The following is a 103,916-nucleotide window of genomic DNA, read 5'->3' on the forward strand; positions in this document are numbered from 1 at the left end:
TCATGCGCACACAGTGGCCGATGCCCGGGTCGGCGGGAAGGCGCCGCGGTGCTCAGCCGGCCTGAGTACCGGGCCTCAGTCGAGGTCGTCGGCCCCCGCGCTGGTCCGCGGCGACCCCGAGACGTCGCGGTGCCACACCACGCGCTGCGGCAGCGGGATCTCGATGCCCTCGACGTCGAAGCGCTCCTTGATCCGCTCCCGCAGCTCCCGGGTGACGGCCCACTGCTGACCGGGCAGGGTCTTGATCAGCATCCGTACGAGCACCGAGTCGGGGTCGAGGGACTGCACGCCCTTGACGTCCGGCTCGGCCAGCACCATCTCGCCGTACGTCGGGTCGTCGATCAGGGTGTGCCCGACCTCGGAGAGGATCTCCTTGACCCGTCCGATGTCCTCGGAGTAGCCGACCGGCACGTCCAGCAGGGACCGGGCGAAGTTCTGGCTCATGTTGCCCACGCGCAGGATCTCGCCGTTGCGGACGTACCAGACCGCACCGTTGATGTCGCGCAGCCGGGTGACCCGCAGGCTGACCGCCTCGACGACGCCGTACGCCTCGCCGAGGTCGACCTCGTCGCCGACGCCGTACTGGTCCTCGAAGATCATGAAGATGCCGGACAGGAAGTCCTTAACCAGGGCCTGGGAGCCGAAGCCGATCGCGACGCCGAGGATGCCGGCTCCGGCGATCAGCGGCGCGACGTCGTAGCCGAGCTCGGAGATCACCATCACCACGACGACGGTGAAGATGACACCGGTGCTGATCGACTTCAGCAGCGAGCCCATCGTCTCCACGCGCTGACCGTGCCGAGCGCTCCGCTCGCCCAGTGCGCCGACCTTGGCCAGCCCGCTCGTCGCCTGCTTCGGCGTGCGGGACGCCTTCTCCGCGCGACGGATCACCCGGTCGATGAGACGGTGGACGATCCACCGGGCGACGATCCCGACCAGGATCAGCCCCACGATCGCCAGCGGCTTGCCGATGATCCAGGTGGAGATGTCGGCGACCTTCGAGTCGCCGGTGACGTCGTAGACGAATGCGCAGGTCTGGCTGTCGGAGTCGGTGCAAGCGGCAGGGACCTGGATCAATCTCATTCGCCCCACGCTACGGATGAGGAGTGCGCCTTCAAGAGCGGGCGCGGCGGTGCGAGCGACGCCACACGGCTAGGATCGACCCGTGAGTCACACGTCCTCCCGCCCCGCCCGAACAGACCTCCGCCGCGGCCTCGCCCGTGGCCTCGTCCGCGGTGGTGCGGCCGGCAGCCTGCTCGCGCTGATCGGGCTCTCCGCGGGGGCGTACGCCGACGAGCCCGTCGGCTGGGAGAGCGTGCAGTCGGTCTCCGGGCTGCAGTTCTTCCTCGTGCTCCTGCTGATCCCGCTCGGCCTGGCCATCGTGATCTCGCTCGTGGTGGCGCTGCCGTCGGTCATCCGCGGCTCGAGCTACGAGAACGGCGAGATCTGGGCCGGCGACGACGAGTGGTTCGGCGGCCCCAAGGACGGCGTCGAGAAGGGCACCGACCCGGCCCGGCTGGAGTCCGCCGGCGAGCAGGGCGGCGCTGGGGCGCGCTACTGATGGGGTCCATGTCCGACGGGTTCTCCGGCGCCCAGCGCACCGTCATCGACCGCGCCATCCGCGCCGCGGAGACCCGCTCCCGCTTCGAGTTCTCGGTCTACGTCGGCGAGCTGGCCCAGCCGAGCCGCGACACCGCCCGGGCGCTGCACGCCCGGCTGGCCGCGCCGACCCGCAGCGTGCTGGTCGCCGTCGACCCGCGGCAGCGCGAGCTGCAGATCGTGACCGGCGCCGACGTGCGGCGCACGCTGGACGACAAGTCGGTCGGCCTGGTCGCCACCTCCATGCACGCCGACTTCGCCGCCGGCGACCTCGTGGGCGGGCTGTCCCGCGCGGTCACGATGCTGGCGGAGTACGCCGACGCCCCCGAGGTCATGTACCGCTAGCGCCCCCGTGGGTCCCGTTGCCGGGCTCGTCCACGGGGACGCCAGCGCACGTGCTCAGGCCCGGCCGTCCCGCTCCTGGGCCGCGAGGTAGCGGGCGACGTCGGCCCGACCCTCCTCGACGTAGCGGCGGGCACCGGGGTTGACCTCGGTGTCGGCCAGCCAGGCGTCGACCCGGTCCAGCAGCTCGGCGGAGGCCAGCACCCGGGGGAACATCGCGCCCAGGGCGGTCGCGGCGCGCTTGGCGCCGAGCTTCTCCCACGACGTGGCGACGGCGTCGAGGTACTTCTGGACGTACGGCTCGAGCACCTCCTCCTGGCCGTGCTGGTGGAAGTGGCCGGCGATCGTCCGCTGGGTCTCGTTCGGCGTGCTCGGGTCCTCCATCGCCGCCTTCCACGCGGCGGCCTTGGCCTCGACGAGCGGCTGGGCGGCGCGGGCGCCGGCGGCCTTCTCCCGTCCGGAGATGGTCCCGTCTCGCTTCTCCTCGGCGGCGATCTCGGTCTCGGTGAACCGCCCGTTGGCCGCCAGCTCGGTGACCAGCAGCCAGCGCAGGTCCTGGTCGACGTCGAGGCCGTCGAAGGCCACGGACCCGCTGAGCAGACCCTCGAGGTCGTCGAGGGCGGCGTCGCTGTGCGCGCTGCCGGCCCAGGTCCGGACGAAGGTCAGCTGGTGGTCGCTGCCGGGCTCGGCGGCATCGGCCAGCGCGCGTACCTCGGTCTCGAAGCGCTCGCGCAGGGCGGGGCGTCCGGCCGGGTCCGAGAGCGAGCCGACGGCCTGGGCGGCGTACGACGGGATCCGGCTCAGGCCCCAGGCGTCGGTCTCCGCGCCGATGTTGGCGAGGAACAGCGTCACGAAGTCGCGTGCGGCCATCTCGGCGTCGCGCGTCTGGTCCCACGCCGCCCCCCACACCAGTGCGCGGGGCAGCGACTCGGTCAGCGCGGAGAGGTGCTCGACCGCGGTGGACTGCGAGCGCTCGTCGAGGCGGATCTTGGCGTACGCCAGGTCCTCGTCGTTGAGCAGCAGCAGGTCGGGCTGCTTCTCGCCCACGGCCTCGGCGACCTCGGTGGCCTCGCCCTCGACGTCGGTCTCCAGATAGGTACGGCGGGTCAGCTCGCCCGACGAGCCCCCGCCGAGGTCGTAGAACCCGATCCCGAGCCGGTGCCGGCGCAGCGTCGGCCAGTCCGCAGCCGCGCTCTGGCGCACCGTCAGCCGGGTGATCGTGCCGGACTCGTCGACCTCGACCTCGGGAGTCAGCGTGTTGACGCCGGCGGTCTGCAGCCACTCCTTGGCCCAGCCGGCCAGCTCGCGGCCCGAGGACGTCTCCAGCGCGGAGAGCAGGTCGGTGAACTCGGAGTTGCCGTAGGCGTGGGCGGCGAAGTACTGCCGCAGCCCGGCGAGGAACTCCTCGATCCCGACCCACGCGACCAGCTGCTTGAGCACCGAGGCGCCCTTGGCGTAGGTGATCATGTCGAAGTTGACCTCGACGGCCTCGAGGTCGTAGTTGTCTGCCGCGATCGGGTGCGTGCTGGGCAGCTGGTCCTGGCGGTAGCCGGTCACCTTCCGCGCGTTCGTGAAGCCGGTCCAGGCGTCGTCGTACTGCGTGGCCTCGCTGCTGGCGTAGTAGGCCGCCCACTCGGCGAACGACTCGTTGAGCCACAGGTCGTCCCACCACTTCATGGTCACCAGGTCGCCGAACCACATGTGCGCCATCTCGTGGAGGATCGTGTTCGCGCGGTTGGCGTAGAACGAGCGCGGCTGACGGCCACGAGGGAGGTACTCGTCGCGGAACGTCACGCAGCCGGCGTTCTCCATCGCGCCCATGTTGTACTCCGGCACGTAGAGCTGGTCGTACTTGCCGAACGGGTAGGCCATGCCGAAGGCGCCCTCGAAGAGCGCGAAGCCCTGCTTGGTGATCAGGTTCAGCTCGTCGGTGTCGAAGTGCTCGACCAGCGACTGGCGGCAGTAGTGCCCCAGCGGGACGGTGCCGTAGTCGCCCTCGTAGGTGTCGCGGACGACGTGGTACTCACCGGCGACGACCGCGGTGACGTACGTCGACATCGTCTGCGTGGGCGCGAAGGTGTGCCGCTCCTTGCCCCCGCCGATCGCCTCGGGGTCGGGGGAGGGAGAGTTCGACGAGACCACCCAGCCCTCGGGAGTGGTCACGACGAAGGTGAAGACGCTCTTGAGGTCGGGCTGCTCGAAGGTCGTGTAGACCTTGCGCGCGTCGGGGACCTCGAACTGGGAGTAGGTGTAGACGCGGTCGTCCACGGGGTCGACGAAGCGGTGCAGGCCCTCGCCGGTGTGGCTGTAGGGCAGGTCGGCGTGCACGACGAGCGTGTTGCTGGCGGCGAGCCCCTCCAGGCTGATCCGGGCGCCGTCGTACGACGTCCCCGGGTCCAGCGCGGTGCCGTTCAGGGTGATCTCGCGGACGCTGCTCGCGCCGTCGAGGTCGGCGAACGTCGACGCGCCGTCGGTCGCGGTGAACTCGATGGTGGTGCGCGAGCCGAAGGTGTCCGGCCCGGTGGTGAGGTCGAGCTCCACGGTGTAGGAGTCGACGGAGAGGAGGGCGGCGCGGGTCTGCGCCTCTTCACGGGTGAGGTTGGTGCCTGGCATGAGCCCTATCCTTGCAGCCGGTGAGACGCGCACCACGCCCCGGGGAATGACGGGCGCGAGCACGCGGTTCCCCAGCCATGGCAGACACCGCAGACTTCTGGTTCGACCCGCTGTGCCCCTTCGCGTGGCTCACCTCCCGCTGGATGCTCGAGGTCGAGCAGGTCCGCGAGGTGGAGACCGCGTGGCACGTGATGAGCCTGGCCTACCTCAACCAGGACAAGGACATCCCCGACGAGTACCGCGAGATGCTCCGACCCGCCTGGGGCCCGGTGCGGGTGCTCGTCAAGGCCGAGCAGGAGCACGGCAACGAGGTGCTGCTGCCGCTGTACACCGCGATGGGCACGCGCATCCACGTCGACGGTCGCGACCTGAAGGACGAGGCGCGGGCGATCGTGACCGAGTCGCTGGCCGAGGCCGGTCTGCCGGAGTCGCTGGCCGACGCGATGGACGACTCCTCGCTCGACGACGCCGTGGCGAAGAGCCACCACGAGGGGATGGACCAGGTCGGCGACGACGTCGGCACCCCCGTCATCTCGATCAACGGCACCGCGTTCTTCGGCCCGGTCATCTCCAAGACCCCGCGCGGCGAGGAGGCCGGGAAGCTGTGGGACGGTGCCGTCGCGGTGGCGTCGTACCCGCTGTTCTTCGAGCTCAAGCGCAGCCGGACCGCGGAGCTGGACTTCAGCTGAGACCTTCTAGGGTCGTGCCATGAGCAGGATCCTCTCCGCGGTCGCGTGGCCGTACGCCAACGGGCCGCGCCACATCGGCCACGTCGCCGGGTTCGGTGTGCCCTCAGACGTCTTCTCGCGCTACCAGCGCATGGTCGGGAACGACGTGCTGATGGTCTCCGGCTCCGACGAGCACGGGACGCCGATCCTCATCGCCGCCGACGAGGCGGGGGTGACCCCGCAGCAGCTGGCCGACACCAACCACCGGCTGATCATCGAGGACTTCCTCGCGCTCGGGCTGTCGTACGACCTCTACACGCGCACCACGACGCGCAACCACCACCAGGTGGTGCAGGAGATGTTCACCGGCGTCCACGAGAACGGCTACTTCGTCGAGCAGACGACCACCGGCGCGATCTCGCCGTCGACGGGCCGCACGCTGCCGGACCGCTACATCGAGGGCACCTGCCCGATCTGCGGGTACGACGGTGCCCGCGGCGACCAGTGCGACAACTGCGGCAACCAGCTCGACCCCGCCGACCTGATCGAGCCGCGCTCGAAGATCAACGGGGAGACGCCGGAGTTCATCGAGACCCAGCACTTCTTCCTGGACCTGCCAGCGCTGGCCGAGGCGCTGGGGGAGTGGCTCGACGAGCGCGAGGCCAGCGGCACCTGGCGGCCGAACGTGATCCGCTTCAGCCAGAACATCCTCAAGGAGATCCGCCCGCGCGCGATCACCCGGGACATCGACTGGGGGATCGCGGTGCCCCTCGAGGGGTGGCGGGAGAACCCGACCAAGCGGCTCTACGTCTGGTTCGACGCGGTGATCGGCTACCTCTCCGCCTCGATCGAGTGGGCGCGCCGCACGGGTGACCCGGATGCGTGGCGGGCCTGGTGGAACCCGGCGCCGGACGGGGAGGGCGAGGCGCGGTCGTACTACTTCATGGGCAAGGACAACATCACCTTCCACTCCCAGATCTGGCCCGCCGAGCTGCTGGCGTACGACGGCCTCGGCTCGCGCGGCGGCACCACGCACGCGTACGGCCGGCTGTCCCTGCCCACCGAGGTGGTCTCGAGCGAGTTCCTGACCATGGAGGGGCGCAAGTTCTCCTCCTCCAAGCGCGTGGTGATCTACGTGCGCGAGATGCTCGAGCGCTACCAGCCCGACGCGTTCCGCTACTTCGTGGCGGCTGCCGGGCCGGAGAGCAACGACGCCGACTTCACCTGGGCGGAGTTCGTCCAGCGCACCAACTCCGAGCTGGTCGCCGGCTGGGGCAATCTCGTCAACCGGACCGCGACGCTGGTCGCCAAGAACTTCGGCGAGATCCCGCCCGCCGCCGAGCTCACCGAGGACGACCGGGCGGTGCTCGACCTCGTGGCCGGCGCCTTCGACAGCGTCGGAGACCACATCGGGCGCAACCGGATGCGCCTGGCCATCCAGGAGGCGATGCGGACCGTGGGTGAGGTCAACCGCTACGTCTCGGACTCCGAGCCCTGGAAGATCAAGGACGACGAGGTCCGGCTGGGCACCGTGCTCCACGTGATGGCGCAGTGCGTGGCCGACCTCAACGTCGTGCTCTCGCCGTTCCTGCCGTTCTCCGCCAACGCGGTCGACCGGGTGCTCGGCGGCGCGGGGGACGTGCAGCCTATGCCGCGCCTGGAGGAGGTCGAGGACCTCGACGGCGGGGCGTCGTACCCGATCATCACCGGCGACTACACGACGACCCGTGCTTGGCGCAGGGAGCCGGTCGTGGTCGGTACGCCGATCGAGAAGCCGGCGCCGGTCTTCCGCAAGCTCGACCCGGCCACGGTCGCCGACGAGCTGGCGCGCCTCGAGGCCTGACCCGGGATCAGACCGGGGTGTAGCGGTACCAGTCCACCTGGAGGGTCGTGGCTCGCGTCGCGCTGCTGCCGCTGGGGAGCCAGTCCAGCTGGATCGACTGGTGCATCGGCCCGGGCGGCTGGTGGGAGGCCGTGGCGTCGCTGAAGAAGGGCACGCCGTCGACGGACGCCGTCACCCCGCTCGGGGTCCAGTCCACCGCGTAGGTGTGCCACTGCGAGAGGTCGAGAATCGACATCTCGTACGTCTGCTGGTTGCCCGCGCCGTAGTGCAGGAAGGCCGAGACGTCCGGAGAGGTCGCGGTCGTCTCGGCGTAGTCGATCTCGCCGCCGGTCGGCCAGGCGATCTCGGTCGGCCACAGCAGCAGCACCGGGTGGTAGCGGGCGTCGCCGCCCGCGGGCACCCGCATCCGGGTCTCCCAGCGGCCGTAGCGGTGCGCGGTGCGGTCGCTCATGCCCGCGGTCGTCCCCTCCGGTGTCCCCGTGAGGGTCAGCACGCCGCCGGAGACGCTGATCTGCTCGGGGCGGCGAAGACCGGCGCCGGCGTTGCCGGGTCCGTCGTACGCCTCCCACCGGGAGGTGTCGAGGGCGGTGCCGTCGAAGTCGTCGGAGTAGGCCGGGCCCGCGTCCGCGGAGGACCGTGTCGTCGGGGCGGCGACGGACGCGGGTGTCTCCCCTACGACGGTGGTGACGGCGGCGGCGCAGAGCACCAGGGCGACGGAGCGGAGGGAGAGGGGCACGGGGCCGAACCAACGCGACGTCGTGGGCCGAGCGCAAGTCAAGGTGGGGGAGGCCACGTCCGTCGCATGCGACAGACTGGGGTCATGCGCGTCCACCTCGGCTCCGACCACGCCGGCCTCGAGCTCAAGGCCCACCTCGTCGACTGGCTGACCCAGCACGGTCACGAGCCGGTCGACCACGGCCCCTGGGAGTACGACGCCCAGGACGACTACCCGGTCTTCTGCCTGCGTGCCGCGCGCGGGACGGTCGACGACGAGGGCAGCCTCGGTGTCGTGATCGGCGGCTCGGGCAACGGCGAGCAGATCGCGGCGAACAAGGTGGTCGGCGTACGAGCGGCCCTGGCCTGGAGCGAGGAGACCGCCTCGCTGGCACGGGAGCACAACGACGCCAACGTCCTCTCGGTCGGCGGACGGATGCACACGGTCGAGGAGATGACCCGCTTCGTCGAGGTCTTCTTGGAGACGCCGTACAGCGGCGAGGAGCGGCACTCGCGGCGGATCGCGATGCTCGCGACGTACGAGCAGACCGGCGCCCTGCCGCCGCTGCCGGCCTCGGCGGCCGGCCACCCGGATGCCTGAGGGGCACACCCTCCACCGGCTGGCCCGCGACCTGGATGTCGCCTTCGGCGGACGGCGGGTCCGTACGAGCAGCCCGCAGGGCCGCTTCGCTGCCGAGGCGGCCGCTCTGGACGGTGCGGTCCTCGTGCAGGCCGAGAGCGGCGGGAAGCACCTGTTCGTCGAGTTCGTCGGCGACCGGTTCGTGCACGTGCACCTCGGGCTGATCGGGAAGTTCGACATCACTGCCGGGACGGCCCCGCCGGCCGTGGGCGCCGTGCGCCTGCGGATCGAGCACGAGGACTCGTACGCCGACCTCCGCGGCGCGATCACCTGCGACCTCGTCGGACGGGCACGTCGCGACCAGGTCATCGGCGAGCTGGGGCCTGACCCGCTGCGCGCCGACGCCGACCCGGACCGCGCCTGGGACCGGATCCGACGCAGCGACCGCGCGCTCGGTGACCTGCTGATGGACCAGAAGGTGCTGGCCGGCGTCGGCAACGTCTACCGCGCCGAGGTCCTCTTCCGGCACCGCCTCGACCCCCGACGCCCGGGCCGCACCCTGCGACGCGGTCAGTGGGTGGAGGTCTGGGAGGACCTGGTCTGCCTGCTCGCCGAGGGCGTGCGCACCGGCCGGATCGACACGGTCCGTCCCGAGCACACGCCCGAGGCGATGGGCCGCCCTGCCCGCAAGGACGACCACGGCGGCGAGGTGTACGTCTACCGGCGCGACGGGCAGCGCTGCTTCGTGTGCGACAGCGTGGTGCGCACCAGCGACCTCAAGGGCCGCAACCTGTTCTGGTGCCCGCGCTGCCAACCCACCTTCCGCTCTCGGGCCACGAAGGGGCCGTCGGGTCCGTAGGGTCCCTCCTGTGCTCCGCGACCTGCCCGCCGCGCTGCGCCGACGCACGTCCGACGCCGAGGTGGGCGCGTGCACCTTCTTGGTGATCGCGCTGCTGGTGATCCTGGTGGTGGGCTCGATCAGCCCGGACTGGCTGCCGTACTCCTCGGTGCTGGTGCCGGCCTTCGTGGCCAGTCGGCTCCTCGGGCCCCGGCTGCTCCCGTGGGTCGCCGGCCTGGCGCTGCTCGTCGCCGCGCTGCTGATCGCCCAGGCGCCGCCGGAGAGCGTCCGCCAGGTGCTGGGCCTCGTCGTGGTGGCCACCGTCCTGGTCCTCGTGCTCCTGGCCTCGCACCGGCGGGTGCGACTCGGCGTGGCGGGCAGCCGCGGCGAGGACATGCTGGTCGACCTCCGCGACCGGATCCAGGCCCAGGGCCGCCTGGAGCGGGTGCCCGACGGCTGGTCAGTGCGCTCGGTCCTGCGGGCGGCGGGGGGCACCGCCTTCGCCGGTGACTTCCTGGTCGGCTCGGTCACGCGTACGGCTACGCCTCGCCTGCGGGTCGCGCTGGTCGACGTCTCCGGCAAGGGCATCGAGGCCGGTCCCCGGTCGCTCTTGCTCTCCGGTGCGATGGGCGGGCTGCTGGACGCGCTGCCCGCCGAGGACTTCCTGCCCGCCGCCAACCGCTTCGTGCTGGGTCAGGACTGGGAGGAGGGCTTCGCCACCGCCGTCCACCTCGACCTCGACCCTGGCACCGGCATGCTCGAGGTCCGCAGCGCCGGGCACCCGCCGCCGGTCCTGCTCGAGGCGGCGGCGACGGGCTGGCGGCTGCTGGAGGCGGAGGGGCCGGCGCTCGGGCTGCTCGGCGAGCCTGACCACACCGTGTGCGCGGCCCGGCTGGAGCCGGGAGACGCGCTGGTCCTCTACACCGACGGGGTGGTCGAGGTGCCCGGTCGTGACCTCGCGGACGGGATCGACCTCCTCGCCGGGCGAGCCCGCCGGATGCTCGACGCCGGCGGCGCGATCTCGGAGGCCGCCCTGCTCTCGGGCCTCGGCAACCGACACGACGACCGGGCGCTGCTGGTGGTCCGGCGCGAGACGGTGATGTCCGGTGCGGACGGGGCCGTGTGGCACGATGGGGGAGCCCGCTAGGGCACTGCGGATGTAGCTCAATGGTAGAGCCCCAGTCTTCCAAACTGGCTACGCGGGTTCGATTCCCGTCATCCGCTCCGAGCCGGTCGTGGTCGCGCCGCGGCGGGCTCTACCGGGGCGTAGCGTAGTGGCTAGCGCGCCTGCTTTGGGAGCAGGAGACCGCAGGTTCGAGTCCTGTCGCCCCGACCGCGCTCGCCGCCGGTTGGTCCGGCCCTGCGCGCGTGCCGTACGCTGAAAGTCCGGCCGTACGCCGCCCCCACCGGTGCCTGGCGACGCGGCCGGTCACGCACGTCCGGGGACACCCGGAGTGCCCGACGACCACAGGAGTGACCGTACGTGAAGAGCGCCGTCGAGACGCTGGAGCCCACCCGCGCCAAGCTGACCGTGGAGGTGCCGTTCGAGGAGCTCAAGTCGAGCCTCGACAAGGCCTACCAGGAGATCGCCAAGCAGGTGAACATCCCCGGCTTCCGCCGCGGGAAGGTCCCGCCGCCGGTGATCGACCGCCAGGTCGGCCGCGGAGCGGTGCTGGACCAGGCGATCAACGAGGCGCTGCCCGACCTGTACATCGCTGCGCTGCAGGAGAACGAGCTGGTCCCGCTGGCCCAGCCGGAGATCGACATCACCAAGCTCGAGGACGGGACCGTCCTCGAGTTCACCGCCGAGGTGACCGTCCGTCCCACGATCGAGCTGCCGTCCTACGACAACGTGAGCGCCAGCGTCGACGACGTCGAGGTCACCGACGCCGACGTCGAGGAGCAGGTGCAGGCGCTGCGCGAGCGCTTCGCCACGCTGAGCGAGGTCGAGCGGCCCGCCGCCGAGGGCGACTTCGTCTCGATCGACCTCGCGGCCAGCAAGGACGGCGAGGCGGTCGAGGGCGGCCAGCTCGAGGACTACAGCTACCAGGTCGGCAAGGGCGACATGCTGCCCGGGATCGACGAGGTGCTCGTCGGCATGTCGGCCGGCGAGGAGAAGTCCTTCACCACGCAGCTGCTGGGTGGCGACATGGAGGGCCAGGACGTCGAGGTGCTGGTCACCGTCGGCTCGGTCAAGGAGCAGGAGCTCCCCGAGCTGGACGAGGAGTTCGCCCAGACCGCCTCCGAGTTCGACACGATGGACGAGCTGACCGAGGACGTCCGCACCCGGCTGGGCCGTGGCAAGCGGCTCGAGCAGGCCGCCGCGGCCCGCGACGCCGTCCTCGAGCAGCTGATCGAGGCCACCGAGATCCCGCTGCCCGACGAGGTCGTGAGCGCCGAGCTGGCCTCGCGCCGCCAGGAGATCGAGCAGCAGCTCGGCTGGGCCGGGATGGACCTGCAGACCTACCTCGACAACGAGAAGCAGACCGTCGACGAGTTCGAGGCCGACCTCGACAAGCGAGTCCGCGACATGCTCGCCGCGCAGTTCATCCTCGACGAGATCGCCAAGAAGGAGGAGATCGACGTCGAGCAGGAGGAGCTGTCCCAGCACCTCATGCAGCGTGCGCAGCAGTCCGGCCAGGACCCCAACGAGTTCATCCAGCACATGCTCCAGCACAACCACGTGCCGGAGATGGTGGCCGAGGTCGTCCGGGGCAAGGCCCTCGCGCAGATCGTCGAGAGTGCGACCGTCACCGACGCGTCGGGCAACGTCGTCGAGCTGAAGAACCTCCGCCCCGACGGCTCGATCGGCGAGCCCGAGGACGACGGCGAGCCGGAGGTCGGCGAGGCCACCGAGGACACCGCGGCCGACGAGGCGACGGAGTCCTCGTCCAGCTGACCGCGAGCGGTCTCACACCTGAGGGGCGTTGACCGCCTCACCGCAGGCTCCGGAGACTGGCGCCATGGCTGATCGCGAGACCTCCGGCGCGCTCGGCGCCGCGGCGCTGGGCGTCGACCTCCTGCGGGATGCGGTGCTGCCCTCGGTGCGCGACCTGCACGGGGCGATCAGCCGCCGGGTCGGTCCGCGGGTCCCTGTCGTGCGCGAGGTGAGCGCGCTGCAGGGCGCCGTCGCGGACCGGGTGTACGCCGGCCTCGGCCGCGGGCTCGCCGGTGCCTCGGCCGGGCTGCGCCGTGCCGACGATGCGGCGCAGCGTGCCGGCGTGGGCGCGACGCTGGAGCAGGGAGCGCGGGGCCGGTTCGCCGTCGCCGCGCTGAACGGGCTGTTCGGCGACCGGATCCAGCGCGAGCACCCCGGGCTCGAGATCGCGATGGCGCCGCGGGCCGGTGCCCATGACGTCGACGTCTCGGCGGACGGGATCGCCGCGGCCTACCCGGAGGCCGGGGCGGACGTCGTCGTCCTCCTGCATGGACTCGGGGAGGACGACGTGTGCTGGCGCGTCGGGGCGGGCGCGAGCGGCAGGACGTACCCCGACCACCTGCGCGAGCGTGGCTGGACGCCCGTCGTGCTGCGCTACAACACCGGCCTCCCGATCGCGGAGAACGGCGTCGCCCTCGCCTCTCTGCTGGACCGGCTGGTGTCCGCGTGGCCGGTGCCGGTGCGCCGCCTCTCACTGGTCGGCCACTCGATGGGCGGGCTGGTGATCCGCTCGGCCTGCGCGGTGCTGCCCGGCCCCGGCACCACCGCCTGGGCGCCGCTGGTCGGGGACGTGGTCACGCTCGGTACGCCGCACCTCGGGGCCCCGGTCGCCTGGGGGCTCTCCTCGGGGGTGTCGCTGCTCTCCGTGCTGCCGGAGTCGGCGCCGTTCGGTCGGCTGCTCGACCACCGCTCGGCCGGCATCTTCGACCTCCGCGACGGTCTCCCGCCGGACGTGGCGAACCTGCCCTCCGCGCGCTACCACCTGGTGTCGGCAGCGGTCGGGCGACCGGGTACCCGGGCCGGGGCCGTCGTCTCCGGCGTGCTCGGGGACGGCCTGGTCCGACCGGGGTCGGCCGCCGGACGTCCGCGCCGCGGTGCGGCCCTGTTCCCCGGCGCCGACCTGCTCCACCTCACGCAGACGAACCACTTCGGCCTGCTCAACCACCCGGACGTCTACGCTGCCCTCGACCGGTGGCTCGGGCGCGGCAGCGGCCCTGCTGCGACCGCCGGCGCCCGGCGTCGTACACCCGAGGAGATCCGATGAGCCCGCGTCCCGCCGACCTGTCCGCCAGCACCCGCGTGGAGGCGCCGGTCGACCGCGTGTGGGAGGTGGTCGGCGACGTGCGCACGATGCCGGACTTCTCCCCGGAGCTGCGCAAGGTGTTCGTCCTCGGTCGCCGCAGCGGACCCGGTGCGCGCTTCGTCGGCATCAACAAGCGTGGCCTCGCGGTGTGGCCGACCACCTCGAAGGTGGTGCGGTGGGAGCCCTCGCGCGCCATCGCGTGGAAGGTGGCCGAGAGCGGCGCGACCTGGATGTACGAGCTCGAGCCCACCGACGGCGGTGCCGCGACCACGCTCACCGCCCGCCGGATCCTCCCGGCGTTCTCCGCGGGGACGACGCTCCTCGGCCCGGTCATCGGCGGGGCCGAGGGCCACGACCGCGAGCTGGGCGAGGGGCTCGCGACGACCCTCGAGCGGATGAAGGCACGCATCGAGGGCTGAGGACGTCGGGGGCGGATCCGCTGTGGGCGAACAGGGCCGGGTCCGGCGTGGACTGGGGGGCGACGGCGTCTAGGGTCGAACCCGTGACTGACTCACCACAGACCCCGCACCCGTCCAGGGGCCCGGAGATGAACGCTGCCGCTGCCGGCTACGGGCTCGACGACCACATCTACCAGCGCCTGCTGCGCGAGCGGATCGTGTTCCTCGGCTCCGAGGTGCGTGACCAGAACGCGAACGCGATCTGCGCGCAGCTGCTGCTGCTCTCGGCCGAGGACCCCGAGGCCGACATCTTCCTGCACATCAACTCCCCGGGCGGCTCGGTCGACTCGGGGATGGCGATCTACGACACGATGAACTACATCCCCAACGACGTCGCCACCGTCGGCATGGGGCTCGCCGCGTCGATGGGGCAGTTCCTGCTCTGCGCCGGCGCACAGGGCAAGCGCTACGCCCTGCCGCACGCGCGGATCATGATGCACCAGCCCTCGGGCGGCATGGGCGGCTCGGCCTCGGACATCAAGATCCAGGCCCAGCAGTCCCTGCACCTCAAGCAGGTGCTGTTCGACCTGATCAGCCAGCACACCGGTCAGCCGCTCGAGCAGATCCAGAACGACGCCGACCGCGACCGCTGGTTCACGGCCCAGCAGGCCAAGGACTACGGCTTCATCGACCACGTGATCACCAACGCCCGCGAGGCGGCCGACGACGGCCGCCCGGCGCGCCAGAGCTGACGAGGGACACCACATGAACTACTACATCCCGCAGTGGGAAGAGCGCACCTCCTACGGCTTCCGCCGCATCGACCCGTACGGCAAGCTCTTCGAGGAGCGGATCATCTTCCTCGGCACGCCGATCAGCGACGACATCGCCAACGCGGTGATGGCGCAGCTGCTGTGCCTGGAGTCGATGGACCCCGACCGCGACATCCAGATCTACATCAACTCGCCGGGTGGCTCGTTCACCGCGATGACCGCGATCTACGACACGATGCGGTTCATCAAGCCCGACGTGCAGACCGTCTGCCTGGGACAGGCCGCCTCGGCGGCGGCGATCCTGCTCGCGGCGGGTGCGCCCGGCAAGCGGCTGGCCCAGCCGAACAGCCGGATCCTGATCCACCAGCCGTACACCGAGGGCACGTTCGGCCAGTCCTCGGACATCGAGATCCAGGCCAACGAGATCCTGCGGATGCGCGAGGCGCTGGAGACGATGATCGCCGAGCACTCCGGCAAGAGCGTCGAGGAGGTCTCGGCCGACATCGAGCGCGACAAGATCCTCACTGCCGAGGCGGCGCTCGAGTACGGGCTGATCGACTCCGTGCTGGAGTCGCGCAAGGCGATCGCGGTCTGAGCGACCGCCGTCGAGACCCGAGCCCGGCGAGCGGGGAACACACCCGTCGTACCCACCCCCGCTGGCCGGGTTCTCAGGGTAGTTTCAGCCAGGTTGCAGCACGGTTCCACCAGATCGAGGGGAGACGCCACCCATGGCACGCATCGGTGACGGAGGCGACCTGCTCAAGTGCTCGTTCTGCGGGAAGAGCCAGAAGCAGGTCAAGAAGCTGATCGCCGGGCCCGGCGTCTACATCTGCGACGAGTGCATCGACCTGTGCAACGAGATCATCGAGGAGGAGCTCAACGAGACCAGCGAGGTCGGTCTCGACGAGCTGCCCAAGCCCCGTGAGATCTTCGAGTTCCTCAACTCCTACGTGATCGGCCAGGAGACGGCGAAGAAGTCGCTCGCGGTCGCGGTCTACAACCACTACAAGCGGGTCCAGGCCGGCGCGACCGCCACCGCAGCCTCCGGGCGTCACTCCAAGGACGAGAACGTCGAGGTCGCCAAGTCCAACATCCTGGTGATCGGCCCGACGGGGTGCGGCAAGACCTACCTCGCCCAGACGCTCGCGCGGATGCTCAACGTCCCGTTCGCGATCGCCGACGCCACCGCGCTGACCGAGGCCGGCTACGTCGGTGAGGACGTCGAGAACATCCTGCTCAAGCTGATCCAGGCGGCCGACTACGACGTCAAGAAGGCCGAGACCGGGATCATCTACATCGACGAGATCGACAAGGTGGCCCGCAAGGCGGAGAACCCCTCGATCACCCGCGACGTCTCCGGCGAGGGTGTCCAGCAGGCGCTGCTGAAGATCCTCGAGGGCACGACGGCCTCGGTGCCGCCCCAGGGCGGGCGCAAGCACCCGCACCAGGAGTTCATCCAGATCGACACCACGAACATCCTGTTCGTGGTCGGCGGCGCCTTCGCCGGGCTGGAGCACATCATCGAGCAGCGGGTCGGCAAGAAGTCGCTCGGCTTCACCGCCGAGATCCGCAACGCGGCCGAGCGCGAGGCCGACGAGATGTTCGCCCAGGTGCGTCCCGAGGACCTGGTGAAGTTCGGTCTGATCCCCGAGTTCATCGGTCGCCTCCCGCTGATCGCCAGCGTCAACAAGCTCGACAACGCGGCGCTGGTGCAGATCCTCACCGAGCCGAAGAACGCCCTCGTCAAGCAGTACGAGAAGCTCTTCGCCCTCGACGGCGTCGAGCTCGAGCTCACCGACGACGCCGTCTCGGCCGTCGCCGACGCCGCCATGGAGCGCGGCACCGGTGCCCGTGGCCTGCGCGCGATCATCGAGGAGACCCTGCTCAACGTGATGTACGACGTCCCCTCCCGCGGCGACATCGCGAAGGTCGTCGTCACCGCCGAGGTCGTCACCGACGGCGTGCCCCCCACCCTCGTCGAGCGGACCGAGAAGAAGTCCGCCTGACGCTGGCGGGGTGACCGGTCGTGCTTTGGGGCATCTTCGGGTCGCTGCTTGAGGGGTTGTTCGAGCCCGGGCCCCCAACGACTGAGAGGGCGGCTCGTCTTCGAGCGGCCTTCGCGCTCGTCGTCGCGGCCGCTCTGCTGATCAGCGGCGTCGTGTTGGCCGTGATCGGCTGGCTGAGCGACGACTCTGACAACCGTACGCTGTACTTCGTCCTGGCAGGGTGCTGTTTGCTTCTGGCCGGCTTGGCCTGGTTCAACGCCCGGAGGTTCGTGCTCGACCAGCGCGAGGGCCGCTGCTGAGAGTCACGACAGGCTCGCCCTGCGGTGGTTGCGGTCGGCGTGCGTCTCGCCGGGTCTCGACGTCGCTCGTCGCGGGCGCTCCTCGCGGCTCGACCACCTACTGGCTAGGAGGGCGGCCCGACACCCTCGTGGCGGAGATCGCGAGTGGGCTCGGAGGTCTCGATGTCGTTCGTCGCGGGCGCTCCTCGCGGCTCGACCACCTACTGGCTAGGAGGGCGGCGCGACACCCTCGTGGCGGAGATCGCGAGTGGGCTCGGAGGTCTCGATGTCGTTCGTCGCTGGCGCTCCTCACGGCTCGACCACCTTGAGGTCAGGTGGTCGAGCCCGACTGAGCGCTAGCGAAGGAGGACGTCGAGACCCCCGCACCAACGCAGCCGTCGCGACGACCGATGGGCGTGGGAGACACGAGCCGAGTGGCGCGACGCCGACCGCGAGAGGCATCTCGATCTCTTCCCCACCCGGTCGCGCTGCCACAAGCCTGCGCGCGGACCTCAGCCGGAGCCGGGGGTCCATCCCTGGAGGCTGGGGGGGGGGGGGGGGGGGGGGGGGGGGGGGTGAGTCCTCCAGGGATGGGCCCCCGGCGCAGGCGGAAGCCCGTACGGACCGACCATCACAGCGCCAGCGCACCCGGCGCCCGCCGCCTGGGCGAATCTCGCCGCGCAGGCGCCTCGTACGTCAGTCCTCGGTGGGAGCGATCTCCACGTCGACGCTGACCTCGGCGTCGTCGGCGCCGGCCTCCAGGGTCAGGTCGCCGACGACCTTGGCCGTGGCGGCGAGGTCGGCGCGGGCCTGCTCGATGGCGGCGACAGCGGCGGGGGAGCCGGTGAGCGTGGCGCGGGAGAGTGGCGTACGCATGGACACCTTGGCCTGCGACTTCGCACCTCGCAGGCCGCCGAGCGCGGCGCCGACGTGGTCGAGGAGGGCGGCGTCCCCCGAGCCCGCCGCCTCACCGAGCTCGTCGGTGGTCGGCCAGGACGCCAGGTGCACCGAGCCGTCCTGCCACCACGACCAGACCTCCTCGGTGACGTACGGCAGGTACGGCGCCAGCAGCCGTAGCACGCTGTGCAGCGCGGTCGCGAGCGTGGCCCGGGCCGAGTCGGACCCGGGGCCGTCGGCGTACGCGCGCTCCTTGACCAGCTCGAGGTAGTCGTCGCAGAACTCCCAGAAGAACCGCTCGGTCGTCTCCAGCGCGGTCGTGTAGTCGTACGACTCGAGCGCCGCGGTCGCCGCGTCCACGACGGAGGCCAGACGAGCCAGCAGCGCCCGGTCGACCGTGTCGACGACCAGCGTCGTATCGACCGCCGTCGCGCCGACCGAGCCGAGCACGAACTTCGAGGCGTTGAGCACCTTCATCGCCAGGCGGCGCCCGACCTTCATCTGGGACTCGTCGAAGGGCGAGTCCAGGCCCGGGCGGGCCATCGCCGCGCGCCAGCGCACGGCGTCGGCGCCGAACTTGTCGAGGATCTCGGTCGGGACGACGACGTTGCCCTTGGACTTCGACATCTTCTTGCGGTCGGGGTCGAGGATGAAGCCGGACAGCATGGCGTGCGACCACGGCGCCGCGTGGTTCTCGTAGTCCGCGCGCACGACGCGCGAGAACAACCAGGTGCGGATGATGTCGTGGGCCTGGGTGCACAGGTCCATCGGGAAGACGCGCTGCCACAGGTCGTCGTCGGACTCCCAGCCGCCGGCGATCTGCGGCGTCAGCGAGGACGTGGCCCAGGTGTCCATGACGTCGGGGTCGCCGAGGAACCCGCCGGGCACGCCGCGCTGCGCCTCGTCGTACCCGCGCGGTGCGTCGGTCGACGGGTCGACCGGGAGCTCGGCCTCGGAGGGCAGCAGCGGGTGGTCGTAGTCCGGCTCGCCCTCGTCGTCGAGCGGGTACCAGACGGGGAACGGGATGCCGAAGTACCGCTGGCGGGAGATCAGCCAGTCGCCGTTGAGCCCGCCGACCCAGTTGTCGTAGCGGTGCTTCATGTGCGCCGGGACCCAGGTGATCTCCTCTCCGCGGGTCAGCATCTCGCTGCGGACGTCGGCGTCGCGGCCGCCGTTGGAGATGTACCACTGGCGGGTGGCGACGATCTCCAGCGGCTTGTCGCCCTTCTCGAAGAAGTTCGTCATCCGCTGGGTCGGCTTCGGGTCGCCGTCGAGGTCGCCGGACCCGCGCAGCAGGGAGACCATCGCCTCGCGCGCGCTGAAGGTGGTCTTGCCGGCCAGCTCGGAGTACGCCGTCGCCGCCGCGTCGCTCGACAGCCACGGCGGGGTCTCGCGGGTGAACCGCCCGTCGCGACCGATGACGGTGCGCACCGGCAGGTCCAGCTCGCGCCACCAGGTCACGTCGGTGAGGTCACCGAAGGTGCAGCACATGACCAGGCCGGAGCCCTTGTCCATCTCGGCCGCGGGGTGCGCGACGACCGGGATCTCGACGCCGAAGACCGGTGAGGTGACGGTGCTCCCGAACAGCGGCTGGTAGCGCTCGTCGTCGGGGTGGGCGATCAGAGCGACCACCGAGGCGATCAGCTCGGGCCGCGTGGTCTCGATGAAGGCCTTCGTCCCGTCGGGCCGGTGGAAGGACACCCGGTGGTAGGCACCGGCGTACTCGCGCGCCTCGAGCTCGGCCTGCGCGACCGCGGTCTGGAAGGTGACGTCCCACAGGGTCGGCGCCTCCTGGAGGTACGCCTCCCCGCGCGCGAAGTTGCGCAGGAACGCACGCTGGCTCACCGTCTGCGCCTTCGGCCCGATGGTCGTGTAGTGCTGCGACCAGTCCACCGAGAGGCCGAGCGTGCGCCACAGCGACTCGAAGACCTTCTCGTCCTCCTCGACCAGCCGCTCGCACAGCGCGATGAAGTTGGGTCGGCTGATCGGCAGCTGCCGCTTCGGGTCCGGCTTCTCGGGCGGGGTGAAGTCCGGGTCGTACGGCAGCGAGGGGTCGCAGCGCACGCCGAAGTAGTTCTGCACGCGACGCTCGGTCGGCAGCCCGTTGTCGTCCCAGCCCATGGGGTAGAAGACGCTCTTGCCGCGCATCCGGTGGAAGCGCGCGACCACGTCGGGGTGGGTGTAGGAGAAGACGTGTCCGACGTGCAGGCTGCCCGACACGGTCGGCGGCGGGGTGTCGATGGAGTAGACGTTCTCCCGCGACCGGGTGCGGTCGAAGGCGTAGGTGTCCTGCTCCTTCCACACCTGCGACCACTTGTCCTCCAGGCCCTCGAGCCCCGGCTTGTCCGGTACGACGACGTCGCGTGCGGCGGTCGTTCCGGTGGGGTGGGAGCGGGTCGCAGTCATGGCTTCCAGCCTACGGGCGCGCGATCTCGCCGGAGAAACCAGTTCCTCGCCGGAGGCCGCGGGTGGGAGCGTGCACCTCGTGGACGTCGAGACCCTCACCGACCCGGTCGCGTTCCTGCGTGAGGCCGGCGACCTGCTCGCCGCCGAGCCGGTGGTCGGCACGATCCCGGCGACGGTCGCGCAGCGGCTCCTCGACCATCCCGAGGTGCAGCGCGCGCAGGACTGGTTCGCGGTCGTGCGCGACGGCGGCCGCGTGGTGGGCGTGGCGATGCGGACGGCGCCGTTCGAGCCCGACCCCGTGCACCTCCTGCCGATGCCTGAGGAGGCGGCGCGGGCGCTGGCCGAGGCGGTCAGCGCCCGCGGCGAGGCGGTCGACGCCGTGAGCGGGGACCGGGACGCGGTGCGGGCCTTCGCGGGTGCGTTGGCCGCCGGGCGATCCGTGCGGACCGTCGAGGAGACGCGCCTGTGGGAGGTCCGGTCGGTGGTCGTGCCGCGGCGCGTGTCCGGTCACCTGCGGCCGGCGACGCGCGACGACCTGGCCGTCGCCACCGCGTGGTACGGCGCCTTCGCCCGCGAGGCCGCCGAGCAGGCGGGTCACGAGGTGATGCACGTCGTCGAGCCCTCGCGTGAGGAGATGCTGCGTCGTATCGACGCAGGTGTCGCCTGGCTGTGGGAGGTCGAGGGCCGGGTCGTGCACCTGACGGGGATCAACCCGCCGAGCTTCGGCGTACGCCGGATCGGCCCGGTGTTCACCCCGGCCGAGGAGCGCGGGCGCGGCTGGGCCGCCGTCGCGGTCGCCGAGCTGGCCACGCGCACGCTGGCCGCGGGGGAGCGGTGCTGCCTGTTCACCGACCGCTCGAACCCGGTCTCCAACGGCCTGTACGCCCGCCTCGGCTTCGAGCCGGTGACCGACTACGAGGAGGTCTGGCTGGTCGGTGACGACGGGCTCCTAGACTCGACCCGGTGAGCACGAACGACCGCGAGGACAACGCCGTACCCCGGCTGGCCGAGACGTACGCCGAGGTCGAGGACGCACTGCTCTCGCGCTGGCCCGAGCAGCGGATCGACCCCTCGCTCGACCGCATCCGCGACCTGGTCGAGCTCCTGGGCGACCCGCAGTCGGCCTACCCCGTCGTCCACCTGACCGGCACCAACGGCAAGACCTCGACCGCCCGGATGGTCGAGACGCTGCTGGTCGGGCTCGGCCTGCGGACCGGGCGCTACACCAGCCCGCACCTGGAGTCGATGACGCAGCGGATCGTGCTGGACGGCGAGCCGATCTCTCCCGAGCGGTTCGTGGCGGCGTTCAACGACGTCGCGCCGTACCTCTCGATGGTCGACGCCGACCACGACGCCCCGCTGTCGTTCTTCGAGACGATCACCGCCATGGCGTTCGCCGCCTTCGCCGACGCGCCGGCCGACGCCGCTGTGGTCGAGGTGGGCATGGGCGGTACCTGGGACGCGACCAACGTGGCCGACGGGGTGGTCGCGGTGCTGACCCCGATCGCGATGGACCACGAGCAGTACCTCGGGTCGACCATCGCCGAGATCGCCCGCGAGAAGGCCGGGATCATCAAGCCGGGGGCCACCGTCGTCAGCGCCGCGCAGGAGGACGACGCGCTCGCAGTGATCCAGCAGCGCTGTGCCGAGGTCGGCGCGACGCTGCTGCTGGAGGGGGTGGACTTCGCCGTCACCTCCCGGGTGCCGGCCGTCGGCGGGCAGCTGCTCGGGCTGCAGGGCGTGCGGGCGTCGTACGACGAGGTGTTCCTGCCGGTCTACGGCGCCCACCAGGCGCACAACGCGGTGCTCGCGCTGGTCGCGGTCGAGTCGCTGGTCGGCAGCGACGAGCCGCTGGACGGCGAGGTCGTCGGCGAGGCGTTCGGCCAGGTGACCTCCCCGGGGCGGCTGGAGATCGTGCGCCGCAGCCCGACGATCGTGCTCGACGCCGCTCACAACCCGCACGGGGCGCGGGCGGTCGTGGACGCGGTCGGCGACTCGTTCGCCTTCGACCCGCTGATCGGGGTGGTCGGCGTGATGGCCGACAAGGACCACGAGCAGCTGCTCTCGGTGCTGGAGCCGGTCCTCGGCCACATCGTCTGCACGCAGAACTCCCTCTCGCGGAGCCTGCCCGCGGAAGCGCTGGCCGAGGAGGCCGAGGGGATCTTCGGGGTGGACCGGGTGTCGGTGGAGCCGGTCCTCTCCGACGCGATCGCGGCGGCGGCGACCCTGGCGGAGTCCGGCGGGGTGTTCGGCGAGGCGATCGGCTCCGGGGCGGTGCTGGTCACCGGCTCGGTCGTCACCGTCGGTGAGGCCCGGGCGCTGCTGGTCCGTGAGGAGGCGAAGCCCGTGACGGTCTCCGGGGCCGTGGCCGAGCCCGAGTCGGACTCGGTCGACGACGACCCGCTGTCCGCTCTCGAGGCCGACCTCGAGGACGGACTGGGGACCGAGCGGTGAAGCGCCGCCTCTGCGCGGCGATCCTCGTCCTCGAGGCCGTCGCGCTCGGTCTGGCCACGCCGGTGCTCATCACCGTCGCCGACGTTCCCCGGGCGACCGGGCTGTGGATCGGCCTCGGTCTGTGCGTGGCGTGCCTGGTGCTCAGCGGGCTGCTGCGGTTCGGCTGGGCCTACGTCCTCGGCTGGGCCGTCCAGGTCGCAGCGATCGCTCTCGGCGTCGAGACCGGCGCGATGATCGTCCTGGGCGTGATCTTCCTGGCGCTGTGGGCGACGGCGTACTTCCTCGGCCGGAAGATCGACACCGAGAAGGCCGCCGCGTGGGCGGCGTACGAGGCCGAGCAGGCGCGCGGGACCTGACCGCCTCCCTCTAGGGTGGCCGCCATGACCGACCAGCGCACGCTCGTCCTGCTCAAGCCCGACACCGTCCGCCGCGGCCTGGTCGGGGAGGTGCTCGGGCGCTTCGAGGCCAAGGGCCTCTCGATCGTGGCCATGCAGCAGCGCACGATCGACGGCGAGCTGGCCGACCAGCACTACGCCGAGCACGTCGAGCGCGACTTCTACCCTCCGCTGCGGACCTTCGTCACCAGCGGGCCGCTGGTCGCGCTGGTCCTCGCCGGCGAGGAGGCGATCGAGGTGGTGCGCGCGCTCAACGGCGCGACCGACGGTCGCAAGGCCGCCCCGGGCACCATCCGCGGTGACCTGTCGGTCTCCAACCGCGAGAACCTCGTCCACGGCTCGGACTCCCCGGAGTCCGCCGAGCGCGAGATCGGGATCTGGTTCCCCGGTCTCTGACCGCGAGACGTCGCGTGTTCGCGACGCCTCGGTGACGACCTTCGCGAGACGTCGCGTGTTCGCGATGCCTCGGTGACGACCTTCGCGAGACGTCGCGTGTTCGCGACGCCTCGCGAAACCTCGTGAGTCACAAGAACCACATTCGGCACCTCCGCCCCGCGTGTCACTGCCGCCACTGAGGCCCCAGCGACCCTAGGCTCGCGGCAGCGGGTCGTGTGCGCTCGGCGACTCTCTTCCCCTGCACGTTCCGGGCGCGAGATGGGGCTACCCCGGATGGCGAACAGCTTGATCGGTCGAGACCTGGCGGTCGACCTGGGTACGGCGAACACGCTCGTCCACGTGCGTGGCAGAGGTGTCTGCCTCGACGAGCCCTCGGTCGTGGCGGTGAGCAGCGCCACCGAGGAGGTCCTCGCGGTCGGCGCCGAGGCGAAGGCGATGATCGGGCGGACCCCGGCGGGGATCCGCGTCGTACGCCCCCTGCGCGACGGCGTGATCGACGACTTCGAGGCCTCGGAGCGGATGCTGCGGGCGTTCATCGCCCGCGTCCACCGTCGCCGCTACTTCACCAAACCACGCCTGGTGGTGTGCGTTCCCTCCGGGATCAGCGCGGTCGAGCGCCGCTCGGTCCAGGAGGCGGGCTACCTCGCCGGCGCCCGGCACGTGTGGATCGTCGACGAGCCCATGGCCGCGGCGATCGGCGCCGGGCTGCCCGTGCACGAGCCGACCGGCAACATGGTCGTCGACGTCGGGGGCGGGACGACCGAGGTCGCGGTGATCTCGGTCGGCGCCGTCGTCGCCAGCATGTCCATCCGCAGCGCGGGGGACAGCATCGACCAGGCGCTGGTGGACTGGATGGCCAAGGAGCACGACCTGCTGCTCGGCGAGCGTACGGCCGAGAACCTCAAGGTCTCCCTGGGGTCCGCCTACCCGCTGCCCGAGGAGCTCGAGGCCGAGGTGCGCGGCCGCGACCTGACCAGCGGGCTGCCGCGCTCGCTGACGATGACCAGCAGCGAGGTCCGGCGGGCGATGGCGCAGCCGGTGGCCGACATCGTCGACTCGGTGCGCACCGTCCTGGACAAGACCCCGCCCGAGCTCGCCGGCGACATCGTCGACCGGGGGATCGTGCTGACCGGGGGTGGCGCACTGCTGCGCGGGCTCGACGAGCTGCTGCGGAGGGAGACCCAGATCCCCGTCCACGTCGCGCAGGACCCGCTCGAGTGCGTCGCCCGCGGTGCGGGCAAGTGCGTCGAGGAGCTCGACGTGCTCCGCTCGGTGCTGCTCGCCGAGTCGAGGCGGACCGCCTGATGGCCCGGTTCAGCGGGCGGCGACCGCGCTCGCCGATCTTCGTCCCCGCGCGCTCGCCGCGTGGGCGTCGCCGGGCTCCGGTACGCCTCCCGGCTGTGCTCGCCGCCGGTGCGGTGGTGCTGATGGCGCTCGACGCCGGGACCGGCGGCTCGCCCGTCGACCCGATCCGCGCGGCCGTGGGGACCACGGTGACGCCGGTGGAGGCGGCGGCGGCGGGAGCCGTACGCCCGGTCCGCGGCCTGTTCGGCACGGTCCACACCAACGGCCACTTGCGTGACGACGTCGCGACCCTGCAGGCGCAGAACTCCGAGCTCCGCAGCCGGCTGACCACCACCCAGATGGACGCGCGTCGGCTCAAGGACTACGACGGGCTGGTCGACTCGGCGCGGACGACCGGCTACTCGCTGGTGCCGGCACGGGTCGTCGGCATCGGCCCGGCGCAGAACTTCAGTCGTACCGTCACCCTCGACGCCGGTACGACCTCGGGCATCCGCGCCGACTCCACGGTGATCAGCCGGGACGGCCTGGTCGGCCGGGTCGTCCGCGTCAGTGCGACCAGCGCCACCGTCCTGCTGCTGGCCGATCATGGCTCGGTGGTCGGCGCGCGGCTCGGGTCGACGATGAAGATCGGCTTCGTCCGTGGCCGAGGCGACCTCGGCGAGCGAGGACGGCTCGACCTCGACCTCGTCGACGACAGCGTGCGCCCCGAGGCCGGCGACACGGTCGTGTCGTGGGGGTCGGGCGAGAACGGGCCCTACGTCGCCGGCATCCCGATCGGGACGGTCGAGTCGGTCTCCTCCAGCCCTCGCGACCAGTCGCGGCGTGCCGTCGTGGAGCCGGCCGTGGACTTCTCGGCGCTGGACCTGGTCGGTGTCGTCGTCCCCCGCGGGACCACCGGTGACCGGGCCGTGATCTCGGGTCGTGGCACGAAGGCCGCGGACGCCGACGCGAAGAGGAGCACCCGATGACCCGTGGCCGTCTCGACGCCCTCGCGCTGACCGCGCTCGCCCTGCTCGCCGTGGTCCTGCAGGTCTCCGTCCTGTCCCAGGTCGCCTTACGCGGCGTCGTCCCCGACCTCGCCCTGCTGCTCGTGGTCGCGGTCGGACTCTCGCGTGGTGCCCGCAGCGGCGCCGTCGTGGGGTTCTGGGCCGGGCTGCTCCTCGACGTCGCGCCGCCCGCCGACCACGTCGCGGGCGCCTGGGCGCTGGTGCTCCTCACGGTCGGGCTCCTGGCCGGGCGTGCGGCGAGTCGTCCCCGTTCACCCGTCGCGCCCGAGCGTGGTCCGGTCCGCCCCGTGGTGCTGACGGCCGGGCTGTCGCTGGGTGCCCACGTCGCGTTCGCGGTGCTCGCCGCGGTGACCGGGGGCGCCCCCGGCGACGGGACCGTCATCGGCTTCGGCGACGGGCTCGGCACCCTGGCTCAGATCATCGTGCTCGCGGTCCTGATGGACGTGGTGGCCGCCGCCGTCCTGCTCGGGGCGCTGCGGTCCCTGCTGGGCCGGCTCCCCGGTCGTGAGGACCACGAGGAGGCACTCGGCCTGCGCAGCGACGAGGCGGCCGCCGAGCGCGCCGCACGGGCGGGGGAGCGCGACGCCGAGAGCATCGTCGTACGGGCCACCGACCAGGCCACCGGTCAGCTCGTCGCTCTCACGAGGGGAGAGACGTGGCACCGCTCCTGAACGCGCTCTCCTCGGCGCGCCCGCACCTGCGCACCCGCAGCCGCTGGCGGCTGTTCGTGCTGCAGGTGCTCATGCTCTCGCTCTTCGTCACGCTGCTGACCCGGCTGTTCTACCTGCAGGTGCCCGCGGGCGCGGACTTCAAGGCCCAGGCCTCCGACCAGTCGCTGCGCGAGGTGGTCACCCAGCCGACGCGCGGGCTGATCGTCGACGACATGGGCCGCACCCTGGTCGCCAACCGGAGCAGCTGGGTGGTCGGCATCGACCGCACGCTGATGGCCAAGACGGGCGACGCCGAGCAGGACGCCGTGTTCACCCGCCTCGCGCGCGTTCTCGGCGTCAACGCGCAGACCCTGCGGGCCCGCTCCCTGCTGTGCGGTGACCCCGGGTCGGTCAAGGGCACCTGCTGGAACGGGTCGCCGTACCAGCCCGTGCCGGTGGCGAAGGACGTCAGCCAGAAGCGCGCCGTCCGCATCCTCGAGCAGGCCGAGAACTTCCCGGGCGTGGTCACCGACACCACCAGCCTGCGCTCCTACCCCTCGCCGTACGGCGTCAACGCCGCCCACCTGCTCGGCTACCTGAGCCCGGTCACGGAGACCGAGCTGGACAACGCGACGAAGAGCGGCGACAAGTCGCTCAACGGCGCCTCGGTGGTCGGGCGCGCCGGGGTGGAGAAGTCGTACGACTCCTCGCTGCGCGGGATGCCCGGCTACAAGCGCGTCGCGGTGGACTCCGCCGGTCGCGTGCTCGGTGAGGACAGCGAGGTCGCCTCGAAGCCCGGCGACACGCTCGTCACCTCGCTGGACGCGAAGGTGCAGTCGGTGACCGAGAAGAACCTCGACGGCGCCATCCAGACCGCGCGGAAGACCTTCGACAAGGTGAGCGGCCGCAACTACGAGGCCGACTCGGGTGCCGCGGTCGTGATGGACGCGCACACCGGGCGGATCGTCTCGATGGCCAGCCAGCCGACGTACGACCCCGAGGAGTGGGTCGGGGGCATCAGCCAGAAGCAGCTCGACCGGCTCTACTCGAAGAAGTCCGACGACCCGCTGCTCTCGCGCGCGACCCAGGGGTTGTACGCACCCGGCTCGACGTGGAAGCCCGTGATGACGATCGGCGCGTTCCGCCACGGCTACGGGCCGGACTCGCGGCTGAACTGCTCCTCCGGGCTGCAGGTCGGCAACCGCTGGTTCAAGAACTACGAGTCGGAGTCGTACGGCTCGATCGGCTTCGACCGCGCCCTGCAGATCTCCTGCGACACGTTCTTCTACCGCGTGGGGCTCGGCTACTGGCAGAAGTACGGCTCGGACCCGGCCGACGTGAACGCCAAGGACCCGCTGGTCGAGGAGGCCAAGCTCTTCGGCTTCGGCAAGAAGACCGGCATCGACGTGCCGGGGGAGGCCTCGGGCCGCATCGCCGACCGCAAGTGGAAGGCCGCGTACTACGCGCAGATGAAGAGCTACTACTGCAAGCGCGACAAGGCCGACAAGGGCACCGCGTTCGAGCGGCTCTTCGCGCACGAGTTCTGCCTCGAGGGCAACCTCTACCGCGCCGGCGACGCCGTGAACTTCTCCATCGGGCAGGGCGACACGCAGGTGACACCGCTACAGCTCGCGCGGGCGTACGCCGCGATCGCGAACGGCGGGACGCTCTACGCCCCGCGCGTGGCCAAGGCGATCGTGTCGCCCGACGGCAAGCAGGTCCGCCAGATCCCGCCGGAGAAGGTGGGCACCGTCAAGGGCACGAAGGCGCTCGAGTACGTCGACGACGCGCTGAAGGGCACGACCAAGGTCGGCACCCTGGCCTGGAAGTTCACCGGCTTCCCGCTCGACGCGGTCCAGGTGCGTGGCAAGACCGGCTCGGCCGAGGTCCAGGGCAAGCAGAGCTCCTCGTGGGTCGCCACGTACAACAAGGACTACGTCGTGATCATGCTGGTCACGCAGGGCGGCACCGGGTCGGGGACCTCCGGCCCGTTCGTCCGCAAGATCTGGGAGTCCCTCTACGGCATCGACGGGGAGAAGGTCGGGGCGAAGAAGACCGACATCCCGGGCGTCTCCGCGCCGAAGGACCTGCCCGTGTTCTCCCCGGACGGCGCGATCCTGCCGCCGGTCTCGACCGCGAAGGAGACCCCGTGAGCATGGTGACCAAGCAGCGGGTACGGCTGCGTGAGCTCGACCGGTGGCTGCTGGTCGCGGTCGTCGCGATCCTCGTGGTCGGGACCCTGCTGGTGTGGTCGGCGACCTCGGGGGCCGAGCGGCAGACGCCGGGCGGCGCCACGGCGTACGTCCAGCGCCACGTGCTGAACATCGTCATCGGGCTGCTGCTCGGTGCGGGCGTCGTCGTCACCGACCACCGCTGGGTACGGATCCTGGCGCCGGTGTTCTACCTCGCCTCGCTGGTCGGGCTGCTGCTCGTCCTCGTCGCGGGGACCACGATCAACGGCTCGCGCTCCTGGCTGGTCCTGGGCGGGATGTCCCTGCAGCCGGCGGAGCTGGCCAAGCTGGCCGTCGTCCTCGGGTTGGCCGTCGTCCTGGCGGAGCGGACCGAGCGTCGTGCTGCGGTGGGCACGGCGGAGGTGCTGTGGATGCTCGGCTTCGCGGGCGTGCCGGCGCTGCTGATCCTGGCCCAGCCCGACCTCGGCACGATGCTGGTGCTGTCGGCGACCGTGATCGGCATCCTGGCCGTGGCCGGCGTGCCGCGCCGCTGGCTCGCCGCGCTGGTCGGGTCGGGACTGGCGCTCTCGGCGCTGATGGCCGTGGCCGGGGTGCTCAAGGAGTACCAGGTCGACCGGTTCCTCGCCTTCACCGACCCGTCGCTGGACCCCCGGGGCGCCGGCTACAACACGACCCAGGCGCGGATCGCGATCGGCAACGGCGGGCTGTTCGGCGAGGGCCTGTTCCACGGCTCGCAGACCCAGTCCGGCTTCGTCCCCGAGCAGCACACCGACTTCGTCTTCACCGTCGCCGGCGAGGAGCTGGGCCTGGTGGGCGCCGGCCTGCTGATCGCGCTCTTCGGGCTGCTGCTGTGGCGGGCCACGCTGATCTCGCGCCGCTCGACCGACATGTTCGGTCGGGTCGCGGCCGCCGGGGTGGCCTGCTGGTTCGGCTTCCAGACCTTCCAGAACATCGGGATGTGCCTGGGCATCATGCCGGTCACCGGGGTGCCGCTGCCGCTGGTCTCGTACGGCGGGTCCTCGATGTTCGCCTCGTTGATGGCGGTCGGTCTGCTGCTCAACATCGCCCTGCGCACCCGCCGCGCGGCGCGGCCGTCGTACGAGCCGGTGCCCGCGCTCGCCTGACGCCGTCCGGGCGCTTGCGATGCGTGCTGGTGCGGTGCAGGTTCCCCACGGTGTGCAGGGACGTGTCGGGCGAGTCGGACCTCGACTGCTGCCATCCCACGGCGAGCCCTCACTTCCCACGATGGGTACGCCATGGGAGGTGACAGCTCGTCTGCATAGCGTGGGGAAACCGCACCCGGGCGGCGCCCGCCGCCTACGGCTGGACCGACAGGAAGAGGAACGCCGCGAGCAGGACGAGGTGGACGGTGCCCGTCAGGCGGGTGGCGCGGCCAGGGACGACGGTGAGCACCCCGACCAGCAGCGTGATCGCCAGCAGCACGATCTGGGTCGACCCCAGGCCGAGGCGCAGCGGGGTGTCCAGCCAGATCGTGGCCAGGGCGAGGGTCGGGATGGTCAGGCCGATGCTGGCCATCGCCGAGCCCATCGCGAGGTTGAGGCTGATCTGAGTGCGGTCGCGGCGGGCCGACTTCGCGGCCGCGATCGTCTCCGGCAGCAGGACCAGCAGCGCGATGACGACGCCGACGACGGCCTGGGGGAAGCCCAGGTCGGAGACCGCCCCCTCGATCGCGGGGGACTCGACCTTCGCCAGTCCGACGACGGCGACCAACGACGCCAGCAGCATCCCGAGGCTGACCCAGGTGGTGGTCGTCGACGGCGGCTCGGCGTGCTCCTCGGTCTTCACGTCGCCGTCCTCGGACGGGCGCGCCGCGGGGAGGAAGAAGTCGCGGTGCCGGACGGTCTGGGTGAGCACGAACAGGACGTAGAGCACCAGCGACGCGATCGCCGCGAAGCCGAGCTGCGAGCCGGAGTACTCCGCCTCCGGGGCCGAGGTGGTGAACGACGGGAAGACCAGGCAGAGCACCGCGAGGGTGCCCACGGTGGCCAGCGCCGCCCCGGTCCCCTCGGCGTTGAAGACCGCGGTGTGGTGGCGCAGCGAGGCGAGGAACAGCGAGAGCCCCATGATCCCGTTGACGGTGATCATCACGGCGGCGAAGACGGTGTCGCGGGCCAGCACCGAGGTGTCCTCGCCCCCGCTGAGCATCAGGGTGACGATCAGACCGACCTCGATGACCGTGACGGCGACGGCGAGCACCAGGGAGCCGTACGGCTCGCCGACCTTGTGCGCCACGACCTCCGCGTGGTGCACGGCGCTGAGCACCGCAGCGCCGAGGAAGACCGCGGGCACGACCAGGATCCAGCCCTCGACGTGCAGCAGCAGCGACACCACCAGGACGACGAGCGCAGCGGGCGGGACGAGGATGTTGGCGTCGCGCAGCGAGTGCGTCGGCGTCGTGTCGGCGGCCATGAGTGAAGGCTATCCGGGGGTCGCTCAGCCGGCGGGTCTCACGCGGTCAGCACGATCTTGCCCCGCGTGTGCCTCTTCTCGAGCTGCCGGAACGCGTCGCGCACCTCCTCCAGCGGGTACGTCGCGGCGACCTCCAGGTCGAGCCGCCCGTCGGCGATCCGCTCGGTCAGCTCGGCCAGGTCCGCGGTCGTCGTCTCGTCGTTGCGCCCGAGCACGAGGACGCCGGCCTGCTGGGCGCGCTCGAAGTCGATGATCGTTCCGACCCGCTCGGAGGGCGCACCCAGCGCGAGCGCGAGGTCGACGTACCCCGACCCGAAGGTGTCGAGGAAGGCGTCGACACCGTCGGGTGCGACGTCGCGAACGCGCGCCTCGACGCCCTCGCCGTACGCGACCGGGACGACGCCGTGCGCACGGAGCCAGTCGTGGTTGCGCTCCGAGGCCAGGCCCACCACCGTCGCCCCGCGCTCGACGGCCAGCTGGACCGCGAGCGAGCCGACGCCGCCGGCCGCGCCGGAGACCACCAGCACCTCACCGGGACGCGGGTCCAGGTCGCGGATGTTCGCGTACGCCGTCGCGCCTGCCACGTGCAGCGCACCGGCCACGTCCCACGCCACCGTGGCCGGCCTGGCCACGAGCTGGCCGGAGGGCACCACGACGAGCTCGGCGTGGCTGGAGCGGGTGTCGACGTAGCCGAGCACCTCGTCGCCGACGCGCCACCGCGTCACGCCGTCGCCGACCCCCTCGACCACGCCCGCGAGGTCACTGCCCTGGCCGGAGGGGAAGGTGGAGGGGAACACCTCGGCCAGTGCGCCGCTGCGGATCCCCGCCTCGCCCGGGTTGATGCCCGCGGCGCGCAGGCGTACGACCACCTCACCGTCGCCGGGGACGGGGTCGGGCACCTCCTCGACCCGGAGAACGTCGATGTCGCCGAACTCGTCATACCTCACTGCGCGCATGTCGGACACAGCGTCGCCGGCGCCGGGGGTGTTCCCGAGCAACCGCGCCGGGTAGTCGATAGCGTGCGGGGCATGACGCAGGAGAGCTTTCCGGGTGAGCAGTCCGACGGGATGTACGGCGAGGCGGCGATGCCGGCCGAGCCTGGCGCCGATCCGGTCGACGGTGTCGAGCCGGACATCGCCGAGGCCGTGCACCACATCGCGAACCGCTACGGCGCACCCGGGCTCGAGCAGCTGATCGGCGCCGCGCAGGGCGAGCTGCAGGATGCGCGCCGCGCGCTGGAGTCCCTCGGCGCGGAGTCCGAGGAGTAGGCGCCCCGCCGGGTCGGTCCGTACCCTGGTGGGCGTCCCGACCACCAGCTCTCGACGAGGTCCAGCCACCGTGTCCCGCACCACCGTCCGTCCCGGCACATCCGTCTTCGACCGTCTCGAGCCGCTGCTGCCGCAGGTCTCCAAGCCGATCCAGTACGTCGGCGGCGAGCTCAACGCCACCTCGAAGCCCTGGGGTGAGGACGAGTGCACCGCGCGCTGGGCGCTGATGTACCCCGACGCGTACGAGGTCGGCCTGCCCAACCAGGGCGTGCAGATCCTGTACGAGGTGCTCAACGGCGCGCAGGACACGCTGGCGGAGCGGACGTACGCCGTCTGGCCCGACCTCGAGGCGCTGATGCGCGAGCACGGGATCGGCCAGTTCACCGTCGACTCCCACCGCTTGGTGCGCGACTTCGACGTGCTCGGGGTCTCGTTCGCGACCGAGCTCGGCTACACCAACCTGCTCACGGCCCTCGACCTCGCCGGCATCCCCCTCCACGCCCGCGACCGCACCGACGCCGACCCGGTCGTGCTGGCCGGCGGGCACGCGGCCTTCAACCCCGAGCCCGTCGCCGACTTCGTCGACGCCGCGGTGCTCGGTGACGGCGAGGAGGTCGTGCTGGCGATCTCCGAGGTGATCCGGGAGTGGAAGGGCGAGGGGTCGCCCGGCGGCCGCGAGGAGCTGCTGCGGCGGCTCGCCGTGAGCGGCGGGGTGTACGTCCCCTCCTTCTACGACGTCTCCTACGACGACGCCGGCGCGATCGCGAGCGTCGTCCCCGACCGGCCGGGCGTGCCGCACCGGGTCGCCAAGCACACGCTGATGGACCTCGACGCGTGGCCGTACCCGGCCAAGCCGCTGGTGCCGCTGGCCGAGACCGTCCACGAGCGGTTCAGCGTGGAGATCTTCCGCGGCTGCACCCGCGGCTGCCGCTTCTGCCAGGCCGGGATGATCACCCGACCGGTGCGCGAGCGGTCGCTGACCACCGTGGGGGAGATGGTCGAGAACGGCGTGCGCGCGTCCGGCTTCGACGAGGTCGGCCTGCTCTCGCTCTCCAGCGCCGACCACACCGAGATCGCGGACATCGCGACCGGCCTGGCCGACCGGTACGAGGACGAGGGCGTGTCGCTGAGCCTGCCCAGCACGCGGGTCGACGCCTTCAACATCACCCTCGCCAACGAGTTCTCCCGCAACGGGCGCCGCTCGGGACTGACGTTCGCCCCCGAGGGCGGCTCGGAGCGGATGCGCAAGGTGATCAACAAGATGGTCAGCGAGCAGGACCTGATCGACACCGTCGCCGCGGCGTACTCCCACGGCTGGCGGCAGGTGAAGCTCTACTTCATGTGCGGTCTGCCGACCGAGACCGACGAGGACGTCCTCGAGATCGCCGACCTGGCCAAGAAGGTCATCGCCAAGGGGCGTGAGGTCTCCGGACGCAACGACATCCGGTGCACGGTCTCGATCGGCGGCTTCGTGCCCAAGCCGCACACGCCGTTCCAGTGGGCCTCCCAGCTCGACCCCGAGACGACCGACGAGCGGCTGCGCAAGCTGCGCGAGGAGGTCCGCTCCGACAAGCGGTACGGCCGCGCGATCGGCTTCCGCTACCACGACGGCGAGCCCGGGATCATCGAGGGACTGCTCTCCCGCGGCGACCGGCGTGTCGGCGCCGTGATCGAGCGGGTGTGGCGCGAGGGCGGCCGGTTCGACGGCTGGAGCGAGCACTTCTCGTACGAGCGCTGGCGCGCGGCCTGCGAGAGCGAGCTGCCGGCGCAGGGCGTGGACCTCGACTGGTACACCACCCGGGAGCGCGCGTACGACGAGGTGCTCCCGTGGGACCACCTCGACTCCGGTCTCGACAAGGACTGGCTCTGGCAGGACTGGGAGGACGCCCTCGACCCCGACTCGGTCGACGTCGAGGACTGCCGCTGGACGCCCTGCTACGACTGCGGCGTCTGCCCCGAGATGGGCACCGACATCCAGATCGGCCCCACCGGGCAGAAGCTGCTGCCGCTCAGCGTGGTCTGAGGATCGCTGCGCCGATCCACCCGAACGGTGCCGTGCGTCGGCGGGGAGACCGCCGCGCGACGGATCGTGCGAGTCGCTTACCCCGGTGTGCGACTGGGACACCGACCGCGGGCGGTGACTCGGTCCGGGGCGTCGGCGCGGACGTCCGGCCGCTCGCCCGGGCCATCGTCCGCGGCCACGTCGGCGGTGGCCCGACCACCGACGACACGGTGCTCGTCGCTCGTCGGCGTCCCGGTCTCGAAGCGCGGCTCGGTGGTCCGCGCCGGCTCGTGCGCGCATGTGCTCAGCAGTGCTCGACCAGGAAAATGATGCTGCTCCCGTCGTCGGACTCCCACGAGCCCGCGGTCCAGACGTAGTGCTTGGCACGCTGCTCGAACGTCGGTGCGGTCGCGATGACGTAGGCCCGCTCGCGTGCCCACGCCGCCTGTGCGTCGTCGCCGTCGCACCAGGTCAGAAGTCCCTCGTCGAGGACCACCGGCGTGCCCGAGGCGATCAGCGCGTCCGCCCTACGGCGAGACATCCGCGTCGACCGGCGGGTGTACGTCCGCCCGTCGGCACCGCTCAGAGTGCCGCGATCGCGGTTCTCGGGCGTCTGCATGTCGTCCACGAGCACTCGCACAGGCCCGAGGGTAGGAGCGGCGGCACCTCGGCGCGACGCGATTCAGCGACCCAGGTCGTAGACCCGCAGGGTCGCGAGGTCGGAGACGTAGCGCCCGCCCTTGGCGTCGCCGGGCACGGTGAGCCGCGGCTGTGCGAGCGGCGTGCCGTCCTGGGTGAGTGCGACCAGCGACTGGGTGCCGCCGAAGCCCGGGTCGACCTCGCCGGCGGAGACGACGGCCTGGTAGCCGTCGCTTGCGATCGCGAGCACCGCGAACCGCAGCGAGTCGTTCTTCACCGCGGGGTCGGTCCGCAGCCCGGCACTGGCCAGCACATCGGTCAGCGAAGGCCCGGTGAAGGTCGCCGTGACCGGCGTACCGCTCGCGGCGTAGGTGACCGTCTGGGTCTGCTGCGGGAGCGCCCGCAGGTCGGTGAGCGAGAGGTCGCGGCGCGCGGTGACGGCGCCGATGATCCGAAGCGAGGGCTTGACGCGTGGCTGGGCGGCCGCGGCAGGGGCGGTGCCGGCGGCGGGCTCCTGGCCGGACGCGACACCAGGGGCGACGACGAGGGCGGCGAGGATGGTCAACGGGAGGACGAGACGTGAGAGACGCATGTGCGTGAGACTAGGTCGGATTCTGCCGCAGGTGCGGCGCCTGTCTACGCCAGCTCGTCCTCGACGTACTGCTGGGGCGCGACCTGCAGGGCCGCCCACAGCAGCGGCGCGACGAGGACGGTGAGCACGACCAGCCCGACGCTCCAGCTGCCGGTGAGGTCGTGCAGCACACCCATGCCGAACGGGCCGACCACGGCGATGACGTAACCCGCCGACTGGGTGAAGCCGGACAGTGCGGCGGTGCCGCCGGGCGTACGGGCCCGCAGCGCGATCATCGCCAGCACCAGCGGGAAGGTGCTCGCGCCGATGCCGACGAGCACTGCCCACAGGTACGCCAGCGGCGCGGGGGCGAAGGCCAGGCCCAGGTAGCCGACCGGGTAGCAGAGCACCACCGTCCACACCATCGGCCTGAGGTTCTCCAGCCGTGCGGCGAGCACCGGCAGCAGGAAGGACAGCGGGATCGAGATGCCGGCGATGACCCCCAGCAGCACGCCCGCCTCGTCGCGGGAGAAGCCGGCGTCGCGGTAGATCTCGGCGAACCAGCCGTAGATCGAGTACGCCATCAGCGACTGGAAGCCGAAGAACATCGCCATCCGTCGTCCCAGCCGGGTGCCCGCCACCTGGCGCAGGGTGTACGACGCACCGGCCTGCGGGGTCTGGGTGGGTTCCGGCGTCGCGGGGGTCTCGCGCAGCGCGAGCAGCACCCACGGGACCGCGGCGACGGCGGCCGTGAGTCCCCAGGTGAGGATGCCGGCTCGCCAGTCGTCGTACGCCGTGGCGATCGGGGCCGTGGTCAGCGACGCCGTGGTCAGCCCGACTGCGAGCGCGGTCGAGTACGTCGCCGTCACCAGCCCGACGTGCCGGCGGAAGTGCAGGCGTACCAGCGAGGGCATCACCACGTTGCCGGTCGCCATCCCGGCCAGCGCGAGGAGAGAGAGCAGGAGGAAGCCGACGGTGCTGTCGACCCGGCTGCGCAGGACGATCCCCGCACACACGGCGACCAGGGCGACGAGGGTCGTCCGGTGGGGACCGACCTTCGCCGCGACCCGCGGTGCGAGGGCTCCGAAGGCGGCGAAGGAGACCACCGGCAGCGCGGTGAGCACGCCCGCGACCGTCGAGGACATGCCGAGCGCGCTGCGGATCTCGGAGAGCACCGGTCCGACCGAGACGGCCGCCGGCCGCAGGTTGAAGGCGAGGAGCACGAGCCCGACGAGCACCAGGGCGCGCCCACCGCGCGAGCGCCAGGGGTCGAGCGGGGCGTCGTCGCCGAGCCCGGTCCGAGAGGTCACGGCCGTGAGTGTGCCAGTCGCTCCGCCTCGTGTCGGAGTGCGGTGCGAGGATCGCCGCCATGTCTGAGCCGAGGGTGGTCAGCGACGCGGAGCGGCGCGCCCGGCTGGGCCGCCGGCACGCGCTGGCGGAGTCCGTGGACGGCGTGCTCGAGGCCGCCGAGAGCGTGGTCTGCCTGCACGCCACCGAGCCGGCGAGTGTCTACCTGTCGGCCCGGGCGCGCGGCGGCGCCACCCGGGACGACGTCTCACGAGCGCTGTACGACGACCGCAGCGTCGTGCGTCAGCTGGCGATGCGGCGGACCGTCTTCGCGTTCCCGGCCGACCTGCTCCCGGCGGTCCGGGGGAGTGCGGCGGCACGGGTGGCCGCGCAGCAGGTCGACCGGCTGGGCAAGGAGGTGCAGGCCGCCGGTCACGCGCGGGACGGTCAGGCCTGGGTGCGCGAGACGTGCGCGGAGGTGCTGGCCGCGATCCGTGACGAGCCGGCGACCACGGTGCAGCTGCGGGGGCGAATCCCCACCCTCGACCTGCGGGTCGGCGCCGACTCGGGTGCGAAGTGGGGTGGACCGTCCCCGGTGGCACCCCGGGTGCTGACCGTGCTCGCCGCCGACGGGTCCGTGGTCCGCGGCGAGAACGCCGGTGGCTGGAAGACCTCCCGCCCGGTGTGGACGGCCGTCGAGGACTGGCTGGCCGCCCCACCGCGGCCGCTGCCCGAGGCCGAGGGGTACGCCGCACTCGTGGCCGCCTGGCTGCTCCGCTTCGGGCCCGGCACCGAGGACGACGTCGTGTGGTGGCTCGGTGCGACGAAGGCCGCCGTACGCCGAGCACTCGCCGACGTCGGTGCCGTCACCGTGCACCTCGGTGACGGGACACCGGCGTACCTCCACCCCGACGACGTCGCCCCGGTCACCGACCCCGGGCCGTGGGCGGCGCTGCTCCCCGGGCTGGACCCCTCGACCATGGGCTGGAAGGAGCGCGCCTTCTACCTGGGACCGCACCGCGAGCAGGTCTTCGACCGCAACGGCAACGGCGGCGCGACCGCGTGGTGGCGGGGCCGGATCGTCGGCTGCTGGACCCAGCGCGACGACGGCAGCGTGGTGCTGCTGCCGCTGGAGGACCTGTCCGCCCGGGCGAGCGCAGCGCTGGAGCGTGAGGCGCGGCGGCTGACGCAGTGGCTCGACGGTGAGGTCGTCCGGTCGGTGTACACCGCTCCCGCCGTGCGCGCCGCCCAGCGCGAGGGCTGACCGCGCCACCGGCCGGCCGGGGGGCCCGTACGCCGTACCCTGCGGGGGTGCGTGAGCAACCCCAGCAGCAGCCGCCGCCGGTCCAGCGGCTCCGCGTGCGTTACGCGAAGCGTGGCCGCCTGCGGTTCACCAGCCACCGCGACTTCAGCCGCGCCTTCGAGCGGGCGGTGTTCCGGGCGCGGGTGCCGATGGCCTACTCCTCGGGGTTCAACCCGCACCCGCGGATCTCGTACGCCGGCGCCGCACCGACGGGCTCGGCCAGCGAGGCGGAGTACCTCGAGATCGCGCTGGCGCGTGTCTGCGACGCGGCCGAGGTGCACGCGCAGCTGGACGAGGCGCTGCCTCCCGGGTTGGACGTCCTCGAGGTGGTGCCCTCCGCCGGGGGAGCGCTGGCCGAGCGGCTCGAGGCCTCGGTGTGGGAGATCCGGCTGGCCGGTGTGGCGTCCGCCGCGGCGGAGGAGGCGGTGCGCCGGTTCCTCGCCACCGAGGAGGTCCTCGTCGAGCGGATGACGAAGAAGGGCCTGCGTACCTTCGACAGCCGCGGTGCGGTTCTCCGGCTCGCGGTGACCGACGGCGAGGCGGGCCCGGGATCCTCGGGTTCGTCGGAGCCGTGTGCGATACTGCACATGGTCCTGCGGCACGACACACCCGCCGTGAGACCCGACGACATCCTCGCCGGACTGCGCGAGATCGCCGGCCTGGACATTGCTGCTGCACCCGTGCAGCAGCGAACCGCCCAGGGACCGATCGATCCCGACGCCGGCACGGTGGGGGATCCGTTGGCACCCGACCGCGACGCGGTCGCGCACCCGTGAGAGGGGTGCGTGGCTCAGGCGACCGCGGCACGGTGCCGGTGGGCCCGCGACGACGTTGACGCGGAGGGTGTCGCCGCACCAGTAGAGGCTTTTCGGCAGTCGGGCTCGCCCGGCCGCCGTACGACACCGCGCCGGGGGTGCTCCGCACCCGCCCGGCGCCCGAGGAGCGCACATGCTCGATCCTGAGAACCCGACCGACGCGACCGAGCAGGACGGCGGGAGCGTGGCCCCCACCGAGCAGGCGCCCGCGGCCGACAAGCCGGCCCCGCGCAAGCGTGCCGTGCGCAAGACGGCTGCTCCCACCCCGACCGATGCCGCCACCGGCGACGTCGAGGCGGCCGGTGGGGACGGTCCCACCACCGCGGCCCCGGCGAAGAAGGCCGCGGCACGTCGGCCCCGGAAGAGCGCCGCTGCCGCGGCGGCCCCGGCCGACACCGCCGACGACACCACCGCCGAGACCCCGGCCGAGCCGACCGGTGGGCAGGCGCCCCTCTTCCAGCCGCCGGCGGTGACGACGACCGTGCGCAAGCGCGCGACTCGCAAGGCTGCTCCTCCCGCCGAGCCGCCGTCGGAGCAGACGACCGAGCAGACCGTGGCCGCCGCCGAGAGCGCCGAGGAGCCCTCGGCGCCCGCGAAGAAGGCCACGGCGAAGCGGACCACGAAGAAGTCGGCTACGGCCAAGCCGGACTCCGCGCAGGCGTCGGAGGCGTCTGAGGCGACCGACGAGTCCGCCGGCGAGCAGGAGCAGAAGCCCGCCAAGAAGAAGTCGGGCAAGAAGAAGTCCGAGAAGTCCGAGACCCCGTCCGCGCCCGACGCACAGGACGCAGGCCAGTCCACGACCGAGGCGGCGGAGGACTCCGACCAGGCCCCGAAGAAGAAGTCCGGCAAGAAGAAGTCCGGCAAGAAGAAGGCCGACGCCGACGGCGAGAGCGCGACCGCTGCGGAGGGCACCGAGAGCGCCGGACCCGAGGCCGGTGCGGGGCAGGGCGACGAGCAGGCTCCCGAGAGCCCGAAGAGCCCGAAGAGCTCGGGCAGCTCCGAGGACTCGGAGGACTCGGAGGACTCGGAGGACTCGGGCGACGGCTCGGGTGCTCGACGGCGGCCGCGACGCCGCGGCGGCCGGCGGCGCCGTCGCGGTGGAGGTGGCGGTGAGGGTGGCGACGCCTCCGCCGACAGCGACGACGCGGCCGGGTCCGAGGGTGCCGACACGTCCGAGTCGGGCGACGGCTCCGCTGACGACCAGTCCGCTGACGACCAGTCCGGCGACGACCAGTCCGGCGACGAGAACGGACAGGGCTCCGGCAGTCGGCGTCGACGCAGCCGCCGTCGGCGCGGCGGTGGCGGCGGTGGGAACGGCGACGGCGAGCGTCGCAGCCGCAACCCCGAGGACGAGATCACCGCGCTCTCCGGGTCGACCCGGTTGGAGGCGAAGAAGCAGCGTCGCCGCGAGGGCAGGGAGGCCGGCCGGCGTCGCGCCCCGATCGTGAGCGAGGCGGAGTTCCTGGCTCGCCGCGAGTCCGTCGAGCGCACGATGGTGGTGCGCCAGCGTGAGGACCTCACCCAGATCGGCGTGCTCGAGGACAAGGTGCTCGTCGAGCACTACGTCTCGCGGGAGTCGCAGACCTCGATGATCGGCAACGTCTACCTCGGCCGGGTGCAGAACGTCCTGCCCTCGATGGAGGCCGCGTTCATCGACATCGGCAAGGGCCGTAACGCCGTGCTGTACGCCGGAGAGGTCAACTGGAAGGCGCTCGGAGCCAAGGACGGCCAGCCGCGCACGATCGAGTCGGTGCTCTCCCCGGGACAGCCGGTGCTGGTGCAGGTCTCGAAGGACCCGATCGGCCACAAGGGCGCACGGTTGACCAGTCAGGTCAGCCTGCCCGGCCGGTTCCTGGTCTACGTCCCGGACGGCACGACGTCTGGCATCTCACGCAAGCTCCCCGAGGGCGAGCGCGGGCGGCTGAAGAAGCTGCTCAAGGAGATCGTCCCGGACAGCGCCGGCGTCATCGTGCGTACGGCCGCCGAGGGCGCCTCCGAGGAGGAGCTGACCAAGGACGTCGAGCGGCTCACCGCGCGGTGGAGCGACATCGAGGAGAAGGTGAAGGCCGGCGGCGGCAAGGGCGGCGCCCCGCAGCTGCTCTACGGCGAGCCGGACCTGACGCTCAAGGTCGTCCGTGACCTGTTCACCGAGGACTTCTCCCGTCTCGTCGTCCAGGGCCAGGACGCCTGGGAGCTGGTCGACGGGTACGTCAGCCACGTCGCGCCGGAGCTGCGTGAGCGGCTCGAGCACTACCAGCCCGACGACCGCGACGGGGTCGACCTGTTCGCCGCCCACCGGGTGGACGAGCAGATCGCCAAGGGCCTGGACCGCAAGGTCTGGCTGCCGTCCGGTGGGTCGCTGATCATCGACCGCACCGAGGCGATGACCGTCGTCGACGTCAACACGGGGAAGTTCACCGGGTCCGGCGGCAACCTCGAGGAGACGGTCACCAAGAACAACCTCGAGGCCGCGGAGGAGATCGTCCGTCAGCTGCGGCTGCGCGACATCGGCGGCATCGTCGTCGTCGACTTCATCGACATGGTCCTCGAGTCCAACCGTGACCTCGTGCTGCGCCGGCTGGTCGAGTGCCTCGGTCGTGACCGCACCCGTCACCAGGTCGCCGAGGTGACCTCGCTGGGTCTGGTGCAGATGACCCGCAAGCGGATCGGCACCGGGCTGCTCGAGGCGTTCAGCGAGGAGTGCACGCACTGCAAGGGCCGTGGGCTGACGGTCCACGAGCACCCGATCGAGCCCTCGACCAAGCGGGAGGACGACTCCCGCCGCGGCGGCGGTCGCCGGGGCCGGGGGAACGGTGGCAACGGCGGGTCCCAGAACGGCAACGGTGGCGGCTCGCAGAACCGCAACGGCGGGTCGTCCTCGAACGGGAGCAACGGCTCGCACGCGCCGTCGCCCGCCGACGTCGCCGCGATCGCCCGGGCCGAGAACGCCGACAAGGCGCCGCTCGACGAGCAGCAGGAGGTGGCCGAGGCACCGAAGGATGTCCCCACCGAGACGACGGCCGAGACCCCGACCGAGACCCCGACCGAGACGACGGCCGACACCCCGGCCGTGCCCGTCGCACCGTCGGAGGAGACCGCGTCGGGAGACACCCCGTCGGCACCGGTCGACCCCGCTCCTGCGGTGGTCACCTCGGGTCGTCGTCGTACGGCACGACGCGCCGCCGGTCCGCCCGTCGACGCCCCGGACGTCTCCGCGGTCCCCGAGGAGCCGGACGCTCCCGAGGGCGCGGACGAGGTCAGCCTCGACCCGGGACCGGCCGACGCGCCGGTGACGGAGGACGAGACGGTGCCGCTCGACGCGGCGGACGCCGACGGCGACACGGGAGACGCGGGAGACACGGAGACTGCCGAGGACGCCGAGGGCGAGGACTCCGTGCTGTCGGTCCCGGTCAAGCGCAAGAGCGGCCGGCGGCGTTGAAGAGCGCTCGGCGCCGGGTTCTTCCGGCGTTCACCCTGATCAGGTAGGCATGCGCCACACAGACCCGGCGGCACCACGTCGGCGGGGTCGCGACGACAACGAGGACGGCTGCCACCCATGGCCAAGAAGAAGACATCGCCGAGCAAGATCGAGCGCGAGCTGACCGCCACGACCGAGAAGCTGCGCGCGCGACTCGCCAAGGCCGAGGCGAAGGCCGAGAAGTGGAAGAGCCAGGCCAAGGACGCGCAGAAGTCCGCGGTGGCCCTGGAGAAGAAGCTCGCGCGTCAGGTCGACCGGGCCGACAAGGCCAAGCAGAAGGCCAAGGCGGACCGCAAGGCCCGCAAGGTCGTCGAGGCGGCCGTCGAGCAGAATGCCCAGGAGCGCACCGAGGCCGCCGACGCGGGCGCCGGGGCGAGCGTCGTACCGGCCACCGAGCAGGTGCCCGACGAGTCCTGGACGGTCACCCGGCTGCGCGCCGAGGCACGGGCCCAGGGTGTCGCTGGCTACTCCCGCAAGACCAAGGCGCAGCTGCTCGCCAGCCTGCGCTGAGCACGGGTGAGCGGCCGGCGCCGAGGTCACCCTCGGGGCCGGCTCCGACACCCGCGCTGAGGTGGCCGGGAGACGCGCGTCGCTGACCTAGGGTGGATGATCTTCCCCGGACTGTCGGCGCTGCCCGGCAGACTGCACGACCACTGATCCACGCCAGACCCTGGAGCGGCCCGCGCGGCTGCCCCGTGGCTGTCGTACGCCGCTCGAGGGAAGGGTGAGCCACCACCGATGCCACGCGACGGGTTCGCGCACCTGCACGTCCACACCGAGTACTCCATGCTCGACGGTGCGGCCCGGCTCGACGAGCTGTTCGCGCGCACCGCCGAGCTCGGCATGGACGCGATCGCGATGACCGACCACGGCAACGTGTTCGGGGCGTACGAGTTCTGGTCCAAGGCGCGCCAGCACGGTGTGAAGCCGATCATCGGGATGGAGGCGTACGCCACCCCCAACACCCCCCGCGGTGAGCGCAAGCGGGTCCGCTGGGGCGACGGTGGCGGCGACGACGTGTCGGGCTCCGGGGCGTACACCCACATGACGCTGCTGGCCGAGTCCACCGTCGGCATGCACAACCTGTTCCGGCTCTCCTCCCGGGCCGGCATCGAGGGGTTCTTCTACAAGCCGCGGATCGACCGCGAGCTGCTGGCCCAGCACGCCGAGGGGATCATCGGCACCACCGGCTGCCCGTCGGGCGAGGTGCAGACCCGGCTGCGCCTCGGGCAGTACGCCGAGGCCCGCCAGGCGGCCGCCGACTTCCAGGACATCCTCGGCAGGGACTCCTACTTCCTCGAGCTGATGGACCACGGGCTCGCGATCGAGAACCGGGTCCGCGACGACCTGCTGCGGCTGAGCAAGGACCTGCAGATCCCGACGCTGGCCACCAACGACTCCCACTACGTCCTCGAGGAGGACGCGTCGGCGCAGGAGCACCTGCTCTGCGTGTCCTCGGGCAGCGTGATGAGCGACCCGAAGCGGTTCAAGTTCGACGGCACGGGCTACTACATCAAGTCCGCGGCCGAGATGCGCTCGCTGTGGAAGGACCTTCCCGAGGCCTGCGACAACACGCTGCTGATCGCGGAGCGCTGCGAGGTCGAGTTCGACACCGGCGCCAACTACATGCCGGCCTACCCCTGCCCGCCCGGCGAGGACGAGACGTCGTGGCTGGTCAAGGAGGTCGAGAAGGGTCTGCGGTTCCGCTACCCCGACGGCATCCCCGACGAGGTCCGTGCCCAGGCCGAGTACGAGCTGGACGTCATCAACCAGATGGGGTTCCCCGGCTACTTCCTCGTCGTCGCCGACTTCATCAACTGGGCCAAGGACTCCGGCATCCGGGTCGGGCCCGGCCGCGGGTCCGGGGCGGGCTCGATGGTCGCGTACGCGATGCGGATCACCGACCTCGACCCGCTCAAGCACGGTCTGATCTTCGAGCGGTTCCTCAACCCCGACCGCGTCTCGATGCCCGACTTCGACATCGACTTCGACGAGCGTCGGCGCAGCGAGGTGATCCGCTACGTCACCGAGAAGTACGGCGACGACCGGGTCTCGATGATCGTCACGTACGGCACCATCAAGGCCAAGCAGGCCGTCAAGGACTCCAGCCGCATCCTCGGCTACCCGTTCTCGATGGGCGACCGGATCACCAAGGCGATGCCGGCGGCGGTGATGGGCAAGGACGTCCCGCTCAAGCAGCTCTTCGAGACCTCGCACGACCGCTACGGCGAGGGCGGCGAGTTCCGTGCGCTCTACGACCAGGAGAGCGACGTCAAGACGGTCGTGGACACCGCGATCGGCATCGAGGGCCTCAAGCGGCAGTGGGGCGTCCACGCCGCCGGGGTGATCATGTCCAGCGCACCGCTGATGGACGTCATCCCGGTGATGAAGCGCGAGGCCGACGGCGCGATCATCACCCAGTTCGACTACCCGACGTGCGAGACGCTCGGGCTGATCAAGATGGACTTCCTGGGGCTGCGCAACCTCACCATCCTCGACGACGCGCTGATCAACATCGAGACCAACCGGGGCGAGAAGGTCGTGCTGGAGGACCTCGAGCTCGACGACCCGGCGACGTACTCCCTGCTGCAGAAGGGCGACACGCTCGGCGTCTTCCAGCTCGACGGCGGCCCGATGCGGGCGCTGCTGCGCAGCATGCAGCCGGACAACTTCGAGGACATCTCCGCGGTCGGTGCGCTCTACCGCCCCGGACCGATGGGCGCGGACTCGCACAACAAGTACGCCCGCCGCAAGACCGGGCGCGAGCCGGTCGAGGCGATCCATCCCGAGCTCGCCGAGCCGCTGGCCGACGTCCTGGGCGACACCTACGGGCTGATCGTCTACCAGGAGCAGGTGATGGCGATCGCGCAGAAGCTCGCCGGCTACAGCCTGGGCCAGGCGGACATCCTGCGTCGCGCGATGGGCAAGAAGAAGAAGGCCGAGCTGGACAAGCAGTTCGAGGCCTTCTCGGGCGGGATGACCGAGCGCGGCTACTCCGAGAACGCCATCCAGACGCTGTGGGACATCCTGCTGCCGTTCTCCGACTACGCCTTCAACAAGGCGCACTCGGCGGCGTACGGCGTCGTGTCGTACTGGACGGCGTACCTCAAGGCCAACTACCCGGCCGAGTACATGGCCGCGCTGCTCACGTCGGTCAAGGACGACAAGGACAAGATGGCGATCTACCTCGGCGAGTGCCGACGGATGAAGATCCACGTCCTGCCGCCCGACGTCAACTCTTCCGAGGCGAACTTCACCCCGGTCGGGACCGACATCCGCTTCGGCCTGACCGCCATCCGCAACGTCGGCGCGAACGTCGTCGAGCAGATCGTCTCCACGCGGCGCGAGAAGGGCCGGTTCACCGACTTCGGCGACTTCATGTCCAAGGTGCCGGCCCAGGTGTGCAACAAGCGGCTGATCGAGTCGCTGGTCAAGGGCGGCGGGTTCGACTCGCTGGGGCACGGCCGCCGCGCGCTGGTGACCGTCCACGAGTCGGCGGTCGACCAGTTCGTCGACATCAAGCGAAACGAGGCGATCGGGCAGGACTCGCTGTTCGCCGATCTCGAGGAGCCGGGGGAGAGCGGTGCCTGGGGGACCTCGGTCTCCGTGCCGGACGTCCCGGAGTGGGACAAGACGACCCTGCTCGCCCACGAGCGCGAGATGCTCGGACTCTACGTCTCCGACCACCCGCTGACCGGGCTCGAGCACGTGCTCGCCGCGGCTGCCGACGTCAGCATCGGCCAGCTGCTGGTCGACGAGTCCCGGTCGAACCGCGAGCCGGTGACCGTGGCCGGGCTGATCACCTCGGTCGTACGACGTACCACCAAGCGGGGCGACATGTGGGCCGCCGTGACGGTCGAGGACCTCGAGGGCGGCATCGACGTGCTGTTCTTCCCCCAGACGTACCAGCTGGTGGCACCGCTGCTGGTCGAGGACACCGTCGTGGTGGTCAAGGGCTCGCTGAGCAAGGAGAAGGAGCAGCCGGAGATCCACGGCCGCGAGCTCAGCCCGGCGGCCCTGGACACCGAGTCCGGGCCGGTCGTGGTCTCCCTGCCGTCGACCCGGTGCACGCCGCCGGTGGTGACCCAGCTCAAGGAGGTGCTCGGGACCCACCCGGGCACCACCGAGGTACGCCTGCGGCTGATGGCGCGGGACGGGACCAAGGTGCTCCGGCTCGACGACCGGCTGCGGGTACGCCCCTCCGCTGCGCTGTCCGCCGACCTCAAGCAGCTGCTCGGGCCGGGCTGCCTGGGCTGAGGCACGGGCAGCGCCGCGGGGACCCGTGTGCTGGAATGACGACTGATGTCCACCGCCACCGACCCCGTCCCGACCCCGACGAGTGCCCCGTCACCTGACCGACGCCGAGACGTCGCATGGGTGCTGGTCGTGTTCGTCGTCCTCGGGCTGGTCGCCGGGGTGGTCTGGCAGTGGGTGGCCACGGCACCGACCGTGCTGCGCACCGAGGACAACGCCGTGATGGACCAGGCGCAGCTCGGTGTGAAGGTCAGTGCCGACGGCTGGTTCGCGGTGGTCGGCGTGGTCGGCGGGCTGGTCGCCGGGTTCGGTCTGCTGCGGCCACGGCGCGACCCGCTGCTGGTCGTGGTGCTCGGCATCGTCGCGAGCGTCGGTGCGGCGTACCTCGCCCTCTGGCTCGGCGGCGCGCTGGCGCACGTCCCTCGCTCGGAGATCCGCGCGGCCCGGCCGGGGACGACCCTCACCACGTCGCTGACCCTGATCTCCCACGCGGTCGTGCTGGCCTGGCCTCTCGGGTTCCTGGTCGCCGCCACGGCATCGCTGTGGGGGGCGGAGAAGCAGACCCGACCCTGACGGGTCAGCCCGCGAGGTGCGCCCAGTCGCCGCGCAGCCGCTCCCACGGTCCCCGGTCGGCGATCCGCCCGTCGACGACCACCAGGACGGTGTCGGCCAGTGCGAGGGCGGCGGCCTTCGACGTCGAGCCGATCACGGTGCTTCCACGCGCGCGCAGCGCGGTCCACAGCTCGATCTCGGTGGTCGCGTCGAGGGCCGACGACACGTCGTCGGCGAGGACCAGCTCCGCTCGTGTGGCCAGCGCACGCGCGAGCGCGAGTCGCTGCACCTGCCCGCCCGAGAGCCGGACCCCGCGGTGCCCGACGAGGGCCTCGGGACCGCCGGCGTCCGACAGGTCGCGGGCGAGGCGGGCATCGTCGACCGCCGGGTGCAGCGCGCGGCCGGGGTGGTCGAGGAGCACGTTCGCGCCGAACGTCCCCGAGAGAACCCGGGGCACCTGCGCCACGTAGCTCACCTGACCCGGCCGCAGGAAGGTCTCGGGGTCGGTGACCGCGACGCCGTTCCAGCTCAGGTCACCGGTGGTGCTGACCAGCCCGGCGAGGGCCCCCAGCAGGCTGGACTTGCCGGAGCCGACCTGCCCGACCAGGAGGACCAGCTCGCCACGGCCCACGACGAGGTCGACACCGCCGACGCCGAGGGTGCCGTCGTCGTGGACCGCCCCGAGGTCGCGGAGCTCCACCGACCGCAGGGGTTCGGTGGTGGCCGGCTCGGGCGCAGGGGCGCGCCCGGCCACGAGGTCGACGTCGTCGGGCAGCGCCATCAGGTCGCCGCCCCCGGCGAGCCGGGTGGTCACGCGGGCCCACGCGCGGACGCCGGGTGCCTCCGTGATGACCCGGGCCGCGACCTGGCCGAACCACCCGAAGCCGAGCACGGCGCCCGAGACCAGCAGCGCGGTGGCGAGGTCCCACCCCCCGGCGAGCAGCACGGCCCAGGCGGTGACCACGCCGAGCTGGACGGCCACGACGGGCACCCCCTCCAGCAGGGCCAGCACGCGGTGCTCACGGACGGCCGCGTCCACCCGCCCGGCGTCGACCCGCGCGAGGTGGGCACGCGCGTCGTCGGTGGCCGCGGCGAGCTTCAGGGTGCGTGCGGAGTCGAGCGAGGAGACCAGGGACCGGCCGAAGGCGGCGCGGCTGGCCGACGCCGTGGCCGACGCGCGCCCGGCGTACGGCGCACCGATCACCGAGGCGACCGCGGAGACCGCCATCACCACCAGCAGCACGAGTCCCGCCCAGACGTCGAGCGCGAGCGTCGACGTCAGGGCGGCGACCACCAGGCCGTTGACGACGTCCACCCACCGGTCGGCGTACCGCGCCAGCCGGTCGGCGTCCATCGCCCGGGCGACGATCTCGCCGGGCGGCGTACGGGTCAGCCGGCGCTGAGCGGTCTGCCCGGCGAGGACCGAGGTCCGCACCCGCAGCATCACCGCGATCCACCAGCGCGGGTAGCCGCGGATCGCCCGAGCGAGCAGGAGCGGGGCCGCCAGCAGCGACGCCGCCACCGCAGCCACGAGGGCCCAGGGCGTGCCCGAGGAGTCCCGCAGGTCCTGGACGGTCAGTCCCCACACGAGGCCGGTGACGGCACCGAAGGCGCCGACCACCGCGCTGAGCAGGAAGAGGAACGCCGGGAACAGACCCCACCACGGGTGGATCGAGAGCACCCGGGCCACGAGTCGGCGCAGGGGAGGGCCGGTGTCCGGCACGGGACGGACCGGCGGGGTGCCCGCCCGGCGGGCCGCACCGACCGCGACCGGCCCGCCGCTCGGTCCGGTGGGCGCCGGCGGGGCCTCGACCTCCGCGCCGAAGCCCGGTCCGAAGCCCGCGGCGTCGAGCAGCGAGCGCAGCGGGCCCGGCTCGGCGGCGAGGCGGCGACGCGGACCCTGCTGGACCACGCGGCCGGCCTCGAGGACGACGACGTCGTCGGCCCGGGCGATCGTGGTGAGCCGGTGGGCGACCAGCACGCCGGTCCGGCCGGCCAGCAGCCGGTCGGCGGCCCGGACCACCTGGGCCTCGGTGTACGGGTCCATCCGGGCGGTCGCCTCGTCCAGCACCACGACGCGGACGTCCCGGACGAGCAGCCGCGCGAACGCGACGAGCTGCTCCTCCCCGGCCGACAGCGTCACTCCGCCGGGTCCGAGGACCGTGTCCAGCCCGCTCGGCAGCCCGGCGACCCAGGCCTCGATGCCGAGCTCGGCCACGGCGGCCTCGATCCGCCCACGGGGGACCGTGCCGTAGAGCGCGATGTTCTCGGCCAAGGTGCCGGCCAGGATCTCGGTGCGCTGGCTGACCACCCCGACGGCGCGCCGCAGCGCACCCAGATCGAGCTCGCGGACGTCGCGTCCGCCGAGCAGGACGCTGCCCGGCTCCGGCTCGACGGCTCGTGAGAGCAGCGAGACGATCGTCGACTTGCCGGACCCGGTGCGACCGACGAGGGCGAGCGTGCGGCCCGCGGGCAGGTGCACGTCGACACCCTCGAGCGCGAACCCGCCGTCGTGGCCGGGGTAGGCGAAGTGCAGGTCGCGCAGCTCGAGGTCGAGCACGTCCGCGGCGTCGCCGGTGTCGGCACCGGGCAGGGCGAGTCCGCCGACGGGCTCCGCCGGTGTCTCGAGCAGCTGCCGGAGGCGTACGACGGCACCGAGCCCCGCCTGCAGGTCCGGCAGCTGCTCGGCCAGCCGGGCGACCTGGCCGACGAAGGTCGAGGTCACCAGGAACAGCGTCACCAGGGCACCGACGCTCAACCCTCCGCCGGAGACCAGCACCACGCCGACCACGGCGATGCCGGCGAGCAGACCGTGCAGGATCAGGCCGGACCGCCGGGTGACCCGCACCTCCAGCCGCAGGACCGCGTCGAAGCGGGCGTGGACGGTCGCGGCGAGCTCGCTGGTGCGGCGCAGCAGGTGCGGGCGGCCGAGGCTGGTGCGCAGGTCGTCACGACCGGCGACGCCCTCCTCCATCGCTGCCGCGTGGTCGGTCCAGGCCATCTCCTCGACGACGCGGCGCTCCTTGATGTCGACGAGCATCCGGCGCACCGAGAGCCATACCGTCAGAGCGGCCAGGGGGAACAGGGCCCACATCGGCCACCAGGTCAGGCCCGCGACGACCCACAGCGGCACGGCGACCAGCGTCGTCCGCAGCGCCTCCCACGCGGCCGTGCGCAGCAGGGTGCCGATCTCGTGGGTGTCGTCGTCGACGCGGTCGAGGATCTCCCCGACGGCCTGCTCGGAGAGCGCCGCGAGCGGCTGGTCGAGGGCGGCGGTGACGAGATCGGCCCGCAGCCTGCCCTCGGCCCGGTCCACCACGGCCGACCAGGTCGTCCGACCGGCGGTGTCCAGCACCGCACCGCCGACCACGGCCAGCGCGAGCAGCCAGACCAGCGTCGCCGACGGTGCTTCCGCGAGACGCCCGGCGGCGACGCTCCCGAGTGCCTGGCCGAAGGCGCCGAGGGCGGCCACGACGAGCGCCGTCCCGGCGACGGGACCGCGCAGCCGGGACAGACCGAGGCGGCGCGCGTCCTGCGGGTCGGGTTGCACCGCGACCGTCGTCGGCGCGCTCTGGGTGGTGGTCGACACGAGGCCCCACCGTAGGTGCAGCCGCCGACGATGCTCACCTGGATTTCGCCGGACTCAGCCCGCCGCGCGTACCCAGGCCTCCAGGAGGTCGACGCCGGGAGCGAGCGCGGCCTCGTCGATGTCGAAGCCGGGGGTGTGGTGACCCTCGGCGAGGGTGGCGCCGAGGGCGGCGTACGTCGCCATCCCACCGGCGTCCTGCACCCGGCGCATCAACGCGGTGGCGTCGTCGCTGGCCAGCCCGGCGTCGTCGGGCATCGCGATGACGTCCAGCCCGACGGCCCGGGCGGCGGCGGCGACCGCCTCGACCGCCGGCGGGTCGGCCACGGCCGTGGTCACCCGCCCGATCAGGTCCAGGTCGACCTGGAGACCGTGCATCGTGGCCGCCCCCTGGAGCATCGCGCGGGCGCGCTGCTCGAGGTCGGCGTTGACGTCACCGTCGTCGGCGCGGGTCTCCAGCAGCAGCTCGGCACGGTCCGGGACGATGTTGGAGACCGTGCCGCCACTGATCCGCCCCACCGAGACGCGGGTCTGATGACCGGACACCCGGGTGAGGCCCTGCAGGGCGAGCGTGGCCGAGGCCGCGCCCAGCAGGGCGTTGCGACCCTCCTCCGGTGCCAGCGCGGCGTGCGCGGCGCGGCCGTGGAAGGTCGCGCGGATCTTCGAGTTGGCCAGCAGCCCGTCGTTGGAGGCGACCAGCGCGCCGGTGCGAAGCCCGAGCCCGACGTGCAGCGCGAGGAGGACGTCGACGTCGTCGAGGAGGCCGGAGGCCGCCGTGGCGAGGCCGCCCCGTCCACCCTCCTCGGCCGGCTGCAGGACGATGCTGACCCGGCACGGCGGAGGGTCGGCGGTGAGCCGCTCGGCCAGCTCCATCGCCATGCCGACGTGGGCGTCGTGGCCGCAGGCGTGCATCTGGCCCGCGTACGAGGACGCGAACCCCGCGGCCGTCGGCACGTGACCGGGCGCGTCGGACTCGAGGATCGGCAGCGCGTCGGTGTCCGCGCGCAGCGCGAGGTGGGGGCCGTCGGTGCCGAGGGTGGCCACCACAGCGGTGTGCCCGCCGCGCATCTGCGGCAGGAAGCGCGGGTCGCCGCCGTCGGCCTCCGCGCGCTGGTACGCCGCGTCCAGCGTGGCGTCGTCCGGGACGCCGAGCCGTTCGTCCGGCGCCATGGCCTCGCGCCCGGCGACCACCTGCCAGCCGAGGTCGGCCAGGTGGCCCGCCGCGCGCGACGCCGTGCGGAACTCGGTGAAGCCGACCTCCGGGTGGGCGTGCAGGTCGCGCCGCCAGTCGATCGCGGTGCCGAGGGACGGGCTCACAGCAGCACCGACGTCCCGGGCCCGAACGGGATGCCGAGCACGTAGAAGACCACCAGGATCACCAGCCAGAAGATCGCCACGGGAACCACGAACAGCGCCATCCTCGCGAAGACCTTGCCGATGTCGAAGCCGGGGTCGTACTTCCGCGCCGACTCCTCCAGGACGTAGAGGTACGGGTTGAGCGGCGAGATCGGGTTCATCACCGAGTCGCCGATCCGGTAGGCGCCCTGGATCGTGGCCGGGTGGATCCCGAGCGCCACGAAGACCGGGACGAAGACCGGTGAGAGCACCGCCCACAGCGACGAGCCGGAGAAGATCACCAGCGCCAGCACCGACGTGATCACGAAGGCCAGCAGCACGGCCCAGATGCCGGTCAGGCCGGCGTCGCGCAGCAGGGTCGAGCCCTCGACGGCGATCCAGTCGCCGACGCCGCTCCAGTCGAACATCGCGATGAACTGGCCGGCGGAGAAGGCGACCACGACGAACAGCTTCATGTCCGAGACGGAGTCCGCCATCAGGCGGGGGACGTCGTCGATGCGGGTGATCGTGCCCGCGCTGACGCCGTACGTGATGCCGACGACGAGGAAGCTCAGCATCACCAGCGGCACGATCCCGCCGAACAGCGGTGAGTCGATCAGCGCGCCGTCCTCGCCCTGCAGCGGGCCGCCCGGGATCAGCCACATCGCGGCGACGGCGACGAGGAGCACGGCGAGGGCGAGCACCGCGCGGAGCAGGGCACGACGCTCACGCGGCGTGACCTCGGCCAGCCGCTCCTCCTCGGAGGTGTCCACCTCGCGGCTCTCGTCGTACGGCGCGAGGCTCGGCTCCACCCAGCGGACCAGGACGAACGCGACCACCAGCGGCAGCACCAGCCCGGCGGTGGCCTGGAACCAGTAGTTCATGAGGATCGAGGTGCTCACGTCCGTGCCGGCCGGGACGGCGGCCGTCGTGAGCGCCGCAAGGTTCGCGTCCAGCGACCCGATGATCAGCCCGGAGCCGTAGCCGGCGGAGATCCCGGCGAACGCACCGAGCATCCCGGCCACGGGGTGTCGGCCGACCGCGCGGAAGGCCAGCGCGGCGAGCGGCGGCAGCACCAGGAAGGCGGCGTCGCCCATGACGTGCCCCTGGCCGGCGACGTAGCAGACCGCCACCGGCATCAGCCGCGGCGGGATGCGCGAGAGGCTCGCCGCGACAGCGGTGCGCAGGAAGCCAGAGCGCTCCGCGACCCCCACGCCGAGCAGCACCGCGAGCACGACGCCGAGCGGCGGGAAGCCGATGAAGTTGTCCACGAAGGTCGTGAGCAGGTGCTGGAGGCCCTCGACCGAGAGGATGTTGCGCACCACCGTCGGCTTATCGGCGCCGGGCAGCCTCGCGGTCGCGTCGTTGGCCGCGAGGACCGCGGACACGACGCCCACGGCGACGAGGAGGTACCAGAACAGCCAGAAGGGGTGCGGGACGTACGACCCGGCCTTCTCGATCGCGCGGAAGACCCGACCGGGCGAGTGCTCCTGCGTGCCGGTCGGGCTCATCGGAGCGGTCCCGGGATGGCGCCGTCCTTGGGCAGCGTCGGCACGTCGACCGCCACCGTGTCGGGGTAGATCAGCCCGGTCCCGGTGTTGAGCACCACGACCTCCTCGCTGCCGTCCAGCCAACCCGACTCGCGCAGCTGTCCGACGGCGGCGAAGCAGGCGCCGCCCTCCGGGCAGATCCAGGTGCCCTCGTCGCGCGCCAGCTGGTGCTGCGCGGCGAGCAGCTCGTCGTCGGTGACGGCGATCGCCGTACCGCCGGTCGAGCGGACGGCGTCGAGGACGAGGAAGTCGCCGAGCGCCTTGGGCACGGTGATCCCGAACGCGATCGTGTGCGCGTCGGCGGGCGCGGTCGACTCGTCGAGCCCGGCGTCGTACGCGTCCACGATCGGCGCACAGCCGGTCGCCTGCACGGCAACCAGCCTCGGTAGGTCGCCGGTGACCCAGCCGAGCTCCTTCAGCTCGCGCATCGCCTTGGCGATCGCGATGATCCCGACCCCGCCACCGGTGGGGTAGAGCAGCACGTCGGGGAACCGCCAGCCCAGCTGCTCGGCGATCTCGAGGCCCATCGTCTTCTTGCCCTCGATCCGGTACGGCTCCTTGAGCGTCGAGGTGTCCTGGTAGCCCTCGCGCTCACCGACCGCCGCGCCGACCAGCCGCCCGGCGTCACCGATCAGACCGTCGACGAGGTAGAGCTCCGCGCCGGCGACGACGCACTCACGCCGGGTGATCTCGGGAGCGTCGACCGGCATCGCGATCAGGGCGCCGATGCCGGCGCGGGCGGCGTACGACGCCCAGGCGGCGCCGGCGTTGCCGTTGGTCGGCATCGCGACCCCGCGGACCCCCAGCTCGGCGGCCCGGGAGACCCCGACGGCCGCGCCCCGCGCCTTGAACGCCCCGGTCGGGACCAGGCCCTCGTCCTTCATCAGCAGCCGTGGCACGCCGAGCCGCTCACCGTGCCGGGGGAGTGGCAGCAGCGGCGTCATCCCCTCGCCGAGGGTGACGACGCTCGCGGGATCCCGGACCGGCAGCAGCTCGTGGTAGCGCCACAGGTCCGGCGCCCGGGTCGCGATCTCGGCGGGGCTGACGCTCGCCGCGACGGCGTCGAGGTCGTACCGCGCCAGCAGCGGCGCCCCGACCTGCGAGGTGCCCTGGACGACGTCCGCGTCGTACCGCGGCCCGCGGGTGCCCTCGCGCGAGCACTCGAGGTGGGACAGGTGGGAGTACGCGGTCGACACCGAGCTCGTCATGCACCGACCCTGCCAGAGGTCAGCGCCGGGCGACCGGCGCCGTCCGCGCGTCGAGCAGCCGCACCAGGTCGGCGGGGGAGACCCCGATGTCCAGCCCGCGGCGACCGCCGGAGACGTACACCGTGGTGAGCGCCGTCGCCGACTCTTCGACGACCGTGGCCAGCCGTCGCCTCTGCCCGAGCGGAGAGATCCCGCCGACGACGTAGCCGGTGGCCCGCTCGGCGCGTGCCGGGTCGGCCATCACCGCCTTCTTGCCGCCGACGGCTGCCGCCAGCGCCTTCAGGTCGAGCCGGCCCGACACCGGGACGACGGCCACCACCAGCTCCCCGTCGACGTCGGCGAGGAGGGTCTTGAACACCTGCGCCTCGGGTACGCCGAGCGCGGCCGCCGCCTCGGTGCCGTAGGACGCGGCGGCCGGGTCGTGGTCGTACGGGTGCAGCGTGTACGACAGCCCCGCCCCGCTGAGGGCGCGGGTCGCCGGGGTGCCGCCGCTCGAGCGCCTCGCCATGCCGCGATCGTCCCACGGCCTGTGCGTCCAGCCGGTGCGTACGTCGCGGGGTCTCGACGTCGGTCGTCGCTGGCGCTCCTCCCTGCTCGACCACCTGTGGTGCGAGGGCGTCGAGCCCGACCGAGCTCTGCGAGGGAGGACGTCGAGACCCCCGCGGGTCGGATGACGGCGGCGACCACGGTGGGGTGCGGGGCCGGCTAGTTCGGTGACCAGCGCAGCCGGGACACCTCGGTCGCGGGCAGGGAGGGGACGGCGCGCATCGCGCGCATCTCCTCGGCCAGCAGGTGTCGCAGGAGGAGCAGCCGGCTCTCCGCGTCGGTGGTCTCCAGCAGCCGCTGCTTCTCGGCACCGGTCAGCAGGCAGGTGGCCGACAGCGACCAGGACAGGAAGGTGGGGCTGGTGGGGAAGGTGCCGGAGAGCACCACGCCGCCGCGGAGCTGGCCGAGCTGCTCGCGGTACGCCTCGAACGTCCGCAGCGTGCGGCCTGCCTGCTCGATCGCCGACGGGGTCAGGTCCTCGCCGGGCGGGTCCTCGACCAGGTCGACCTCGCCGACGGCGTACTCCCCGCTGCCGTCGATGCGGTGCAGGCGGAAGCGCTGGCGGCCGACGGACTCGATCTGGAACGTCCCTTCCTCGTCGCGCTCGTGCTCGGTCAGCTGCATGACGGTGCCGACGGTGTGCAGCGACTGGGCCCCGTGCCCCTCGCCGTCCCCGGGCGCGGTGACCTCGTACCCCTCCCGGATCGAGGTGATCCCGAACACCCGCTGCGTCGGGTCGGGCTCGGCCAGCAGGTCGCGGACCAGCGCGCGGTAGCGGTCCTCGAAGACGTAGAGCGGGACCGCCACACCGGGGAACGCCACGGTGTTGAGCGGGAAGAGCGGCAGCCGCGTGGTCACCCCTCCAACCTAGGGGACGCCGGAACCTAGAATCGTGCTCATGCTGCGCACGATCGATCTCCGCACCCCGGATCCTGCTGCCCCCGCCGCCGGGCAGCACGCCGGCTGGCGCGCGTACGTCGACGTGGTCCCGCGCGCGGAGTTCGACGTCGAGGCCGCCGTCGAGGTCGTCCGCCCGGTCGTCGAGGACGTCCGCGTCCGCGGCGAGGAGGCCGTGCGCGACTACTCTGCCCGCTTCGACGGGGTCGAGCAGGAGACCGTCGCGGTGCCGGCCCAGGCGCTGGCGGACGCGCTCGCCGGGCTGGACCCGGCCGTCCGGGCCGGGCTGGAGGAGTCGATCCGCCGGCTGCGCGCGACGTGCCATGCGGAGCTGGAGGAGGGCACCGCGACCGACCTGGCCGACGGCGCGCGGGTCTCCCAGCGGATGGTCCCGATGGACCGGGTCGGTCTGTACGTACCCGGCGGGATCGCCCCGCTGGTCTCCAGCGTCGTGATGAACGTCGTGCCGGCACAGGTCGCGGGGGTCGGCTCGATCGCGCTGACGTCATCGCCCCAGAAGGCCCACGGCGGGCTCCCGCACCCGACGATCCTGGCGGCGTGCGCGCTGCTCGGCGTCGACGAGGTGTACGCCGCCGGCGGTGCCCAGGCGATCGCGATGCTGGCGTACGGCGCCGGCCCGTGCGCGCCGGTCGACCTGGTCACGGGGCCGGGGGCGATCTACACCGTCGCTGCCAAGCGGCTGCTCAACGGCCAGGGCGTCGTGGGCATCGACTCCGAGGCCGGACCGACCGAGATCGCGATCCTGGCCGACGAGACCGCCGACCCGGCGTTCGTCGCCGCCGACCTGCTCAGCCAGGCCGAGCACGACCCGATGGCGGGCTCGGTGCTGGTCACCGACTCGACGCAGCTGGCCGACGACGTCGTCGCCGAGCTGGACAAGCAGGTCGCCGCCACCCGTCACGTCGAGCGGGTGCGCACCGCGCTGACCGGTCCCCAGTCGGGCGTCGTGCTCGTGCGCGACCTCGACCAGGGCGTCGACGTGGTCAACGCGTACGCCGCGGAGCACCTGGAGATCCAGACCCGCGACGCCGCGTCGTACGCCGCTCGGGTGGTCAACGCCGGGGCGATCTTCGTCGGCGGCTTCGCCCCGGTGTCGCTGGGCGACTACTGCGCCGGGTCGAACCACGTGCTGCCCACCGGCGGCTGCGCCTGCCACTCCTCGGGGCTCTCGGTGCGCGCGTTCCTGCGCTCGGTGCACGTCGTCGAGTACTCCCGCGACGCCCTGGCCGAGGTCGCCGACCACGTCGTCGCCCTGGCCGAGGCCGAGGACCTGCCCGGGCACGGCGCCGCCGTGTCGGTGAGGTTCGGCCGTGGCTGAGCCCGGCTGGACGCCCCCGCTGCGAGACGAGCTGCAGGGCATCGAGCCGTACGGCGCCCCGCAGCTCGACGTCCCCGTCGCGCTCAACGTCAACGAGAACCCGTACGCCCCCAGCCCGGGCTGCGTCGCGGACATCGCGGCGGCCGTCGCGACGGCGGCGACGACGCTGAACCGCTACCCCGACCGCGAGTTCACCCCGCTGCGCGAGGCGCTGGCGGCCTACCTCACCCGCGAGGCGGGTGTGGCGGTCACGCCCGACCAGGTGTGGGCGGCCAACGGCTCCAACGAGGTGATGCTGCAGCTGCTGCAGGCCTTCGGCGGGCCGGGGCGCACGGCGGTGTCGTTCGCCCCGACGTACTCGATGTACCCCGAGTACGCCCGTGACTCCGTCACCGGCTGGGTCGCCGGGCGCCGTCGCGAGGACTTCTCCTTCGACCTCGACCACGCGGCGGCGCTGATCGGCGAGCACCGGCCGAGCGTCGTGCTGCTCCCCTCGCCGAACAACCCCACCGGCACCGCGCTGCCGCCGGAGGTCGTCGCGCCCCTGGCCACGATGCTGCGCGAGCACGGGGGCGGGGTGCTCGTCGTCGACGAGGCGTACGCCGAGTTCCGCCGCACGGGCGTGCCGAGCGCGCTGGAGCTGCTCGCCGACCACCCGAACCTCGTGGTCACCCGCACGATGAGCAAGGCGTTCGCGCTCGCGGGAGGACGTCTGGGCTACCTCGCCGCCTCGCCGGCGATCACCGACGCGCTGCGGGTGGTGCGGCTGCCGTACCACCTCTCGTCGGTCACCCAGGCGGCCGCACTGGCAGCGCTGGGTCACGCCGAGGAGCTGCTCGGCGCGGTCGCCGAGCTGCGGCGCGGGCGCGACGAGCTCGTCCGGTACCTCCGCGAGGCCGGGTACGACGTGGCCGAGTCCGACGCCAACTTCGTGCTCTTCGGCCGCTTCGCCGACCGGCACGCGGTGTGGCAGGGACTCCTCGACCGTGGGGTGCTGATCCGCGAGACCGGCCCCGACGGCTGGCTGCGGGTCTCGGTCGGCACGCCGGCGGAGATGGACGCGTTCGTGACCGCGCTGGAGGCCGTCCGGGACGCGATCGGCGACAATGGCCTCGTCAGCGAGCAGCAGGGAGCCCACCGATGAGTCGTACGCCCAAGCGGACCGCGCGCGTCGAGCGCCGGACCAGCGAGTCCAAGGTCAGCGTCGAGGTCGACCTCGACGGCACCGGTCGCGTCGACGTGTCCACCGGGGTCGGGTTCTACGACCACATGCTCACCGCCTTCGGACGGCACTCGCTGGTCGACCTGACGGTGGTCAGCGAGGGCGACCTGCACATCGACGCCCACCACACCGTCGAGGACACCGCGATCGTGCTCGGTCAGGCGCTGCGCGAGGCGCTGGGGGACAAGAGGGGCATCCGCCGCTTCGGCGACGCGACCGTCCCGCTCGACGAGGCCCTCGTGCAGGCGGTCGTCGACGTCTCCGGTCGGCCGTACTGCGTGCACACCGGTGAGCCCGAGGGGCAGGAGCACGTGCTGATCGGCGGGTCCGGGGTGCCGTACCTCGGGTCGCTGACGCGGCACGTCTTCGAGTCGCTGGCCTTCCACGCCCACCTCGGCCTGCACGTCCGCGTGCTCGCCGGCCGCGAGCCGCACCACATCGCCGAGACGCAGTACAAGGCGTTCGCGCGCGCCTTCCGTGACGCGATCGCGTACGACCCGCGCGAGAGCGGCGTGCCGTCGACCAAGGGTGCCTTGTAGGTGGTCGAGCAGCGAGCGCCAGCGAGCGGCGTCGAGACCCCGGCGGTCACGGTTCTCGACTACGGGTCGGGCAACCTCCGCTCGGCGGTGCGGGCGCTGGAGCGCGCCGGGGCCGAGGTCACGCTGTCCGCCTCGCGCGAGGACGCGATGGACGCCGACGGGCTGGTGGTCCCCGGCGTCGGGGCGTACGCCGCCTGCATGGCGGGGCTGGCGTCGGTCAAGGGGCCGGAGATCATCGGCCGCCGCCTCGCGGGCGGCCGCCCGGTGCTCGGGATCTGCGTGGGGATGCAGGTGCTGTTCGACGAGGGCATCGAGCACGGCGTACGCACCGACGGTTGCGGTGAGTGGCCGGGTGTCGTCGAACGGCTGCAGGCGCCCGTCGTCCCCCACATGGGCTGGAACACCGTCGAGGTCCCCGCGGGCACCGCGCTCTTCGAGGGGGTCGAGCAGGAGCGGTTCTACTTCGTCCACTCCTACGCCGCGCGCGCCTGGCCGCTGGTCACCAACGACCGCACCCGGGCCCCGCTGGTGACCTGGGCCGAGCACGGTCCCGCCGGGTCGGGGGACCGGTTCGTCGCCGCGGTCGAGAACGGCCCGCTGTGCGCCACCCAGTTCCACCCCGAGAAGTCCGGGGACGCCGGCGCCCGCCTGCTCGCCAACTGGGTCGCCGGTCTCCGCTGACGCGCGTCCCCTACCCGTTGAGTGGTGCCCCCTGCAGGCTCGAGTGGTGCGTTCTGCAGGCTCGAGCTGCGGGTTGTGCCGTACGCGACCTGCGGTTCTGCCCACTCGACCCTGCACAGGGCACCACTCGACGGTGCAGGTCCGACAACTAGGCTTCCGCGCGTGCCGTCGTACCTCCAGCTGCTGCCCGCCGTCGACATCACCGAGGGCCGCGCGGTCCAGCTCGCGCAGGGTGCCGCCGGCTCCGAGAGGGTGTACGGCGACCCCGTCGCGGCCGCCCGCCGGTGGCAGGACGCGGGTGCGGAGTGGCTGCACCTGGTCGACCTCGACGCCGCCTTCGGCCGGGGCAGCAACGCCGCGCTGCAGGCCGAGATCGTCGGTGCCCTCGACATCGACGTGGAGATGAGCGGCGGCATCCGCGACGACGAGTCGCTGGCCTCGGCGCTCGCCACGGGCTGCCGTCGCGTCAACATCGGCACCGCGGCCCTCGAGCAGCCGGAGTGGTGCGCGGGCGTGATCGCCGAGCACGGTGACCGGGTCGCGATCGGCCTGGACGTACGAGGACGGACGCTCGCGGCGCGCGGCTGGACCCGCGACGGCGGCGACCTGTACGACGTCCTCGCCCGCCTCGACGCCGAGGGCTGTGCCCGCTACGTCGTCACCGACGTCAACAAGGACGGGATGCTCCAGGGGCCGAACCTCGACCTGCTGCGCGACGTCTGCGCCGCCACCGATCGGCCGGTCGTCGCCTCGGGCGGGATCACCGAGCTGGCCGACCTCGAGGCGCTCGCGGGGCTGATCGACCTCGGGGTCGAGGGCGCGATCGTCGGCACGGCGCTCTACGAGGGGCGCTTCACCCTCGAGGACGCGCTCGCGCTGACGAGGCCCGCATGAGCCTCGCCGTCCGCGTCATCCCCTGCCTCGACGTCGACGCCGGGCGGGTGGTCAAGGGGGTCAACTTCGAGAACCTCCGCGATGCGGGCGACCCCGTCGAGCTCGCCAAGAAGTACGACGACGAGGGCGCGGACGAGCTCACCTTCCTCGACATCTCCGCCTCCCACGAGGGGCGCGCGACGACGATGGAGATCGTCTCCGCCACCGCGGAGCAGGTGTTCATCCCGCTGACCGTGGGCGGTGGGGTCGGGAGCACCGGTGACGTCGACCGGCTCCTCCGTGCCGGCGCGGACAAGGTGGCGGTCAACACCGCCGCGATCCGACGCCCGGAGCTGGTGGCCGAGATCGCGGACCGGTTCGGCAACCAGGTGCTGGTCCTCTCCGTCGACGCCCGCAGGGCGCCGGGCACCGACTCCGGCTTCGAGGTCACCACGCACGGCGGCCGGCAGAGCGCCGGCCTGGACGCCGTCGCCTGGGCCGCGAAGGCCGTCGAGCTGGGAGCGGGGGAGATCCTGCTCAACGCGATGGACGCCGACGGCACGACCGACGGCTTCGACCTGGAGCTGCTGCGGCAGGTGCGTGCCGCCGTGGACGTACCCGTCATCGCCTCCGGCGGCGCCGGTGCTGCTGAGCACTTTTCGCCCGCCGTCGATGCCGGTGCCGACGCGGTCCTCGCCGCGACGGTCTTCCACTTCGGCACCGTGAGCATCGGCGAGGTCAAGCGCGCGCTCGGCGAGGCCGGCCACCCGACTCGCTGATCGCGAGGCGGTGCGCGTACGTGACGCCTCTGCGGTCGTGACAGTCGTCATGGAGACGTCGTGAGGGACGAGCGAGGTGCGGACGCCCGACCGGCAGCAGGCTGAGCACCATGATGACGACAGAGCCCCACCACGCGGCGGGACCGACCACCGACGCCGCGGTGCGCCTCGACGGCGTGCGCAAGTCCTTCGGTCGCGTCGAGGCCGTACGAGGCATCGACCTGACGCTGCGTCCCGGCGAGGTGGTCGCCTTCCTCGGCCCCAACGGCGCCGGCAAGACGACCACGATCGACATGATCCTCGGGCTGTCGCGGCCCACGTCCGGCACGGTGACCACCTTCGGCATGACCCCGCGAGCCGCGATCGCTCGTGGCCTGGTGGCGGCCGTGATGCAGACCGGTGGGCTCCTCAAGGACCTCACGGTCCGCGAGACCGTCGCCTACACGGCGCTGCTCTTCGCCGACACGAAGCCCGTGGACGAGGTGCTCGACAGCGCCGGCATCACCGACATCGCCGACCGCAAGGTGGGCAAGTGCTCGGGCGGTGAGCAGCAGCGGCTGCGCTTCGCGATGGCGCTGCTCTCCGACCCTGCTCTGCTGCTGCTCGACGAGCCGACCACGGGCATGGACGTCGAGGGGCGCCGCAGCTTCTGGAGCTCCATCCGCGCCGACGCGAGCCAGGGTCGCACCGTGCTGTTCGCGACGCACTACCTCGAGGAGGCCGACCAGTACGCCGACCGCATCGTCCTGGTCGCCGGCGGCCGGGTCGTCGCCGACGGCTCGGGCGCCGAGATCCGCGGACTCGCCTCGGGCCGCACCGTACGAGCGCGGCTCGCGAGCCCCGACACCACCGCGCACATCGAGGCGATCCGCTCCCTCGGCGGGGTGGACGGCGTCGACGTCCGTGGCGAGCAGCTCTACGTCCACACCAAGGACTCCGACGCGGTGGCGCGCTACCTGCTGACCCGCACCGACGCGCGCGACCTGGAGATCGAGTCCAAGGGCCTCGAGGAGGCCTTCCTCAGCCTGACCGGCGACCCCCACCACGACGAGCAGCACCTCAGCGAAGGAGACCGGCGATGAGCACGGCGACCACGATCGACCCCACCACGCGCCGCGTCCCCGCACTGGGCGGGTTCAGCGCCGGCGTCCTCGGCATCGAGCTGAAGCGGATGCTGCGCAACCGGCGCACCATCTTCTTCGCGCTCGTCTTCCCGACGGCGCTGTTCTTCGTCTTCGGCTCCGGCGGCGGAGGCGAGGAGAAGGCCGGCCCGAACGCCAACGTCTCGGCGTACGTCCTCGTCTCGATGGCGTTGTACGGCGGCGCCCTGATCGCGGCCTCCGGTGGCGCGATGGTGGCCACCGAGCGAGCCCTGGGCTGGTCGCGCCAGCTGCGGTTGACCCCGCTGAGGCCGGTCGCGTACATCGTCATCAAGGCGCTGGTCGCCCTGGTGATGGCCGCACTGGCGGTCGCGATCGTCAACGTCGTCGGGGCGCTGCAGGGCAAGGCGGAGATGCCGCTGAGCACCTGGATCGAGTGCGGTGTGCTGACGCTGATCTGCACGATGACGTTCGCGGCGCTGGGCGTCTTCATCGGCTACCTCGTCCCCGGGGAGAACGTCATGCAGATCCTCGGCCCGGGGCTCGCGCTGCTGGCCTTCCTCGGCGGCCTGTTCATCCCGCTCAGCGAGTACGCCGACGTGGTCCGCCAGATCGCGTACTGGACCCCGATGTACGGCGTCGCCGAGGTCGCCCGCGCTCCGCTCACCCACGAGCTGCCCTGGTACGCCGTCGTCAACGCCGTGGGCTGGCTGGCCGTCTTCATCGGCGGTGCCGCCTGGCGGATGAGCAAGGACACGGCGAGGGTCTGAGGGAGCGGCGAGCACTACCGTGGCCTTCGTGGACCTGAGACCGTCGCGCGGCTGGGGGCCGGACACCGCCCCCGGCCGCGTCGGCCTGTTCTGGATCTCGATCTGGACGCTGTTCCTGCTGCAGCCGCTGGCCACGGGGTGGCAAGAGCGCGACCGCTGGACCGGCTGGGTCGGCATGGTGCTGGTCGTCGCGTTCGCCGTGGTGTACGTCGGCACCTTCGGCTACCAGCGCCGCCGGATGCACGCCGGGACGTTCGCGCTGCCGACGAGGCAGGGGCTGGCGGTCTTCGCGCTGCTCGTCGCGCTGGCGGTCGCGCAGTGCGCGCTCCTCGGCCAGTCCGGCACCGCGAGCGCTGTCTACCTGTGCGTGCTCAGCGTGATGATCCTCGACCACGCGCTGCGGTGGTGGCTGGTCGCGCTCACGCTCGCCGTGACGTACGCCGCCGGCATCCTCGTGCCCGGCTGGGAGCGCGACACCTCGCTGCTGCTCGCGATGCTGGCCGCGTCCGTCGCGGTGTACGGCGTCCAGCACATGATCGCCGGCAACGTCCGGCTGCGGCTGGCCGACGACCAGAACCAGCGCCTCGCCGTCGCCGACGAGCGCAACCGGTTCGCCCGCGACCTGCACGACATCCTCGGGCACTCCCTGACCGTCATCCGGGTCAAGGCCGAGCTGGCCGGGCGGCTGGTCGACGCCGACCCGCCGCGTGCGCGGGCGGAGCTGGAGGACCTGGAGCGACTCGCGCGCGAGGCGCTGGGCGACGTACGCCGTGCGGTGGAGGGCTACCGCGAGCTCACCCTGCCCGGCGAGCTCACCCGGGCGCGGGCGGCGCTGCGCGCGGCCGAGATCGAGGCGGACCTGCCGAACTCGACCGACGAGATCCCCGGCGACCTGCGCGAGCTGTTCGCCTGGACGGTGCGCGAGGGCGTCACCAACGTCGTACGACACTCCGGCGCGCGGCGCTGCGTGGTCCGGCTCAGCCCGACGAGCGCAGAGGTGCGCGACGACGGACGGGGGCTCGCCGGGGAGACCGCGGGCGACGGCAACGGGCTGCTCGGGCTGCGCGAGCGCGCCTCCGCGCTGGGCGCGACCGTCGTCTGCCGACCCGGTGAGCCGAAGGGCCACACGCTGCAGGTGCTGGTGGGGACGCCGTGAGCATCCGGCTGCTGCTGGCCGACGACCAGGCGCTGGTCCGCGGTGCGCTCGCGGCACTGCTCGACCTGGAGCGCGACCTCGAGGTCGTGGCCGAGGTGGCGTCGGGCGACGCCGTCGTGCCCGCCGTGCTCGAGCACCGGCCCGACGTCGCGCTGCTCGACGTCGAGATGCCCGGCCTGGACGGCATCGCCGCGACCGCGCAGGTGCGGGCGGCCGCCGCCGACGTACGCGTCCTGATCGTCACCACCTTCGGACGGCCCGGCTACCTGCGCCGGGCGCTGCAGGCCGGTGCCTCGGGGTTCGTCGTCAAGGACACCCCGGCCTCACAGCTGGCCGACGCCGTACGCCGTGTCCACGCCGGCCTGCGGGTCGTCGACCCCGGTCTCGCGACCGACAGCCTCGTCGCCGGCGAGAGCCCGCTGACCGTGCGTGAGACGGAGGTGCTGCAGGCCGCGCGCGACGGGTCGTCCGCGGCGGCGATCGCGGCCCGGCTCTTCCTCTCCGAGGGCACCGTCCGCAACCACCTGTCCGCGGCGATCGGGAAGACCGGGGCGACCAACCGGGCGGAGGCGGTGCTGACCGCGGACGGCAACGGCTGGCTGTGAGCCTGCCGGCCACGTGGGGCGTGAGCGCCGAGGAGGCCGGCTCGCGCCTGCCCGGCGACGAGCTCGCCGGGGAGGGCTGGGCGCGGCTGCTGCGCGGCGTCGACTGCGCTGCGCCGCCCGAGCGGCTGTGGACGTGGCTGGGCCAGCTGCGGGTCGCGCCGTACTCCTACGACCTGCTCGACAATCTCGGCCGCCGCAGCCCACGCACCCTGACACCGGGCCTGGGCCCGCTGGCGGTGGGCCAGCGGATCCACCCCGTCTTCGAGGTGGCGGGCCTGGTGCCCGGCCGCGACCTCACGATCCGAGGACGCCCGGGCGGCGTGATGGCGGACGTCGTGCTGGGGTACGCCGTGCGGCCCGCCCCGGCCGGCAGCCGGCTGCTCGGTGTCGTGCGCCACCCGCGCCACCCCCGACCGGTCGACGCACTCCTCGCCTGGGGCGACCTGGTGATGATGCGCAAGCAGCTCACCACCCTGGCCACCCTGGCGATGTCCGCCGCAGGGGAGTGACAGGCTGGCCCACGTGCTGGACCCCCGCTTCGTGCTGCTCGGTGCTGCGCTGACGCTGATCGGCAGCTCCCGCTACGCGCTGGCGACGGTGCGCGGGCGGACCAGGCCGAACCGGGTGACCTGGTTCCTGTGGGCGCTGGCTCCGCTGATCGGCTTCGTCGCGCAGCTCGACGACGGCGTCGGCTGGCCGTCGGTGCTGACCCTCTCGATCGGGGTCGGGCCCGCGATCATCTTCGTCTCCAGCCTGGTCAGCACCCGCTCGTACTGGCGGATCACCCGTTTCGACCTCGTCTGCGGGGCGGCGTCCCTGGTCGCGCTCGTGGTGTGGCTGACGGTCCCCGACCCCGAGTACGCCGTGGTCGCCGCGGTGCTCGCGGACCTGCTCGCCGGGATACCGACGATCCGGAAGGCGTGGTCGTACCCCGAGACCGAGATCGCCACCACCTTCGCGCTCGGTCTCGCCAACGGCGTGATCACGTTGCTGACCCTGGACCGGTGGGACCTGGCGAGCTGGGCTTTCCCGGCGTACCTCGTGGCCCTGATGACGACGATGCTGGTCTGCATCGTCGGCCGTCCCGGCCCGCGGCTGGCGGGAGCCCGGACGGTGGTGCTGCCATGACCCTCGAGGACCGGTACGACGAGCACGCGCGCGCCCGCCTGGTGGCCGAGCCGACCAAGCGCGTCGACGCGCCCGTACGCACCGCCTTCGAGCGCGACCGTGCCCGCGTCGTGCACTCGGCGTCGCTGCGCCGGCTCGCGGCGAAGACCCAGGTGGTCGGGCCGTCGAGCGACGACTTCGTACGCAACCGGCTCACCCACAGCCTCGAGGTCGCGCAGATCGCCCGCGACCTGGCCCACCCGCTGGGCTGCCACCCCGACGTCGCCGAGACCGCGGCGCTCGCGCACGACCTCGGGCACCCGCCGTTCGGCCACAACGGCGAGCGGGTGCTGGACCGGCTCGGCGAGGTGGCGGGCGGCTTCGAGGGCAACGCGCAGACGCTGCGGATCCTCACCCGGCTCGAGGCGAAGTCGGTCGACGCCGACGGCGCCTCGGTGGGCCTGAACCTGACCCGCGCGACCCTCGACGCGTGCACGAAGTACCCCTGGGAGCGGCCGGAGGGTGCTGGGCCCGGGGCGAAGTTCGGCGTCTACCCCGACGACCGGCCGGTCTTCGTGTGGCTGCGCGAGGGGATCGAGGGCATCGAGGGCTTCGAGAACCTCGATCCCACCCGACGCTGCGTCGAGGCGCAGGTGATGGACGTGGCCGACGACGTCGCGTACTCCGTGCACGACCTGGAGGACGGGGTCGTCGCAGGGCGCATCGACCTCGGTCGGCTGGCCGACCCGGTCGAGCGGGCGGCGGTGTGGGGGACCGTGCGTGCGTGGTACCTCCCCACCACGGGCGACGACGAGCTGGAGGCGTCGTACGAGAGGCTGGGCGCGGTGGCCGCGTGGACGGCCGCGAGTCGCGAGCCGTACGACGGCAGCCGCGCGGCGCTCGCCCGTCTGAAGAACCTCACCTCCGACGCGATCGGGATCTTCTGCGGGGCGGTGCACCGGGCGACGACCGAGCGGCACGGTCCGCGGCCGCTGGTGCGTCACGACGCCGACCTGGTCGTGCCCGAGGACACCCTGGTGGACATCGCCGTGCTGAAGGGCGTCGCCGCGCACTACGTGATGCAGGCGGAGGACCGGGTGCGGGACATGGCCCGACAGGCCGAGCTGCTCGAGGAGCTCTACGACGGGCTGGTCGCCGGCGGTGGCCGGCTCCCGGACCGGCAGTTCGCCGACGACCTCGGCCTGGCTCGCGACGACGCGGCTCGTACCCGGGTGGTGCTGGACCAGATCGCCTCGCTGACCGACGCCTCCGCCGTGGGCCTGCACGCCCGCCTCACCCGGCGCTGACGGACTCCTCGCGCCACCAGGCGACGGCCTGCGCCCAGACCTCCTCGACCGGGGTGGGGCCGAAGCCGAGCCGGTCCTGGCTGGCCGCGGAGTCCATCACGAACGGCGCGTCGAACTGGTAGAGCATCTCGGCCAGCTCCCTCAGCTCACGGCTGACCAGACCGCCGCTGCGGACCAGCCAGGCCGGGACCACGCCCGGCTCGGGCACCTGGGTGCCGGCGGCCGCGGCGAAGCCGTGGACCATCTCGCGCTGGGTGCGCGGCGCGTCGGTCGGCGCGTGCAGCACGGTGTTCCAGAGGTCCTCGCGGCGTGCGGCCACGACCATGGCGCGGGCCAGGTCCGGGACGTGGGTCCAGGAGTGCGGCTGGTCCAGCGAGCCGAGCACCCGGACCTTCCGGCCCGTGAGCACAGCAGGGACGACGCGGTCGCCCATGTGGCTGGTCCGCACCCGGGGACCGACGAAGTCCGAGGCCACCACGCTGACGGTCGGGGTGGGCGAGGCGGCGCGGGCCGCGAGCAGGTCGCGTCGTACGGCTCCCTTGCCGGTGCTGCGCGTGCGCGGGTCGTCCTCGGTCATCGGCCGCGTCGTGTCGGTGTACGAGTAGAGCGACTCCGGGAACACCACCGCCGCGCCCTCACGGCCGGCCGCCTCCAGCACCGCTGCCTCGGCCCGCGGCAGCTCCGCGCGCCAGACCGACGCCGCGTACGCCGACCCGTGGACGCAGTGGAAGACCGCGCCCGCCCCGCGTACCGCGTCGGCGAGCGCGACCGGGTCCGAGACGTCGACGCGGAGCCGCTCCACGCCGTCCCGCTCGGGGCCGCTGCCCGAGCGCGTCAGCACCCGTACGCGGCGCCCCTCGTCCGCCAGCCGCTCGGCCACGGTCCACCCGACCGGTCCCGCGCCGGTCACCACCTGGATCTCGCCCATCGTCACGCCTCTCGTCCGTGGGCCGCACGCTGCGACCCCTCAGGAAAGAGAGTGCACTGCTCTCGCTCTCATTGCAAGAGCACTGCTCACAACAATGACTGATAGTCGCAGATGTTGACGATGGTCTCGGCCGCGCGCGACGATGGGCCGGTGCCGACCCCTCGTGAACGTGCCCGTGAGCAGACGCTGGCCGACATCACCCGTCTCGGTCGCGAGCAGCTCGTCCGCGTCGGCGCCGCCGACCTCTCGGTCCGGTCCCTGGCCCGCGACCTCGGTGTCGTCTCCTCGGCGGTCTACCGCTACGTCCGCAGCCGCGACGACCTGCTGACCCTCCTGGTCGTCGACGCGTACGACGAGCTCGGCGAGGCGGCCGAGAAGGCGGCGACGCGGCCGCGCTCCGGCGACCACCGCGGGCGGTTCCGCGCGGTGTCGCGGGCGGTGCGGGCGTGGGCGGTCGCGGAGCCGGCGCGGTACGCCCTGCTGTTCGGCAGCCCCGTCCCGGGGTACGTCGCGCCGGCCGAGCAGACCACCGGCCCCGGGACCCGCGTGCCGCTGCTCTACGGACGCCTGTGCGTGGAGGCGTACGAGGCGGGCGCGCTCGCGGCTCCTGCCCTGGTCGCACCGCTGCCCCGGGCACTGCGCTCGGACCTCGACCGCGTCGCCGCCGAGCTCGGGAGCGCCCTGCCCACGACCCTGGTCGCCCGGATGATGTTGGCGTGGTCGTCGGTGTTCGGCGCGGTCGGCTTCGAGGTCTTCGGGCAGTACGGTCCCGACCTCGCGGCCCCCCGGCAGCTCTTCGACCACCACGTGGAGGCGATCATGGACCAGCTGGGACTGGTCGAGGAGTGAGAGGTGGAGACGTGAGCGAGGACAGGCTGGTGTGGGTGCCGTTCGGTGCCGAGCGCCTGGGGGAGACGACCTTCGACGGGCTGCGCGTGGAGACGCAGAAGCCCGGGATCGACTGGCGGGTCGACGAGGGCGGTGCCCCGCAGAGTGCCGCCGACGTCCGGTTCTGGGTCATGCCGTACGGCTTCTCCAACCAGGTGCACGACCAGCAGATGATCGAGGCGATGCCGAACCTCGAGGTGGTCCAGACGCTGTCCGCGGGGGTCGAGCACGTCCGGCCGCACGTCCCCGCGCACGTCACCCTGTGCAACGCCCGCGGCGTCCACGACGCCTCCACGGCCGAGCTCGCGGTGGGCCTCGCGATCGCGTCGCTGCGCGGGATCCCCGACTACGTCCGCGAGGCCGAGCACCGGGTGTGGCGCCAGCGGATGCAGCCGGCGCTGGCCGACCGCCGGGTGATGATCCTCGGCTACGGCTCGATCGGCGAGGCCATCGAGCGCCGGCTGGTGCCCTTCGAGACCGAGGTCGTGCGGGTGGCGCGCACCGCCCGCGAGGGGGTGCACGGGTTCGAGGAGATCCCGGCGCTGCTCCCCGAGGTCGACGTGGTGATCCTCGTCGTGCCGGCCACCGAGCAGACCGTCGGGATGGTCGACGCCGCGTTCCTCGCCTCGATGAAGGACGGCGCCCTGCTGGTGAACGTCGCGCGCGGGTCGATCGTGGACAGCGACGCGCTGCTCGCCGAGCTGCGCCGCGAGCGGATCACCGCGGCGCTCGACGTCGTCGACACCGAGCCGATGCCCGAGGACCACCCGTTGTGGGGCGCTCCGGGGCTGCTGCTCAGCCCGCACGTCGGGGGTACGACCGACGCGATGTGGCCGCGCGCGTACCGCATGGTCGCTGCGCAGCTCACCCGGTACGCCGCCGGCGAGGAGCTGGCCAACGTGATGAACGGCCCCTACTGACCGCGAGACGTCGCGTACACGCGACGTCTCGGAGTACCGGTCGGCGAGGCGTCGCGTACACGCGACGTCTCGCGGTCAGGTCAGGCGCCGGCGACGACTTCGGCGAGCTGGTCCAGCCCCCAGAGCAGGTCCTCCTCGGAGATCACCAGCGGGGGTGCGAGGCGGATGGTGGAGCCGTGGGTGTCCTTGGCCAGGACCCGGCGCGCCATCAGTGCCTCGCACACGTCGCGGCCCGAGCCGACCTTCGGGTCGATGTCGATGCCGGCCCACAGCCCGCGCACGCGCACGGCGAGGACCCCGTTGCCGATCAGCTTCTCCAGCCGGTCGCGCATGATCTCGCCGAGCGCGGTGGCGCGCTGCTGGAAGTCGCCGGTCGCGAGCATCGAGACGACCTCGCGGCCGACCGCGCAGGCCAGCGGGTTGCCGCCGAAGGTGCTGCCGTGCTGGCCGGGGCGCAGCACGCCGAGCACGTTCTTGTCCGCGGCGACCGCCGAGACCGGCACGATGCCGCCGCCGAGCGCCTTGCCGAGGATGTAGACGTCCGGCACGACGTCCTCGTGGTCGCAGGCGAACGTCCTGCCCGTACGACCGAGGCCGGCCTGGATCTCGTCGGCGACCATCAGCACCTGGTGGGCGTCGCAGATCTCGCGGACGCCGCGGAGGTAGCCGTCCGGCGGGATCAGCACGCCGCCCTCGCCCTGGATCGGCTCGAGGAGCACGGCGACGGTGCGGTCGGTGATCGCCGCCCGCAGCGCGTCGAGGTCGCCGTACTCCACCGTGACGAAGCCGGGGGCGAACGGGCCGAAGCCGTTGCGCGCCGCGGCGTCGTCGGAGAAGCCGACGATGGTGGAGGTACGCCCGTGGAAGTTGCCGCTCATCACGACGATCTCGGCGGTGTCGTCGGGTACGCCCTTGACCTCGTAGCCCCACTTCCGCGCGACCTTGAGGGCGGTCTCGACCGCCTCGGCGCCGGAGTTCATCGGCAGCACCATGTCCTTGCCGGTGAGGTCGCCGAGCTCGGAGCAGAAGGCGCCGAACTGGTCGTGCACGAACGCGCGGCTGGTCAGGGTGACCTTGTCCAGCTGCTCGTGGGCGGCCTGCAGCAGCGCGGGGTGGCCGTGGCCGAAGTTGAGCGCGGAGTAGCCGGCCAGCATGTCGAGGAACGCGCGGCCGTCGACGTCGGTCATCCAGGCGCCCTCGGCGTGGGCGACGACGACCGGCAGGGGGTGGTAGTTGTGCGCCGTCCGCGACTCCGCCAGCTCCATCTGCTCGTGCGTGTGGAGCGGCGCGGTCGGGTCGAGCGGCTGGTCCTGGGAGCGGGGGTCCTTGCCCGTGAGGTCGGTGGTCATCGAAGGCCTCCTGGTGCCGTGCAGACGTGGTGCGGAGATCGGGATTTCGACCATAACGTGAGCCGGCGGAAGGGCATACTCCGTCCTCGCTGCCTACTCCGCCCGCACGGGCGTCGCCCGGCTGTGGACGGCGGCCGGGACTGCCCGGCCGGACCGTAGACTCCGCGACGTGGCAGGGCGCATCCGTGAGGAGGACATCGCCGAGGTGCGCGAGAAGGCGCGCATCGACGACATCGTCTCCGACTACGTGACGCTGCGCCCCGCCGGCGGCGGCTCGTTCAAGGGCCTGTGCCCATTCCACGACGAGAAGAGCCCGAGCTTCAACGTCAACCCCAGCCGCGGCTTCTACCACTGCTTCGGCTGCCAGGTGGGCGGCGACGTGATCAGCTTCCTCATGGAGATCGACAAGATCTCCTTCACCGAGACCGTCGAGCGGCTGGCGGAGAAGACCGGCGTCCAGCTGCGGTACGAGGAGGGCGGCCCGGCAAGCCCGTCGGGCCCGCAGCGCGGCCGGCTGGTCGAGGCGCACCGCGTCGCGCAGGAGTACTACGCCGAGCGGCTGCGCGGGCCTGACGCCCTCGCGGCACGGCAGTTCCTCGGCGGGCGCGGCTTCGACCAGGCGGCCGCCGAGCACTTCGGCGTCGGGTTCTCCCCGCGCGGTGGGGAGGAGCTCTACCGCCACCTGCGCGACCGCGGGTTCACCGACGAGGAGCTGGTCACCTCCGGGCTGGTCGGCAGCTCCGGGCGCGGCCCGTACGACCGCTTCCGCGGCCGGCTGATGTGGCCGATCCGGGAGGCCGGCGGCGACACCATCGGCTTCGGCGCGCGGCGGATCTTCGACGACGACCGGATCGAGGCGAAGTACCTCAACACCTCCGAGACGCCGATCTACAAGAAGTCCCACGTCCTCTACGGCATCGACCTGGCGCGCAAGGACATCGCCCGGGCCTCGCAGTGCGTGGTCGTCGAGGGCTACACCGACGTGATGGCCTGCCACCTGGCCGGCGTCACCACGGCCGTCGCCACCTGCGGGACCGCGTTCGGCGACGACCACGCCCGGGTGGTCCGTCGGCTGCTGCACGACCACGAGGAGTTCCGCGGCGAGGTGATCTTCACCTTCGACGGCGACGAGGCGGGGCAGCGGGCGGCGATGAAGGCCTTCGAGGGCGACCAGCAGTTCGTCTCCCAGACGTACGTCGCGGTGGAGCCGGACGGGCTGGACCCCTGTGACGTGCGCCAGCAGAAGGGCGAGGCCGAGGTGCGCGAGCTCGTCGCCCGGAGGGTGCCGCTGTACCGGTTCGTCCTCGGCAACGTCGTCAAGAGGTACGACCTCGACCGCGCGGACGGCCGGATCGACGCGCTGCGCGCCGCCGCGAAGCTGGTCACCTCGATCCGGGACCGGTCGAAGATCGACGCCTTCGCCCGCGAGCTGGCGGGGATGCTCGGCATCGACCCGGACGAGGCGCGCCGCGAGGTACGACGCGCGTCCTCACGTGGCGGTCGGAACGAGGCGCCCGCGCGACCCGTGGCGGCGGCGCCGGCGGAGGCCGGCGTACCCCTCCCGGAGCGGCGCGACCCCCGTCTGGCCATGGAGCGCGAGACCCTCAAGCTCGTCGTGCAGCACCCCGACCTGACGGTGTCGGCCACCCGGGACGTGGACGGCACCGATTTCACGCACCCGGCCTACCGGGCGGTCTGGGAGTGCGTCGGTCGGCGCGGCGGGCCGGTCGCGGCGACCGGCCAGTGGGCGGCTGACCTGGCCGGCGCCACCGAGGACCCGGTGGTGCGCTCGCTGGTCAGCGAGCTCGCCGTCGAGCCGATCAGCAGCCACCAGGCGCCGAGTGCGTCGTACGCCGCCATGCACGTCTACCGCCTGCAGGAGCTCACCGCCCAGCGACGCATCGCCGACCTGAAGTCGCGGCTGCAGCGCACGAACCCGGTCGAGCAGGCGAGTGACTACAACAAGATGTTCGGCGAGCTGGTCGCCCTCGAGCAGCGCCGGCGCGAGCTGCGCGAGAAGAGCGTGGGCGAGTGAGGCGCCCGACGCTGGCCGCGCGCCGCACCGGCCCGGGCCGCGACGTGCTCGCCCGGGCGGACCTCGGACCCGGAGAGCGAGTGCTCGCCGCGGAGCCGTTCGTGTCTCCGGAGCCCGGGGGCTGGCTCCTCGGCACCCGCCGCGCCTTCGTCGTGCTCCCTGCCGAGGGCGAGGTGCACAGAATCGTGTGGGAGCAGGTGCACGATGCCGCGTGGGACCTCGACGATGCTCAGCTGACCGTCTCGGAGGTGGGCGAGTACGCACGCACCCGCCCCGTCCACCGGTTCGGCCTCGACGACCCCGGCCGGCTGCTGGAGCTGCTGCGTGAGCGGGTCTCGGCGTCCTTGCTCCTGCAGCGCCGGGTGAGCGTGTCCGGCCCGCTGGGCCTGCACGTCATCGCGCGGCGCGCGCCCGCCGGGTCGGGCGTGGACGGCGAGGTGACGTGGTACGTCGACTACGACGCCGGCCTGGACCCCGCCGATCCACTGGTCCGCGACCTGGCCTCCCGGGGGCTCGCCGAGGGGCGCGCCGAGATCGGAGCGTGAGCCGGCCTCGATTCGTCCCAGGTCCGCGCTCGTTGCTACGCTGACTCCGCTCCACGCGATCCCCTGTAGCTCAATTGGCAGAGCATTCGACTGTTAATCGGAGGGTTGTTGGTTCGAGTCCAACCGGGGGAGCAGCAGCTGACGGGTCCGGCCTCCGGCCGGACCCGTCCGTGCGTTCAGCGCTCGGGCCAGAGCAGCCGACGTTGCGGGTCGGGGTCGTCAAGCACGGTGCCGTCCCCGGGGCCGCCGAAGCGCCGGGTGTGCCGCATCTCGCCGTACGCCGGCCAGCCGGGGTCGCCGTCGGTCACGAAGCGGACCCAGGCGGCGTGCATGTCGTCGGCGAGCGCCTGCGGGGCGTCCGGCCCGGTCATCCACTGGCCCTCGGGGTCGGCGAGGTTGTCGAAGGCGAAGCCGATCTCCAGGGCGTGGGTCGCGCCGAGCACGCCGTCGAGGACCGGCGTGCGCCAGCCGAACTGGTAGACGAAGGTGTCCCTGCCCTGGGCCAGGCGGGTCTCGGCCAGCCGCACCGCCGGCACCCGGAAGAACCAGTCGGTCAGCCCGGCGACCACGACGTCGTAGGGGGTCGCGGCGTCGGCGGCGAGGATCTCGTAGGCGTCGTCGGGAGCGCCGTACGCCCCGAGCATCATCCGCGCGAGCGGCTCGTCGACCACGGGCGCGAGCGGGTAGAGGAAGAGCGTGTGCTCGGTGTCGTTGCTCCCGATCAGCAGGTCCACCGGAGCGCCGTCGCCGGCCGCGACCACGTCGTACGGGCGGCCCGTCACGCTCACGCCGTCGACCACCGGCTCGAACGGCATGCCGTTCGCGGAGATCTCCCGCCACCGCGCGCGGTCCTGGTCGCCGCTGATCGCGGCCGTCAGCGCGAGCTGGGTGCTGACGAGGTCCTCGACGGGGACGGTGGCGATGGCCTCGCCGGTCGGCTCGACCCCGAGCCGCTCGGCCAGGGCGGCCGTGACGAGCGAGGCGGTCTGTGGGGTGAGCACGTGGTGCCCGGCGCCGCTCTCGGCGATGACGCGCTGGAACAGACCTCGGGCCGCCGGCATCGCGGTCAGCGTCGTCACGCTCATGGCACCGGCCGACTCGCCGGCGATGGTGACGCGACCGGGGTCACCGCCGAACGCGGCGATGTTGTCGTGCACCCAGCGCAGCGCGGCGACCTGGTCGAGCAGGCCCCGGTTGTCGGGGCGGTCGGGCAGGTGCGCGAAGCCGTCCACACCCAGCCGGTAGTTGAGGGTCACGGTGACGACGCCGTCGCGCGCGAACGCCCCGCCGGCGTACGTCGGCACGGCGCCGCTGCCGTTGACGAACGCGCCGCCGTGGATCCAGACCAGCACCGGGAGCCCCTCGGTCGACGGGTCCGGGGTCCAGACGTTCAGGTTGAGACATTCCGACCCGGCGATCTGCGGCTCGACCAGCAGCGAGGAGACCTCCGTGCGGAAGGGACCCTTGGGCACGGTCGCGCCGTAGGCCGAGCAGTCGCGCTCCTCGGTCCACGGCTCGTGCGGGGCGGGTGCCTCGAAGCGGAGGTCGCCGAACGGGGGAGCGGCGTAGGGGATGCCGCGGAAGACCGCGACGCCGCCCTCCTGCACCCCGCGGACGGGACCGCTGGTGGTCGTGGCACGTGGCTCGGTGGTGGTCACGGGCCCATTGGACACCCCGAGCGGGACACCAGGGCGGTCGACCGGTTCGTACCCGGGGCCGCCGCGGCTCCTCGCGGCGCCGAGACGTCACCGTGGTCGCCCGGTGCTTGACTGACCTCGATGGCCGGCGATCCCACGATCTCGATGCTCTGGGAGCGGGACGAGCCGTTGGCCGCACTCGCCGACCGGTTCGGCTTCGCAGGCGTCGGCGAGGCTGTGGGGTGGCTGCGGGAGACGCTGCGGACGGCCGGGATCGGGCAGGTGGAGCAGTGCGACCGCCTGGTGCTCAGCGCCTCGAACCTGCTGGCCGTCATCACCGTCGACGGACGTCGCTACGTCGCCAAGTGCTGCGCGGACCCCTCGCGCTTAGCGCGTCTGCGCGAGATCGACTCGCTGGTCTCCTGGCTCGGGGCCGAGGGGCTGCCCGTCGCGGCGCGGCACGGTGACCCCAGGCGGGCCGAGAGGGAGGGCATCTCGGTCGGCCTCGCGCCGATGGTCGGCGGTGACCTGCTCGACGTCGGCGATCCCGAGCAGGTGGTCGCCGCCGGACGTGCCCTGGCCGAGCTGCACGTCGCGCTGACGGCGTACCCCCTGGGGGTCGGTGCCGATCAGCACCTGCCCGGCGAGCAGCTGGTGCACGGCGACTTCCGGTCGGCCAACGTCCTGTACGCCCGAGGTCCGGGCATCACGTGCGTCCTCGACTTCGACGACGTCTGCTATCGCAGCAGGACCGCCGATCTCGCGCAGGCAGCGGTGCTGCTCGGGACGAGGTACCACGCATGGCGTCCGACCGAGGTCGGCGCACGGACGCGGTTCCTGGCCGCCTACAGCGAGGTCGCTCCGCTGGGGAGCGAGGAACGAGCCGCTCTCGACCGCGACATCACTGCGGTCCTGGGCCACTTCGGCTGGACCTGAGCGACGCAGGATTCGGCGGCAGGCTCCAGGCGGCCTAGGCTTCAGCGGTGAGTGAGCAGGACCAGCAGCAGCCAGCCTTCGCCGACCTCGGCCTCTCGGAGCCGGTGATGAGGGCGCTGGCCGACGTCGGCTACGAGACCCCGTCGCCGATCCAGGCGCAGGCGATCCCCCTGCTCCTCGAGGGCAGGCACGTCGTCGGGCTGGCGCAGACCGGCACCGGCAAGACGGCGGCGTTCGCGCTGCCGATCCTGTCCCACATCGACCTCTCGGTCCCCGCCGGCTCGGGACCGCAGGTGCTCGTGCTCGCGCCGACGCGCGAGCTCGCGCTGCAGGTCTCCGAGGCGTTCGGGTCGTACGCCGCCCACCTCCCCGACCTGCGTGTCCTGCCCGTCTACGGCGGCCAGGGGTACGGCGTCCAGCTCTCCGCGCTGCGCCGTGGCGTCCACGTCGTCGTCGGCACGCCGGGCCGCGTCATGGACCACCTGGAGAAGGGGACCCTCGACCTCTCCGGTCTGCGCCACGTCGTCCTGGACGAGGCCGACGAGATGCTCAACATGGGCTTCGCCGAGGACGTCGAGACCATCCTCGCCGACACCCCCGAGAACAAGCAGGTCGCGCTGTTCTCCGCCACGATGCCGGCCGCGATCCGGCGGATCGCCGAGCGGCACGCCCCGGGCGCGGAGCAGGTGACCGTCCAGGGCGGGAGCCGTACCGCCGCGAACGTCACCCAGCGCTACCTCTTCGCGCCGTGGCCGCAGAAGGTCGACGCGCTGACCCGGATCCTCGAGGTCGAGTCCTTCGACGCCGCGATCGTGTTCGTCCGCACCAAGCAGGCCACCGAGGAGGTCGCCGAGAAGCTGCGGGCGCGGGGGTTCTCCGCTGCCGCCATCAACGGCGACATCGTCCAGCAGCAGCGCGAGCGCACGGTCGAGGCGCTGCGCTCGGGTGCGCTCGACGTGCTGGTCGCCACCGACGTCGCGGCCCGCGGACTGGACGTCGAGCGAGTCAGCCACGTCATCAACTTCGACATCCCCACCGACACCGAGGCGTACGTCCACCGGATCGGCCGCACCGGTCGGGCGGGCCGCTCGGGCGACGCGATCAGCTTCGTCACGCCGCGCGAGAAGCACCTCCTGCGGGCCATCGAGAAGGCCACGAAGCAGAAGATCGAGGAGATGCCCAAGCCGAGCGTCGCCGACGTCAACGCGACCCGTGTCGTGCGGTTCACGGAGGCGATCACCGCCGCGCTGGGCGACTCCCAGCTGCCGGTGCTGCGCGACCTGATCGGCTCGTACGCCGCCGACAACGACAAGGACCCGCTGGACGTGGCCGCTGCCATCGCGGTCCTGGCCCAGGACGGCGAGCCGATGTTCGCCGAGGACGAGCCCGAGCCGCCGCGCAGCAAGGAGCGTCCGTCCGGCCCGCGTCGGACGACGTGGCGGATCGCCGTGGGCAAGCGGCACCGCGTCGAGCCGCGGCAGATCGTCGGCGCGCTGGCCAACGAGGGCGGCCTGCGCCGTGGCGACTTCGGCAAGATCGAGATCCGGCCGAACTTCTCCCTGGTCGAGCTCCCCGAGCTCTCCGCCGAGACGCTGCAGAAGCTGTCGACCACCCGGATCTCGGGGATCCTGATCGACATCCGACCCGACCGCGGCCGCCCGTCGGGCGGGACTGGCGGTCCCCGGCGCACCGGCGACGGCCCGCCGAAGAAGGCACGGCACAAGAAGTCCGACCAGTCTCGCTAGGGTCGTCCGTGCTTCCCGGGGCGGTAGCTCAGCCGGTCAGAGCAGACGACTCATAATCGTCCAGTCGCGGGTTCAAGCCCCGCCCGCCCCACACCGAGCTCCGTCGTCCGAGCCTGCGGCGGCCGGGCGGCCTTCCGACCGCGGCTGCGGCAGGAGGTGCGGAGCGGTTCCCGGGCGCCCTACGGTCCACCCATGAAGCTCTCCACGCGCAACCAGCTGCCCGGCACCGTCGTCTCCGTCACCACCGGGGAGGCGATGGCCGTCGTACGGATCAAGCTCGACAACGGCCCGGAGATCACCTCCTCGATCACCAAGGACGCCGTCGAGGACCTCGGCCTCGCCGAGGGCGCGAAGGTCACCGCCCTCGTCAAGTCCACCGAGGTCGCCATCGGGGTGGAGTGAGCCTCGCTCCTGCGGGTACGAAGCGTCCATGAGCGACGCGAACGACCTGCTGCTGGACGCCTACTCCCGCGTGGCGGCCGCGGTGCCCGAGGTCCTCGGCGGACTCGACACCGAGGCCGCCGCGTGGACTCCCGCACCCGGCGCGAACTCGACCGGCTGGCTGGTCTGGCACCTGACGCGGGTGCTCGACGACCACGTCGTCGCGGGGGCGGCGGGGCAGGAGCAGGTGCACACCGCCCAGGGGTGGGCCGAGCGGCTGGGACTCCCGCTCGCCGCGGACGACACCGGCTACGGCCACAGCCCGGACCAGGTGGCCGCGGTGCGGTTCGACGACCTCGGCGACCTCGTCGGCTACCACCGTGCCGTGCAGGAGGCGGTGGTGCCGTACCTGCAGACCGTCGAGGGCCTCGGCGAGGTCGTCGACGAGCGCTGGGACCCGCCGGTGACCCGGGGCGTACGGCTGGTCAGCGTGGCTGACGACATGGCCCGCCACATCGGGCAGGCGGAGTACGTCCGGGGGCTCTGGGAGTCCCGTGGCTGACTCCGGGCGTCGGCCGTCCGGTCGGCCCCGTCACGACTTCACGCCCGACCGGGACCCGGGGCTGAGCCGTCGGCGCAAGGAGTACGCGGTCATCATGGGCACCTGCGTCGTCCTCATCCTGCTGGCCTGGAACCTGGTCCGGCTGTGGTCGGTGCCCGCCGCGGTCGTGATGAGCGTCGTCGCAGCCCTGCTGGCGCCGACCGCGGTGATCGTCGCTAACCGGACCAAGGGCGACTGACCCGCGGGACCCCCGGCTGCCGCCCTAGTGGCCCTCAGCGTGCGAGGCGTCGCGGATCTCGCCGACCAGCTCCTCGATGACGTCCTCGAGGGTGACCACCCCGAGGACCGTGCCCGCCTCGTCGACGACCCGCGCGAGGTGCGCGCCCTTGGCCTGGATCGTGGTCATCGCCTCCGCGAGCGTGTCCTCCGGGCGCACCGTGGCGAAGGGGCGTACCCAGCGGTCCTCGACCGGCCGCGCACGGCCGCGCGGGTCGGGCTCGATGACGTCCTTGACGTGCAGGTAGCCGATCAGCCCGCCGTCGTCATCGGTGACGGGGAAGCGGGAGTAGCCGGTCTCCGCGCACCGCGCCTCGACGTCGCCGACCCGCGAGTGCAGGGGCACGGTCTCGAGGCTCGCGAGCGGCAGCAGGACCGAGGAGACCGGGCGGGTGGTGAACCCGAGGGCGCCGGAGAGGCGCTCGTACTCGCCCTCGGCGAGCAGGCCCTCCTCGCGTGACTCGTCGACGAGCGCCTCGACCTCCTCCTTGGTGAAGGTGGTCGCGACCGCACTGGCCGGCTCGAGCCGCAGCAGCCGCACCATGGCGTCCGCGACGGCGTCCAGCGCGACCACCACCGGCTTCAGGACGGTGACGATCGCGACCATCGGCGGCCCGAGCACCATCGCGGCACGCTCGGGCCCGGCCAGCGCGATGTTCTTCGGGACCATCTCGCCCAGCACGACGTGCAGGTACGTCACGACCACCATCGCCAGCGCGAACGAGACCGGGTGCAGGACCGCCTCCGGCACCGACAGCGCCTCGAAGGCCGGCTCGACGACGTGGGACACCGCGGGCTCGGCGATCGCGCCGAGCGCGAGCGAGGCCACCGTGATGCCCAGCTGCACGGCGGCGATCATCTGGGACACGTTGTCCATCGCGCGCAGCGTCGTACGGGCCACGGCGGACCCGGCCGCGGCGCGCGGCTCGATCTTCGTCCGGCGCGCGGAGACCAGCGAGAACTCGCCGGCGACGAAGAACGCGTTGACCAGCAGCAGCAGGAGCGCGACCGGGAGTGCGGTGCCCGAGCTCATCGGCGGTCCTCCTCGGGCACCTCGACCGGGACGCGGCGCAGCGCGATCCGGTCGACGCGCAGGCCGTCCATCCGGACCACGCGCAGGTGCGCCTCCTCGAGGACGGGGTCGGAGTCCCCCTGCCCCGCGTCGGGGACGACCACCGGGAGCGGGACCACGACGGCGTCGCCACGCTCGGGCACGCGACCCAGCTCGCGTACGAGCAGACCCGCCACCGTGTCGTAGTCCTCGTGCTCCGGCAGGTCCACCCCGGTCGCGTCGCGCACCTCGTCGGGGCGCAGCAGCCCGGAGAGGATCCAGCTGCCGTCGGGCCGCATCCGCAGCCTGGAGCCGTAGCGGTCGTGCTCGTCGGCGATGTCGCCGACGATCTCCTCGACCACGTCCTCCAGCGTCACGACGCCGGCGGTGCCGCCGTACTCGTCGGAGACCACGGCCATCTGGAAGCCCTCGCCGCGCAGCAGCCGGAGCAGCGGGTCGAGCCGCAGGGACTCCGGCACCACCGTCGCCGCGACCATCACCTCGCGCACCTCGGTCGCGTCGCGCGCCGAGCGGGGGACGGCCACGGCCTGCTTGACGTGCACCGAGCCGACCACCGAGTCCGAGGAGCCCTTGACCACCGGGAACTTCGAGAACCCCGTGCTGCTGGACAGCTCGAGCACCTCCGAGACCGGGTCGGTCACCTCCACGGTCGCCATCCGCACGCGCGGCGTCATGATCTCGCCTGCGGTACGGGGCCCGAACGCGACCGAGCGCTGCACGAGCTCGGCGGTCTCGGAGTCGAGCTTGCCCTCCGACGCGGAACGGGTGGCGAGCGAGGCCAGCTCGGAGGACGACCGGGCGGACCGGAGCTCCTCCTGCGGCTCGATCCCCAGGGCGCGGACCACGGCGTTCGCCGAGCCGTTGAGCACCCGGATCGGCAGGCGTACGACGCTGGTGAAGGTCCGCTGGAACCGCTGGGTGACGCGGGCGGTGCCCAGGGGAGCGGCGAGCGCGACCTTCTTCGGCACCAGCTCGCCGACGAGCATGGTGGCCAGGGTCGCCAGCACCAGCCCGATGGCCACCGAGACCGACGGCACCGCCCCCTCGGGCACGCCGACGGCGGTGAGCGGCGTCTCGACCAGCGCGGCGATCGCGGGCTCGGCCAGGAAGCCGATGACGAGGTTGGTCACGGTGACGCCGACCTGGGCGCCGGAGAGCTGGGTGGACAGCGTGCGCAGCGCGGCGAGCACGCCCTGGGCCGGCCGGTCGCCGTCGGAGGCGGCGCGCTCGACGGCGGCCCGGTCGACGGTCACGAGGGAGTACTCGCTGGCGCCGAAGACGCCACAGGTGAGCATCAGCGCGACCGAGATCGCCAGCAGCACCCACTCCACGTCGACTATTGTCGCGTACGGCGCACCACCCGGACGCGGCGGGAACGTGCCGGTGCCGTCCGGCGTTGACGTCGTACGACGCCCGCGCCGGCGAGAGGGGGCCCCGTGCTTCGCTTCACCGGTGACGCCCGCTCGGAGTCCGGTCTGGTGCGCCACGGCAACGAGGACTCGGGCTTCGTCTCCTCGACGCTGCTGCTCGTGGCCGACGGGGTCGGCGGCAACGCCGGGGGAGAGGTCGCCTCGGCGACCACCGCCTGGACGGTCGCTCGTCAGTCGCTCGCCCGGGTCGGCCTGCGGCCCTCCGGCGTCCTCGAGCAGGCCGTCGAGGAGAGTCGCGGCCTCCTCGCGGACGGGGTGCGCGAGCGCCCGGACCTTACGGGCATGGCGACCACGCTCACCGCACTGCTGACCGACGGGTACCGCTGCGCGCTGGCGTACGTCGGAGACTCCCGGGCCTACCAGCTCCGTGCCGGTGAGCTGCGCCAGGTCACGACCGACCACACCTGGGTCCAGGAGGCCGTCGCCGCGGGCGAGCTCACCGCCGACGAGGCCGAGCAGCACCCGTGGCGCCACGTCGTCGTCCGCAGCATCAACGCCGAGCGGAGCCAGGGGGTCGAGATCACGACGCTGGGCGTGCGCCCCGGGGACCGCCTGCTGCTGTGCAGCGACGGGCTCAGCGACCTCGTGCCTCCAGGGGCGATCGCCGCGGCGCTGGACGGCCAGCCCGACGGTCGGGCCGCCGACCTGCTGGTCGAGCACGCCCTGCGGGCGGGCGGTGGCGACAACATCACCGTCGTGGTGGCGACCGCGCACGACGTGGCCTTCGACGACACCGACCCCTCCGGCGGCTTCGTCGGCGCGGTCCTCGACCACGGCAACGTCCTCGGCTCGCCCGTCGTACGCCTCGGGCAGAACGCCTCGTAGCGACCGACGCGCAACGCTGGTATTCCGGCGCCCGATGCTCCACAATGGACCCAGTTCGGTTCACCGGTCACACCCGTCCCGAATCGTCTGCGAGCGAGACCGCTGGGGAAGGCGTCGCTCGACGTCGCAGATGAGGAGGTCACCGTGTCCAGTGCTACCCGTGGGGTCCTGTACGTCCACTCGGCCCCTGCCGCGCTGTGCCCGCACGTGGAGTGGGCCACCTCCGGCGTGCTCGGCGCCTCCGTCGCCTTCGACTGGAGCTCCCAGCCTGCGCAGACCGCGACGCAGCGCGCGGAGTTCTCCTGGACCGGCGACATCGGGACCGCCTCCGGGGTCGCCTCCGCGCTGCGCGGCTGGGACCAGCTGCGCTTCGAGATCACCGAGGAGCCGACCGCCCGCTCGGAGGGCGCCCGCTTCTCGTACACCCCGTCGCTGGGCATCTTCCACGCCGTGACCGGGCTGCACGGCGACGTGATGATCCCCGAGGACCGGCTCAAGGCGGCCGTGGTCAAGGCGGCGCTCGGGGAGACGACGCTGCCGCGCGAGATCGACAAGCTGCTCGGCAAGCCGTGGGACGACGAGCTCGAGACCTTCCGCCACGCCGGCGACGGCGCTGCGGTGCGGTGGTTGCACCACGTGGGCTGAGGATCGTTCCCGGGTTCGGTCACCGGACTCGTGATCGGCGGGGGATGATGGTCCCGTGCGATCTCGGGTCAGACTCTCCGCGGCGGTCCCCGCCGTCGCGACCTTCGTGGTCGCGCTGCTCGTGCTCGCCGGCGTCACGGCCAGCGCGGGCCCGGACCGCTCACCGGTCGCGCCGGTCGTCCACGGCGCGCACGACGACACCAGCACGCCGTTCACCCTCGTCGACGTCCCGGCGCTGGTGCGGCACCGCGCCGACGGCCGGGACCTGTCGCTGGACCGGCTGCTGGACCGCACGGCGCGCTTCGACCGCTGGGCGATCAGCTACCGCGGCGACGGGCTCCGGCTGACCGGGGCGCTGACCCTGCCTCGCGGCGGCGGTCGGCACCCGGTCGTCGTGGTCGCCCACGGGTTCGCCCTGCCCGGCCGGTACACGCTCGGTTCCGGCACGTCGCGCGAGGAGCGCCGGCTCGGCGAGCAGGGCTTCGTGGTGCTGCACCCGGACTACCGCAACTGGGGCGGCTCGGACGTCGAGGCGGGCACCCCGGTCGCGCACCCGCTGGGCTACCCCGAGGACCTGCTCGACGCGGTGGTCGCACTGCGCCGCGCCCGGTTGCCGCAGGTCGACCTGTCCCGGACCGCGCTCCTCGGCCGCTCCATGGGCGGCGGAGTCGCGCTGCAGGCGGCGGTGGCCCGGCCGGGCTGGTTCCGCGGCCTGCTGCTCTACAGCTCGGTGAGCGCCGACGCCGCGGCGAACGCGCGGCGCTGGGTACGCCCCGGCACCGCACTCGCCGCGCGGGTGCGGGCGTCGTACGGGACTTCGCGGACGCGACCGGCCCTCTGGCACGCCGCGAGCGTGTCGTCGTACCTCGACCGGCTCGGCACCATGCCGGTCTCGATCCACCACGGCACGGCCGACCGGATCTGCCCGATCGGCTGGAGCGAGCGCACCGCCACGGAGCTGCGTGCGCAGGGCACCCCCGTGGCGACATACGCCTACCGCGGCGAGCGCCACCACTTCGAGCGCCGGTGGCCGGTGTTCATGGACCGTACGTCGGCGTTCTTCCGTACCGTCCTGCGTTGAGTGGTGCCCCCTACCGGGTCGAGTGGTGCGTTCTGCTGGTCCGAGTTGCGCCTTCTGCCGGTGATCCCCTGCAGAAGTGACGACTCGAGCCAGCGGAACTGACTACTCAACGGGGCAGGTGCGACCCGCAGGCCCGTACCTACAGCGGGATGTTGCCGTGGCGACCGCGGGTGACGAGGCCGGCCTCGCGGATCGCGACCGCGATGGAGCTACGGGTACGGCCTGGGTCGACCACCTCGTCGATGACGCCGATCTCGACGGCCTTCTCGACCCCGCCGGCGATCCGCGTGTGCTCCTCGGCCAGCTCGGCCTCGACCTGAGGGCGTGCGTCGGGGGCGACCTCGGCCAGCTTGCGGCGGTGCAGGATGCGGATCGCGGCGACGGCGCCCATCACGGCGATCTCGGCGCCGGGCCAGGCGAGCACCTTGGTGGCGCCGAGGGCACGGGAGTTCATCGCGATGTACGCCCCGCCGTACGTCTTGCGGGTGACGACGGTGACCCGGGGTACGACGCACTCGCCGAACGCGTGCAGCAGCTTCGCGCCGCGGCGCACGACGCCGTCCCACTCCTGTCCCACGCCGGGCAGGTAGCCCGGGACGTCGACCAGGACGATCAGCGGCACGCCGAACGCGTCGCACATCCGCACGAAGCGGGAGGCCTTCTCCGCCGACGCCGAGTCCAGGCAGCCGCCAAGGCGCAGCGGGTTGTTGGCCACGACGCCGGTGGTCCGCCCGCCGAAGCGGCCGAGGGCGGTGACGATGTTGGGCGCCCACTTGGCGTGCAGCTCCTGCGCCGTGCCCTCGTCGAGGACCGACTCGACGAGCGGGTGCACGTCGTACGCGCGCTTGACCGACTCGGGCAGCAGCCCGGCGAGGTCACGGTCCTCGACGGCGTCCACGTCGAGGGTGCCCTGGGCGCCGAGCAGCCAGGCGATCGTCCCGCCACGCTCGATCGCCTCGGCCTCGGTCTCGGCCAGCACGTGGACGACGCCGGAGCGTCGCCCGTGCGGCTCGGGGCCGCCCAGACGAGCCATGTCGACGTCCTCACCGGTCACCGAGCGCACGACGTCAGGGCCGGTGACGAAGATCCGGCCCTCCGGGCCGAGGACGACCACGTCGGTCAGGGCAGGGCCGTACGCGGCCCCGCCGGCGGCCGGGCCCAGCACGATCGAGACCTGGGGGATCACGCCGGAGGCGTGGGTCATCGCCCGGAAGATCTCACCCACGGCGTGCAGGGAGAGCACACCCTCGGCCAGGCGGGCGCCGCCGGAGTGCCACAGGCCGATGATCGGGATCCGGTCGGTCAGCGCGCGCTGGTACGCCGCCACGACGACCTTGCAGCCGTCGGCGCCCATCGCGCCGCCCATCACGGTCGGGTCGGAGCAGAAGGCGACCACGCTCTTGCCGCGGATCCGGCCGAAGACGGCCAGCATCCCCGAGTCGTCGACCGGGGTCAGCAGCTCGACGGTGCCCTCGTCCAGCAGGGCTCCGAGCCGGTTGAGGGGGTAGCGCGGGTCCTCCTCGCGCGGCGGCTTGGCCGGTGCGGCCGGCCGGCCCTGGGGCGCGGCGGCGGTCGCGGTCATCAGATGCTCCCGTACAGGACGGCCACGTTGGCACCTCCGAAGCCGAAGGAGTTGTTCAGCGCCGCGACGTCCCCGGACGGCAGGTCGCGGGCGGTGGTCGCGATGTCCAGCTCGACCAAGGGGTCCTGGGAGTCGAGGTTGATGGTCGGCGGGGAGGTGCGGTCGCGGATGGCGAGCACCGTGGCCACCGACTCCAGCGCGCCGGCCCCGCCGAGCAGGTGCCCGGTCATCGACTTCGTCGAGGTGACCACGACGTCCTCGACGTGCTTGCCGAGCGTCGTGTGCAGCATCAGCCCCTCGGCCACGTCGCCCTGCGGCGTGGACGTCGCGTGCGCGTTGACGTGCACGACGTCGGCCGGGCTGATGCCGGACTCCTCCAGCGCGCGGGCGATCGCGCGGGTGCCGCCGCGGCCCTCGGGGTCGGGCTGGGCGATGTCGTGGCCGTCGGCGGTGATCCCGGCGCCGAGCACCTCGGCGTAGATCGTCGCGCCGCGGGCGACGGCGTGCTCGTACGACTCCAGCACCAGCGCGCCGGCGCCCTCACCGAGGACGAAGCCGTCGCGGGCGGTGTCCCAGGGACGGGAGACCGTCGTCGGGTCGCCGCCGTCCTCGCTGCCGGTCTTGGACAGCGCCATCATGTTGGCGAAGGCCGCCATCGGCAGCGGGTGGATCGCCGCCTCGGTGCCCCCGGCGACGACGACGTCGGCCCGGCCGAGGCGGATCTGGTCCGCGGCCAGGGCGACGCCCTCGTTGCCCGAGGCGCACGCCGAGACGGGGGTGTTCACCGCCGCCCGCGCGCCGATCAGCAGGCTGACCTGCGCGGCGGGCGCGTTCGGCATCAGCATCGGGACCGCGAGCGGGGAGACCCGCCGCGGACCCTTCTCCTTGAGCGCGTCGTAGTTGCTCAGCAGGGTCTGGACCCCGCCGATGCCCGAGGCCATCGCCACGCCGACCCGCTCGCCGTCCAGCTCCGCCTGGTCCAGGCCGCTGTCGGCCCACGCCTCGGCCGCCGCGACCAGCGCGAGCTGGGACGTACGGTCGAGCCGGCGGGCCTTGACCCGGTCCAGGACCTCGGTGGGGTCGACGGCGACCTGCGCGGCGATCTTCACCGGCAGGTCCGCCGCCCAGTCCTCGGTGAGCCGGCGGACGCCGGAGCGGCCGGCGAGCATCGCCTCCCATGTGGAGGCGACGTCACCCCCGAGGGGGTTGGTGGTGCCCAGGCCGGTCACGACGACGCGGGTCCTGCTCATGGGAGCTCCTGTTCTGCTGCGGACGTGGTGGGACGACGGGCTCAGCGGTGGCTCAGGACTGGCCCTCGATGTACGACACGGCGTCGCCGACGGTCTTGAGGTTCTTCACCTGGTCGTCGGGGATGGTCACGCCGAACTTCTCCTCGGCGGCCACGACGATCTCGACCATGGACAGTGAGTCGACGTCGAGGTCCTCGGTGAACGACTTGTCCAGCTGGACCTCGTCGGCGTCGAGGCCGGTGACCTCGTTGACGAGCTCGGCCAGGCCGGCGCGGATCTCCTCGGTGGTAGCCATGTGCGAACGGTTCCTCTCTGGTGGGTGGTGCGACTTGATGGGATCAGGGGGGATCAGGGGGGATCAGGGGGGATCAGGGGACCCGGACGACCTGGGCGGCGTACGCCAGGCCGGCGCCGAAGGCGATGATCAGCGCGAGGTCGCCCGAGCGGGCCGTGCCGTCGTCGAGCATCGCGCGCAGCGCGAGGGGGATCGACGCCGCCGAGGTGTTGCCCTGGTGGGCGATGTCGCGGGCGATGCGGACGTGCTCGGGGAGCTTGAGGGCGCGCGCCATGGCGTCGGTGATGCGCATGTTGGCCTGGTGGGGGACGAACAGGTCGAGGTCCTCGACCGTGATCCCGGCGGCGGCGATCGTCTCGCGCGCCACCTTGGCCATCTCGTACGACGCCCAGCGGAAGACCGCGTTGCCCTGCATCACCAGGTGCGGCATCCGCGGCTCGTCGGCCGCCAGGACGTCGCGCCAGTCCTCGCGGGAGCGGATGAGGTCGTACTGCTCGCCGTCGGAGCCCCACACGACGGGACTGATGCCGGGCTCCTCGCTGGGACCGACGACCACGGCGCCGGCGCCGTCGGCGAAGATGAAGGCGCTCCCGCGGTCGGTGGGGTCGGTCTGGTCGGAGAGCTTCTCGACGCCGATCACCAGGACGTGCCGGGCGCTGCCGCCGCGGACCATGTCCGAGGCGAGGGCCACGCCGTGGCAGAAGCCGGCGCACGCCGCGGAGATGTCGAACGCCGCGGCCCGCTCGGTGCCGAGCTCGAAGGCGATCATGCTGGCCGCGGAGGGGGTCTGCAGGAAGTGCGACACCGTCGCGACGACGACGCAGTCGACCTGCGCCGCGTCGACCCCGGCCTCCTCGAGCGCCTGCCGGGCGCTGGCCACCGCCATCGAGACGACCGTCTCGTCGTCGGTGGCGAAGCGCCGCTCGACGATCCCGGACCGCTGCTGGATCCACTCGTCGCTGGAGTCGATCCTCTCGACGATCTCGGCGTTCGGCACGACCCGGCTCGGCCGGTACGACCCGACGCCGAGGACCGCGCTGCTGGTGGTGGGCGTCTCGCGCAGCCGCATCAGGCGACCCCGTCCGGGTGCAGGCGCAGCAGCGGCTGACCCGGCGAGACCAGGTCGCCGTCCTCGACGAGCCACTCCACGACCGAGCCGCCGTACGGCGCGTTGACGGGGGTCTCCTCGCGCCGGGCCCGGACGACGCCGATGCTCGTCTCGGGGGCGAACGACGCGGCCTCCCCTGCGCCCTCGGCGCGGACGAACGTGCCCTTGGTGGGGGAGACCAGGAGCCGCCACGTGGGGGAGGTGTCCAGGTGGGCCGACTCGCCGTGCTTCTCGCAGAAGGCACGGGCGTCGTCGAGCTGGTCGGGGGTCTTGAGCGCGAACGTCTCGACGCCCTTGAGGGCGCGGCGCGCGATGCCGGTCAGCGTGCCGGCGGGCGGCATCTCGAGGATGCCGGTGACCCCGAGGTCGGTCATCGTCTCCTGGCACAGGTCCCACCGGACCGGGTTGGCGACCTGTCGCACGATGCGGCGCACGACGTCGCGGCCGTCGTGGACGACGGTGCCGTCGGCGTTGGAGATGACGGGGATGCGGGCGTCGTGCGTCGAGACACCGCGGGCCAGCGAGGCCATCACGTCGACGGCGGGCGCCATGTGCTCGGTGTGGAAGGCGCCGGCGACGGAGAGGGGACTGAGCCGGGCCTTGGCGGGCGGGTCGTCCGCGAGGGCCTGGAGCTGCTCCGTGGTGCCGGCGGCGACGACCTGGCCGGCCGCGTTGACGTTGGCGGGGGTGAGCCCGTGGCGCTCCAGCACCGCGAGCACCTCATCGGCGTCGCCGCCGAGCACGGCAGTCATCCCCGTGGGCGTCGCCTCGGCGGCCCGCGCCATGGCCCGGCCCCGCTCGCGTACGAGGACCATGGCCTGCTCGGCCGTGATCGCCCGCGCACCCGCGGCCGCGGTGAGCTCGCCGACGCTGTGGCCCGCGACGGCCCCGATCTTGCCGAACGCGTCGGCCGGGTGGGGGAACAGGGCCAGCGCGGCCACCAGGCCGGTCGCGACCAGCAGCGGCTGGGCGATCGCGGTGTCCCGGATCGTCTCGGCGTCCGCCTTCGTGCCGTAGTGGACCAGGTCTAGGTCGGCCACGGTGCCGAGCCAGCCCAGCCGCTGGGCGAAGTCCGGGTCCTCCAGCCACGGCTCGAGGAAGCCGGGGGACTGGGCCCCCTGGCCGGGGGCGACGACGATCAGCACGAGGTCCATGCTGCCCGGGGGCGGGCGAGGTCGACGCATCCGTCGCCGACAGAGTCGCCCGGTGGTTTCTTGTAGGGAACCTACAAATCAGTGCTCGGGCCGCGGCCGTCGGCAACGAGCCGGCCGACGGTCAGCGCGACCCGGAGCGTGTACGCGTCCCGGGCGTCCGCGGGGTCGAGCCCCGAGACCTCGTGGGCGCGACGCAGCCGGTAGCGCACGGTGTTGGCGTGCACGAAGAGGGCTCGGCCGGTCCCCTCCAGCGAGCGCCCGCCCTCGAGGTAGGCGGCGAGCGTGTCCAGCACCGACCCGCCGGCGGCGACGAGCGGGGCGTGGATCTCCTCGACCAGGTGACGTCGCGCCCGCTCGTCACCACTCAGCGCGCGCTCGGGGAGCAGGTCGTCGGCGGCGACCGGACGCGGTGCGTCGTACCAGCCCGGCGCGGAGCGGTAGCCGGCGAGCGCGGCGTCCGCGCTGACGGGCACCTCGTTGAGCCCCTCGACGGCCGGCCCGACGACGACCGGGCCCTCCCCGAACACCGCGGCGAGCGCGTCCAGCGGTCCGCGGTCGGACAGCCTCCCCACGATGATCACCAGCCGGTCGCCCTGCACGGCGCACAGCACGCGGACGTCGTGGTCCTGCGCGACGCGCCGGGCGTCCTCGGTCACCTGGCCCCGGCGCGCCGGGGGGATCGGGCCGACGAGCACCACCACGCGACCCTCCTCCCAGCCCAGCGCACTGGCCCGGGACTCGACCTCGGCCTCGGTCTCGCCGCGCAGCACGGAGTCGACGACCAGCGCCTCGAGCCGGGCGTCCCACGCGCCGCGGAGCTCGGCGGCGCGGGCGTACACCTCGGCGGTCGCGAAGGCGACCTCGCGGCCGTAGCGGGTGACCGCCTCGAGGACGGGCCGGGCGTCCTCCTCGCCGAGCACCTGGACCAGGTTGGCCTCGACGACGTCGATCGTCAGGCGCACCATCGCCACCGTCCGCTGCAGCGTGATGCGACCAGCGAACGCGCGTGGTGCGTTGCCGAAGACCTGCGCCCTCAGCTCGGCCGCCTCGCCGTGCTCGTGCGGCGCGGTGTACCAGTCGACGAAGGCCGCCACGCCCGCCTGCACGATCGAGCCGATCCAGGTCCGCTCCTGCGCGTCCAGGTCACGGAACCAGCTCATGTCCCGGTCCATCCGCCGGACCGCCTCGGTGCTGAGCTGCCCGACGGCCGCGCGGAGCCGCTCGAAGGTCTCCGGGCGGACGTCGGGCGGTGGTGTCGCGGTTGTCACGTTCCGACAGTACGGCGTGGTCGGACGGGCGCACTGGGGACGGTGGGCGGCCGGCCACCCGTCACCCCCGGGTGGAGCTCTCCTCATGGACGGTTCTGCCAAGCAGGCAAGGGGAAAGCCCGCAGCCGAGGCGTCCGTGTGGTGTGCTGGGACGCATGTCCTCCCACCCGGTGCGTCGCCTGGTCATCCACGGTCACGAGCGGGCGTACGTCCAGGCGGGCAGCGGCCCGGTGCTCCTGCTGCTGCACGGGCTGGGCTGCGACCACACGACCTGGGACCCGGTGATCGACCGGCTCGCCGAGGAGTTCACCGTCATCGCGCCGGACCTGCTCGGCCACGGGCAGTCGGCCAAGCCGCGGGCGGACTACTCGATCGGCGGCTACGCCAACGCGATGCGCGACCTGCTCACCGTGCTCGGCGTCGAGACCTGCACGGTCGTGGGGCACAGCCTCGGTGGCGGGGTGGCGATGCAGTTCGCCTACCAGTACCCCGAGCGCACCGAGCGGATGGTGCTGATCGCCCCCGGCGGCATCGGCCCCGAGGTCAGCCCGGCGATCCGGGCGGTCACGCTGCCGTTCTTCCGGCAGTGGATGGGGCTGCTGACCCTGCCCGGGCTGCGCCACGTCAACGGGACGGCGCTGCGCCTGCTGGCCCGGTCGGGCCTGCGTGCCACGCGGGACCTCGGCGAGGTCGCCGACATCTACGACTCGTTCCGGGACCCGGCCGCCCGGGCCGCGATCGGCCACGTCGTGCGCGCGTGCATCGACTGGCGCGGTCAGGTGATCACGATGGCGGACCGGGCGTACCTCACGGCGGCGATGCCGATGGGCGTCATCTGGGGGAGCGAGGACCACGTCATCCCGGCCTCGCACGCCGAGATCGCCCGCCAGATCGCCCCCGGCGCGGAGGTCGAGCTGGTCGCGGACGCAGGGCACTTCCCGCACCGCGACCACCCCGAGCAGGTGGCCCGGCTGCTGCTGGACTTCGTGCGTACGACCCAGCCCTCCACCCACGACCGCGAGGACTGGCGCGAGCTGCTGACGTACGGGCCGAACCTCCCGGCCACCCGTGAGCGGGCCGGCGAGTGGCCGCTGCGCCCGCTGCCCCGGGCGACCCGCTCCCGGGCGTCGGCGTAGCCGGCTCAGCCCCAGCTGCTCGCGTCGGTCAGGCAGAACGGGTGACCCGCGGGGTCCAGCAGCACTCGCCACGTCTCGCCGGGCTGCGGGTCGGCGAGCGTGGCGCCGAGCTCGACGGCGCGGGCCTCGGCGGCCGCGACGTCCGCGACGGCGACGTCGAGGTGGAACTGCTTGGTGCCGCCCTCGTTCGGCCACGGCGGTGGCTCGTACCCCTCGACCCGGCCGAAGCCGAGCGCGGGCCCCTCGCTGCCTCTGAGCATCGCGTAGCTCTCGTGGTCGGTCGCCACGACCTCCAGCTCCAGGAGGGCGGCCCAGAACGCGGACTCGGCGCCGACGTCCGCGCAGTCGATGGTGGTCATGGCCAGTCGGGTGCTCGTCATGCGGCCAGCCTCCGCCGAGCGCGGTGAAGGGTCTTGGACGAACGCGTCAGGTCGTAGGGTCGTTCACGTGTCCGAGGGCGGAGGGCGCCGTACTCCCGCCGGGGTGCTGCGCCCCGGCGACGCCACCCGGCGCATCGAGATCGGACGCGGGGCTCCGCCGCCGGGTCTCGCGGAGCACGTCGACTACCTGTGGTGGGTCTCCTGGCGCTGCCCGGAGCCGTACGTCCAGAGCGTGATCCCGCGACCGGTGGTCCACGTCGCGGCCGAGTGGCGCGCGGGTCAGCCTCGGCTGGTCGTCACGGGTGTGCCGAGCACCCGCTTCGACCGACGCCTGGTGGGCACCGGGCGAACGGTCGCGGCGGCGTTCCACCCGGCCGGCTTCCGCCCCCTGCTGGGGTCGGCCGTCGGTGCGCTGCGCGACCGGGAGGCGGCGCTGGGCGACCTCCTCGACCTCGACGACCGACCCGTGGCGCAGCGCCTGCTGGACCCTGCGGTGGACGTCGAGAGCGCGGCCGGCGAGCTCGGCGCGTGGCTGGAGGACGTCTCGGTGGTGCCCGACCCGCGCGTCGCCGAGCTGCGGCACCTCGTGGCCCTGGTCGAGCACGACCGCGAGGTCACTCGGGCCGACCAGGTCGCCGCGCTGGCCGGCGTCCGTCTGCGCACGCTGCAGCGCCGGTTCACCGAGTACGTCGGCATCGGCCCCAAGTGGGTCGTGCAGCGCTTCCGGCTCCTCGACGTCGCCGAGGCCGCCCACGGCGACGAGCCCGTCGACTGGGCGGAGCTCGCCGGCCGCCTCGGGTACGCCGACCAGTCGCACCTGATCCGCGCCTTCACGGCGCTGGTCGGCGAGCCCCCGGCGGCGTACGTCGAGACTCAGGCGTCGCCGCCCTCCTGGGCCACCTCGGACACCGCGGTCGGGTCGTCGATCCGGTAGCGGGAGAACGCCTCCTGCACCGTCTCCGGCTTGACCTCGCCGCGCTCGGCGAGGGCCTGCAGGGCCTGGACGACGACCGACTCGGCGTCGACGCGGAAGAAGCGCCGCGCCGCCGGACGGGTGTCGGCGAAGCCGAAGCCGTCGGTGCCCAGCACGTGGTAGTCGCCCGGCACCCAGCGCCCGATCTGCAGCGGCACCGCGCGCATGAAGTCGCTGACCGCGACGACGGGACCCTCGGCCTCGGCGAGGCGCTGGGTGACGTACGGCGTGCGCGGCTGCTCGGTCGCGTGGGCCATCGCCCACTCCTCGGTGGCGACGGCGTCGCGGGCGAGCTCGTTCCACGACGTCACCGACCAGGTGCTGGCCGCGACGCCCCAGTCCTCGGCGAGCAGCTGCTGGGCCTTGGCGACCCACGGGAAGCCGACGCCGGAGGCGAGCAGCTGGACCCGGGGTGCGTCACCGTTCCCGGGGACCTCCGGCGCGTCCGCGACCCGGTGCAGCCCACGCAGGATGCCGTCGACGTCCACGTCCTCGGGCTCGGCGGGCTGGTCCACCGGCTCGTTGTAGACGGTGAGGTAGAAGATCACGTCCTCGCCGTGCGGGTGCTCGTCGGTCGCGCCGTACATCCGCTCCAGGCCGGAGCGCATGATGTGCCCGACCTCGTAGCCGAACGCCGGGTCGTAGTGCACGACCGCGGGGTTGGTCGCCGCCAGCAGCGGGGAGTGCCCGTCGGCGTGCTGCAGTCCCTCGCCGGTCAGCGTGGTGCGCCCTGCGGTCGCGCCGATCAGGAAGCCGCGGGCGAGCTGGTCGGCCATCGCCCAGATCGAGTCGCCGGTGCGCTGGAAGCCGAACATCGAGTAGAAGATGTAGAACGGGATCATCGCCTCGCCGTGGGTGGAGTACGACGACCCCGCCGCGGTCGCCGACGCCATCGCGCCGGCCTCGGAGATCCCCTCGTGCAGCAGCTGGCCCGAGGTCGACTCCTTGTAGGCGAGCAGCAGCTTGCGGTCCACGGAGTCGTACCGCTGACCGGCCGGGTTGTAGACCTTGGCGCTCGGGAACATCGAGTCCATGCCGAACGTGCGGTACTCGTCCGGCGCGATGGGGACGACCCGCTGACCGATCTCGGGGTCCTTCATCCAGTCGCGCAGCAGTCGCACCGCCGCCATCGTCGTGGCGACCTTGGACTTGCCGCCGCCCTTCTTCAGCTCGGCGTAGACGGCGTCGCCGGGGAGCTTCAGCGCCTTGCCGCGCACGACGCGGTTCGGGACCGGTCCGCCGAGCTGCTTGCGCCGCTCGAGCATGTACTCGGTCTCCGGGGCGTCCGGGCCGGGGTGGAACAGCGGGGCCATGCCGGTGCGCTCGTGGTAGTCGTCGAGCTCGCGGTCGCTGATCGGCAGGTAGAGCCGGTCCCGGAACTTCTTCAGGTCGTCCGGGGTCAGCTTCTTCATCTGGTGGGTGGCGTTCTTGCCCTCCAGGGCGTCGATCGTCCAGCCCTTGATGGTCTTGGCCAGAATCACGGTCGGCTGCCCGACGTGCTCGCTGGCCTGCTTGAAGGCGGCGTACACCTTGCGGTAGTCGTGGCCGCCGCGCGGCAGCTTGCGGATCTGGTCGTCGGACATCTGCTCGACCATCGCGCGCAGCCGCGGGTCGGTGCCGAAGAAGTGCTCGCGGACGTAGTCGCCGGACTCGACGGAGTACGTCTGGAACTCGCCGTCCGGCGTCGAGTTCATCTTGTTGACCAGCACGCCGTCGACGTCCTTGGCGAGGAGCTGGTCCCACTCGCGGCCCCAGACGACCTTGATGACGTTCCAGCCGGCGCCGCGGAAGTTGGCCTCCAGCTCCTGGATGATCTTGCCGTTGCCGGTGACCGGCCCGTCGAGCTGCTGCAGGTTGCAGTTGACCACCCAGGTGAGGTTGTCGAGCTCCTCGCGCGCGGCGACCCGGATCGCGCCGAGCGACTCCGGCTCGGCCATCTCGCCGTCACCGAGGAACGCCCACACGTGCTGGTCGGAGGTGTCCTTGATGCCGCGGTTGGACAGGTAGCGGTTGAACCGTGCCTGGTAGATCGAGTTGATCGCCGTCAGCCCCATCGAGACCGTCGGGAACTCCCAGAAGTCCTGCATCAGCCGCGGGTGCGGGTACGACGGCAGCCCCTTGCCGACGCCGTGCTGGACCTCCTGGCGGAAGTGGCGCAGCTGGGTCTCGGTGAGCCGGCCCTCGAGGAAGGCGCGGGCGTAGATGCCCGGTGAGGCGTGGCCCTGGATGTAGACCTGGTCGCCGCCGCCGGGGGCGTCCTTGCCCCTGAAGAAGTGGTTGAAGCCGACCTCGTACAGCGAGGCGCTGGACTGGTACGTCGCGATGTGGCCGCCGACCTCGAGCCCCTTGCGGTTGGCGTCGGAGACCGTCACGGCGGCGTTCCAGCGGATGAACGCGCGGATCCGGCGCTCGACCTCCTCGTCGCCGGGGAACCACGGCTCGCGCTCGGGAGCGATGGTGTTGATGTAGTCGGTGCTGCGCAGCGCAGGCACGCCGACCGACTGCTCGCGAGCCCGCTCCAGCAGGCGCAGCATGACGTACCGGGCCCGCTCGCGACCGCGGCTGTCGATCAGGTCGTCGAAGGAGTCGACCCACTCGCCGGTCTCCTCGGGGTCGATGTCCGGGAGCTGCGTGGGGAGGCCCTCGTGGATGACGGGGGTGACGCTGGGGGCCGGGGTGTCGGCCTGCTGGTCGGACTGGGTGTTGTCGTCGCTCACCACTTCATCGTTGCACTCCCCGGAGCCGGACGGAATCTACCCGTGAGTAGACCGAGCGGGCCACGATCCGGCAACGAACCGCACGACACAGGTTGCGCTGGCGACGGGTGTCGGTTGCACTGGTCCCCAGCACGCGACGCACGTCGCGGGTGGCACACGAGATGTCCGACGATCGGAAGGCAGACGAGACGGTGAGCGCGACGGCAGGGGGAGCAGACCTGCACGCCGGTGAGCGCCTGGGCTTCAAGCCCGGGATGGTGGTCCAGGAGCTGGGCTGGGACGACGACGTGGACGACGCGGTGCGCGTCTCGATCGAGGACATCATCGATGCCGACCTCGTCGACGGCGAGTACGGCAACGTGGTCGACGCCGTCGTCTTCTGGTGGCGAGACGGGGACGGCGACCTGGTCGACGCCCTGGTCGACTCGCTGACCGACCTCGAGGCCGGCGGTGTGGTCTGGCTGTTCACCCCGAAGGTGGGCCGCGACCACGAGGTCGACGCCGCCGACATCACCGAGGCCGCTCCGGTGGCCGGCCTGTCGACCACCACCACCTTGCCGATCGGCGAGGACTGGGCGGCCACCAAGCTGGTCGCGCCGAAGAACCGCTGACGAGCGGCCCCGGTCGAGCCGGGTGGCTCGCACCAGGGTGTCCGGCACGCTCTCCGCTTGGTTTACTTCGCGGTAACCGCGACGAGAGGTGCCCGATGCCCGACAAGCTGTCCCAGCTCGCCCAGCAGGCCGTGGCCCCGGCCGTCAGTCTCAAGGTCCTCACGCAGGCGGGGGTCGTACGACCTCACTCGCCGCTCGCGCTGGCGAAGGTCCTGCGCAGCCTGCAGCAGTGGGGGATGGGCATCGCGGGGGGCTTCGGGTCCACCGCGGCACGCTTCCCCGACCGGGTCGCGATCGTCGACGAGCTCGGCGAGCTGACGTACGCCGAGGTCGCCGAGCGGGGCAACGCGGTCGCGGACTCCCTGGCGAAGATGGGCGTCTCCGAGGGCGACTCGGTGGCCGTGCTGGTGCGCAACCACCGTGGCTTCCTGGACGCGGCCATGGGGATCGCGCGCCTCGGGGCCGACGCGCTCTACCTCAACACCGCCTTCGCCGCGCCGCAGCTCGGTGAGGTCTGCGAGCGCGAGAAGCCGGCCGTGATCATCCACGACCAGGAGTTCGACGCGCTGATCGACAAGGCCGGGGTCTCCCAGCAGCGCGTCCTCGCCTGGGTCGACGACCCGGGTGAGGGCGCCGGCGACCGGACCACCCTGGAGGCGATGATCGAGGACGGCGACCCCGGCCCGCGTACGCCGCCCTCGAGCCCGGGCCGGTCGGTCATCCTCACCTCCGGGACCACCGGCACGCCGAAGGGTGCTCCTCGCGGCGCCGGCAACCTCGGTGCCGCCGTCGCCCTGCTCTCCCGGATCCCCCTGCGGTCCGGGTGGCGGTGCCACATCGCCGCGCCGCTGTTCCACACCTGGGGATGGGCGCACCTCCAGCTGGCGATGCTGCTGGGCACGACCTGCGTCCTGCGGCGGACCTTCGACCCCGAGCAGTTCCTGAGGACGCTGGACGACGAGCGGTGCGACTCCGCCGCGGTGATCCCGGTGATGCTGCAGCGCAGCATGCGGCTGCCCGAGGCGACCCGCGACTCCGTCGACCTCTCGCGGCTCAAGGTCGTCGCGGTCTCAGGATCCGCACTGCCGGGCGACCTGGCCACCGAGTGGATGGACCAGTTCGGCGACAACATCTACAACACCTACGGCTCCACCGAGGTCGCGTGGGCCTCGATCGCCACGCCCGAGGACCTGCGCTCGGCGCCCGGCACCGCGGGTCGGCCGCCGGTGAACACCGTCGTCCGGCTGTTCGACGAGGACGACCACGAGGTCCCCGAGGGTGAGGCCGGCCGGATCTTCGTGGGCAACTCGATGCTCTTCGAGGGCTACACGGGCGGCGGCACCAAGGACTCGATCGACGGGCTGATGAGCTCTGGCGACATCGGTCGGTTCGACGAGGACGGCCGGCTGTTCATCGAGGGTCGCGACGACGAGATGATCGTCTCCGGCGGCGAGAACGTCTTCCCCCAGGAGGTCGAGGACGTGATCGCCAAGCACGACGGCGTCGACGAGGTCGCGGCGATCGGGGTCGACGACGACGAGTTCGGCCAGCGGCTCCGCGCGTTCGTCGTACGCTCCGACGACTCGCTGAGCGAGGACGACGTCAAGGACCACGTGAAGCAGAACCTCGCGCGCTACAAGGTCCCGCGCGACGTGGTCTTCCTCGACGAGCTGCCCCGCAACGCCACCGGCAAGATCCTCAAGCGCGAGCTGAAGGACGACGACGAGGACGGTACGACCGAGGGTGACGGCGACTGAGCCGTCCTCGCACCTGCCCGGGGGTGGGGCGTCGTACGACGCGTGCACTAGGTTCGCCCGCGTGAGCAGGCTGGAGGTCGGGGACCGGGTGCCCGAGATGGTGCTGGAGGACCAGCACCGACGCAGCGTCGACCTGCGTCGGCTGACCGAGGACCGTGCGGTGCTCGTGGTGTTCTACCCGTTCGCGTTCTCCGGGATCTGCTCCGGCGAGCTGACCGGTCTGCGCGATCGGCTCGGCGAGCTGGAGACCGACGACTGCACGCTGCTCACCGTGTCCTGCGACCCCGTCTACACGCTGCGTGCCGCGGCCGATCGCGACGGGCTGTTCTTCCCGCTGCTCTCCGACTTCTGGCCCCACGGGGAGGTGGCCCGGCGCTTCGGGGTCTTCGACGAGTCGCGTGGCTGCGCCGACCGCTCCAGCTTCCTGGTCGGACGGGACGGCCTGGTGCGCTGGGCCGTGCACAACCCGGTCGGGAAGGCTCGCGACCTCGACGCCCACGCCGCCGCCGTGCGCGAGCTCGACGGGACCGGCGAGCCGCGGCCGCGGGTGCTGGACTAGACCGCTACCCCACAGGTTGCCGGTTCAACTTGATCGTGTGCCGGCGGGTGGCATGATAGTGCTCGTCACGACCGCTGGTGACCCGAGACGCCGGCGGTCGTGACTCTTTTTTCGCCCGGCGCGCGGTTGACCTAGGGTGCTGCCCAGGCCGGCTCGTACGTCGCCGGTGCGCAGGTCCGGGGCGTATAGCTCAGCGGTAGAGCGCTGCCCTTACAAGGCAGATGTCGCAGGTTCGATCCCTGCTACGCCCACTCCCGTCACCAGGAGTCGCGCCGATGTACCTCATCGTGGTCAAGTTCCGCACCCGCCCCGAGTGGACCGAGCGCTGGCTGGACCTCGTCGCGGACTTCACGAGCGCGACCCGGGCCGAGCCCGGGAACCTGTGGTTCGAGTGGTCGCGCAGCGTTGACGACCCGGCCGAGTTCGTCCTCGTCGAGGCGTTCACCGACGAGGGCGCGGAGGAGCACGTGGGCAGCGCCCACTTCACCCGGGCGACGGCGCAGATGGGCAAGGCGCTCGTCGCGACGCCGAAGATCGTGAGCCGCCAGGTCGACGGCAACGGCTGGGACGAGATGGGCGAGGTCCTCGTCGAGGGTGCCCACGACGGGCGCTGACTCGGCCGGCTGCTGGGGCGGAGCTCGTTGACGCCGCCACGGATGCAAGTTAATTTCATCGCGTGGTCCATGTCACGCAAGATTTCGTCGCTCCGGTGCTGCCGCGGCTCCGGGCCGAGGTCGACGCCCTGCCCGAGCAGGCCCGGCGCGTCGCGGGTCTGCTGCTCGGCGACCCGCACAACGCCGCCCGGCTGAGCATCGCCGACCTCGCCGTCCGTGCTGGGACCAGCGAGGCGTCCGTGACGAGGCTGGCGCAGCGGCTGGGGTACACCGGCTTCCCGGCCCTGCGTCTCGCCCTGGCCGCCGAGAGTGCGGGCGCCCGCGAGCGGATCACCGGTGACATCGGCCTGGACGACGACCCGGCGGCCGTGAAGGCCAAGGTGCTCGGCGGGTTGGAGCGGTCGCTGCACGAGACCGCGGCGGCGCTCGACGACACCGCTGTCGCAGCGGTGGCCGATGCCGTCGTGTCCGCGCGTCGCACGCTCGTCGTCGGCGTCGGTGCGTCCGGCACCGTCGCCGAGGACCTCGCCCGCAAGCTCGAGCGGGTCGGCCTGCCCAGCGCAGCGCTCACGGACCTCCACGACGCTGTCACCAGCTGCGTCGCCGCTCGTGCGGACGACGTCGTCATCGGGGTCTCGCACTCCGGGGAGACCGTCGACGTGGTGGAGCCGCTGCTGCGTGCGAGCGCCACCGGTGCTCGTACGGTCGCGCTCACGTCACGCTCCTCCTCGGTGCTGGCCCGCTCCTGCGACCACGTGCTGGTGTGCGTCGCCGAGGGGGAGGACGGGCTGCGCCCCGCGGCGATGAGCAGCCGTTCCGCGCAGCTGCTCGTGGTCGACGTGCTCTTCGTCTGCGTGCTCCAGCGCGACCACGCGCGCGCCGCGCCGCTGCTCGAGGCGTCGTACGACGCGACCAGCGCGCGGCACCCCGACCGGGTCTCGCGCGGAGGCTACCGATGAGCGACCTGCGCGTGGCCCTCTCGGCTCTGGGGACCGAAGGGGTCGACCCGGCCTTCGCCCGGCTCGACGCCCTGCCCACGCTCGCCGCCGCACGGCTGGTCAACGCGGCCGACGCGACGGTGGCCACCGCGGTCGAGCGGGTGCTGCCGCAGGTGGCCGAGGCGGTCGACCGGGTCGCCGCGGGGATGCGCGGCGGCGGGCGCCTGGTCTACGCGGGCGCCGGGACCGCCGGACGTCTGGGGGTGCTCGACGCCAGCGAGTGCCCGCCCACCTTCGACACCGACCCGGCGCAGGTCGTCGGCCTGATCGCGGGCGGACCGACCGCGCTGACCACCGCGGTCGAGGGCGCCGAGGACGACACCACGCTCGCCGAGCGGGACGTCGCGGCGCTGCGGCTCGGGCCCGCGGACAGCCTGGTGGGGATCTCCGCGAGCGGGCGCACCCCTTACGCCCTCGCTGCGGTCCGCTGCGCCCGTGACGTCGGTGCGTTCACCGCCGGCCTGGCCTGCAACCGCGACTCCGCACTCGGGCGCGCCGCCGAGGTCGCGATCGAGGTCGAGGTCGGGCCCGAGGTCCTGGCGGGCTCGACGCGGATGAAGTCGGGCACCGCGCAGAAGCTCGTGCTCAACATGATCTCGACGCTGACGATGGTCCGGCTGGGCAAGACGTACGGCAACCTCATGGTCGACCTGCGGGCGACCAACGAGAAGCTCACCGCCCGCTCGTGGCGGATCGTGCACGACGCCACCGGCGCCGCCGACGACGAGGTCGACGATGCCCTCGCCGACGCGGGTGGCGAGGTGAAGACCGCGATCGCCGTGCTGGTCGCAGGCGTCGACGTCGACACCGCCCGTGCGGCGCTGGTCGACGCGGGCGGCGTCCTGCGCGCGGCACTCCTCCGACTGACCAGCCCGCCCGCCACCACTGCAGGAGAAGCACCATGAACCAGCGCCCACCGCTCGCCGACCACCTGCTGCGCGCCCTCGGCGGCGCCGGGAACGTGCGCGAGGTCGAGAACTGCATCACCCGGCTGCGGGTCACCGTCGCCGACCCCGACGTCGTCGACGCCGAGGCGATGCAGGCTCTCGACCAGGTCCTCGGGGTCGTCCCGGGCGCGACCACGCAGATCGTCCTCGGCCCCGGTCTCGTCGACCGGACCGCCGCGGAGCTGGAGGAAGCCCTCTCGGGTGCGGCCTCGGGCTCCGCGGCGGGTGGGGGCGACTCGGCGACCGCCCTGGCCGCGCGGGGCGAGGCGATGCGTACGGAGCAGAAGCGACGCAACGACACCCCCGTGAAGAACGCGCTGCGCCGGATCGCGAACATCTTCGTCCCGCTGATCCCGGCCCTCATCGCCTGCGGCATCATCGCCGGCCTCAGCGGCCTCGCCACCAACCTGGTGACCGGTGGGCAGGCCGAGTGGCTCTCCGGCATGCCTCCGCTCCTCGGCCCGATCTCGCAGGGCTTCCTGTCCCTGCTCGCGGTCTTCGTCGGCATCAACACCGCGCGGGAGTTCGGTGGCACACCGGTGATCGGCGGCGCCGTCGCCGGCATCGTGGTGTACGCCGGCGTGGCCGACGTCAGCGCCTTCGGCCAGCAGCTGCAGCCCGGGCAGGGTGGCGTGATCGGTGCGCTGATGGCGGCGCTGCTCGCGGTCTACCTCGAGCGGTGGATCCGTCGCTGGTGCCCGGACTCGCTGGCGATGCTGGTGGTCCCGACGCTCACCGTGCTGATCACCGGACTCGTCACCCTGCTGGTCCTGATGAGCCTGGCGGGCTGGATCGCCGGCGGCATCGCCGACGGCGTGACCTGGATGCTCGCGCACGGCGGTCCGTTCACCGGCTTCATCCTCGCCGGGCTGTTCCTGCCGATGGTGATGCTCGGCCTGCACCAGGCGCTGATCCCCATCCACACGACGCTGATCGAGTCCGACGGCTGGACCGTGCTGATCCCGATCCTGGCGATGGCCGGCGCCGCCCAGGTCGGCGCCGCGCTGGCCGTCTACGCGCGCCTGCCCGGCAACACCTCGATCCGGCGCACCATCCGCTCCGCCGTCCCGGCCGGTCTGCTCGGCGTCGGCGAGCCGCTGATCTACGGCGTCACGCTGCCGCTGGGCCGCCCGTTCGTCACCGCCTGTGGCGGCGCGGCCGTGGCCGGGGCGTGGATGAGCACGATGAACATGCTCGGCACCAGCGTCGGCTCGACGGCGATCGGGCCCAGCGGGTGGGCGATGATCCCGCTGCTCAACGGCAACCAGGGGATCGGGGCCGCGATCGGGGTCTACATCGTCGGCGAGGTGATCGCGTACGTCTTCGGCTTCGCGCTGACCTGGTTCTTCGGCTTCTCCCGCGAGCGGCTGCGCGAGCTCAACAGCGAGGAGTCGGAGGTCGCCGGCACGCCGGCCCCGGTCGCCGTCGCGGGGACTCCTCAGCCCGCCCCGGCCTGACGGCAGCCGACCCGGCGCGTGCGGGCGCCCGCGCGCGCCGGCTCAGCGGCCGTTCGCCGCG

The 103,916-nt window shown here is 72.6% G+C and carries 94 protein-coding genes and 5 tRNA genes (1 of these 99 only partly in view); 70 read left to right on the top strand and 29 right to left on the bottom strand.

Features of this window, described 5'->3' with window-relative positions; genetic code table 11:
- Positions 1–4 carry the start of an SCO7613 C-terminal domain-containing membrane protein gene (locus IEX42_RS17410; protein ID WP_188781349.1) on the bottom strand. Its footprint begins 3,590 nt before the window's first position, so 4 of the gene's 3,594 nt are visible here — the first part of the coding sequence; it begins with the start codon at positions 2–4; its stop codon lies off the left edge, out of view.
- A 71-nt stretch (positions 5–75) separates the two neighbouring features.
- Positions 76–1,083, bottom strand: a complete 1,008-nt coding sequence (locus IEX42_RS17415) for a mechanosensitive ion channel family protein (RefSeq protein WP_188781350.1) — start codon at positions 1,081–1,083, stop codon at positions 76–78.
- Positions 1,084–1,165: 82 nt separating this feature from the next.
- Between IEX42_RS17415 and IEX42_RS17420 the strand changes: the two genes are divergently transcribed.
- Both IEX42_RS17420 and IEX42_RS17425 read left to right on the top strand, forming a co-directional pair.
- A complete protein-coding gene (locus tag IEX42_RS17420) occupies positions 1,166–1,561 on the top strand; it encodes a hypothetical protein (protein WP_188781351.1) in 396 nt (131 codons plus the stop codon).
- 8 nt (positions 1,562–1,569) lie between these two features.
- Complete coding sequence (locus IEX42_RS17425) at positions 1,570–1,944, top strand: DUF5130 family protein (protein WP_188781352.1); 375 nt, start codon at positions 1,570–1,572, stop codon at positions 1,942–1,944.
- A 54-nt stretch (positions 1,945–1,998) separates the two neighbouring features.
- On the opposite strand, the gene pepN is transcribed toward IEX42_RS17425, so the two are convergent.
- Complete coding sequence (gene pepN, locus IEX42_RS17430) at positions 1,999–4,554, bottom strand: aminopeptidase N (protein WP_188781353.1); 2,556 nt, start codon at positions 4,552–4,554, stop codon at positions 1,999–2,001.
- A 77-nt stretch (positions 4,555–4,631) separates the two neighbouring features.
- Here pepN and IEX42_RS17435 point away from each other — a divergent pair, with 77 nt between their 5' ends.
- Together IEX42_RS17435 and metG are read left to right on the top strand one after the other, a co-directional pair.
- Entirely contained in the window at positions 4,632–5,243 is a 612-nt protein-coding gene (locus tag IEX42_RS17435) for a mycothiol-dependent nitroreductase Rv2466c family protein (protein ID WP_188781354.1), read from the top strand.
- A 19-nt stretch (positions 5,244–5,262) separates the two neighbouring features.
- A complete protein-coding gene (metG, locus tag IEX42_RS17440; RefSeq protein ID WP_188781355.1) occupies positions 5,263–7,065 on the top strand; it encodes a methionine--tRNA ligase in 1,803 nt (600 codons plus the stop codon).
- Between the two features lie 7 nt (positions 7,066–7,072).
- Here metG and IEX42_RS17445 read toward each other — a convergent pair whose 3' ends face one another.
- Positions 7,073–7,801, bottom strand: coding sequence for a glycoside hydrolase family 16 protein (locus tag IEX42_RS17445; protein WP_188781356.1), 729 nt, complete (start codon positions 7,799–7,801; stop codon positions 7,073–7,075).
- A gap of 84 nt (positions 7,802–7,885) precedes the next feature.
- Between IEX42_RS17445 and IEX42_RS17450 the strand changes: the two genes are divergently transcribed.
- The 12 genes from IEX42_RS17450 (at position 7,886) to IEX42_RS17505 (ending at position 16,914) form a co-directional block, all read left to right on the top strand.
- Entirely contained in the window at positions 7,886–8,380 is a 495-nt protein-coding gene (locus IEX42_RS17450) for a ribose-5-phosphate isomerase (RefSeq protein WP_188781357.1), read from the top strand.
- The gene (locus IEX42_RS17455; RefSeq protein WP_188781358.1) at positions 8,373–9,218 is read left to right on the top strand and encodes an Fpg/Nei family DNA glycosylase; all 846 of its coding nucleotides are present in this window, start codon (positions 8,373–8,375) and stop codon (positions 9,216–9,218) included. Before IEX42_RS17450 ends, IEX42_RS17455 begins: the two co-directional genes overlap by 8 nt.
- A 10-nt stretch (positions 9,219–9,228) precedes the next feature.
- Complete coding sequence (locus tag IEX42_RS17460; protein WP_188781359.1) at positions 9,229–10,344, top strand: PP2C family protein-serine/threonine phosphatase; 1,116 nt, start codon at positions 9,229–9,231, stop codon at positions 10,342–10,344.
- 6 nt (positions 10,345–10,350) lie between these two features.
- A tRNA-Gly gene (locus tag IEX42_RS17465) sits at positions 10,351–10,421 on the top strand.
- Between the two features lie 36 nt (positions 10,422–10,457).
- Positions 10,458–10,530: transfer RNA gene (locus IEX42_RS17470), tRNA-Pro, on the top strand.
- A gap of 150 nt (positions 10,531–10,680) precedes the next feature.
- Positions 10,681–12,096: a trigger factor gene (tig, locus tag IEX42_RS17475; protein WP_188781360.1), complete on the top strand. Its 1,416-nt coding sequence runs from the start codon at positions 10,681–10,683 to the stop codon at positions 12,094–12,096.
- Between the two features lie 64 nt (positions 12,097–12,160).
- The gene (locus IEX42_RS17480) at positions 12,161–13,399 is read left to right on the top strand and encodes an esterase/lipase family protein (RefSeq protein WP_188781361.1); all 1,239 of its coding nucleotides are present in this window, start codon (positions 12,161–12,163) and stop codon (positions 13,397–13,399) included.
- The gene (locus IEX42_RS17485) at positions 13,396–13,857 is read left to right on the top strand and encodes an SRPBCC family protein (protein WP_188781362.1); all 462 of its coding nucleotides are present in this window, start codon (positions 13,396–13,398) and stop codon (positions 13,855–13,857) included. The genes IEX42_RS17480 and IEX42_RS17485 overlap by 4 nt, the downstream gene beginning before the upstream one ends.
- A gap of 128 nt (positions 13,858–13,985) precedes the next feature.
- Positions 13,986–14,588, top strand: a complete 603-nt coding sequence (locus IEX42_RS17490) for an ATP-dependent Clp protease proteolytic subunit (RefSeq protein WP_188781450.1) — start codon at positions 13,986–13,988, stop codon at positions 14,586–14,588.
- Positions 14,589–14,601: 13 nt separating this feature from the next.
- Positions 14,602–15,204, top strand: coding sequence for an ATP-dependent Clp protease proteolytic subunit (locus tag IEX42_RS17495; RefSeq protein ID WP_188781363.1), 603 nt, complete (start codon positions 14,602–14,604; stop codon positions 15,202–15,204).
- 133 nt (positions 15,205–15,337) lie between these two features.
- The gene (clpX, locus tag IEX42_RS17500; protein WP_188781364.1) at positions 15,338–16,615 is read left to right on the top strand and encodes an ATP-dependent Clp protease ATP-binding subunit ClpX; all 1,278 of its coding nucleotides are present in this window, start codon (positions 15,338–15,340) and stop codon (positions 16,613–16,615) included.
- A gap of 20 nt (positions 16,616–16,635) precedes the next feature.
- A complete protein-coding gene (locus IEX42_RS17505; protein WP_188781365.1) occupies positions 16,636–16,914 on the top strand; it encodes a hypothetical protein in 279 nt (92 codons plus the stop codon).
- A gap of 675 nt (positions 16,915–17,589) precedes the next feature.
- Here IEX42_RS17505 and valS read toward each other — a convergent pair.
- A complete protein-coding gene (gene valS, locus IEX42_RS17510; RefSeq protein ID WP_188781366.1) occupies positions 17,590–20,196 on the bottom strand; it encodes a valine--tRNA ligase in 2,607 nt (868 codons plus the stop codon).
- Positions 20,197–20,275: 79 nt separating this feature from the next.
- On the opposite strand from valS, the gene IEX42_RS17515 reads away from it, so the two are divergent.
- The 9 genes from IEX42_RS17515 (at position 20,276) to rodA (ending at position 29,719) form a co-directional block, all read left to right on the top strand.
- The gene (locus IEX42_RS17515; protein ID WP_188781367.1) at positions 20,276–21,163 is read left to right on the top strand and encodes a GNAT family N-acetyltransferase; all 888 of its coding nucleotides are present in this window, start codon (positions 20,276–20,278) and stop codon (positions 21,161–21,163) included.
- Positions 21,160–22,650: a bifunctional folylpolyglutamate synthase/dihydrofolate synthase gene (locus IEX42_RS17520; RefSeq protein ID WP_229661024.1), complete on the top strand. Its 1,491-nt coding sequence runs from the start codon at positions 21,160–21,162 to the stop codon at positions 22,648–22,650. Before IEX42_RS17515 ends, IEX42_RS17520 begins: the two co-directional genes overlap by 4 nt.
- Positions 22,647–23,006: a DUF4233 domain-containing protein gene (locus tag IEX42_RS17525; protein WP_188781368.1), complete on the top strand. Its 360-nt coding sequence runs from the start codon at positions 22,647–22,649 to the stop codon at positions 23,004–23,006. The genes IEX42_RS17520 and IEX42_RS17525 overlap by 4 nt, the downstream gene beginning before the upstream one ends.
- A 24-nt stretch (positions 23,007–23,030) precedes the next feature.
- Complete coding sequence (ndk, locus tag IEX42_RS17530) at positions 23,031–23,441, top strand: nucleoside-diphosphate kinase (protein WP_188781369.1); 411 nt, start codon at positions 23,031–23,033, stop codon at positions 23,439–23,441.
- Between the two features lie 273 nt (positions 23,442–23,714).
- Positions 23,715–24,746 carry a rod shape-determining protein gene (locus IEX42_RS17535; RefSeq protein ID WP_188781370.1) on the top strand — a complete coding sequence of 344 codons (1,032 nt, stop codon included), beginning with the start codon at positions 23,715–23,717 and terminating at the stop codon, positions 24,744–24,746.
- Positions 24,746–25,714, top strand: coding sequence for a rod shape-determining protein MreC (gene mreC, locus IEX42_RS17540; RefSeq protein WP_188781371.1), 969 nt, complete (start codon positions 24,746–24,748; stop codon positions 25,712–25,714). Before IEX42_RS17535 ends, mreC begins: the two co-directional genes overlap by 1 nt.
- Positions 25,711–26,424, top strand: a complete 714-nt coding sequence (gene mreD / locus IEX42_RS17545; RefSeq protein WP_188781372.1) for a rod shape-determining protein MreD — start codon at positions 25,711–25,713, stop codon at positions 26,422–26,424. The genes mreC and mreD overlap by 4 nt, the downstream gene beginning before the upstream one ends.
- Positions 26,409–28,556: a penicillin-binding protein 2 gene (gene mrdA, locus IEX42_RS17550; protein WP_229661025.1), complete on the top strand. Its 2,148-nt coding sequence runs from the start codon at positions 26,409–26,411 to the stop codon at positions 28,554–28,556. The genes mreD and mrdA overlap by 16 nt, the downstream gene beginning before the upstream one ends.
- A gap of 2 nt (positions 28,557–28,558) precedes the next feature.
- Positions 28,559–29,719, top strand: a complete 1,161-nt coding sequence (gene rodA, locus IEX42_RS17555; protein WP_188781453.1) for a rod shape-determining protein RodA — start codon at positions 28,559–28,561, stop codon at positions 29,717–29,719.
- A 193-nt stretch (positions 29,720–29,912) separates the two neighbouring features.
- Here the strand turns inward: rodA and IEX42_RS17560 are convergent, their stop codons facing one another.
- The gene (locus IEX42_RS17560; protein WP_188781373.1) at positions 29,913–31,025 is read right to left on the bottom strand and encodes a calcium:cation antiporter; all 1,113 of its coding nucleotides are present in this window, start codon (positions 31,023–31,025) and stop codon (positions 29,913–29,915) included.
- 38 nt (positions 31,026–31,063) lie between these two features.
- A complete protein-coding gene (locus IEX42_RS17565) occupies positions 31,064–31,981 on the bottom strand; it encodes an NADP-dependent oxidoreductase (RefSeq protein ID WP_188781374.1) in 918 nt (305 codons plus the stop codon).
- A 72-nt stretch (positions 31,982–32,053) separates the two neighbouring features.
- Here IEX42_RS17565 and IEX42_RS17570 point away from each other — a divergent pair, with 72 nt between their 5' ends.
- Together IEX42_RS17570 and IEX42_RS17575 are read left to right on the top strand one after the other, a co-directional pair.
- Entirely contained in the window at positions 32,054–32,293 is a 240-nt protein-coding gene (locus tag IEX42_RS17570) for a hypothetical protein (RefSeq protein ID WP_188781375.1), read from the top strand.
- A gap of 70 nt (positions 32,294–32,363) precedes the next feature.
- Positions 32,364–34,316, top strand: coding sequence for a TIGR03960 family B12-binding radical SAM protein (locus IEX42_RS17575; RefSeq protein ID WP_229661026.1), 1,953 nt, complete (start codon positions 32,364–32,366; stop codon positions 34,314–34,316).
- Positions 34,317–34,599: 283 nt separating this feature from the next.
- On the opposite strand, the gene IEX42_RS17580 is transcribed toward IEX42_RS17575, so the two are convergent.
- From IEX42_RS17580 to IEX42_RS17590, 3 genes are read right to left on the bottom strand one after another with little or no spacing between them, the layout of a single operon-like run.
- Complete coding sequence (locus IEX42_RS17580; protein WP_188781377.1) at positions 34,600–34,935, bottom strand: hypothetical protein; 336 nt, start codon at positions 34,933–34,935, stop codon at positions 34,600–34,602.
- 42 nt (positions 34,936–34,977) lie between these two features.
- Positions 34,978–35,526 (bottom strand): molybdopterin-dependent oxidoreductase, encoded by a 549-nt coding sequence (locus tag IEX42_RS17585; RefSeq protein WP_188781378.1) that lies wholly within the window; start codon positions 35,524–35,526, stop codon positions 34,978–34,980.
- Between the two features lie 44 nt (positions 35,527–35,570).
- Positions 35,571–36,815 (bottom strand): MFS transporter, encoded by a 1,245-nt coding sequence (locus IEX42_RS17590; protein WP_229661027.1) that lies wholly within the window; start codon positions 36,813–36,815, stop codon positions 35,571–35,573.
- Positions 36,816–36,874: 59 nt separating this feature from the next.
- Here IEX42_RS17590 and IEX42_RS17595 point away from each other — a divergent pair, with 59 nt between their 5' ends.
- The 6 genes from IEX42_RS17595 (at position 36,875) to IEX42_RS17620 (ending at position 47,215) form a co-directional block, all read left to right on the top strand.
- Positions 36,875–38,056 (top strand): winged helix DNA-binding domain-containing protein, encoded by a 1,182-nt coding sequence (locus IEX42_RS17595; RefSeq protein ID WP_188781379.1) that lies wholly within the window; start codon positions 36,875–36,877, stop codon positions 38,054–38,056.
- A 47-nt stretch (positions 38,057–38,103) separates the two neighbouring features.
- A complete protein-coding gene (locus tag IEX42_RS17600) occupies positions 38,104–38,871 on the top strand; it encodes a TIGR03936 family radical SAM-associated protein (RefSeq protein ID WP_188781380.1) in 768 nt (255 codons plus the stop codon).
- Between the two features lie 172 nt (positions 38,872–39,043).
- Positions 39,044–42,349, top strand: coding sequence for an Rne/Rng family ribonuclease (locus tag IEX42_RS17605; RefSeq protein WP_188781381.1), 3,306 nt, complete (start codon positions 39,044–39,046; stop codon positions 42,347–42,349).
- Between the two features lie 117 nt (positions 42,350–42,466).
- Positions 42,467–42,898, top strand: coding sequence for a hypothetical protein (locus IEX42_RS17610; RefSeq protein ID WP_188781382.1), 432 nt, complete (start codon positions 42,467–42,469; stop codon positions 42,896–42,898).
- A 228-nt stretch (positions 42,899–43,126) separates the two neighbouring features.
- Positions 43,127–46,645 carry a DNA polymerase III subunit alpha gene (dnaE, locus tag IEX42_RS17615; protein WP_188781383.1) on the top strand — a complete coding sequence of 1,173 codons (3,519 nt, stop codon included), beginning with the start codon at positions 43,127–43,129 and terminating at the stop codon, positions 46,643–46,645.
- Between the two features lie 45 nt (positions 46,646–46,690).
- Positions 46,691–47,215: a hypothetical protein gene (locus IEX42_RS17620; RefSeq protein ID WP_188781384.1), complete on the top strand. Its 525-nt coding sequence runs from the start codon at positions 46,691–46,693 to the stop codon at positions 47,213–47,215.
- A gap of 4 nt (positions 47,216–47,219) precedes the next feature.
- Here the strand turns inward: IEX42_RS17620 and IEX42_RS17625 are convergent, their stop codons facing one another.
- The 6 genes from IEX42_RS17625 to IEX42_RS17650 all read right to left on the bottom strand — a co-directional run bounded on the left by IEX42_RS17625 (position 47,220) and on the right by IEX42_RS17650 (position 56,277).
- Positions 47,220–50,783 (bottom strand): ATP-binding cassette domain-containing protein, encoded by a 3,564-nt coding sequence (locus tag IEX42_RS17625; RefSeq protein WP_188781385.1) that lies wholly within the window; start codon positions 50,781–50,783, stop codon positions 47,220–47,222.
- A gap of 54 nt (positions 50,784–50,837) precedes the next feature.
- A complete protein-coding gene (locus IEX42_RS17630) occupies positions 50,838–52,097 on the bottom strand; it encodes an amidohydrolase (protein WP_188781386.1) in 1,260 nt (419 codons plus the stop codon).
- Complete coding sequence (locus IEX42_RS17635) at positions 52,094–53,626, bottom strand: AbgT family transporter (RefSeq protein ID WP_188781387.1); 1,533 nt, start codon at positions 53,624–53,626, stop codon at positions 52,094–52,096. Before IEX42_RS17635 ends, IEX42_RS17630 begins: the two co-directional genes overlap by 4 nt.
- Positions 53,623–54,873, bottom strand: coding sequence for a threonine synthase (locus IEX42_RS17640; RefSeq protein ID WP_188781388.1), 1,251 nt, complete (start codon positions 54,871–54,873; stop codon positions 53,623–53,625). Before IEX42_RS17640 ends, IEX42_RS17635 begins: the two co-directional genes overlap by 4 nt.
- 19 nt (positions 54,874–54,892) lie before the next feature.
- Positions 54,893–55,381, bottom strand: coding sequence for a Cys-tRNA(Pro) deacylase (ybaK, locus tag IEX42_RS17645; RefSeq protein ID WP_188781389.1), 489 nt, complete (start codon positions 55,379–55,381; stop codon positions 54,893–54,895).
- A 197-nt stretch (positions 55,382–55,578) separates the two neighbouring features.
- Positions 55,579–56,277, bottom strand: a complete 699-nt coding sequence (locus tag IEX42_RS17650; protein WP_188781390.1) for an LON peptidase substrate-binding domain-containing protein — start codon at positions 56,275–56,277, stop codon at positions 55,579–55,581.
- Between the two features lie 40 nt (positions 56,278–56,317).
- Between IEX42_RS17650 and hisD the strand changes: the two genes are divergently transcribed.
- The 13 genes from hisD to IEX42_RS17715 all read left to right on the top strand — a co-directional run bounded on the left by hisD (position 56,318) and on the right by IEX42_RS17715 (position 67,794).
- Positions 56,318–57,655 carry a histidinol dehydrogenase gene (gene hisD, locus IEX42_RS17655; protein WP_188781391.1) on the top strand — a complete coding sequence of 446 codons (1,338 nt, stop codon included), beginning with the start codon at positions 56,318–56,320 and terminating at the stop codon, positions 57,653–57,655.
- Positions 57,648–58,799 carry a histidinol-phosphate transaminase gene (locus IEX42_RS17660; protein WP_188781392.1) on the top strand — a complete coding sequence of 384 codons (1,152 nt, stop codon included), beginning with the start codon at positions 57,648–57,650 and terminating at the stop codon, positions 58,797–58,799. The genes hisD and IEX42_RS17660 overlap by 8 nt, the downstream gene beginning before the upstream one ends.
- Positions 58,796–59,416: an imidazoleglycerol-phosphate dehydratase HisB gene (gene hisB, locus IEX42_RS17665; protein ID WP_188781393.1), complete on the top strand. Its 621-nt coding sequence runs from the start codon at positions 58,796–58,798 to the stop codon at positions 59,414–59,416. The genes IEX42_RS17660 and hisB overlap by 4 nt, the downstream gene beginning before the upstream one ends.
- Positions 59,417–60,097: an imidazole glycerol phosphate synthase subunit HisH gene (hisH, locus tag IEX42_RS17670; RefSeq protein WP_188781394.1), complete on the top strand. Its 681-nt coding sequence runs from the start codon at positions 59,417–59,419 to the stop codon at positions 60,095–60,097.
- Positions 60,098–60,259: 162 nt separating this feature from the next.
- Entirely contained in the window at positions 60,260–60,991 is a 732-nt protein-coding gene (gene priA, locus IEX42_RS17675) for a bifunctional 1-(5-phosphoribosyl)-5-((5-phosphoribosylamino)methylideneamino)imidazole-4-carboxamide isomerase/phosphoribosylanthranilate isomerase PriA (protein WP_188781395.1), read from the top strand.
- A complete protein-coding gene (hisF, locus tag IEX42_RS17680) occupies positions 60,988–61,749 on the top strand; it encodes an imidazole glycerol phosphate synthase subunit HisF (RefSeq protein WP_188781396.1) in 762 nt (253 codons plus the stop codon). The genes priA and hisF overlap by 4 nt, the downstream gene beginning before the upstream one ends.
- A gap of 110 nt (positions 61,750–61,859) precedes the next feature.
- Entirely contained in the window at positions 61,860–62,831 is a 972-nt protein-coding gene (locus tag IEX42_RS17685; protein WP_188781397.1) for an ABC transporter ATP-binding protein, read from the top strand.
- On the top strand, positions 62,828–63,619 hold the full coding sequence (locus IEX42_RS17690; RefSeq protein ID WP_188781398.1) for an ABC transporter permease: 792 nt from the start codon (positions 62,828–62,830) through the stop codon (positions 63,617–63,619). The genes IEX42_RS17685 and IEX42_RS17690 overlap by 4 nt, the downstream gene beginning before the upstream one ends.
- A 28-nt stretch (positions 63,620–63,647) precedes the next feature.
- Positions 63,648–64,775 (top strand): sensor histidine kinase, encoded by a 1,128-nt coding sequence (locus IEX42_RS17695; protein ID WP_229661028.1) that lies wholly within the window; start codon positions 63,648–63,650, stop codon positions 64,773–64,775.
- Positions 64,772–65,380, top strand: a complete 609-nt coding sequence (locus IEX42_RS17700) for a response regulator transcription factor (RefSeq protein WP_188781399.1) — start codon at positions 64,772–64,774, stop codon at positions 65,378–65,380. Before IEX42_RS17695 ends, IEX42_RS17700 begins: the two co-directional genes overlap by 4 nt.
- Before the next feature lie 20 nt (positions 65,381–65,400).
- Positions 65,401–65,889, top strand: coding sequence for an SRPBCC family protein (locus IEX42_RS17705; protein ID WP_188781400.1), 489 nt, complete (start codon positions 65,401–65,403; stop codon positions 65,887–65,889).
- Positions 65,890–65,902: 13 nt separating this feature from the next.
- Complete coding sequence (locus IEX42_RS17710) at positions 65,903–66,508, top strand: hypothetical protein (protein WP_188781401.1); 606 nt, start codon at positions 65,903–65,905, stop codon at positions 66,506–66,508.
- Positions 66,505–67,794 (top strand): deoxyguanosinetriphosphate triphosphohydrolase, encoded by a 1,290-nt coding sequence (locus tag IEX42_RS17715; protein WP_188781402.1) that lies wholly within the window; start codon positions 66,505–66,507, stop codon positions 67,792–67,794. The genes IEX42_RS17710 and IEX42_RS17715 overlap by 4 nt, the downstream gene beginning before the upstream one ends.
- Here IEX42_RS17715 and IEX42_RS17720 read toward each other — a convergent pair.
- On the bottom strand, positions 67,781–68,722 hold the full coding sequence (locus IEX42_RS17720) for an NAD-dependent epimerase/dehydratase family protein (RefSeq protein WP_188781403.1): 942 nt from the start codon (positions 68,720–68,722) through the stop codon (positions 67,781–67,783). The two genes, IEX42_RS17715 and IEX42_RS17720, sit on opposite strands and share 14 nt — an antisense overlap.
- 150 nt (positions 68,723–68,872) lie before the next feature.
- Between IEX42_RS17720 and IEX42_RS17725 the strand changes: the two genes are divergently transcribed.
- Both IEX42_RS17725 and IEX42_RS17730 read left to right on the top strand, forming a co-directional pair.
- Entirely contained in the window at positions 68,873–69,571 is a 699-nt protein-coding gene (locus IEX42_RS17725; protein WP_229661029.1) for a TetR/AcrR family transcriptional regulator, read from the top strand.
- A gap of 11 nt (positions 69,572–69,582) precedes the next feature.
- Complete coding sequence (locus IEX42_RS17730) at positions 69,583–70,530, top strand: 2-hydroxyacid dehydrogenase (RefSeq protein WP_229661030.1); 948 nt, start codon at positions 69,583–69,585, stop codon at positions 70,528–70,530.
- Between the two features lie 80 nt (positions 70,531–70,610).
- Here IEX42_RS17730 and rocD read toward each other — a convergent pair whose 3' ends face one another.
- A complete protein-coding gene (rocD, locus tag IEX42_RS17735; RefSeq protein WP_188781457.1) occupies positions 70,611–71,795 on the bottom strand; it encodes an ornithine--oxo-acid transaminase in 1,185 nt (394 codons plus the stop codon).
- A gap of 253 nt (positions 71,796–72,048) precedes the next feature.
- Between rocD and dnaG the strand changes: the two genes are divergently transcribed.
- The 3 genes from dnaG (at position 72,049) to IEX42_RS17750 (ending at position 74,591) form a co-directional block, all read left to right on the top strand.
- Positions 72,049–73,914, top strand: coding sequence for a DNA primase (gene dnaG, locus IEX42_RS17740; protein ID WP_188781405.1), 1,866 nt, complete (start codon positions 72,049–72,051; stop codon positions 73,912–73,914).
- The gene (locus IEX42_RS17745) at positions 73,911–74,459 is read left to right on the top strand and encodes a hypothetical protein (protein WP_188781406.1); all 549 of its coding nucleotides are present in this window, start codon (positions 73,911–73,913) and stop codon (positions 74,457–74,459) included. The genes dnaG and IEX42_RS17745 overlap by 4 nt, the downstream gene beginning before the upstream one ends.
- A 59-nt stretch (positions 74,460–74,518) precedes the next feature.
- Positions 74,519–74,591: transfer RNA gene (locus IEX42_RS17750), tRNA-Asn, on the top strand.
- Between the two features lie 44 nt (positions 74,592–74,635).
- On the opposite strand, the gene IEX42_RS17755 is transcribed toward IEX42_RS17750, so the two are convergent.
- Positions 74,636–76,117, bottom strand: a complete 1,482-nt coding sequence (locus tag IEX42_RS17755) for a carboxylesterase/lipase family protein (protein ID WP_188781407.1) — start codon at positions 76,115–76,117, stop codon at positions 74,636–74,638.
- Positions 76,118–76,237: 120 nt separating this feature from the next.
- Here IEX42_RS17755 and IEX42_RS17760 point away from each other — a divergent pair, with 120 nt between their 5' ends.
- The 6 genes from IEX42_RS17760 to IEX42_RS18230 all read left to right on the top strand — a co-directional run bounded on the left by IEX42_RS17760 (position 76,238) and on the right by IEX42_RS18230 (position 79,958).
- Positions 76,238–77,032, top strand: coding sequence for a phosphotransferase enzyme family protein (locus IEX42_RS17760; protein WP_188781408.1), 795 nt, complete (start codon positions 76,238–76,240; stop codon positions 77,030–77,032).
- Between the two features lie 47 nt (positions 77,033–77,079).
- Positions 77,080–78,777 (top strand): DEAD/DEAH box helicase, encoded by a 1,698-nt coding sequence (locus tag IEX42_RS17765; RefSeq protein ID WP_229661031.1) that lies wholly within the window; start codon positions 77,080–77,082, stop codon positions 78,775–78,777.
- A gap of 17 nt (positions 78,778–78,794) precedes the next feature.
- Positions 78,795–78,868: transfer RNA gene (locus tag IEX42_RS17770), tRNA-Ile, on the top strand.
- Between the two features lie 101 nt (positions 78,869–78,969).
- Complete coding sequence (locus IEX42_RS17775) at positions 78,970–79,179, top strand: TOBE domain-containing protein (RefSeq protein ID WP_188781409.1); 210 nt, start codon at positions 78,970–78,972, stop codon at positions 79,177–79,179.
- Positions 79,180–79,207: 28 nt separating this feature from the next.
- Complete coding sequence (locus IEX42_RS17780; RefSeq protein WP_188781410.1) at positions 79,208–79,720, top strand: mycothiol transferase; 513 nt, start codon at positions 79,208–79,210, stop codon at positions 79,718–79,720.
- The gene (locus IEX42_RS18230; protein ID WP_229661032.1) at positions 79,713–79,958 is read left to right on the top strand and encodes a DUF3099 domain-containing protein; all 246 of its coding nucleotides are present in this window, start codon (positions 79,713–79,715) and stop codon (positions 79,956–79,958) included. The genes IEX42_RS17780 and IEX42_RS18230 overlap by 8 nt, the downstream gene beginning before the upstream one ends.
- Positions 79,959–79,982: 24 nt before the next feature.
- Here the strand turns inward: IEX42_RS18230 and IEX42_RS17790 are convergent, their stop codons facing one another.
- The gene (locus IEX42_RS17790; RefSeq protein WP_188781411.1) at positions 79,983–81,029 is read right to left on the bottom strand and encodes a hemolysin family protein; all 1,047 of its coding nucleotides are present in this window, start codon (positions 81,027–81,029) and stop codon (positions 79,983–79,985) included.
- Complete coding sequence (locus tag IEX42_RS17795; protein WP_229661033.1) at positions 81,026–82,399, bottom strand: hemolysin family protein; 1,374 nt, start codon at positions 82,397–82,399, stop codon at positions 81,026–81,028. The genes IEX42_RS17790 and IEX42_RS17795 overlap by 4 nt, the downstream gene beginning before the upstream one ends.
- A gap of 105 nt (positions 82,400–82,504) precedes the next feature.
- Here IEX42_RS17795 and IEX42_RS17800 point away from each other — a divergent pair, with 105 nt between their 5' ends.
- The 3 genes from IEX42_RS17800 (at position 82,505) to IEX42_RS17810 (ending at position 85,049) form a co-directional block, all read left to right on the top strand.
- On the top strand, positions 82,505–83,323 hold the full coding sequence (locus IEX42_RS17800) for a PP2C family protein-serine/threonine phosphatase (RefSeq protein ID WP_188781412.1): 819 nt from the start codon (positions 82,505–82,507) through the stop codon (positions 83,321–83,323).
- A gap of 144 nt (positions 83,324–83,467) precedes the next feature.
- Positions 83,468–83,968: a DUF3145 domain-containing protein gene (locus tag IEX42_RS17805; protein ID WP_188781413.1), complete on the top strand. Its 501-nt coding sequence runs from the start codon at positions 83,468–83,470 to the stop codon at positions 83,966–83,968.
- 55 nt (positions 83,969–84,023) lie between these two features.
- The gene (locus IEX42_RS17810) at positions 84,024–85,049 is read left to right on the top strand and encodes an alpha/beta hydrolase family protein (protein WP_188781414.1); all 1,026 of its coding nucleotides are present in this window, start codon (positions 84,024–84,026) and stop codon (positions 85,047–85,049) included.
- Between the two features lie 139 nt (positions 85,050–85,188).
- Here IEX42_RS17810 and IEX42_RS17815 read toward each other — a convergent pair whose 3' ends face one another.
- The 6 genes from IEX42_RS17815 to IEX42_RS17840 form a co-directional block, all read right to left on the bottom strand.
- Positions 85,189–86,631 carry an acyl-CoA carboxylase subunit beta gene (locus IEX42_RS17815; protein ID WP_188781415.1) on the bottom strand — a complete coding sequence of 481 codons (1,443 nt, stop codon included), beginning with the start codon at positions 86,629–86,631 and terminating at the stop codon, positions 85,189–85,191.
- The gene (locus IEX42_RS17820; protein WP_188781416.1) at positions 86,631–87,881 is read right to left on the bottom strand and encodes a beta-ketoacyl-[acyl-carrier-protein] synthase family protein; all 1,251 of its coding nucleotides are present in this window, start codon (positions 87,879–87,881) and stop codon (positions 86,631–86,633) included. Before IEX42_RS17820 ends, IEX42_RS17815 begins: the two co-directional genes overlap by 1 nt.
- A 52-nt stretch (positions 87,882–87,933) precedes the next feature.
- Positions 87,934–88,176: an acyl carrier protein gene (locus tag IEX42_RS17825; RefSeq protein ID WP_188781417.1), complete on the bottom strand. Its 243-nt coding sequence runs from the start codon at positions 88,174–88,176 to the stop codon at positions 87,934–87,936.
- A gap of 73 nt (positions 88,177–88,249) precedes the next feature.
- The gene (locus IEX42_RS17830; RefSeq protein ID WP_188781418.1) at positions 88,250–89,245 is read right to left on the bottom strand and encodes a beta-ketoacyl-ACP synthase III; all 996 of its coding nucleotides are present in this window, start codon (positions 89,243–89,245) and stop codon (positions 88,250–88,252) included.
- On the bottom strand, positions 89,245–90,429 hold the full coding sequence (locus IEX42_RS17835) for an acyltransferase domain-containing protein (protein ID WP_188781419.1): 1,185 nt from the start codon (positions 90,427–90,429) through the stop codon (positions 89,245–89,247). The genes IEX42_RS17830 and IEX42_RS17835 overlap by 1 nt, the downstream gene beginning before the upstream one ends.
- Before the next feature lie 80 nt (positions 90,430–90,509).
- Complete coding sequence (locus IEX42_RS17840; RefSeq protein ID WP_229661034.1) at positions 90,510–91,706, bottom strand: PucR family transcriptional regulator; 1,197 nt, start codon at positions 91,704–91,706, stop codon at positions 90,510–90,512.
- Between the two features lie 155 nt (positions 91,707–91,861).
- Here IEX42_RS17840 and IEX42_RS17845 point away from each other — a divergent pair, with 155 nt between their 5' ends.
- A complete protein-coding gene (locus tag IEX42_RS17845) occupies positions 91,862–92,842 on the top strand; it encodes an alpha/beta fold hydrolase (protein WP_188781421.1) in 981 nt (326 codons plus the stop codon).
- Between the two features lie 5 nt (positions 92,843–92,847).
- On the opposite strand, the gene IEX42_RS17850 is transcribed toward IEX42_RS17845, so the two are convergent.
- The gene (locus tag IEX42_RS17850) at positions 92,848–93,222 is read right to left on the bottom strand and encodes a VOC family protein (RefSeq protein ID WP_188781422.1); all 375 of its coding nucleotides are present in this window, start codon (positions 93,220–93,222) and stop codon (positions 92,848–92,850) included.
- 67 nt (positions 93,223–93,289) lie between these two features.
- Here IEX42_RS17850 and IEX42_RS17855 point away from each other — a divergent pair, with 67 nt between their 5' ends.
- The gene (locus IEX42_RS17855) at positions 93,290–94,156 is read left to right on the top strand and encodes a helix-turn-helix domain-containing protein (RefSeq protein WP_188781423.1); all 867 of its coding nucleotides are present in this window, start codon (positions 93,290–93,292) and stop codon (positions 94,154–94,156) included.
- Here IEX42_RS17855 and aceE read toward each other — a convergent pair.
- Positions 94,096–96,912, bottom strand: coding sequence for a pyruvate dehydrogenase (acetyl-transferring), homodimeric type (gene aceE, locus IEX42_RS17860; RefSeq protein ID WP_188781424.1), 2,817 nt, complete (start codon positions 96,910–96,912; stop codon positions 94,096–94,098). The genes IEX42_RS17855 and aceE overlap by 61 nt on opposite strands.
- A gap of 191 nt (positions 96,913–97,103) precedes the next feature.
- Here aceE and IEX42_RS17865 point away from each other — a divergent pair, with 191 nt between their 5' ends.
- The 8 genes from IEX42_RS17865 (at position 97,104) to IEX42_RS17900 (ending at position 103,855) form a co-directional block, all read left to right on the top strand.
- Entirely contained in the window at positions 97,104–97,523 is a 420-nt protein-coding gene (locus IEX42_RS17865) for a DUF3052 domain-containing protein (RefSeq protein WP_188781425.1), read from the top strand.
- A gap of 95 nt (positions 97,524–97,618) precedes the next feature.
- Positions 97,619–99,280 carry an AMP-binding protein gene (locus tag IEX42_RS17870; RefSeq protein ID WP_188781426.1) on the top strand — a complete coding sequence of 554 codons (1,662 nt, stop codon included), beginning with the start codon at positions 97,619–97,621 and terminating at the stop codon, positions 99,278–99,280.
- Positions 99,281–99,341: 61 nt separating this feature from the next.
- Positions 99,342–99,839, top strand: a complete 498-nt coding sequence (locus IEX42_RS17875; RefSeq protein ID WP_229661035.1) for a redoxin domain-containing protein — start codon at positions 99,342–99,344, stop codon at positions 99,837–99,839.
- 179 nt (positions 99,840–100,018) lie between these two features.
- A tRNA-Val gene (locus IEX42_RS17880) sits at positions 100,019–100,090 on the top strand.
- Between the two features lie 24 nt (positions 100,091–100,114).
- Entirely contained in the window at positions 100,115–100,453 is a 339-nt protein-coding gene (locus IEX42_RS17885; RefSeq protein WP_188781427.1) for a putative quinol monooxygenase, read from the top strand.
- A 62-nt stretch (positions 100,454–100,515) separates the two neighbouring features.
- On the top strand, positions 100,516–101,412 hold the full coding sequence (locus tag IEX42_RS17890; protein WP_188781428.1) for a MurR/RpiR family transcriptional regulator: 897 nt from the start codon (positions 100,516–100,518) through the stop codon (positions 101,410–101,412).
- Complete coding sequence (gene murQ / locus IEX42_RS17895) at positions 101,409–102,356, top strand: N-acetylmuramic acid 6-phosphate etherase (protein ID WP_188781429.1); 948 nt, start codon at positions 101,409–101,411, stop codon at positions 102,354–102,356. Before IEX42_RS17890 ends, murQ begins: the two co-directional genes overlap by 4 nt.
- Complete coding sequence (locus tag IEX42_RS17900) at positions 102,353–103,855, top strand: PTS transporter subunit EIIC (protein ID WP_188781430.1); 1,503 nt, start codon at positions 102,353–102,355, stop codon at positions 103,853–103,855. Before murQ ends, IEX42_RS17900 begins: the two co-directional genes overlap by 4 nt.
- Positions 103,856–103,916 lie beyond the last annotated feature (61 nt).

It is taken from the genome of Marmoricola endophyticus (genome assembly GCF_014644415.1).
Lineage (GTDB): Bacteria > Actinomycetota > Actinomycetes > Propionibacteriales > Nocardioidaceae > Marmoricola > Marmoricola endophyticus.

Coding starts and splice junctions, on each gene's coding strand:
- IEX42_RS17450 (WP_188781357.1), top strand. CDS start 7,886: ATGCGCGTCCACCTCGGCTCCGACCACGCCGGCCTCGAGCTCAAGGCC.
- IEX42_RS17610 (WP_188781382.1), top strand. CDS start 42,467: ATGGCCAAGAAGAAGACATCGCCGAGCAAGATCGAGCGCGAGCTGACC.
- IEX42_RS17885 (WP_188781427.1), top strand. CDS start 100,115: ATGTACCTCATCGTGGTCAAGTTCCGCACCCGCCCCGAGTGGACCGAG.
- metG (WP_188781355.1), top strand. CDS start 5,263: ATGAGCAGGATCCTCTCCGCGGTCGCGTGGCCGTACGCCAACGGGCCG.
- IEX42_RS17480 (WP_188781361.1), top strand. CDS start 12,161: ATGGCTGATCGCGAGACCTCCGGCGCGCTCGGCGCCGCGGCGCTGGGC.
- IEX42_RS17570 (WP_188781375.1), top strand. CDS start 32,054: ATGACGCAGGAGAGCTTTCCGGGTGAGCAGTCCGACGGGATGTACGGC.
- clpX (WP_188781364.1), top strand. CDS start 15,338: ATGGCACGCATCGGTGACGGAGGCGACCTGCTCAAGTGCTCGTTCTGC.
- hisD (WP_188781391.1), top strand. CDS start 56,318: ATGCTGCGCACGATCGATCTCCGCACCCCGGATCCTGCTGCCCCCGCC.
- IEX42_RS17585 (WP_188781378.1), bottom strand. CDS start 35,526: ATGCGTCTCTCACGTCTCGTCCTCCCGTTGACCATCCTCGCCGCCCTC.
- IEX42_RS17535 (WP_188781370.1), top strand. CDS start 23,715: ATGGCGAACAGCTTGATCGGTCGAGACCTGGCGGTCGACCTGGGTACG.
- IEX42_RS17760 (WP_188781408.1), top strand. CDS start 76,238: ATGGCCGGCGATCCCACGATCTCGATGCTCTGGGAGCGGGACGAGCCG.
- IEX42_RS17495 (WP_188781363.1), top strand. CDS start 14,602: ATGAACTACTACATCCCGCAGTGGGAAGAGCGCACCTCCTACGGCTTC.
- IEX42_RS17490 (WP_188781450.1), top strand. CDS start 13,986: ATGAACGCTGCCGCTGCCGGCTACGGGCTCGACGACCACATCTACCAG.
- hisB (WP_188781393.1), top strand. CDS start 58,796: ATGAGTCGTACGCCCAAGCGGACCGCGCGCGTCGAGCGCCGGACCAGC.
- IEX42_RS17455 (WP_188781358.1), top strand. CDS start 8,373: ATGCCTGAGGGGCACACCCTCCACCGGCTGGCCCGCGACCTGGATGTC.
- IEX42_RS17425 (WP_188781352.1), top strand. CDS start 1,570: ATGTCCGACGGGTTCTCCGGCGCCCAGCGCACCGTCATCGACCGCGCC.
- IEX42_RS17780 (WP_188781410.1), top strand. CDS start 79,208: ATGAGCGACGCGAACGACCTGCTGCTGGACGCCTACTCCCGCGTGGCG.
- IEX42_RS17685 (WP_188781397.1), top strand. CDS start 61,860: ATGATGACGACAGAGCCCCACCACGCGGCGGGACCGACCACCGACGCC.
- IEX42_RS17850 (WP_188781422.1), bottom strand. CDS start 93,222: ATGACGAGCACCCGACTGGCCATGACCACCATCGACTGCGCGGACGTC.
- IEX42_RS17690 (WP_188781398.1), top strand. CDS start 62,828: ATGAGCACGGCGACCACGATCGACCCCACCACGCGCCGCGTCCCCGCA.
- IEX42_RS17900 (WP_188781430.1), top strand. CDS start 102,353: ATGAACCAGCGCCCACCGCTCGCCGACCACCTGCTGCGCGCCCTCGGC.
- IEX42_RS17415 (WP_188781350.1), bottom strand. CDS start 1,083: ATGAGATTGATCCAGGTCCCTGCCGCTTGCACCGACTCCGACAGCCAG.
- IEX42_RS17620 (WP_188781384.1), top strand. CDS start 46,691: ATGTCCACCGCCACCGACCCCGTCCCGACCCCGACGAGTGCCCCGTCA.
- ybaK (WP_188781389.1), bottom strand. CDS start 55,381: ATGGCGAGGCGCTCGAGCGGCGGCACCCCGGCGACCCGCGCCCTCAGC.
- IEX42_RS17825 (WP_188781417.1), bottom strand. CDS start 88,176: ATGGCTACCACCGAGGAGATCCGCGCCGGCCTGGCCGAGCTCGTCAAC.
- IEX42_RS17845 (WP_188781421.1), top strand. CDS start 91,862: ATGTCCTCCCACCCGGTGCGTCGCCTGGTCATCCACGGTCACGAGCGG.
- IEX42_RS17830 (WP_188781418.1), bottom strand. CDS start 89,245: ATGCGGCTGCGCGAGACGCCCACCACCAGCAGCGCGGTCCTCGGCGTC.
- IEX42_RS17720 (WP_188781403.1), bottom strand. CDS start 68,722: ATGGGCGAGATCCAGGTGGTGACCGGCGCGGGACCGGTCGGGTGGACC.
- IEX42_RS17565 (WP_188781374.1), bottom strand. CDS start 31,981: ATGCGCGCAGTGAGGTATGACGAGTTCGGCGACATCGACGTTCTCCGG.
- valS (WP_188781366.1), bottom strand. CDS start 20,196: ATGACTGCGACCCGCTCCCACCCCACCGGAACGACCGCCGCACGCGAC.
- IEX42_RS17485 (WP_188781362.1), top strand. CDS start 13,396: ATGAGCCCGCGTCCCGCCGACCTGTCCGCCAGCACCCGCGTGGAGGCG.
- rocD (WP_188781457.1), bottom strand. CDS start 71,795: ATGGAGCTGGCGGAGTCGCGGACGGCGCACAACTACCACCCCCTGCCG.
- IEX42_RS17790 (WP_188781411.1), bottom strand. CDS start 81,029: ATGAGCTCGGGCACCGCACTCCCGGTCGCGCTCCTGCTGCTGCTGGTC.
- IEX42_RS17775 (WP_188781409.1), top strand. CDS start 78,970: ATGAAGCTCTCCACGCGCAACCAGCTGCCCGGCACCGTCGTCTCCGTC.
- IEX42_RS17605 (WP_188781381.1), top strand. CDS start 39,044: ATGCTCGATCCTGAGAACCCGACCGACGCGACCGAGCAGGACGGCGGG.
- murQ (WP_188781429.1), top strand. CDS start 101,409: ATGAGCGACCTGCGCGTGGCCCTCTCGGCTCTGGGGACCGAAGGGGTC.
- hisF (WP_188781396.1), top strand. CDS start 60,988: ATGAGCCTCGCCGTCCGCGTCATCCCCTGCCTCGACGTCGACGCCGGG.
- IEX42_RS17435 (WP_188781354.1), top strand. CDS start 4,632: ATGGCAGACACCGCAGACTTCTGGTTCGACCCGCTGTGCCCCTTCGCG.
- IEX42_RS17815 (WP_188781415.1), bottom strand. CDS start 86,631: ATGACCGCGACCGCCGCCGCGCCCCAGGGCCGGCCGGCCGCACCGGCC.
- mreC (WP_188781371.1), top strand. CDS start 24,746: ATGGCCCGGTTCAGCGGGCGGCGACCGCGCTCGCCGATCTTCGTCCCC.
- rodA (WP_188781453.1), top strand. CDS start 28,559: ATGGTGACCAAGCAGCGGGTACGGCTGCGTGAGCTCGACCGGTGGCTG.
- pepN (WP_188781353.1), bottom strand. CDS start 4,554: ATGCCAGGCACCAACCTCACCCGTGAAGAGGCGCAGACCCGCGCCGCC.
- ndk (WP_188781369.1), top strand. CDS start 23,031: ATGACCGACCAGCGCACGCTCGTCCTGCTCAAGCCCGACACCGTCCGC.
- IEX42_RS17635 (WP_188781387.1), bottom strand. CDS start 53,626: ATGAGCCCGACCGGCACGCAGGAGCACTCGCCCGGTCGGGTCTTCCGC.
- IEX42_RS17640 (WP_188781388.1), bottom strand. CDS start 54,873: ATGACGAGCTCGGTGTCGACCGCGTACTCCCACCTGTCCCACCTCGAG.
- IEX42_RS17870 (WP_188781426.1), top strand. CDS start 97,619: ATGCCCGACAAGCTGTCCCAGCTCGCCCAGCAGGCCGTGGCCCCGGCC.
- IEX42_RS17595 (WP_188781379.1), top strand. CDS start 36,875: ATGTCTGAGCCGAGGGTGGTCAGCGACGCGGAGCGGCGCGCCCGGCTG.
- dnaE (WP_188781383.1), top strand. CDS start 43,127: ATGCCACGCGACGGGTTCGCGCACCTGCACGTCCACACCGAGTACTCC.
- IEX42_RS17715 (WP_188781402.1), top strand. CDS start 66,505: ATGACCCTCGAGGACCGGTACGACGAGCACGCGCGCGCCCGCCTGGTG.
- mreD (WP_188781372.1), top strand. CDS start 25,711: ATGACCCGTGGCCGTCTCGACGCCCTCGCGCTGACCGCGCTCGCCCTG.
- IEX42_RS17560 (WP_188781373.1), bottom strand. CDS start 31,025: ATGGCCGCCGACACGACGCCGACGCACTCGCTGCGCGACGCCAACATC.
- IEX42_RS17820 (WP_188781416.1), bottom strand. CDS start 87,881: ATGAGCAGGACCCGCGTCGTCGTGACCGGCCTGGGCACCACCAACCCC.